The sequence below is a fragment of the Micrococcus sp. UYEF5 genome, from assembly GCF_040546065.1.
In the GTDB taxonomy this organism is placed as follows: domain Bacteria; phylum Actinomycetota; class Actinomycetes; order Actinomycetales; family Micrococcaceae; genus Micrococcus; species Micrococcus luteus.
The window spans coordinates 1-115099 of sequence record NZ_JBEPNB010000009.1 but is presented as its reverse complement, the minus strand read 5'-3'; the positions used below and the strand labels follow the sequence as shown (position 1 = coordinate 115099).

Here is a 115099-nt window from a genome sequence, read left to right as displayed (position 1 = left end):
CCAGGCGCGCACCACGGAGTCGAGGACGGGGGCGATGTCGGACTCCCGGTGGGCCTTGGTGAGGAAGTAGAGGTACTTGGTGCCGAAGGCCGCGCCGAGGTGCTTGAGGCAGCCGACCCCGCTCTTGCGCTGCTGCCGGATGTGCTCGAAGGCCGCGGGCCCGCCCTGCTCGAGGGTGATGCGGGTGACGTCGGCGAGCTGCTCCTCAAACCCGGGCTGCGCCATGATGCGCTCCACCCGGGAGGGGCCGTAGCCGACCCGTCCGTATCCCCACACCATCGCGGCGATGAAGGCGTCCCGCTGCACGGCGCGGTCCTCGGCGGTCACCTTCGCGGCGTAGCCGGTGACGACGGCGCGGGTCAGCGGCTCACACTCGAGGCAGGCGGGCAGGTCGGGCACGTGGGCCGTCCAGTGATCGAAGGACCAGCGCGTGGGCTCGTCGGCGGGCCTGCCGGCGGCAGCCCACGCATCGAATGAGCGCTGGAGGGCAGGGGGTACGGCGGCAGCGGGAGTACTCGTCATGGCCACACCGTAGGCCAAGGACCGGCACGGGAGGCATGTGCCTTCAGTTCCGGCCCGGCCCGCCACTCCCCTCCGCGATGGCGGTCAGACGGTCCACGTGGGCGGCCCAGCGGTCGGCGTCCCACGGGGGCAGGTTGTTCCCCGGGGCGCGCAGGCCGGCCTGCCCGTCGATCTGCTCCCGCAGGATGTCCGCGTGGCCGGCGTGCCGGGCCTCGTCCAGGGCGACGTGCGCAATGATCTGCGCGAGCGTCACCTCCGCCTTGTCGTCGGGCCACCACGCCACCCGCCCGGGGGCGTCGGCGCCGAGGGCCGTGATGGTCGCGTCCGCGTGGGCGAAGCAACGGCGGGCGAACTCGAGGACGTCCTCGAGGGACTCACCCTCGGCGGCGAACATGTCCACGTTGTCCTCCTCCGGCTGCCCCGCCGCCGCCCAGGGCAGCTGCACCTCGGCGGGGCGGCCGAACGTCTCGCCGAAGTACTCCAGCTCGACGACGGCGGCGTGCTTGACCAGTCCCAGCAGGTTGGTGCCGGTGGGAGTGCGCGGCAGGCGGGCGTCGCGCTCGCTGAGGCCCTCGAGCTTCTGGAGGAGGGCCGCACGCTGGCGGCGCAGCCCGTCGTGGAGGATCTGCTTGTGGTCCATGGGGGGATCCTGCCCCAGATCAGTCAGGCCGCGAACCCCCGCACGAGCTCAGCCACCCGCTCCGGCGCGTCCAGGTGCACGTCGTGCCCCGCGCCGGGCACCTGCACGTGCCGCACATCCGGGCGCCGACGCCGCATCTCGTCCAGCTCTCCGGCGGGCACGTACCCGTTCTCCCCGGTGATCAGCAGGGTTGGCGCGGCGATCTGCCCCCATTCCTCCCACCGGGGCCGCTCGTGGACGGGCCGCAGGGCGGCCTCCAGCACGTCGACGTCGAAGCGTGGCACCCAGCCGGCGTCGACGTCCCGGGTGGAGCGCGGGGAGGGCGCGATTGCGGGCGGCCCCGCCCCTGACTGGCCGTTGCGCACCGCGCGCCTGACGCTGCGCCCACCCCGGGAGGACGACCTCGGCTGGCCCTGCCGGATCGGTGTCTCTGGTGGTGGGGAACGTGGGCATGCCCGTGGGGACGTGATCCTGTGGCTGACGGACCGCGAGTCATCCCGCGGGCCTCACCTCGTGTGTTCGCCTGACCATGGCCGGGACACTACACGCGGCATGAGGCTGGTCAGCCCGGTAGTCCACACCCGGTCAACCCCGCCGGCCCGCACGCGCGGCGAACTCGTCCAGACAGGCGAGCACCTCGGTGGCCAGCCACACCCGGTTCCGACGCTGGCTGGAGACCGGCTGCAGCACACCGGCCTCGACAAGCTGGTCCACGGCCCGCTGGGCGGCCGGGCGCGAGACACCCAGCACCTGGGCCAGGTGGTCCACGGTCACGGCGGGTTGCGCGATGATCACCGCGAGCGCCCGCCAGACCGCCGCGTCCCGCCGGGCGGTGAGCCGCTCGCGCCAGCCGGTCAGGGCCTCGTCCAGGTCCGCGACGAGCTCTCGGCCGTTGCCGACGGCGGCCAGGGCGGCCTGCGCGAAGCGGCGCACGATGGGCGCGGGGTCGCCGTCGCGGTAGGCGGTGAGGGCGTCGAAGTATCCGGCCGTGTCCGTGAGGAGTCCCGCGGAGAGGGGCACCCCCATACGGGTGATCGCGCCGGCCCGATGCAACACGGCGTGCACGAGGACGCGCCCGGTGCGGCCGTTGCCGTCCGCGAACGGGTGGATGGTCTCGAACTGGGCGTGCGCGATGGCGGCCTGCACGAGGGCGGGCACGTCCGTGCGGCGCAGGTAGGCGAAGAGATCGTCCATCCCGGCACGCAGGCGCTCCGGGTGGGGCGGGACGAACTGCGCCGTGTGCGGCGTGGGCACCCCGCCCCCGATCCACCCCTGCGCATCGCGGTAGGCGCCCGGCCGGGCATGCTCCTGACCGTCCATGAGGGCACGATGGGCGGCCAGCAGGGCGGGCTCGTCGAGGTCGGCGGCCAGCCGGGAAGCAGCGCCCATGGCCCTCACGTTCGCCGCCACGAGCGTTGCGTTCGGGCGGGTGCGTTCGCCGAGAGTCGCCAGGGCGAGGGCTCGCGCGCCCGCGGTGATGTGCTCGATCTGCGAGGAGGACGCGGACTCAGTGCGCAGGAGCACCGCGTCGATCGGGGCGATCTCGCCGGTGAGCCCCGGGAGGGCGTGGCTGATCTCAGCATCGAAGCGCACGACGGCGGCCGTCGCCTCCTCGACCTCGGTCGCCAGATCAGAGGGCAGGTCGAGCCCGAGTCGGGCGATGCGGGCCGGGAGCGCGGCTCGATACGGGCCCGAGGCGCGCACGCGAGCGCTGCGGGAGCGCAGCCCGGCGTCATCCGGGCCCGCGGCCCAGGGGCGCTCTTCCCAGCCGACGGCCCACGGGGTCGGGCGCGGATCGTTGCTCATGCCGCCACCTTACGCAACGTTATGTCTAGAGAGTTGCGTACTTCTGGGCGTCGTGAGGTGGAAAGCCGTCTGCCCCGGGCCCGATGCTCCGAGGCGAGCATCGCGTAAGTGACGCCGTCCACCCAGCCGCGGGTGCGGTGCAGTGACTCCTCCTTGAAGGTGCCCTCGTGGCGCAGGCCGACCTTCTCCATCACGCGCAGGATGGGCGCGTTGTCCGCGAAGGCGTGAGCCTCCACGGGTCGGACGCCGAGGCCTGCGAAGGCGAGGTCCAACAGGGCACAGGCCAGCTCGGTGGCGCGGCCCCGGCCGGCGTGGGCCTGGGCTATGGTCCAGCCGATCTCGGCCTGCGCGTCCCGGGCTTCCTCGCGCGGTGCGCCGCGAGGTCGAGGAGGGGCGTGGCCATGGGGTCACGGCAGCGGGCGGCGGTGACGTCCCCTCCCCTACTCTCGGCCCCATGGACGTCACCTTCACTCCACTCGACCCGGCAGGCGCCGACCGGGACGCGCTCGTCGCCCTGCTCACCGAGAACGCGTGGCCGTTCCACACGCGCCCGCGCGTCACCCGGCCGGAGGCGGAGAAGGCCGTCGATGGCGGCGCCTGGGAGGATGAGGACCACCGCACCTTCTGGATCGAGCATCCCGAGCACGGCCGCGTCGGCGTGGTGCGCCTGGAGGACCTCACGGACCCCACCCCCTTGTTCGACCTGCGCGTGGCGGAGCGGTTCCGCGGGCGCGGGCTCGGCGCGCAGATCCTCACCGCGCTCACCCGGCGCGTCTTCGAGACGATGCCCGCGGTGGACCGCTTCGAGGGCCAGACCCGCGAGGACAACGTCCCCATGCTGCGCACCTTCCGCCGGGCCGGCTGGGTCAAGGAGGCGCACTACCGGCGCGGCTGGCCCGTGGACGGCGGCGAGCCGCTCGCGTCCGTGGCCTACGCAATGTTGCGCCAGGACTGGGCGTCCGGCACGACGACGCCGGTCCCCGCCGACGTCGACGCCCCGCCTCCGGTGGGGCGCAAGGAGGGCGCGGCTGCGGGCGGCCGCGCCCCTGACTGGCCGTTGCCCACCGCGCGGCTGACGCTGCGGCCGCACCGGGAGGACGACTTCGGCTGGCTGCAGGAGATGTACACGCAGCCCGAGGTGGTGCGCCACCTGCTGGACGAGCCCTGGGACGAGGCGACCGCGCGGGCGAAGCTGGCCAAGCGGATCACGTGGGACGACCTCGGCGGCCCGTCCGGGGCGGCGTCCCTGGTGGTGGAGCACGCGGGCGTCCCCGTGGGTGACGTGATCCTGTGGCTGACGGACCGCGAGCGCGGTGTCGCGGAGATCGGCTGGGCACTGGATCCGCGACATGCCGGTCAAGGCTTCGCCCGGGAGGCCGCGGCTGCGCTGCTGGACCTGGGGTTCGAGACGTCTGGCCTGCACCGGGTGGTGGCACAGATGGATGCCCGCAACACGGCGTCCGCCCGACTGGCCGAGATGCTCGGGATGCGTCGAGAGGCACACCACCGGCAGGACCTGTGGAGCAAGGGCGAGTGGACGGACACCCTCGTCTACGCGATGCTCGCGAGCGACCGGGGGGTGAGGGGCCATCTATGACGACGAACGGACTTCTACGCTCACCCCATGCAGCTCGAGACCGTGAGGGGGTGGACTCGCGAGGCTCACCAGGTGTGCGGACCGAGGTCCTCGAGGATCTCCAGGTCGAGAGGCCACTCGTCAGGGCGGGGAGTCTCGGGGAGCACCGGCTCGTAGGCGCCGACGTAGACGACCTCCCCCAAGCCGAGGCCGGTGGCCTCCTCCGGCTCAAGGATCGTCAGGTCAGCGTGGCCGGGGACGCGGTCGATCTCGGCGAGCCGCCCCGAGGGCCACACCTCGTGTGCCGCCCTCACCACGGCCCGCACACGACGCAACGGGATCGACCCGGCGGGGCTGCCGTCGTCGTGATAGGTGACGACCCAGCCTGCAGAGGCCAGGGGCCCAGCCTGACTCACTCCCCGGGAGGGCAGCAGGATCAGCTCGTGGACTTCCCCCACGGCGATCGGGTCACCGCAGCATTCCTGCTCCCAGTCCGAGAGCGAGGCGCGGCCGACGGCGCCGACGGTGATGTCCATGGTCGGAGTGTAGGGGCGGGGCCTCACCCGGGGGCGCGCGTCACCCGGGGCGCTCCGCCCTCGTTCCAGCGGAACAGGGTGAGGTGCCACAGTCCGGGGACCGTGCGAGACGGGCCACCTCCACGCGCACCGACGTGCCCCTGTACGAGCCGCTCGGGTTCCGCGAGACCGTACCCGGCGCGTGGGCACCCGCGACCCGGGAGTGACATCATGGACCTCGGCTCGCGCTGATACCGGATCTCGTGATATGACACCAGGTATCGTGAGCCACGCCACTACACTGTGCCTCCACCGATAAAGGAGCAACCCCTCCATGCCGACCCTGCGAACCGTCTCCCTCTCCGCCGCCACGCGGGAGGATCACCTCGCCCGCCTCCGGGCCACCAGCCCGGAGGCCCCCCTCGACATCCTGATCGTCGGCGGCGGCTCCACCGGCGTGGGCGCCGCGTTCGACGCGGCCACCCGCGGCCTCGACGTGGGCATCGTCGAGGCCCGCGACTGGGCCTCCGGGACGTCGTCCCGCTCCTCCCGCCTCATGCACGGTGGCCTGCGCTACCTCGAGATGCTGGACGTCAAGCTGGTGTATGAGGCGCTGCGGGAGCGCGACCTGCTGCTCACCCAGACCGCGCCCCACCTGGTGCGCCCCCTGCGCTTCGTCTTCCCGTTCTTCCACAAGGTGATCGACCGCGGCTTCATCGGCGCCGGCGTCACCATGTACGACGCCATGCAGTCACTCGGCCGCCGCCGCGCGATGGGCGCGCACCGCCATCTCAGCCGCCGTTCCATGGCCGCGACCTTCCCCTCCCTCGACGACGAGAAGATCGTCGGCGCGGTGGAGTACGCCGACGCCCAGTTCGACGACGCCCGCCTGGCCATGATGCTCGTGCGCTCCGCCGTGGACCACGGCGCCGTGGCCGCCAACTACACCGCCGTCACCGGCTACCTGCGCGGCGACGACGGCCGTGTGCAGGGCGTGCGTGTCCGCGAGGAGACCTCCGGCGAGGAGTTCGACGTGCACGCGCGCGCCGTCATCCTGGCCGGGGGCGTGTGGACCCAGGAGCAGCAGGAGCTGGCCGAGGCCGACGGCGGCCTCGAGGTGCTCGCCTCCAAGGGCGCCCACATCACCGTGCCGCGCGACCGCATCCGCGCCGACGCCGCCACCGGCGTGATCACCAAGACGGAGAAGTCCGTGCTGTTCCTCATCCCGTGGGACGAGTACTGGGTGATCGGCACCACGGACACCCCGTGGGCGGAGGACGTGGCCCATCCGGCCACCACCGCGGACGACATCGACTACATCCTCGAGCACGCCAACGCGGTGCTGAAGGAGGACCTCACGCGTGACGACGTGGTCGCCACGTACGCCGGGCTGCGGCCGCTGCTGCAGCCGGTCACCGGGTCCGACGGCGGCTCCACCAAGATCTCCCGTGAGCACACCGTCACCGAGGTGGCCCCCGGCCTCACCGCCGTGGCCGGCGGCAAGTGGACCACGTACCGGGCCATGGCCGAGGACGTCGTGGACTTCGTGGTGCGCGAGACCCACCCGACCCGTCCCAGCCTCACCGAGCGCATCCCCGTGCTCGGCGGCCTCGGCTACTCGGAGATCGAGGCGGAGGCGGACCGCATCGCCGCCGACTACGGCCTGGACGAGGCCCGCGTTGACCGGCTCCTGTTCCGCTACGGCACCGTGCTGCGCCACGTGCTCGACCTGATCGACGCCGACCCGTCCCTGAGCGTCCCTCTCGCCGAGGCGCCGCGCTACCTGCGCGCCGAGATCGTCTACGCGGCCCGAGCCGAGGGCGTCGTCCACCTGGACGACGTCATCGAGCGCCGCACGCGCCTGTCCACCGAGGTCCGCGACCGCGGCGTCGCGGCGGCCGAGGAGATCGCGTCCCTCGTGGCCCCCGAGCTGGGCTGGGATGAAGAGCGCATCGCCGGTGAGATCCGGGCGTACAAGAACCTCGTCGCCGCACGCCTCCGCGGCGAGACCGCCCACGACGACGTCACCGCCGCCGCCGCGCTCGCGGCCGCCGACGCCGACGCCGCCCCCACCCCCTGAAAGGAGCCCGTCCATGGGCACGATCTTCCTGTATGAGATCGCCGGCACGGCGATCCTCCTCCTGCTGGGCGTCGGCGTCGTCGCCAACGTCGTCCTCTCGAAGACCAAGGGCAACGGCGGAGGCTGGCTGCTCATCAGCTTCGGCTGGGGGCTGGGCGTCTTCGCGGGCGTCTACGTCGCTGCCGCGACCGGTGCGCACCTGAACCCCGCCGTGACCGTCGGCCTGCTCGTCAGCGGCGCCGAGGAGTACGCCCCCGGCATCGCCGTGACCCTCGGCACCACGCTCGCGTACTTCGCGGCGCAGCTGATCGGCGCCTTCCTCGGCGCGGCCCTGGCCTGGCTGGCCTACCGCGACCACTACCAGACGGAGACGGACCAGGGTGCGATCCTGGGCACGTTCGCCACAGGTCCCGAGATCCGCAATCCGCTGTGGAACATGGTCACCGAGCTGATCGCCACGTTCGTCCTGGTGTTCGTGGTCCTGCTCTTCGGCTCCACCCCCTCCGGGCTCGGCCCGCTCGCGGTGGCCCTGCTCGTCGTCGCGATCGGCGCGAGCCTGGGCGGCCCCACGGGGTACGCCATCAACCCGGCGCGCGACCTGGGCCCCCGCCTGTTCCACGCCGTCGCGCCGATCCGGCACAAGGGCGGCTCGGACTGGGGCTACGCCTGGGTGCCGATCGTCGGCCCGCTCGTCGGCGCCGTCCTGGCCGGCCTCGCCGCGCCTCTGTTCGTCTGAGCGGTCTGCCCGTCCAACCCCGGCGGGCACGTTCCCCTGCGGGAACGTGCCCGCCACCCCCACACCCCCGTGACCACCTCCGAAGGAGTAGGACATGACCACCCCCCGCTACGTGATGGCCATCGACCAGGGCACCACGTCCACGCGCGCGATCCTCTTCGACCACAGTGGGGCCATCGTGTCCACTGGTCAGCGCGAACACGAGCAGATCTTCCCGCGCGCCGGCTGGGTGGAGCACGACCCGGTGGAGATCTGGACGAACACCCGCGAGGTCATCGGCGAGGCCCTGGCCCGCGCCGAGGTGACCCGACACGACGTCGCCGCCGTGGGCATCACGAACCAGCGTGAGACCACCGTGGTGTGGGACCGCAACACCGGCAAGCCGGTGTACAACGCCATCGTGTGGCAGGACACCCGCACCGACCGCCTCTGCGAGCGCCTGGCCGGCGACGTCGGCGCGGACCGCTACAAGGAGCGCGTCGGGCTGCCCCTGGCCACGTACTTCTCCGGGCCCAAGGTGGCCTGGATTCTGGAGAACGTGGACGGTGCCCGGGAGGCCGCCGAGAACGGCGACCTCATCTTCGGCACCACGGACTCGTGGCTCGTGTGGAATCTCACCGGCGGCGGCGAGGGCGGCCGGCACGTCACCGACGTCACCAACGCCTCCCGCACCATGCTGATGAACCTGGACACCCTCGACTGGAACGAGGAGATCTGCGCGGACATGGGCATCCCGATGTCCATGCTTCCGGAGATCGTCAGCTCCTCCGCCGAGGTGGGCACCGTATCCGGCCAGCAGCTGCTGCGCGAGACGCCGATCACCGGCATCCTGGGCGACCAGCACGCGGCGACCTTCGGCCAGGCGTGCTTCGAGGTCGGCCAGGCCAAGAACACGTACGGCACCGGCAACTTCATGCTGATCAACACCGGCGAGGAGCCGGTGCACTCGGACAACGGCCTGCTCACCACGGTGGCGTACCGCATTGGCGACCAGAAGCCGGTGTACGCGCTGGAGGGCTCGATCGCCGTCACCGGCTCGCTGATCCAGTGGCTGCGGGACAACCTCGGGATGATCGCCAGCGCCCCGGAGGTCGAGACCCTGGCCGCCGGCGTGGAGGACAACGGCGGCGTGTACTTCGTCCCCGCGTTCTCCGGCCTCTTCGCCCCGCACTGGGACGCCGCGGCCCGCGGCGTCATGGTGGGCATGACCCGTTACGTCAACAAGGGGCACATCGCCCGCGCGGCGCTCGAGGCCACCGCCTTCCAGAGCCGCGAGGTCCTGGACGCCATGAACGCGGACTCCGGCGTGGACCTCACCGAACTGAAGGTCGACGGTGGCATGGTCGCCAACGAGCTGCTGATGCAGTTCCAGGCGGACCTGCTGCGCGTGCCCGTCGTGCGCCCCAAGGTCATCGAGACCACCGCTCTCGGCGCCGCCTACGCCGCAGGCCTGGCGGTGGGGTTCTGGGCGTCCCAGGACGAGCTCGTGGCCAACTGGGAAGAGGACAAGCGCTGGGAGCCCACCACGGACGAGGAGGAGGTTGAGCGCACCCTGCGGCTGTGGAAGAAGGCCGTGGAACGCTCCCGCGACTGGGTCGACGAGGACGTCGAGTCGGCCCAGGGCTGAGCCGTCCGGTCCGTAGGTCGGTCCGGCCGGCCCCGTGCGCCCCGGGCCGGTCCGGGCCGGTCCGGGCCCTCCAGAAGGACCCCGAGCAGCACTACCCCCTCGTCGGCCGCCTGCGCGCGGAGCGGGGCGGGGGTCGGTGCCGTTGCCATCGGTGCAGCGGCCAGGCCCGAGGTGCCCGGCTGCTCCGACGTCAAGCTGTCCTCATCCAGGGCGTCCTCTTCCCCCGCCGCTTCCGCCCAAGGCGGCGGTGGACAGGCAGGCGAAGTAGTCCGCATCCACGTTCCGGCTGTCCTTGATGGCGCTCCGCTGTGGAATCTCCTCGGAGATGCTCTCCCCGGCCGCGTTGTTCGCCGAGGCCACCACCATTTCGAAGCCGGCCACCTCAGGCCGGAGTTCGCGCGCCCGTCGTCGCATCCTGCCCTCGCCGGTCCACTCATGGGTGCGTTCGGTGAGGGCGTCGAATGGGTTCTCACACGCCGACAATCGGCGTGCTCGTTCGACGACGTTGGACGCCAGGATGTCCCGGAGCGTTGTCGTCTTGCCGGTTCCGGGGAGGCCGTTCACACCCATCAGACCTGGCCCGCCCGCCTCGACGACGTCGGCCCGCGCGACGACATCAATGCGGGCGGCTTGCAGATGCCCCGTGTGCTCGTGGGCAGTCACATTCGAGGAACTCAGCGATGGCTACAGTGCCGGGATGGCGCGCTTGTCCTCCTCCCCGAGGCTCGGCGGGGGCAATCCATCCCCCCTCCCGTCTGACCTTCGCCCTCTCCCCCAGGACAACGGAGTCCGTTCAGTTCCGGTTCAGCCCGAACCGGCGCGTCATCAGAGCCTCCTTGTAGTGCTTCTCCGCGGCGTCGATCTGGGCTTGCGGGGTATTGGAGCCGAACACGCGCAACAGGCTGAACGTGTACCGCTCCGGTTGGGCGGGGTCGAGCTCCAGGGCATCCCGGAGGGCGACGTTCCCGCCATGCCCGTCACGGGCGTAGGCCTCCCACCGTCCGAGCACACCACGCTCGCCGTCGGCCTTGCCCACGTAGCACTGGCCCGCGGTCTCGTCGGCGATCAGGTAGATCCCGCGTACGGCCTGCAGGGCGGTGCGCCAGCCTGCGTAGCGGGTCTCGGTCACCATTGACTGCAAGCCCCCGTAGCTGAGCAGCACATGGTCGAAGCCGGGGAACGCCTCGGTGGTGGGGTCGGCGATCTCCAGGACGGGGAACCGCGCCGCCAGGGGGCCGCGCTTGGCCCAGTTCACGGGGTCTGCGGACCACTCCACCACCAGGCGCTCCTCGAGGGAGGCCAGCAGCGGCACGGGCGCAACGTCGTAGTACCGGTACCGCTCCGTGCGCTCAGCCACGGCTTCCCCGCGGTTCTCGTACACGGCGGTGAGGCGAGAACGACGCCCGCCCTCCCCCATGAAGATCAGCCAGTGGCGGGCAGGCTCCTTCGGGAACTTCCCCAGGTGGTGCTGCTCCCGCGTGTAAGCGAGCACCCGCTCCGGCGTGGCTGCCGCCCGCGATGGCAGCCCCGACTCCTTGTAGGTGTGGCGGATGGCAAGAACCTCGTGCGGGTCCAGGCCAGCGGCGTCAAGCACCGACCCAAGAGTCAGGACGAACGGCTCGGGAACCGGATCAGAGTGCGGCATAGGACCTCATTCTGCTCATGGGACGGATCCACATCGACAGATTGACACTTCAGACTCACAGTCGACCACCAAGGGGGGCTCTCAAGAGCGGCAGTGTCAGTCTCCCGCCCCTCTGGCCGACACCAGTCGGTACCGGGTGTCCTTGTGGCCCTGACCGCCGGTCATCTCCACCAGCCCGTCGAGCAGCGGCTGGCGGAGCGCGTAGCGGATCTGCCGCGCGGTCAGCATGGTGGCCTCCTCCAGGTCGCGGATGCCCACCGCCTCCCCCGCGGCCAGGGCACCGAGGACGCGCCCCTCGTGGCGGGTGGGCGCGGAGCTGGGCGGCACGGCCGATGACGGCGCATCCGCCTTCACGTCGGGCACCTCCTCCACGGGGGGTGTCCGCGCAACCTCCACGGCAGGCTCCCGCCGACTCGGCCGAGCCCCCTCGGGCCGCGGCCGCCAGAGCAGAGCCTTGAACTGGACGCCCGTGTCGATGAGCTGAGGCCGGCCCAGCCCCCACTGACGAGCGGACCGGAACACCTCGTGGATGCCGCCGCCCTCGCCCTCGATGACGGAGGCGCCGTCCGGCGTCGTGAGCTTCTTGGCGATCTGGTACAGCCGCTGATTGACGGCGGCCTGGGCATGTTCGTCACTTTCGAGCTGGGTGAGTGACACTCCGCGGAGGCCGCCCGGGCTCTGAATGAACAGGGCCCGGTCCGTGAGCCGCACCTGGATGGCCTTGCCCGCGCCGAGGGTGTCGGGGCCGAGGTCGCGGTGCACGAGGGCGTTGCCGAGGAGTTCACGGACGGCGGCGAGCGGGAGCTCGGGGCGGCGCTCGAGCTGACCGTCGGGGCGGTACACGTGCTCGGTCCCGAGGTTCTGGCGCACCCAGGCCATCACCTCGTCGAGCAGCACGGGGACGGGGCCGGTGAAGTCCGTGAGGTTGCGGCTGCGCGCCTGCCCCTCTCCCCCGCGCACCTGGACGGCGGCGGTGACGGTGAGCCCCGGATAGCGGCCCTGCGGGTAGTCGCCGAGGGCGTAGAGGCCGGCCAGGGTGGGCTCCCCGGCGGCGGTGAGGACGTTGGTCTGGCGGAGGATCTCCTGGTGCGTGCGGTCACGGAGGCGGCGGTCCCGCTCGCGCACGGCCGCCACGTAGTCGGTCACGAGCTCGGGGACCAGGTCCTCCTCGCTCATCCCGGTGACGGGCTTGACGTCGTAGTCCACGCGCTCGTCGGCGTGGAGCTTGGCGACCTCCACCATGCGCAGCTCGTGCGCGTGCATCACGTAGTCGCCGTCGGACTGGCGGAGATAGGCCTGCCCTCGCACCGTTGCGGGCCGGTCCGTGAGGCGCAGGGGCACCACGTGGGCGACGAGCACGTCCTTGCCCTCCAGGCGGAAGACCTGGGGCAGGAGGGTCGGACTGGGCGTGACGGCCTCGCGCGCCTGGGCCACGAGCCCCGCCTCCAGCACGGCGACGTCGGGCACGCCCACCACGCGGAACTCGCCGTGCGCCTCGTCGACGCCGCAGACGACGGTTCCACCGTCGGGCATGTTGGCGAAGGCGCAAAGCGTCTCCGGCATGGAAGGGACGCCGCCCGTGGCCCGCTTGACCTCGACCGAGGTGGTGTCGCCACGACGCGCGCGGAGGGCGTCGAGGGTGGCCGTCAGATCATCAGAGGACCAGTTCACAGTGACAACTGTAAGTCATGGTGTCAGTGTCATGGGGTGGCGCTTTCTTCGAGGGCCGCTCAACCTGGACCCCGGCGACGTCGAAAACCTGGACGAGGTGCGCCTCCGCGGCGGCATGAACGTGTACCCGCAGGAGATCGAGGAGGTCCTCTACGAGCACCCGGCGCTGGCGGAGGCCGCCGTGGTGGGCGTGCCGCACCCGGAGCTCGGCGAGGAGGTGGCCGCCTACGTGACGCTGGCGCCCGGCGCGACCGCGACCGAAGAGGAGCTCGTCGCGCACGTGAAGTCCCAAGTGGCGCCGTACAAGTACCCGCGCAGCGTGGTGGCGATGGACGGCCTGCCGAAGACGGCGACCGGGAAGATCCTCAAGCGGGAGCTGAAGGCGGCCAGATGAGCCCGGCCCGGCGCCGTCGGACGCGCCGGGCCCGGCCCCTCAGACCTCCAGCAGCACCTTGATCTCGCGGCGCTCGTCCATGGCCTGGTAGGCCTCGGCGGCGTCGTCGATCGGCCTGCGCGCGGTGAACACGCGGCCGGGCTGGATCTCGCCGGACTGGATGCGCTCGATCAGCTCGGGCAGGAAACGGCGGACGGGGGCGGGGCCGCCCTCGAGGTGGATCTCGCGGCCGAAGAGGTCGGAGCCGTCGAGGGTCTGGTCGTGGGAGACGCCCACGAACCCGACGTACCCGCCGGGGCGCACCGAGGCCAGGGCCTGGTCCATGGAGCCCTGCGTGCCGACGGCCTCGCACACCCCGTGCGCGCCGTAGCCGCCGGTGAGCTCGCGCACCTGGGCGGCGCCCTCCTCGCCGCGCTCGGCGATCACGACGTCGGCGCCGAACTCCCGGGCGAGCGCGGCCCGATCCTCGTGGCGGGAGAACACGATGACCTGCTCCGCGCCGAGGGTCTTGGCGCCCAGGACGGCGCACAGGCCGACGGCGCCGTCGCCGACCACGGCGATGGTCTTGCCGGGGCCGGCCTGCGCGGCGACGGCGGCGTACCAGCCGGTGCCGAGCACGTCCGAGGCGGCGAGGTAGTCGGTCAGGCGGTCCGGGTCCGAGGGCTCACCCCCGGGCACCTTCACGAGGGAGCCGTCGGCGAGCTCGACGCGCATGTACTGCGCCTGGCTGCCCGTGTACTCGCCGGCGTTGACGCAGCGGGACTGGTAGCCGGCCTGGCAGATCTCGCACGTGTTGTCCGAGAGCATGAAGGAGCCGATCACGAAGTCGCCGACCTCGAGGGTGGCGACGTCCTCGCCCTTCTCCACGATCGTGCCGACGTACTCGTGGCCCATGCGCCGGTGGTCGACGTCGTTGTGGCCGCGGTAGGGCCACAGGTCCGAGCCGCACACGCACGCGGCGGCCAGCTTCAGGACCACGTCCGTGGGCTGGGCGACGCGCGGAGTGTCCACCTCCTCCACGACGACGTCGCCCGGCGCGCGCATGACGACGGCCTTCATGGTGGCGGGAATCTCGGGGGCGGCGAGGGTGGGGGTCTCGGTGGTCATGGGGTGTCCTCTCGTCAGGTCCAGGGAATGTCGCGGAGAAGTCTCCCCCGCGCCGGGGCACGGGGGCGACGGCTGAGAGGCGGGGCGGGAGTGGGGTGCGAACCCCCGGGGCCACTGCACGGGAGTCTGTGACCGCACCCCTGCCGTCCCGGGATGGACGTGACGTGGGGCTTTCCGATGCGGAGGCTTCCCTCGCCGGCGGGAGAAGAGCATGGCCCAAGGCCGGGGTCGGAGGACCCTGCGACTAGCATCACAGACAGCCCCGACCACCTTCCCCGAGAGGATGCGGCCGCCGTGTCGACCTTCCAGACGCCTCAGTACACCATTGTCGAGCTGCTGCAGAAGGCCCGCAGTGGGGAGCTCCAACTGCCCGACTTCCAGCGTCCGTACCGCTGGGACGATGAGCGCATTCGCTCCCTCCTCGTGACCATCCTCCGCGGCCATCCGATGGGGGTAATCATGACTCTCAGGACCGGGGGGCAGAACGTGCGCTTCAAGCCCCGGCCTATCACGGGCGTGCCCGCGGAGGGGCTCAAGGATCCCGAGCTGCTCCTCCTCGATGGTCAGCAGCGCACCACGTCCATGGTCCAGGCGCTCACGGGAGACGGGATTGTCGACACCGAGGACGTCCGCCATCACAAGCTCCGGCGCCGCTATTTCGTCGACGTGGTCAAGGCTTTGGGGGATGTACGGGAGCAGGAGGACGCCGTCGTCTCCCTGCCAGACACCGGGATCGTCACGGAGAACATCGGCCGCGACGTCGTTTTGGACGTGACGACCGAGGAGAAGCAATGGGAACTGGGTCTCATGCCCGTGACCGTGCTGTTCGACAGCGCGGACTGCTTCGCGTGGATGATGAAGTACCAGCAGGCTTTGCCCGAGCGCATGGAGATCACGCAGCGATTCCTCTCCTCCGTGGCCCAGGCCGTCCAGACCTACAAGATCCCTGCCATCGAGCTGGACAAGGACATCTCCAAAGACGCCGTGGCCACCGTGTTCGAGAAGGTCAACACCGGCGGCCTTCGCCTCGATGTCTTCGAGCTGCTCACTGCCACCTTCGCCGGTGACCGCGCGTATTACGAGGAGACCGGCGAGGACTTCCGGTTGGCGGAGGACTGGGCTCTCACGGAGGAGGTGCTCCGCACTTACCCGGTTCTCACGGACATGAAGAGCACGGACTTCCTCATGGCGGTCTCCGTGCTCGCCACGTTGGCGAAGCGACGCGAGGCCCTTGCGGCCGGCAAGACCGGACAGCAGGTCCCCCAGACCAGCGCCCGTCGAGAGGACATCCTCGGCATGAGCCTGGAGGACTATCGCGTCTGGGCACCACGTCTCCGCAAAGCCCTCCCCACCGTGGCTCGCCACCTGCGCGACCTGCACATCCATGACAGCCGCGGAGCCCCCTACAGCTCTCAGGTGGTGTCGCTACTGATCATCACCACGCTCCTGGGGGATCGAGCCGAGGAGCATGCCGTGCGGGCACGGCTCAATCAGTGGTTCTGGTGCGGCGTACTGGGCGAACTCTACGGCTCCACGATCACGACCCAGTTGGCCAAGGATGCGGAACAGATCCCCGAATGGTCGCTGGGCAAGTCCGCAGAGACCCCGGAGGCGATCATTCGTGCGAGCTTCTCAGAGTCTCGTCTCGGATCGCTGCGGACCCGCCTCTCGGCCGCGTACAAGGGCGTCTACGCCCTGATCATGGCGCAGCAACCGCCAGCAAAGGACTGGATGCTGGACCAGACGCTGGACTTCCAGTCCTACGACGACCTCCAGGTGGACATCCACCATGTCTTCCCGCGGAAGTGGTGCGACGAGAACGGGATTGAACCCTGGCGGCGGGAGAGCATCATCAACAAGACCCCCCTTGCCAAGAAGACCAACATCCGCCTTCGGGGCGACTCTCCGGCGGTATACACGGAGCGACTCGACGACAAGGGCCTGACGCCCCAGCAGGTAGACGCCCAGATCTCGACCCACGCGATCGACCCGGCTCTCCTCCGCGCCGGAGACTTCGACGCGTTCTTTAACGACCGGCGCCGACGCCTCGTCTCCATGATCGAAAACGCCATGTGCAAGCCCGTGGTGCGCGACTGGGAGGTGGATTCGGAAAGTACTGACGCCCCGGAAAATTTCAACGACCCAGCGGAGATGGAAGCCGATGAGCCCGCGGGTGACGAGGAGGCGGCGAACGTGGCCGACTAGGGCGTGTCTGACAATAGTTTCGACCACGCGGTCACCGCGTTCAAGAGAACGGCAGCCCGGTAGACGGTCGCGTACTTGTCATACCGTGTCGCCAAGCGCCGCCACTGCTTCAGGTGCGCGTACTGGCGCTCGATGACGTTGCGGCCCTTGTAGGCGGCCGCGTCCGGGCCCACGGGCCTACCACCGCGGGGGCCGCTGCGTTTGCGGTGGCCTCGCGGGTCGGCCGGCTCAGGGATGACCGCCTTGATCCGGCGGGCACGCAGATGGGCGCGGACCGGCTGGGAGGAGTAGGCCTTGTCACCCAGCACGGCCTCAGGGCGGGTCCGGGTCCGCCCTACCGGCCGTGCCACACGCAGCTGTTCCAGAAGAGGAAGCAGCATGGGCGAGTCTCCTGCTTGGCCGGGGGTGATCAGGTTGACCAGCGGCATCCCGGCGCCATCGACGAGCTGATGGATCTTCGTGCTCAACCCGCCACGAGAGCGCCCGACCCCGTGATTGGCCGGCTCCTCACGCAGATTCGTGTCACTCGATCTATCCCCCTGTGTGCCGGTGGTGTTCGTGGCGTGCTGGTGAGCGCGGGCGATCGTGGAGTCCACCGACACCGACCAGTCCACCAAGCCCTGCGCGTCAGTGGCGGCGGTTAGCTTTGTCAGCACCGTGTCCCAGGTGCCCTCGGCCGCCATCCGGCGGTGCCAGGTCCACACGGTCTGCCAGGGCCCGTAGACCTCGGGCAGGTCCCTCCAGGGAATCGAAGCACCGGTACCGGTACCGGTAGATGATCGCCTCGACCATCGTGCGGGCATCGGTGAACGGCCTGCCGGCGCGGCCGGTCCGGGTCGGGAGCCTCGGGGTGATCAGCTCCCACTGGGCGCGGGAGAGCATCTGGAACCGGGACATGCCGTCCAGGGTGTCAGCTGACCCTTGGCTTCATCGTCAGACACGCCTTAGATCTCGTCGATACCGGGCATTCACCACCTTGTTGAATGCTCGACCAGGAAATTGATTAAATCCTCCGCCGCGGCAGTGATAGTGAAATTATCGAGTTCAGAATCCCACCGAAACTCGATTGGCATACCCGCAACCTCCACACCAACGGATATTTCATCCGGAATTGACGACTCCAATGGGCGGGGAAAGCTCGGAAGGAACGGTTTCTCCGCGTTGGGGCTTGTATCTCTGCGGCTAACAAATATGGATGGGAAAGGCCGCACGGAGGGCGCCGAGAGGCATCGTCTATATTCGTCAGACTGGTAACCGAACCAAAGCAGCCACTCATCCCTGCCGTCACTTGGACCCACGGTGCAGAACCAAGAGTTGCCGCTTGAATCCCTGTCCCCCAGAAGTGAGAAGTTCTGAATATTGGACATGCCGCTCAATTCGAATGTCCAATTAACACGACCACACTCTTCCGCCAGCCGGTCCCGAAATTTTGATATTACAGCATCCCACATCGAGTAACGAGCTGTATTGTCGGAAAGGAATTTGTCCTCAATAATATCTCGGACATAGTTCGGCTTCCTCATGAGACGAGCCTGATTCCGAATGTTGCGCGTGAATAGATCATACAGGGGCAATATATCCCCTTGATCACTGGCCGCAAGCGCCTCGTAATACTCTTTCCGGTCGGCGGATGGGCGAATAATTAGAGGCGGGTATCCGTGGCGAGCCAGCTCCAAATTTGCCAACACTCGGGCTGTTCGACCATTCCCGTCGTCGAACGGGTGAATGTGGGCTATCCAGGCATGGACAACAGTTGCAGTAAGAATGGGATCTCCACTGCCTTGTTGCCACCAATCCGACAACTCCAACATGACGCGGGCCACGTCGAAGGGTTCCGCCGGCTTGTGATCTGTGCCGGAAATTCTGTTGGAGTGCTCCTTAAAGGAACCCGCCCCATAAACGTCCCCAACAATTACTTTCTGCAGCTGTCGAATCTCATGAACCATCGGGGCACGATCACTCTTCTCGCGCCATTCATGGGCTATCTCATGGGCCTTGTAAAGACCCAGAACCTCATAGACCTTTGGATCTGACTCAATACTTCGAGTCAGAGTATGAATAGGCCCATCCAACAGCTCTCGGTGCTTCGCAACGATTTCGCGAGTAGCAGCCAGAGGCCATTCCATATGCTCCATCTCATTACTCTCCGTAACGAGGTCAGTCACGCTTGCCTGTATAAATGGCGTCAGCATCTCCTGAGCATCGCGCGCAATTTGTTGCATTGCTAGTGCGGCAATCCTCCGAGCACTCTTAGAGTTATCTAGCCGCTCATAAAAGACGGCACGAGATGCCGCATCCTCTGGGATTAAGTAGGGCGTTCCCTCAAGAGAATCCTCGGGTGACAATGAATCAATGTCGTCATGCAGTTTCAAAGCACAGCCCCCAATACACTTCAAGCTCCAAACCGGCCTTGGAGCTAGAACCCCCCGCCGCCCCCGCCATCCTGTGCGAGGTTGCTGAAGCGACTGTAGTGCCCCTGGAACCCCACCACAATGGTCTTCGTGGGCCCGTTGCGGTGCTTGGCCACGATCAGGTCCGCCTCGCCGGCGCGGGGGGACTCCTTGTCGTACACGTCCTCGCGGTGCAGCAGGATCACCATGTCCGCGTCCTGCTCGATCGAGCCGGACTCGCGCAGGTCGGACACCTGCGGCCGCTTGTCCGTCCTCTGCTCGGACCCACGGTTCAGCTGGCTCAACGCGATCACCGGCACGTCGAGCTCCTTGGCCAGCAGCTTCAGGGCACGGGAGAACTCGGCGACCTCCTGCTGACGGGACTCGACCTTCTTGCCCGAGCTCATGAGCTGCAGGTAGTCCAGCACCACCATCTTGAGGTTGTTCTTCTGCTTGAGCCGCCGGCACTTGGCGCGGATCTCCATCATGGTCATGTTCGGGGAGTCGTCGATGAAGAACGGCGCCTCGTTCAGCCGCCCCACGGTCGCGGCGATCTTGGACCACTGGTCGTCCCGGATGGTGCCCTTGCGCAGGTCCTGCAGCGCGATCGTCGCCTCGGCGCTCAAGAGCCTCATGGCGATCTCGTTCTTGCCCATCTCGAGGCTGAAGAACACGGTGGCCATGTTGTGGTGGATGGCCGCGGCCCGCGCGAAGTCGAGCGCGAGCGTGGACTTGCCGACGGCGGGGCGCGCCGCGATCACGATCATCTGCCCGCCGTGCAGGCCCTGCGTCAGCTCGTCGAAGTCGTAGAAGTCGGTGGGGACGCCCGTCAGGCCCTCCCCCTGGTTGCCGGCCGCCTCGATCTCGTCGACGGCGTGCTCCATGATCTCCGCGAGGCGCACGTAGTCCTCGGACTGGCGGTTCTCCGCCACCTTGTAGATCTCGGACTGCGCCTCGTTGACGATCTCCTCGACCTCGCCGTCGCCCTGATACCCCAGCTGGGTGATCTTGGTGCCGGCGGTGACGAGGCGGCGCAGGACGGCCTTCTCCGCCACGATCTCCGCATAGAAGCTGGCGTTGGCGGCGGTGGGCACGGACTGGATCAGCTCGTGCAGCACGGCGGGGCCGCCCACGCGGCTGAGCTCCTGGCGCTTGTTCAGCAGGTCCGCCACCGTGACGGCGTCCGCGGGCTCGCCGCGGCCGTAGAGGTCGATGATCGCCTCGTAGATCATCTCGTGGCTGGGCCGGTAGAAGTCGTGGCCGCGCAGCAGCTCCACCACGTCCGCGATCGCGTCCTTGGAGAGCATCATGCCGCCCAGCACCGAGCGCTCCGCCTCCAGGTCCTGGGGCGGCAGGAAGCGTTCAGAGGAACGGCCGCCGTCGTAGGAGCCCGAGTCTCCGTAGTTCTCAGTCAACGTCCGGAGACTCCCTTCCCACAGCCCGCACGACGGCGGCCCTCGCCGGTCTTCCCGGCCCTGATTCCTCTGTTGTCACCGCCCGTGCCGCCGCACCCTCCTGCAGGCGGACGGTGCGACGGTCCCCGGGGCGACGGTCCGAGCGGATGCGCGCCTGTCAGTGGTCACCTGCGGCCAATACCCGCCCTCGCGTTGGGGATACCACGCGACACTACGCGCGCCGTGGAGGCTGGGCAACCGCGTTTCCCACAGGCCTTGTGGACAACGTGTGGATTCGGCGGCGTGTCGTGTGGATCGCCTGGGGACCGCGCTGGGGACAACCGCTCGGCCACCCCCAGAATCCGGCTCTGACCTGGGACGATGCGATCCCCAGGGCTGTGGAGGAAGATTCTCCACCCCCCTTTCGGCCCCGTCGATCCAACTTGACAGCACCCCCGTTTGCGCCCTCATCACACCGCCTGGTACAGGCCTATCCACACCGTCGTCCACACCCTCCACATCTGTGGACAACTCCTGTGGACAAGGTGCCCGGATCTGGGGACGGCGAAGTTGACAGCGTCTGCCCGCGGCCCCGGGTCCTCCCCGTGCCCACCTCTCCCGGCCGCCCCGGACCGCCCGGCGCCGATGACTCACGCACGTCAGTGACCCGCCCCAGAGTCATTGGACGGAACGCGAGCACGGTGCTTGGGTGGAACCCGTCGTCGTGTCGTCCGCCACAGTGAGGAGTCCGCCGTGCCCCCGGTCACCACCGCCCCCTCCCCGGCCTCGCTCCCCCTCGACGGCGTCCTCGTCGCCGACTTCTCCCGCGTCCTCGCCGGCCCGCTCGCCACCATGACGCTGGCGGACCTCGGGGCGCGCGTCATCAAGGTGGAGCACCCCGTGCGCGGCGACGACACCCGCGGCTGGGCTCCGCCCCGCTCGGCGACGGGTGCCACCTACTTCGAGTCCGTGAACCGCAACAAGGAGTCGGTCGGCTGGGACCTGAAGGACCCCGAGGACCAGCGGCGGGCCGCCGCCCTGGCCGCCCGGGCCGACGTCGTGGTCCACAACCTCAAGCCCGGCACCATGGAGCGCCTCGGCCTGGGCTACGACGACGTCGCGCGGGAGAACCCGTCCGTGGTCTACGCCGTCGTCTCCGGCTTCGGCGACCGCGAGGGCCGGGACCTGCCCGGCTACGACTTCATCGTCCAGGCCGCGGGCGGGCTCATGAGCATCACCGGCGAACCGGACGCCCCGATGAAGGCGGGCGTCGCCCTCGTGGACGTGCTCACGGCCAAGGACCTCACCGCCGGCGTGCTCGCCGCCCTGCTGCGCCGCGAGCGCACCGGGGAGGGCGCCCACCTGCGGCTGAACCTGCTCTCCTCGCTGCAGGGGGCGCTCGCCAACCAGGGCCAGGCCTGGCTCGGCGCCGACGTCGTCCCGCGGCGGATGGGCAACGACCACCCCTCGATCGCCCCCTATCAGCTGCTGGCGTGCCGGGACGCGCCGCTCGCCGTCGCCATCGGCAACGACGCGCAGTTCCGCACCTTCGCCACGGCCCTCGGCGTCCCCGAGCTCGCCCAGGACCCGCGCTTCACCACGAACACGGACCGCGTCGAGCACCGCGAGGAGCTGCGCACCGCCCTGGAGGACGCGCTCTCGGCGCAGACGGCGGCCCACTGGCGGGACGTGCTGCAGGCCGAGCGGCTCCCGGTCGGCCTCGTGTCCACCGTCGCCGAGGGCGTCGAGCTGGCCGAGTCCCTCGGCCTCGAGCCGACCGTCGAAGTCCAGGACCGGTCCGGCGCCCCCGCCGGCCGGCAGTTCCGCCACCCGGTGCAGTGGGACCCGCCCGTCGCGCACCCGCGCCACGCGCCGCCCGCGCTCGGCGCGGACACGGCGGCCGTCAACACCTGGCTCGACGCCCGCTGACCACCCCGCAGAGAGGACCCCCACCATGACCACCCCGTTCCACACCGAGGCCGACTCGTTCCTCGGCCGCGCCGACGTCGTCGGCCTGGACTCCCTGTTCTCCGCCGAGGAGAAGGCCGTCGCACTGAAGGTGCGCGGCTTCGTGGACGAGCACATCCGCCCGCACATCGCCCGCTGGTACGACGACGCCGTGTTCCCCCGCGAGATCGTCCCCGAGCTGGGCCGTCTCGGCGTGCTCGGCATGCCCTACGAGGGCCACGGCATGCCCGGCCGCTCGGCGGTGGAGTACGGCCTCGCCGCGCAGGAGCTCGAGGCCGGCGACTCCGGCCTGCGCACCTTCGTCTCCGTACAGGGCTCGCTCGCGATGGGCGCGATCCACAAGCACGGCTCCGAGGAGCAGAAGGCGCAGTGGCTGCCGCGCATGACCGCCGGCGAGGCGGTCGGCTGCTTCGGCCTCACCGAGCCGGGCGCCGGCTCGGACCCGGCCTCCATGACGACGACGGCCCGCCAGGAGCCCGGCGGCGACTGGGTGCTCGACGGGGTCAAGCGGTGGATCGGGCTGGCCACCCTGGCCGACGTCGCGATCATCTGGGCGCAGACCGGCGAGCCCGGCGACGGGCGCGGGGTGCGCGGCTTCGTGGTCCCCACGGACACTCCCGGATTCCGCGCGGAGGCGATCACCCAGAAGCTGTCCATGCGGGCGTCGGTGCAGTGCGAGATCCACCTCGACGGCGTGCGCCTGCCCGCCTCCGCGATGCTGCCGGCCGACTCCGCCGTCGGGCTCAAGGGCCCCTTCCAGTGCCTCAACGAGGCCCGCTACGGGATCATCTGGGGTGCGATGGGTGCGGCCCGCGACTCCTTCGACGCCGTCCTCGACTACGCGATGCAGCGGCAGCAGTTCGGGGTGCCGCTGGCCTCCCACCAGCTGACGCAGGCCAAGCTCGCGGACATGGCCGTGGCCATCGGCAAGGGCTACCTGCTGGCGCACCAGATCGGCCGCGCCAAGGACGCCGGCCCGCTCACCCCCGCCATGATCTCGGCGGGCAAGCTGGACAACTGCCGCGTGGCCATCGGCATCGCCCGGGAGGCCCGCGAGATGCTCGGCGGCAACGGCATCACCCTGGAGCACTCGCCGCTGCGGCACGCGAACAACCTCGAGTCCGTGCGCACCTACGAGGGCACGGACGAGGTCCACCAGCTGACGCTCGGCCGGCACCTCACGGGCATCGGCGCGTTCGCCCCGGCCCGCTGAGCCCCGCGCCCGGGCTCAGGCGTCGTCGGCGGGCGCCTCGGGCGCCGGGGCCTCCTCGGCGACGGAGGCGAGGATCGGGGTGGCCGGCAGCTTCCGCACGCGCTTGGGGCGGCGGGCGCGGGCGGGGATGAGGGCGCGCATGTTCTCGGTCTTGCCGAAGCAGAGCAGCCGGTCGCCCTCCTCGAGGACCTTGGTGTCCGCGGGGTTGGGGAACACGGAGGTGCCGCGGTGCAGGGTGAGCACCTGCAGGTCCTTCGCGAGCAGCCCGGAGTCCTCGATGGACTGGCCCACCCAGCCGGAGCCGGCGTGCACGGTGATCTCACCGACCCCGTACCCGGTGGACACGGCCAGGCGCTGGCGCACGTCGATGTCGGGGAAGCCGGCCTGGTCCGCCACGTAGTCGATGATCGCGCCGGCCACGTCCAGGTCCGTGGCGGCCTCGATGCCCTGCAGCCCCGGCGAGGAGTTCACCTCCATGACCAGCGGGCCGTGCTCGCCCTCGAGCATGTCCACGCCGGCCACGCGCAGGCCCATGATGTGGGCGGCGCGCACGGCGGTCTCCGCGTACTCGGGCGAGAGCTCGACGCGCTCCACGGTGCCGCCGCGGTGCACGTTGGAGCGGAACTCGTCCCCCTGGGCCCGGCGGCGCATCGCGGCCACCACGCGGTCCCCCACCACGAGCGCGCGGATGTCCGTGCCCTTGGACTCCTCCACGAACCGCTGGATGAGCACCTGCTGGTTGGTGCCGTGCAGCGTCTCGATGATCGCCTCGGCCACCTTCTTGGTCGGCGCCAGGATCACGCCGATGCCCTGGGTGCCCTCGAGCAGCTTGATCACCACGGGTGCCCCGCCCACCATGTCGATCGCCGTGGAGACCTCGCCGCGGTTGCGCACGAACACGGTGGCGGGCATGTCGATCTCGTGGCGGGAGAGGATCTGGGTGGCCCGCAGCTTGTCCCGCGAGTTCATGATCCCGGCGGCCGTGTTGGGCGTGTAGACGTCCATCTGCTCGAACTGGCGCACCACGGCGGTGCCGAAGTAGGTCACCGAGTTGCCGATGCGCGGCAGCACGGCGTCATAGCCGGAGAGGGGGCGGCCGCGGAACATCAGATCGGGCTCGTCCGAGCTGAGGTCGATGCCGAAGCGCAGGGTGTCCAGGACCTTCACCTGGTGGCCGCGCTCGAGCGCCGCGGTCTTGAGGCGCTGCGTCGAGTAGGCGCGCAGGGAACGGGAGAGGATGGCGAGCTTCATGACCGCTTTCCTGGGAGGATGAGGGGCGTGTCTGAATCTAAGCACACGGCCCTGGCCCCCCACGGCGTGCCCCCCACCGACGACGGCGCCGCTCGCCCGGGGCTGGTGGGCTGGCGCGAATGGGTCGGCCTGCCCGCCGCCCACACCCCCTGGATCAAGGCCAAGATCGACACCGGTGCCCGCACCTCGGCGCTCCACGCCTTCGGCATCGAGCGGTTCACCCGCAACGGCGCCGCGTGGGTCCGGTTCGAGGTGCACCCGTGGCAGACCTCGGCCGCGGACGCGCGGACGGCCGAGCTGCCGGTGGCCGATCTGCGCACGGTCCGCTCCTCGAACGGCGAGGCGCAGGAGCGCGTCGTCGTCGTGATGCCGCTGACCCTGGCCGGCCGGACGATCGAGGCGGAGGTGACCCTGACCCACCGGGACGAGATGGGCTTCCGCATGCTCGTGGGGCGCACCGCGCTGGCCGCCGGCGGCCTCCTCGTGGACCCCGCCGCCTCGTACGTGGGCGGGCAGCCTCCGCGCGGCGTGCGCCGCCGGAACCGGGGACGCGCGTGAGCCGTCGCCCCGCCCGCGCCCCCTTCGCGTTCGGCGGGGTCGAGGTGGCGGCCGGCCGCCGCCACGAGCTGTCCCTGCCGATCTCCCAGCTCGTCACCGGCGCGGACGTCACCCTGCCCGTGCACGTGCTGCACGGCCGCGAGGACGGGCCCACCGTGTGGGTCTCCGCCGCGATCCACGGGGACGAGGTGGCCGGCGTCGAGATCGTCCGCCGCGTCCTGGAGCGCCTGCAGCCCACGCACCTGCGCGGCACCCTGCTGGCCGTGCCCATCGTCAACGTGCTCGGCGTGATGGCCGGGGACCGCTACCTGCCCGACCGCCGCGACCTGAACCGCTCCTTCCCCGGCTCTGCCCGGGGCTCGCTGGCCTCGCGCATCGCGCACCTGATGATGACCGAGGTGATCGGCCGCTGCACCGTGGGCATCGACCTGCACACCGGTGCGGACCGCCGCTCCAACCTGCCGCAGATCCGCTGCGACCTGGAGGACCCCCAGACCCGCGCGCTCGCCGAGGCGTTCGGCGCGCCCGTGCTCTTCCACGCCCGCCTGCGGGACGGCTCCCTGCGCGCCGCGGCCCGCGAGACCGGCGCGCGTGTGCTGCTCTACGAGGCCGGTGAGGCCTGGCGGTTCGACGAGTACGCGATCGCCCCCGGCGTGGACGGGGTCCTGCGCGTGCTCGCGGCGCTGGACATGGTGGATCCCGCGGACGTCGGGCTCACCGAGCCCGGGCCGGACGCCGTCGTCGACGCCCCCGGTCCGCTGCCCGGCGAGGTCCCCGAGGAGCGGACCACGGACGTGCCCGAGGCGACCGACGCCACCGGCGAGGACACCGCCGCCGTGCACCCCGACGTCGTCGACGGCGAGCAGGACTCCCCGTACCTGGTGTGGCAGTCCACGTGGGTGCGCGCCCGCGCGGACGGCCTCGTGCACCTGGACGTCTCCCTCGGCGAACGCGTGAGCGCCGGGGACCGGATCGGCGCGCTCTACAACTCGTTCGGCCGCCGCCTCGCGCACGTGAAGGCCGAGCTGACCGGCGTGGTCATCGGCCGCACCGAGGCACCCCTGGTGCACCGCGGCGACGCCCTCGTGCACATCGGGGGATGGGACGCATGAGCAGCGGCGGGGCGCCGTCCGCGCGTCGGAGCCGCCCGGCTCAGGCCGGGGACGGGCGGCGGGCGATGGCCCGGCCGCCGTGCACGAGCCGGTAGTAGAGCAGCAGCGCCACCCCGACCCCGCCGGAGAGCAGGTACATCACCGGGATCCCGACGGCGGCCACCACCGCGCCGAGCACCATGGGGCCGAGGCCGGTGCCGAGGTCCAGGAGCAGGAAGAACGTGCCCGTGGCGACGCCGATCTCGGTGGGCCGGACCACCTTGATCGCGATGGTCTGGAACACGCTCACCACGGGCCCGTAGGTCAGCCCCAGCAGGGCGCCGGCCACGAGCATGCCCGCCGGCTCCCGCCACAGCGCCAGCACCGCGTAGGAGACGGCCATGCCCGCGAGGATCGGGTAGACGACGGCGTTGTCCCCGTGCCGGTCGTGCAGCACGCCCAGGACGGCGCGGCCCACGATGGTGCCCGCGGCGAAGAGCAGGAAGAACAGGCTCGGCACCATCGCCGGGTAGCCCTGCTGCTGCGCGAACGTGGCCATGAACGCGAGGATGCCGCCGTACATGAACCCGGAGGCCAGGGCCACGCCCGCCGCCGGCGCCACCTCCGCGGAGAACACGTCCGCCCGGTGCAGCCGGAACCGGCCCGTCAGCGGCGGCTCGGGCACGCGCAGGAACAGGGCGATCAGCAGGGCCATGCCCGTGAAGCCGATGCACGCCCAGAACAGGGCGTCGTAGCCGAGGGTGGTGCTCAGCTGCAGGGCCACCATCGGCCCGACGGCGCCCGCGAGCGTCATGGACGTGGAGAACCAGCCGGTGCCCTCGGAGCGGCGCACGGGCGGGACGATCCGCTGCACGGCCGTGGCCAGCACGGTGCCGGCCACGCCGAAGCACATGCCGTTGAGCAGCCGCACCGCGGTCAGCGTGGCCAGGGAGTCCGCCCAGAGGTACGCCGCCGTCGTGAGGACGTAGCAGGCCAAGGCGACGAGCAGGACCCGCCGCCGCCCCCACGCGAAGGTGGCGGGCGTCGTCGTCATGCGGGTGAGGACCGCGCCCAGCACGAACGCCCCCACCACGACGCCGGCCTCCGCGTCCGACGCGCCGAAGGACGTGACGGCGTAGAGCGCCATGGCGGTCATGAGCGTGTAGAAGATCATCGCCACGAACAGGTAGGTGGCGCTGACGAGGATGAACGGGCGCGTCCACAGCGGCGGGCGCGGGGCCGCCGTCGAGCCGGCGGGGTCGGAGGACGGTGGGGCGGAGGGCATGACCTCCATGTTCCCCCACGGCACGAGGCCCCGGCCCGCTCGTGAAGAGCAGACCGGGGCCTCGGGTGCGTCGCGTGCGCGACGGGCTCAGAAGCGGATGATCACTTCTTGGCCTTGGCGGCCACGACCACCAGCTGGACGGTCGCGATGACGTCCTCGTGCAGGCGGACCTGGGCCTCGTGGTTGCCCACGGACTTGATGTGCGCCGGCAGGGTGATCGAGCGCTTGTCCACGGAGCCGAGGCCGGCGGCCTCGATCGCCTCGGCGACGTCGGCGGTCTGGACGGCGCCGAACAGGCGGCCCTCCGCACCGGCGGTGCGCTCGAGCTTCACGGTGGCGGACTGGAGCTGCGCGGCCTGGGCCTGCGCGTCCTCCAGGTTCGCCACGGCGCGGGCCGCGCGGGCCTTCTGCAGGGACTCGACCTGCTTCTCCCCGCCCTTGGTCCACACGGTGGCGAAACCGCGCGGGAGCAGGTAGTTGCGGGCGTACCCGTTCTTGACCTCGACCACGTCACCGGAGGTGCCGAGACCGGCCACTTCCTGGGTCAGGATGAGCTTTGCCATCTGGGTGTTCCTTCCTTCGCTCGCTCGATCAGCCGCGGCCGGCGCCGGCGTAGGGCAGCAGGGCCACCTCGCGGGCGTTCTTGACGGCCTGGGCGATCTTGCGCTGCTCCTGGACGGTCACGCCGGTCACGCGACGGGCACGGATCTTCCCGCGGTCGGAGATGAACTTGCGCAGCAGGGCCACGTCCTTGTAGTCGATCTCGGTGATCTTGGCGGCCTTGAGCGGGTTGGACTTCGGTTTGGGCTTGCGGAGTTCAGCCTTCGCCATCGTGGTGCTCCTTCAGAGTTCTCTGGAGCCCGCAGAACGGTTCTGCGGGATGGGATCACGCGGCGTCCCGTGCGGGACACGGGGCCGTGTGCAGTGCGGCCCGGCGGTGCCGGGTCGCGGGTGGGATGGGCCGCCGGGGCGGCCCTCCGGGCGAGGTGCGCCCGGACGGAGAGGTCCGTGGTGTTCCGTGTCCGTCGCGGCCGTGGGGGCCGCGCCCGGTCAGCGCAGGATCAGAACGGGGGCTCGTTGGAGGACGGGGTGTCCCATCCGCCGCCACCGCCGCCGGACCAGGGGTCCTGCGGTGCGGCCTGGCCGCCGCCCTGCTGCTGGCCGCCCCAGCCGCCGCCCTGCTGGGCGCCGCCGAAGCCGCCGTCGTTGTTCCCCCCGAAGCCGCCGCCGGCCGGGGCGCCGCCGAAGCCGCCCCCCTGCTGGCCGCCGCCGAAGCCACCGCCGCCGCCACCGCCGCGCTGGGCGCGGGTGACCTTGGCCGTGGCGAACCGCAGCGCCGGGCCGACCTCGTCCACGTCCAGCTCCCAGCTGGTGCGACGGTTGCCGTCCCGGTCGTCGTAGGAGCGCGCCCTGAGGCGGCCCTGCACGATCACGCGCATGCCCTTGGTCAGCGACTCCGCCACGTTCTCCGCGGCCTCGCGCCAGACCGAGCAGCGCAGGAACAGCGCTTCGCCGTCCTTCCACTCGTTGGTCTGGCGGTCGAACGTGCGGGGCGTGGACGCGACGGTGAAGTTCGCGACGGCCGCGCCGTTCGGGGTGAAGCGCAGCTCCGGGTCGGCGGTGAGGTTGCCGACCACGGTGATGACGGTCTCGCCTGCCATGGTCACTCCTGTCTTCGGGGGTTCTGCCGGTCAGTGACCGGATCCGGGGATCCGGGACTGCTCAGCGGGGTTCCGGTGGGGGCGTCGGGGACTGATCCGATGCTCTCAGACCCTCCGGACACGGTACGAGGATCACTCAGCGGTGATCTTCTGCTCCTCCGGACGGATGATCTTGGTGCGCAGGATCGTCTCGTTGAGGTTCAGCAGACGGTCCAGCTCCTGGGTGGCGGCCGGCTCCGACTGGAAGTTGACGACCACGTAGATGGCCTCGGACTTCTTCTGGATCTCGTAGGCGGTCTTGCGGCGACCCCACACGTCGATGTTGTCGACGGTGCCGCCGGCGTTCGTGACGACCTCGAGGTACTTCTTCAGGGTCGGCTCCACGGTGCGCTCGTCGACCTCAGGGTCGATCAGCACCATCAGCTCATAAGCACGCATGCGAACCCACCTCCTCTGGGCTTGCGGCCGCGGTCTCTCCGCGGCAGGAGGTTCTGCGTTCTCCCCTTACGCATGCATCCGCACTCTTCGGCGGCACGCAGGGGATCCCGTCAAGAATACCAGCACTGCGCCTCCGCAGATGAGGTGCCACCCCTAGGGCATGTCTGACAATCGTTTTGACCATGCGAGCACAGCATTCAGGACCAGAGCGGCCCTGTAGATGATCGCGTACTTGTCATACCGGGTCGCCAGACCCCGCCACTGCTTCAGGTGCGCGTACTGACGCTCGATGACGTTGCGGCCCTTGTAGGCGTCCGCGTCGAGGCTGACGGGGCGCCCGCCGCGGGCACCGCGCCGTCTGCGGTGGCCCTGCTGGTCGGCCGGTTCGGGGATGACCGCTTTGATCCCACGGGCACGTAGGTGGGTGCGGATCGCCCGGGAGGAGTACGCCTTATCGCCCAGCACGGCCTCGGGGCGGGTCCGGGGCCGCCCTACTGGCCGGGTCACGCGCAGCTGCTCCAGAAGAGGAAGCAGCATCGGGGAGTCCCCTGCCTGGCCGGGGGTGATCAGGCTGACCAGCGGCAGCCCGGTCCCGTCGACGAGCTGATGGATCTTCGTGCTCAGCCCGCCACGGGAGCGCCCGATGCCGTGATCGGCCGGCTCCTCACGCGGATTCTTGTAGTTCGATCCATCCCCCTGTGTGGCGGGTGATGTTCGTCGCGTGCTGATGCGCGCGGGCGATCGTGGAGTCCACCGAGACCGACCAATCGATCAGGCCTTCGGCGTCAGCGGCGGCGGTCAGCGTGGCCAGCACCGTGTCCCATGTGCCTTCTTCGGCCAAGCGCCGATGCCAGGTCCACACGGTCTGCCAGGGCCCGTAGACCTCGGGCAGATCCCTCCAAGCGATTCCGCACCGGTACCGGTAGATGATCGCCTCCACCATGGTGCGGGCGTCGGCGAACGGCCTGCCGGCGCGGCCGGTCCGGGTCGGGAGCATCGGGGCGATCAACTCCCATTGGGTGTCAGAGAGCATCTGGAACCGGGACATGTCCCCAGGGTCTCAGCTGACTCGTGCATCTATTCTCAGACACGCCCTAGGGGGCCGTGGGGTGGCCGGGGCTTGCCCTCGGTCGACGACGACGTACCTTGGAAGGAGGACACACATCCTGTGTCACACCCCTCTCACGTTTCGGAGCATCCCATGTCAGAGTCCACGTCGGCAGCGCCCCAGCCGTCCCAGTCCGTCCCCTCCCGCCGCCGAGTCGCCAGCAGCCTCGCGTGGGCGGTGCCGACCGTCGTCGCCGCCGCCGCTGCCCCCGCCGAGGCGGCCAGCCCTCTCCCGCGGATCGACCGCGTGTTCAGTATCCGCCGCGCCACCACAGCAGCCGTACCCGGCGCGTCGGTGTCGGCCTGCGGCTCGGGTTCGACCCGCTTGAGCGTCACCACGGACAACGTCAATACCTACTACCGGATCACCAATGTGCAAGCCGGCTCCACGGTGACGAACGTGACCGCCTCCGTCCTGGTGCAGAAGGACATGGTGGATGCGATGGGGTCTCGGAACCCCCTCACCTGGACGAGCGCCACGACGGACTGGAGCACCCCCGTCCGTGAGGTCTCCGGGACCGGCAGTCCGGTCCTGTACACCAACAACGGCACCCAGTACTACCGCTACGTCAGCAAGCTCTCCACCCCGGTACCCGCCCCCGTCTCAGGCACCATCACCCTGCCGCGCATCGGGTGGTACAGCAACTGCAGCACGACCCTCGCCGGCGTGTCGGTCAGCGGCCGCGGCAGTGCCGTCGTGAACGGCATGACCTTGGACAATGTCGGCGACTTTCGGACGCTGTGACCCCGGGCCCCGCCGGCTGACGCAGCCCCGCGCACGCCGCACGTGGCAGCCGTCATCCCCCGCCGCGCCTCACACCCCGCGGAAGAACTCCCGCACGGCCGCCGTCAGGTGCTCCACGTCCCGCACGCCGCACATCTCGCGCGCCGAGTGCATGGACAGCAGGCCCAGGCCCACGTCCACGGTCCGGATGCCCAGGCGGGTCGCCGAGATCGGGCCGATGGTGGAGCCGCAGGGGACGTCGTTGTGGGAGACGAACTCCTGGAACGGCACCCCCGCCACGCCGCAGCAGCGGGCGAACGCGGCCTCTCCCCCCGCGTCGGTGGCGTAGCGCTGGTTGGCGTTGATCTTCAGCAGCGGGCCGTGGTTCACGCGCGGGTGGTTCACGGGGTCATGCCGCTCGGCGTAGTTCGGGTGCACCAGGTGGCCGGCGTCCGCGGAGAGCAGCCAGGACCCCGCGATCGCCCGCGCGCGGCCCTGCCCGGCCACGCCGAGCACCTCGAGCACGCGCCCCATGACCTCCTCGAGCAGCGGCCCGGCCGCCCCGGACCGCGACGCCGACCCCAGCTCCTCGTGGTCGAACGCGGCGAGCAGCGGGATCACCGGGGCGCCGGACGCCTCACCGGCCACCCCGCCCGCGACGGTCCCCTCGTACGCGATCGCCCCCTCGGCGCCGCCGTGCTCGCGTGCCAGCTCCTCGAGCGCCACGAGGCCCGCGTGCACCGAGCTCAGGTTGTCCAGCCGACCCGACGCGAAGAACTCGCCCGCCAGCCCGAAGAGTCCGGGCGCCTGGGCGTCGGCCACCACGACGTCGTGCCCGCGCACCGCGGCCGGGTCCACGCCGGCGGCGGCCGCGAGCGCGGTCAGCACGTCACCGGGCACGCGGGCGGCCAGACCGTCGGCCTCCGCCTCGTCGGCGCCCTCGCCGCGCGGGGCGAGCGCCCCCACGACGGGGTTCGTGTGCCGCTGCCGCTTCAGCGTCAGCCCCTCGTTGACCTCGCGGTCCAGGTGGATGGCCAGCTGCGGGATGCGCCCCACGGGCCCGGTCGCGGCGAGCACCTGCGTGCCGTCGTCGAGGGCGAGACGCCCGGCGAAGCGCAGCTCGCGGTCCAGCCACGAGTTCAGCAGCGGGCCGCCGTACACCTCGACGCCGGCCTGCACCCAGCCGTCGGCCGTCACGGTGGCCGGGTTCGGCTTGAGCTTGAACCCCGGCGAGTCCGTGTGTGCGCCGAGCACGCGGAACACCGGCACGACGGCGGCGCTCGGCCCCGCCTCGTCCGGCCCGGCCGCGCGCGCCTCAGCGCCCTCGTGGCGGCCCAGCGCGTCCACACCCGTCGGCACGATCCAGGCCACCGCCGCGCCGTCGCGCACCACGACGTAGCCGCCCGGGGCCGACGGGAAGTCGGCCGTCTCGTCCAGGCGGGTGAAGCCGACGGCCTCCAGGCGGCGTGCGACCTCCTCCGCGGCGTGGTAGCTGGAGGGCGAGGCGGTCACGAAGTCGGCCAGGTCCCGCAGGTGGGCGGGTATCTCGGCGACGGTGTCACGGGTCACGGGGGTCATGACCCGACCGTACCGCGCCCCACCACCCCGTCCGGCTACCCTGGCCCGAAAGCGGCCCCGGCCGCATCGCCCGCCCCGTCAGCGCAGGAGGAGCCCGCCGTGGACATCATGATCGCCGTCGCCGTGGGGGTCTTCCTCCTGGTGGCGTGGACCGTGGGCGGCTGGGCCATCGTGCGGATGGGCTTCACCCGGGACGGGGACGCGGCCCGCACCCCCGCCCATGACGACGGCGTCGCGCGTCCGGCGCACCCCGGCGCGGCCGCGGACCCGGCCACCGATCCCCACGTGATCTGGCGCGAGCAGATGAAGGCGGCCACGGCCGCCTCCGGGGCGCAGTGCGTCTGTCCGCCGCCACCCCGCGAGGACGGCGCCGCCGAGGCGGGCACGACCGCGCCGCCGTCGTCCCCGGACTGCCCGATCCACCGCTGGGACTACGCCTGAACCGCGGCCGGCCGGTCTGAGCGACCCCGGGCCGGGCCGGCGTCCGCGGCGTACGCGCCGGCGAGCGGGTCGGTGTCCGGGTGGCCGCCGTGGTCGCGCTTCACGAGGTCCTCCGCCGGGTGCAGCATCTCCCACACGACGCGCCCGCACAGCCACAGCACCGCGAGCATGTGCGCGAGGATCGCGGCCACGTAGACGGAGTCGTCCATGGAGTGCTGCGGCGGGGTCTCGGCCACCCCCTTGGCCAGGTACATCCACACGGCGAAGAAGTGCAGCGCCTCCACCGTCTGCCACACCCAGAAGTCCCGCCAGCGCGGCAGGGCGAGCGCCAGGAGCGGGATCAGCCAGACGACGAACTGCGGTGAGTACACCTTGTTGGTGAGCACGAACGCCGCCACCACCAGGAACGTCAGCTGGGCCAGCCGTGGGGTGTGCCGCACCCGCACGCCGAGCACGAAGATCCCGAGGCAGCACACCGCGAAGGTGCCGTAGGCCAGCAGGGTCAGGGAGTCCTCCGGCACGAACGCCCACCCGGCCTGCGCGGCGGTCACGTCCCATGCGTGCCACACGCTGGACAGGCCCGGCCCGCGCTCGCCGGAGAAGGTGAAGAACACGGACCACGCCTGGAAGTTCACGGCCATGAGCGGCACGTTGACCGCCGCCCACGCCGCCACCGTGCCCCCGGCCGCGAGCAGGAAGGGCCGCCACCGTCGCGAGCGCACCGCCAGGATCAGCAGCGGCCCCAGGATCAGCAGCGGATACAGCTTCATGGCCGCGCCGAGGCCGAACAGCATCCCCGCCGTCAGGGACCGGCCGCGCGACCAGGCGTACATGCCGCACGCCAGCAGGGCCACGGCCCACAGGTCCCAGTTGATGGTGCCGGCCAGCACGATCCCCGGGGCCACGGCCACCATGAGCCCGTCCGTCCACCGGCGCCCCGCCATCCGGACGGTCAGCACCGCGACAACGGCCCACAGCACCACCACGAATCCGAGGTTCACGAGCCAGAACACCACCGTGCCCTGCTCCGGCGAGAACGGCAGCGCCTGCGTGATCCAGGCCGCCACCGAGCCCACGACGGACATCAGCACGGGGTACTCGAACGTGGAGCCCGCCCGGAACGGCGCCCAGGGGTCCGCCGCGAACCCGCGCCCGCCGTAGAGCGCGGCCCAGTCCGAGTAGCAGCCCGCGTAGTAGACGTCCGGGGCGCCCCAGCCGTGCAGCAGGCACGGCGACTTCTGCAGCACGGTCACGACGGCGGCCAGAGCCACCAGCAGCCCCGTCAGCGCCACGGGCCCGGCCCAGGAGCCGGTCCCCCGTCCGGGGCCGTTCGCCGCGAGGCCGCCGGCGAGCTGGAAGCGGCCGCCGCGCTCACCGGGGGCGGGCAGGGCACCGGACGGTGCGCTGTCAGCGGAACGCCCGGCGGGGGCGCCCGGGGTGGTCACGGCGTCGCTCGGGGCGCCGTCCGCGGCGTGAGTGGGCGGCTCGCTGGGGGTCGCGGCGTGCGCGGGGGCCGTTCTCATGCCCCCATCCTAGGAAGCCGCCCGGACACCGGACGGGCGGGGCCGCCGTCGTCGGTCGTAGACTGGCAGGGTTGATCCCCGGGTGAGCGCTCCGCCGAACGGCGTGGGCCACCTGTGCGTGCCCCGCGCGCCTGCACCCGTTCCGGACAGTCGAGGAGAGAACCAGACCGTGGCCACCAACCCCATCCGCGTCGCCATCGCCGGCGTGGGCAACTGCGCAACATCCCTCATCCAGGGCGTGGAGTACTACCGCGAGGCGAAGGCCACGGACACGGTCCCGGGCCTGATGCACGTGCAGTTCGGCGACTACCACGTGTCCGACCTCGAGTTCGTGGCCGCGTTCGACGTGGACGCGAAGAAGGTCGGCCTGGACCTGTCCGAGGCCATCACCGCCTCCGAGAACAACACCATCAAGATCGCGGACGTGCCCCACGCGGACGTCACCGTCCAGCGCGGCCCCACCCTGGACGGCCTCGGCAAGTACTACGCCGAGACCATCGAGGAGTCGGACGTCGAGCCCGTGGACGTGGCCCAGGCCCTCCGCGACGCGAAGGTGGACGTGCTGGTCTGCTACCTGCCCGTCGGCTCGCAGCGGGCCACCGAGCACTACGCCCAGGCCGCGATCGACGCCGGCGTCGCGTTCGTGAACGCCCTGCCCGTGTTCATCGCCGGCACCCCGGAGTGGGCCGAGAAGTTCACCGCCGCGGGCGTGCCGATCGTGGGCGACGACATCAAGTCCCAGATCGGCGCCACCATCACCCACCGCGTGATGGCCAAGCTGTTCCAGGACCGCGGCGTCACCCTGGACCGCACCTACCAGCTCAACGTGGGCGGCAACATGGACTTCAAGAACATGCTCGAGCGCGAGCGCCTGGAGTCCAAGAAGATCTCCAAGACGCAGGCCGTCACCTCCAACACCTCCGCGCAGCTGGGCGAGAAGGACGTGCACATCGGCCCGTCCGACTACGTGGCCTGGCTCGACGACCGCAAGTGGGCGTTCGTGCGCCTCGAGGGCCGCAACTTCGGCGACGCCCCCGTCTCGCTCGAGTACAAGCTCGAGGTGTGGGACTCCCCCAACTCGGCCGGCGTGATCATCGACGCCGTGCGCGCCGCGAAGATCGCCCTGGACCGCGGCATCGGCGGGCCGATCCTCTCGGCCTCGTCCTACTTCATGAAGTCCCCGCCCGTGCAGCACAACGACGACGCGGCGCACGAGCTCGTGGAGGCCTTCATCCGCGGCGACATCGAGCGCTGACGAGCCCGGTCCCCGCGGACCGCGCACGACGCCGGCCCGTCACCTTCCCCGTGGAGGTGACGGGCCGGCGTCGTCGTGGGGGCGCGTGCCGCCCCGGCCACCGCGCTCAGCGCCGCGTGCCGAGCCGGTCCTCGATGGTGAGCCGGACGAGCTGGGCGTATATGGCCTGGCCGTCGGCGCGGGGGTGCACGCCGTCGGCGGAGAAGTCCGTGACGTGCTGCTTCGCCGCGGCGTCCCAGTCCGCCAGGACGATCCGGTCCGGGTGGGCCTTGGCCTGCGCCTCCATCTGCACCTGCACGTCCGCGATCCAGTCCATCGGGCCGTGCGGCACCACGAGCACGAGCAGCCGGTCCTCGCCGACGGCCGCCAGGATCTTCTCCCAGTCGCCCCGGTGGGTGGTGCCGTTGGCGCCCAGGGCCACCACGACGACGTCGCTCAGCTGGCCGTCCGCCTTGAGCTTCTCGATCTCGTCCGCGGCGTCCCAGATCTGGTAGCCCACCTCCGCCTCGAGCAGCATCCCCGGCAGCTGCTCCAGGAGCGTGGGCGCGGCCGAGAGCGAGACGGAGTCGCCGATCAGGGTGACGTCCGGGCCGAGCTCGGACGGCGGCAGGGCCGCGGTGAGCTGCTCCTTGGAGTACGTGGGGCGCGCGACAGCCGGGTCGCCGAGCCCGAGCCCGGACGGCTCGGCGGACGACCCGGGCGAGGACGTCGCACCGGCGGAGCCCTCCGCGTCCCCGGGGGCGGCCGAGCCGGGCGAGGCCGAGGCCGATGCCTCGGCCCGCTTCGACTGCTCCGCCGCCCGGGACTCGCGGGCCGCCTGCTGGGCCGCCTGGGCGGCCTTGAGGGACTCCTCCGCCTGGGCGATGTCCTGCTCGAGCTGGGTCTGCGCGGGCGAGTGCACCACGGCGGCCACGGCCGCCGCGGGGACGGCCACGAGCCCCAGCGCCGTGGCGGCGGCCGCGAGCCGGCCGATCGGCCCGGCCCCGCCCGTGAACGCCCGCCGAGCGGCTGCGCCCCAGCGACCGAAGGCACCCCTGAACCCCTCGTGGAGGATGGGCTCCTCGATCAGCCGGGTGCTCAGGTCGGCGATCAGGGCGGTCAGCAGCAGGATCGCGCCGGCGGCCACGGGCTCGACCCACCCGGGGGCGTCCACGGGCACCATCACGCGCATGATCACGAGCAGCGGCCAGTGCCACAGGTACGCGGCGTAGGAGCGGCGCCCCCACCAGCGCAGGAACCTGTTGCCCAGCACGCGCGAGAGCGAGTCGCGCCGGTCGCCCTGCACGACGTGCCAGACGATGAACGCGACGACGGCGGACAGGCCCGCCAGCACCCCGCGGTACGTGCTCGCGTGGCCGCCGTCGACCAGGGCGAAGCCCGCCGCGAGCACCGCGACGGCGCCCCACGCGACGGCCACCCGCGTGGCCGAGGTCCGCGGCTCGGGGCCGCCGTGCTCGGGCCGGGGCACGTGGGCCAGACCGATCGCCACGCACGCGCCGAACAGCAGGCCGAAGGCGTGGGTGTCCGTGCCGAAGTAGAGGCGGGCCTGCTCGAACCCGTGCCACGAGCCCCAGGCCATCCACGCCGCGGAGGCCACGGCCGCGACCGCGACCGCGAGGATGCGGCGTCGGTCCGCCACCCGCCCCGAGTTCACCGTGCTGCGCGGCGGCCAGGTGAGCAGGAGCAGCCCCCAGAGGAGCAGGGGCCAGAGGATGTAGAACTGCTCCTCGATCGCCAGGGACCACAGGTGCTCGAACAGTGGCGGCGAGGCGCGGTTGAAGTAGTCCCCGCCCTCGAGGATCATCACCCAGTTGCTGGTGTAGGTCAGGGCGCCGAACCATTGGCGGCCCAGGCCCGCGGGGAACTCGTCCACCGCCAGCCACGCGAGCGCGGTGGTGCCCACGAGCGCCATCAGCATGGCCGGGATGAGGCGTCGGACGCGCTTCATCCAGAAGGTGCCCAGCGCCACGCCCCGGCCCGCGTCCACACCACGGACCAGGCCGGTGGTGATGAGGAAGCCGGAGAGCACGAAGAACATGTCCACGCCCACGAACCCGCCGCGCAGGAAGGTGGGCCAGGCGTGGAAGACGAGCACGGCGAGCACCGCGATCCCCCGCAGCCCGTCGAGGGCGGTGACCCGTCCGGGGCCGCGACTGACCCGCGTGCCGACCTTGACGGCGGGCACGCCGTCCTGGGGCGACAGGGCATGGCGGGGCACGGGCGCGGTGCGCTGGTCGGAACTCACAGCGGTCGATCATTCCATCCCGACCTGGATGGGCCAAAGCCTCCGGCTATCCCCCACCCGCCCCACCGCGTTGGGGGCGGTTTCCGGTGGTATTCCACTCCCAAAGCACCGATTTCCGCCCCCGGAAGCGGGGGTGCGGGCGCCGGTCAGTGGTCGCGCAGCGCCTCGATGAGCTCGTCCTTGGTCATGGTGGAGCGGCCCTCGATGTCGAGTTCGCGGGCCCGCTTCGCGAGCTCGTCCTTGGTCCAGTCCTCGTAGGAGCCGGCCTCGCCGCCGCGCTCGGCGACCTCGTCCCGGCCGTCTCGGGCGGACGCGTTGGCGATCCGCGCGGCCTTCTCCTCGCTCGCGCCCTCGCGGCGCAGCGCCTCGTAGACCTCGGGGTCCTTGATGCTGGAGGTGCCGGGGCCCATGGGGGCGCCGTTCTTCTCGGTCTTCTTCTCAGCCATGCGGCCAGTGTGGTCCCGGCCCGACGACGGGTGGAAGATCCGCCGCGCCGCCTCAGTCCTGCTGGGCCTCCGGCTGCTCGGCCCACCAGCGCCGCAGCTCCGCCTCGGCCTCGGCCGGCTCATGCGGCCCCTCGTCCAGGCGCCACTCGAGCAGGTGGGTGTACGCCCGGCCCACCACCGGGCCCGGGCGGATCCCCAGCAGCGCCATGATCTGCTGCCCGTCCAGGTCCGGCCGCACAGCCGCGAGCTCCTCGGCCTCGGCGATCTCGGCGATGCGCCGCTCGAGGTCGTCGTACGCGTGGGCCAGCCGCTCGGCCTTGCGCCGGTTGCGGGTGGTCACGTCCGAGCGGGTCAGCGCGTGCAGGCGGGGCAGCAGGTCGCCGGCGTCGTGGGCGTACCGGCGGACGGCGGAGTCGGTCCAGCCGGCGTCGCCGTAGCCGTAGAACCGCATGTGCAGCTCCACCAGACGGGCCACCGCCTTGATCGTGTCGTTGTCGAACTTCAGGGCGCGCAGCCGCTTGCGGACGAGCTTGGCGCCCACGGTCTCGTGGTGCCGGAAGGTGACGGCCCCGCCCTTCTCGAAGCGACGCGTGGCCGGCTTGCCGACGTCGTGCAGCAGCGCCGCCAGGCGCAGCACGGGGTCGGGGGTCGACGGCGCGTACTCGCCCTCCAGCTCCATGGCCTGCTCCAGCACGGTCAGGGAGTGGGCGTAGACGTCCTTGTGGCGGTGGTGCTCGTCCGACTCGAGCTGCAGGGCGGGCAGCTCGGGCAGGACGTGGTCGGCCAGGCCGGTGCGCACGAGCAGGTCGAGGCCGGCGCGCGGGTGCGCACCGCACACGAGCTTGACGAGCTCCTCGCGGACGCGTTCGGCGGAGATGATCGTGATCCGCTCGGCCATCGCGGTCATGGCCTGCTCCACCTCGGGGGCCACGGCGAAGCCGAGCTGGGAGGCGAACCGGGCGGCGCGCATCATGCGCAGCGGATCGTCGGAGAAGGAGTCCTCGGGGGTGCCGGGGGTGCGCAGCACGCCGGCGTGCAGGTCCTGCATGCCGCCGAAGGGGTCCACGAGCTCGAGGGCGGGCAGGCGCAGGGCCATGGCGTTGACGGTGAAGTCGCGGCGCAGCAGGTCGTCCTCGAGGCTGTCGCCGAAGGCCACCTGCGGCTTGCGGCTGGCCGGGTCGTACTGCTCGGCCCGATAGGTGGTGACCTCGAGCTGCCAGCCGGCCTTGCGGAAGCCGATGGTCCCGAACCGCCGCCCCACGTCCCACGTGGCGTCCGCCCAGCCGGCGCCGACGGCCTCGGACGCGTCCGGGTCGGCGTCCGTGGTGAAGTCCAGGTCCAGCGACGGCCGCCCCAGGAAGAGGTCGCGGACCGGGCCGCCCACCAGGGAGAGCTCGTGGCCGGCGGCCTCGAACCTCCGCCCCAGCTCCACGACGACGGCGGGCAGGGTGGCGTCCGCGGGGAAGCCGGGGGGCAGCGCGTGGGTGGCGGTGGTCAGATCCATGATGCCTACAAGGGTGCCAGACGGTCCCGGCACGGGCCCGCGCGGGCCGGGCTAGAGTTGACGGCATGACCCGCCCCGATCCCTCCGCGCACCGGGGCGCCCCCCTGCCCTCCGCGCTGGGGGCGTGGCGTCGCCGGCCGCAGCCGCCTCTGCGCCCCGTCACCCCGGCCCCCGCGGGACCCCGTTCCGCCGCTGCCGCCTCCCTGCCCACGGTGGAGGAGGTCTCCGCCGGCGGCGTCATCGTCCGCGAGCACGACGGCGGCCTCGAGGTGGCCGTGATCGCCCGCTACAACCGCGGTGGCCGGCTCGAGTGGTGCCTGCCCAAGGGCCATCCCGAGGGCGAGGAGGACCACCGGCAGGCGGCCGTGCGCGAGGTGGAGGAGGAGACCGGGATCGCCGGCCACATCCTCGAGCCGCTCGGCGCGATCGACTACTGGTTCACGGTCGCCCGGCACCGCGTCCACAAGACCGTGCACCACTTCCTGCTGCGCGCCACGGGCGGCGAGCTGACCACGGAGAACGACCCGGACCACGAGGCCGTGGACGTCGCGTGGGTGCGCCTTGAGGACGTCGCGCGCCGCCTCTCCTTCGCCAACGAGCGCCGGATCGTCGACCTGGCCCGCCAGGTGGTCGACCAGCACTTCCCCCCGGGCGGTGCCCGGGGCCCCCGCCCCTGATCCACCGCCCCCGGCACGGGGCCTTCCGACCACGATTGGGTGACCCTTGAGCAGCAGACCCGCCCCGCGCCGAGCGCAGGACCCCGCCCACGCCGGCGTCGCCGACGAGGAGCCGACGACGACGGACCCCGCCCCCGCCACGGATCCGGCCGCCGTGGACCCCGCGGACGAGACCCCCGAGGGCGAGCGCCGCGCCGGCCGGTCCACCGCGATCATGGCCTCCGGCACGCTCCTCTCCCGCGTGCTGGGCCTCGTCCGTGCGACGCTGGTGACGGTGGCGATCGGCCTGTCCGCGGACATGGCCGACATCTTCGAGATCGCCAACTCCCTGCCGAACGTGATCTACCTGCTCCTGGTGGGCGGCGTGTTCAACGTCGTGCTCGTGCCGCAGCTGATCAAGCACGCCCGCGACGCCGACCGGGGCGCGGACTACACCTCCCGCCTGATGACGCTCGGCACGCTCGTGATGCTCGCCGGCACGGTGGTGGTCATGCTGGCGGCGGCCCCGCTCATGACGGCCCTGACCCGCGGCTGGTCGCCGGAGAAGCTCGAGATGGCCACCGTGTTCGCCCTGTGGTGTCTGCCCCAGGTGTTCTTCTACGGCATGTACGCGTTGGTGGGGCAGGTGCTCAACGCCAACGGGCGCTTCGGCGCCTACATGTGGGCGCCGGTGCTGAACAACGTCGTCGCGATCGGCGCGATCGTGCTGTACCTGGGCATGTTCGGGGCGTACCGGGCCGGGGACGACCTCGCCGGGTGGACGAGCGCACAGACGGTCGTGCTGGCCGGCGGCCACACCCTGGGCGTCGTGCTGCAGGCCGTGATCCTCTTCCTGCCGCTGCGCGGGCTCGGCCTGGGTCTGCGCCCGCGGTTCGGCTGGAAGGGCATCGGCCTGCGGGACACCGGCCGGATCGCCGGGTACACCCTGATCACGATGGTCGCCACGAACGTGGTGCTCCTGCTGTGCCAGCGGTACGTCACCTCCGCCACGGAGGCCCGCGACCGCGGCGAGCTGCGCATCCCCGGCACGGAGACCTGGAGCGCCGAGATGGCGCAGGCGGCCATCCCCGGTGTGGCCGCGTACAACATGGCGATGCTGATGGCCGTGCTGCCCCATTCGGTGTTCGTGCTCTCCCTGGCCACCGTGCTCTTCAACCGGTTGGCCCGCGCCATGGGCCGCCAGGACATGTCCGCGGTGCGGCGCACGACGGCGCAGGGTCTGCGCGCGTTCACCGTGCCGCTGATGTTCTGCCTCGCCGGCGTGGTGGTCCTGGCGGGCCCCCTGGGCCGCGTCTTCGGCTCGACGGCCGAGACGGCGATGGTGGCCGGCATCGCGGTGGGCTCGGTCCTGCTCGCGCTGGCGCTGTCCATCCCGTTCCGCTCGGGCTCCTTCTACCTGCTGCGCGTGTTCTACGCCGCCGAGGACGCCAAGGTGCCGATGGTGGTCCAGGTCAGCGGCTCGCTCCTGATGCTGCTGCTCTCGTGGGCGGGCGCGATGCTGCTGCCGCTGTGGTCCATGGCCCTGTGGGTCGCGGTCGCCTCGTCCGTCTCGTACGTGTACCAGTTCGTCCTGACCCATGTGCTCACCGTGCGCCGGTTCGGGGACTACGGCCTCGCATCCGTGCTGCGTGCCCACGTCCAGACCGGCCTGGCCGCGCTGGCCGCGGCGGCCGCGGGCGTCGTCGTCGTGTGGCTGCTGGGCGGGTACACCGGCGGGTTCGCGTGGAACTCCATCGGGACGGCGCTGCTCACGTGCGCGGTGGCGGCCGTGGCGATGGGTCCGGTGTACCTGATGGTGCTGCGGGCCATGCGGTTCCCCGAGCTGGACGACGCCCTCCGGCCGCTCGTCGCCCGCGTGCCGGCGCTGGGTCGTCTGCTGCGCGTCGGCTGATCTCTGGCCGCGACGGCCACGCCACGTATCATCGGATTCCGACCCCGTCGTCAGGAGAAGAGCCCGTGCCCCAGCCCATCGCCGTCGGCGCCGTCCTGGGCGGCCGCTATCGCATCACCCAGCACGTGGTGACGTCCGCGGACCAGGACATGGTGTTCCTGGGCACGGACCAGGTGCTCAACCGCCGCGTCACCGTGCTCGTGGCCTCCCGTGAGAACGCCACACAGGTGGCCTCGTCCGCGCGGGAGCTGGCCACGGGCGAGCGCACCGACGACGTGCAGGTGCTCGACCTGGGCCTGTCCGAGGGCCGCACGTACCTGATCGCCGGCGGGGACCCCGACCCGGACGTCCTGCTGGGTCTGGCGTACCCGCAGGAGCTGCACGTGGAGCCGTTCCAGACGGACAGCCTCGGCTCCGAGCTGTTCGGCGAGTCGCGGACCCAGGACCCCCACGCCTACGACGACGACGCGTCGTACTACACCGACCTCGACCGCCGGCTCCGCGCGGACGAGGACGAGGCCCAGCGTCGTCCCGGGTTCCTGAACCGCCTCTCCGAGCGCCTCGCCGAGCGGGTCCGTCCCTCCGACGGCACCGCGGCGAAGGCGGCCGCCGGGGCGTCGGCCCTGGCCGCGGCGGACGCCGCCACCCGGAAGCAGCAGGAGGAGCGCGAGCGGGCGGAGCGGGAGGCCGCCGAGCGGGCCGAGCGGGAGCGCAAGGAGGCTGAGGAGAGGGCCCGCGCCGAACGGGAGGCCGCGGAGCGGGCCGAGCGGGAGCGCAAGGAGGCCGCCGAGCGCGCAGAACGCGAACGTCGGGAGGCTGAGGAGCGTGCCGAGGAGGAGCGCCGCGCCGAGGCCGAGCGCGCCCGTCGCCAGGCGGAGCAGGAGGCTGAGGAGCGGGCCGCGCGCGAGCGGGAGGCCGAGCAGGCCCGGCTGGCCGCGGAGCGGGAGGAGGCCGAGCGCCGCGAGCTCGAGCGCCGGGCCGAGGCCCGCCGTCGTGCCGAGGAGGAGCGGGCCCGGGAGGCCGAGCGGCGCGAGGCTGAGAAGCGCGCGGCCCAGGAACGCGAGGCCGCGGAGCGCGAAGCTGAGAAGCGCGAGGCCCAGGCGGGCACCGCCGCACTCCCGGCTGTCGCGGCGGGGGCCGCCGCCGCGCAGACCACCGACGCCGATGCCGACGGGGCTACGCCGCCCGTCGAGCCCGTCGAGCCCGTGGCGGCCGAGAAGACCGACGCGCCGGAGCCGGTCGCCCCGGACACCGAGGCGATCCCCGTGCGGCGCCAGCGCCCCGTCCCCCGCCGAGCGATCGTGGCCGAGTCCGCGCCGCCCGTCCACGAGGAGTCCCGCGGCACGGCCGCGCCGGTGGCTGCCGGGGCCGCAACGGGGGCCACCGCGGCGGCTGCCGGTTCGACGTCCGCCGCCGCGGCTCCGGATGCCCAGGCCGCCCCGGCCACCACCGGGGGCGACGACGGCGCCACGGTGGCCGACCCGGGCGACGGCAACGGCCGCACGCGCGGCGGCGGTCCGCTGGCCCTGCTCCTCGTGGTCGGCCTGCTCGCCGCACTCGTCGTGGGCGGGGTGCTGCTGGCCCAGAACCTGCGCGGCGGGCCGGCCCCGCAGGCCGCGTCGTCCGAGTCTGAGTCTGCGTCGTCCGAGTCCGCATCGGACACCCCGTCGCCGTCGCAGAGCACCAGCCCCTCCCCCACCCCGTCCAGCGAGAGCGCCGCGGCCGCCCCGCAGCCCGTCCAGGCCCTGCGCTCGGTGCCGGACCTGCCGGAGCACGAGGCCGAGCACGACGCGGACCTGAGCAACCTCATCGACGGCGACCCCACCACCGTGTGGCGCACCTTCGCCTACGCACGGCCGAACTTCGGCGGCTATGTGGAGAGCATGAACCTCGTGGTCCAGCTCGAGGAGCGCACCGAGGTGAACGAGGTGACCCTGCAGAGCACGGGGGCCACCGGTGGCGCCTGGTTCGCCTACATCGCCGACTCCCCCGAGGGCGCGAACGCCAAGGAGATCGGCAACGGCACCTTCGACCAGGACACCGTCTCCATCCCCGTGCCCTTCGAGGGCACCGAGGCCGAGGCCGAGTACGTGATCGTCAGCCTCACCTCGCTGCCCCAGCTGGAGGGCACGACGTCGGACCTCCCGTTCGGCCTGCGCCTCGGCGAGATCGCCGTCCGCTGACCCCGCGCCCGGGCGACGGCGCGCCGGACCTTCCGGCCGCCGTCGCCGGACGTCGTCGCACCGCGGCCCCGGCACCGCGGAATACCCGCCCGTGGCTCCGCCGTTGTCCTGGAGGAGCGTCCACCACCCCGATCCACTGGAGGAACCCGTGGCCCCCACCGCCCAGGACCAGAGCGTCCACAACGTCGTGATCGTCGGATCCGGCCCCGCCGGATACACCGCGGCGATCTACACCGCCCGCGCCGAGCTCTCCCCGGTCCTGGTGGCCGGGGCGGTGACCGCGGGCGGCGAGCTGATGAACACCACCGAGGTGGAGAACTTCCCGGGCTTCCCGGAGGGTGTGCAGGGGCCCGAGCTGATGGCGAACCTCGAGGCCCAGGCCCGCCGGTTCAACACGGAGGTGGTCTACGACGACGTCGTGCAGGCCGACCTGACGTCGAACCCCAAGGTGCTCACACTCGGCGACGGCACCCAGCTGCGCACCCACGCGGTCATCCTCACGACCGGCTCCGCCTACCGGAAGCTCGGCGTTCCCGGCGAGGAGCGCCTCTCCGGCCACGGCGTCAGCTGGTGCGCCACGTGCGACGGCTTCTTCTTCCGCGAGCAGGAGATCGCGGTCGTGGGCGGCGGCGACTCCGCCATGGAGGAGGCCCTGTTCCTCACGAAGTTCGCGTCCAAGGTGACCGTGCTGGTCCGCAAGGACGAGCTGCGCGCCTCCAAGGTGATGGCCCACCGTGCCATGGAGAACGAGAAGATCGAGTTCCGCTGGAACACCGAGGTCACGGAGGTGACGGGTGACGACAAGGTCAACACCCTCCGCCTGCGGGACACCCGCACCGGCGAGGCGTCCACGCTGGACGTGACCGGCCTGTTCGTGGCCATCGGCCAGGACCCGCGCACGGACCTGGTGCAGGGCCAGGTGGAGCTCACGGAGCACGGCACCATCCGCATCGACCATCCGTCCTCGCGGACCTCCCAGCCGGGCGTCTTCGCCGCCGGCGACGTCACGGACCACACCTACCGCCAGGCCATCACCGCCGCCGGCTCGGGCTGCGTGGCCGCCCAGGACGTGGAGCACTACCTCGCGACCGTGGCCGACGTGGAGGAGGCCGCGCCGGCCGGCCCGGAGTCGGACGCGGTTCCGGCATGAGCCACTGACTCATCACCCCTGACCGAGCGTCATGAGTCATGTCGATAACACCCCTGTCCACCCCCGTCAGACACAGAACAACCCCCAGGAGGCTGCCATGAGCACCATCACCGTCACCGACGCCGACTTCGACCAGAAGGTCCTCCAGTCCGAGCTGCCCGTCCTCGTGGACTTCTGGGCCGAGTGGTGCGGCCCGTGCCGCATGCTCGGGCCCGTCCTGGAGGACATGGCCGTGGAGCACGAGGGCAAGGCCGTGATCGCCAAGCTCAACGTGGACGAGAACCCGGCCATCGCCGCGCGCTACGGCGTCACCTCCATCCCGCTCGTCGTGGGCTTCCAGAACGGCGAGAAGGTCGTCGAGTCCGTGGGCGCCAAGCCCAAGGCCGCGCTGGAGAAGGAGTTCTCGGCCCTGCTCGGCTGAGCCCCTCCCCCACTCACCACGACGGCCCCGCCACCCGAGAGGGTGGCGGGGCCGTCGCGCGTCGATCTTCAGGACCAGCGGCGGGTGCCCGTGGACGCCGTCCGCGGGAGGTCCGGATCAGGACTTCTTGCCCTTCCCCTTGCCGTCCTCGCCGTCCTGAATGAGGTCCATGATGCGGTTCAGGTCCTCCACGGTGGTGAAGTCGATGGCGATGCGGCCCTTGCGCGCGCCGAGGGTGATCTTCACGGCGGTGTCCAGGCGGCTGGTGAGCGCGGTGGCGTAGTGGTCCAGGCGCTCGTGGCGGGCGTCGTCCGTGCTGCGCCGCGGCGTGCGGCCCGGCCGGAGGCCGCCCTGCAACTGTGCGACAGCCTCCTCGGTGGCCCGGACGGACAAGCCCTCCGACTGGATCCGCTGCGCCAGACGCTCCATGTCCGACGGGTCCGTGAGACCGAGCAGCGCGCGAGCATGACCGGCCGAGAGCGTGCCGGCGGCGACGCGGCGCTGCACGAGGGGCGGCAGCTTGAGCAGGCGCAGCGTGTTGGAGATCTGCGGACGGGAACGGCCGATGCGCTGGGAGAGCTCTTCCTGCGTGCAGGCGAAGTCCTCCATGAGCTGCTGGTAGGCGGCGGCCTCTTCGAGCGGGTTCAGCTGGGAGCGGTGCAGGTTCTCCAGCAGGGCGTCCCGCAGGAGGTCCTGGTCCGGAGTCTGGCGGACGATCGCCGGGATGGTGTCCAGGCCGGCCTTCTGGGTGGCGCGCCACCGGCGCTCGCCCATGATCAGCTCATAGGGGGTGGGGCCGTCCACCTCGCGCACGACGATCGGCTGCAGGATGCCGACCTCGCGGATCGAGGTGACCAGTTCCGCCATGTGGTCCTCGTCGAACACCTCACGCGGCTGCCGCGGGTTGGGGTGGATGTCCCCCACCGGGATCTCCCGCAGGACCGCGATGTCCGCGGACACGGTCCCCTCGGTCGCGACGGGGTCCGCGGTCGAGTCCGCCGGTTCCTTCCTCGACGACGTCGCGGAGGTGGCACGCTTGCTGGGCGCCTTCACCGTCGGCATGGCCGGACGCCCCTTGGTCGGCCGCGCCGCGGGTGCATCCTCGGAGTCTGCGGAGAAGAACACGTCGACGGGACGCTGCGCGGGTCGCGAGGCACGCTTCGACGAGGTGGGCCCTGCCTTCGTGGCGGACGTGGCGTTCCGGCCAGTCGCAGCCGTTGATTTCCCGGCCTGTGTCGTTCGGCCCGCGGTCTTTCGCTGCGAGGCCGACGGGGCGGGCTCGTTGGACTCCCCTGGCGTCTCGGTCGTCGCGGTGCTCCGCGTCGATGTCGTGGTGGCCTCCGCTGCCGCGGCAGCCTTCGGGCCGCTCTTCACCGGCACCGCAGAGTCCCTCGGGGAGGAGGCCTCGGCGTTCTCTTCCGGGGCTTCTACAGTGCTCTGGATCAGGGCGCCGAGGCCTCGCCCCAGGCCTCCTCGACGGCTCGTCTTCAACGGGTCCTCCTGCAGTGAGTGGGTCTGCGATCAGTGTAGGTGAGCGGCCTGGTCTCGATGGTCCCGGGCGGCGGGAAGACACTTCTCAAGGTGCTCTGGCCCTGACCGCCGGGGGGCGCGCGAGGGCCTGACACGTGCAAGGGGCGCGGCGAGGTTCGGGCCTCGGTTCTGGGGTGAGACGTCCGCATTGGGCTCGGATGGCAGGATGCGGGCGCGCGGACAGCACCTGCCGCGAGCGTGAGTGTTTCACGTGGAACACTCCGAGTGGGGGCGCTTCGGAAGGGTGCCGCTGCAATCCTCAAGACCTCCTCATGTTCCCTCTCGAGGTTCACTCGTTTCACATGAAACGCGAGCCCGCGACGACGAGCGGGCGGTATCAGAATCACGGTTGTTCAGTTTGTTTTTCATGTATTCCCGGGCCGATCAGCCCTCCGTGCGGACGGTACTCAGATCGCTGGCTACCCGCATGATGATGTGCTTCATCGGACGCGCAATGGCGGACCAGCAGCGAAGCACTCGTCCGACTTCCCCTCGGTGTGATGTGAACACTCGAATCGCCGAACGGATGAGCTCGGCCTGCTCGTCGCTTCGCCGTCAGTGCTTCCTCACACCCGCGCAGCTCACGAATTGAACGCTGCTTCACCATCCGCGTTTCACGTGAAACACGGACGAGTCTGTCATCCAAGTACGACATGAGTTCGGGTGGGCCACGTGCTCGCTCACCCGCAAGTCAGTGCCACATTCCTGCGCCATTCTCAGTCAGCTCGCTCCCGGCACGGATCGTGTGCTCCCTGGATCGCCTGGGATTGTGACCTCGCGGCACGGCGCTTTCACCCGAAGCTCGTTTCACGTGAAACGTATCGTTCGAAGAATCGACCGTGCGCTCATCCATGGAAGCTCGCCCACCAGCGGGTCGCACCCCGAGGCCGGCGTGCGCAGGGTCCTCTATATCTTGAGAGGTTCAGACTTGCCGCGTCGCTGATGGTACTGGCTCGATCTAGTGAGCCCCGATCACCGGTCGTTCAGTTTCACGTGAAACGGCTGGGAGGGAACGCCGGGTCGCGGGTCGCATGTCGGGGCAGCGAGCATCCACTTCCGCCGTTGACAGTACTCCTCGATGTGGTCGCCGATGTCACGGGCGGCAGTACAGTGACGCGGCCGGCGCTCCACCCCACCCACTGACTCCATCCGTCCTGTCAGCTGAGGCCGCCCATCAAAGTTTCAGGACCGCCTCGTGGGGAAACTGGGTCTTCAATGCCTCCATCCGCGTACAGCTGCGGTCAGGGATCGACGCTAGGTGAGCGCGGAACCACCGTGTTTCACGTGAAACCCCCGGCGACCGGCCGATTACTCGACGCCCTGGTTCCCACGTCGCTGCAAGACAGAACCACACGGCCCGCCCCATCCCGCACGGAGCCGCCGCGGGCTTCCCGGGGGGCCTCCACCGCAGTCACCATTCACACGCCGTCCCCGTGCCCAGTCGTCAGACGCGACAGGAGACTGAGCAGGGCTCATCAGCACCGCAGAGGCATCTACGGCCGCACACCCTAGACGTACACTGTCCACAGATGTTGTCCACATATCAACATCGACGTTCGCTGGTGACCACGTCAAGACGCTTGTTGGCCAGCTCAACCACTTGTCTCTGTATACACTGGGGGCACACGACCGCGCTTCCTCACTGGAGGCTCTCTTTCTCCGCACACAGGAATGCACAGCCGAACTGAGCTTCAGGCGCCCCCAATCGGCCCCTCCAACTCAGACGAATCACAGGAGACCACCTCGCCGCTCACGTGCCCTCTCGGACACGCTGACTGACAGACCGGCCGCGCACCCCCGCGACGCCACTCTGACTCGAGCTCCGCTCTGGCCCCCGATTCCCTGCACGTCACCGACGGCGAGGAGGTCTGACGTGGGGGGAGGGGGCACCCAGCCACGGCACCCGGCCTGCTCGACGGCTGCATTCTCGGGGCTGCCACGAGCCCGCCTGAGGGGCAGGGACGGGCCATGCCCTGCACGTCCGCACCAGCCGGCCAGGACGTTCCCTACGAACCGCGCAGCTCCCGAGGCGCACCTCAACGCACGGTGCACCGCCGGCCGGCCATCACAGCCGCGGTCCCGCTCCAGGGCAAAACCGTCCTCCCCGTGACTTCGTGCGTCGCCGCCCCTGCTACCCCCACGCCCGGCGACAGATGCGCCCCGCCCACGACGGAGCGGCAGAGGGCTCGGCCCAGGGGAGGAGAGGGCGGCATGTCTGTCGGAAGCGGTCGACCACGGGCACCCCTCCCCATCGTCCCGCCGCGGCGGCACCACGCGCGCACCCTCAGAGAGGGCCGTTTCACGTGAAACACGGCCGTCCGCCATGCCCAGCGATTCCGCTTGTCTTTTCACCCCTCATCCCCCGGGCCGCACTCACTCACGACGAAGCCCGCCGGGGGATCGCTCCCTCCGGCGGGCTCCGTCGTCGTCGGCAGCGCCATCCGGCGACCGCAGCAGCGGGTCGCCTGCGCGTCAGCCCTTCACGGCCGGGGCACCGCGGCTGGCGATCTCTGCAGCCGCCTCCCGGTACGCCACGGCGCCGGCCGAGGCCGGGTCGTAGGTCAGCACCGTCTGCTGATAGCTGGGGGCCTCGGAGATGCGGACGTTGCGGGGGATCGCGGTGTTCAGCAGCTGCTCCGGGAAGTGCGTCCGGACCTCCTCCGCCACCTGCACGGCGAGGTTGGTCCGCGCGTCGAACATCGTCAGCAGGATGGTGCTCACCTGGAGGCGCGGATTCAGGTGCTTCTGGATCATCTGCACGTTCTTGAGCAGCTGGGAGAGGCCCTCGAGGGCGTAGTACTCGGCCTGGATCGGGATGAGCACCTCCTCGGCCGCCACGAACGCGTTGACCGTCAGCAGGCCCAGGGACGGCGGGCAGTCGATGAACACGTAGTCCAGCCGCTCCTGGCCGTCCTCCTCGCGCCAGGCGGTGTACGCCTCGAGCGCTCGAGACAGTCGCTGTTCGCGGGCCACCAGCGAGACCAGCTCGATCTCGGCACCGGCCAGGTCGATCGTCGCGGGCACCACCTGCAGGCCGTCCACGTCCGGGGCGTCCTGCACGACGTCCTGGATCTCCATCTCGCCCAGGAGCACGTCGTACACGGAGGCCACGTCTCCGGTGTGGGGGATGTTCAGCGCGGTGGACGCATTGCCCTGCGGGTCGATGTCGACCACCATCACCCGCATGCCCGCGCGGGCGAGGGCCGCGGCGAGGTTGACCGTCGTCGTCGTCTTGCCGACGCCGCCCTTCTGGTTGGACGTCGTGAACACGCGGGTGCGGTCGGGGCGCGTCAGACGGCGCCGCTGGAGCCGCGCGGGCTCCTCGGCGTCGGCGCCGCCCTTCTCGGCGGTCCGGCCGGTCCACTTCTGGCGCAGGGCCCTCCAGGCCCCACCCCGGCTCTCCTGCTCCTGCGCCATGCGGCTCTACCTCCTGGGTCGCGGGTGTGCGGATCTGCTGCCGCCCGGCCCGTCCCGTCCCGGTGGGGGAGGGGTCAGCGGGGACGCGCGCTGACGCGCACGACGGTGGTGGTCTCGGGCAGCAGGCCCTCGCCCACCGTGAGGATCTCGGGCTCGGCACCACCATACTTGCGCAGGACCTTGCGGGCGGCGGCGATCTCGTCGGCCGCGGAGCGGCCCTTGATGGCCAGCAGCTCCCCGGCGCCCTGCAGCATCGGCATGGTCAGCGGCACGAGGGTCTTCAGCGCGGACACGGCGCGGGCGGTCACGACGTCGACGTCGAGGTTCCCGGAGACCTGCTCGGCGCGGCCGCGGATCACGTCCACGTTCTCCAGGCCGAGGTCGGCGACCACCATGTCCAGCCACTCCACGCGCCGCTCGAGCGGCTCGATGAGCAGGAACTGGCAGTCGGGGCGCGCGAGCGCGAGGCACAGGCCGGGCAGGCCCGCACCGGAGCCGACGTCGGCCACGAGCGCACCCTGCGGGAGGAGCTCCTCGACCACGGCGCAGTTCAGGACGTGGCGCTCCCAGAGACGGGGCGCCTCGCGCGGACCGATCAGGCCCCACTCGATGCCGGTGTCCGCCAGGTGGGCCACGTACGCCTCGGCCCGGGGGAGGGCCTCGCCGAACAGCTCGACGGCGGCCGGCCGCAGCGCATCGGTCAGCGGCGGTGCCGGCTGTCCCACGGGTGCGGGACGGTCGCCCCGGTCCCGCGGATCCAGCCCGGGGCGCCGCTCGTAGGCCGAGCCCCGCTCAGTCATCGGCGGAGATGACCACGTGCCGGCGGGCGCCCTCGCCCTCCGACTCGGAGGTCAGGCCGGCGTCCGCGACGACGTCGTGGACGATCTTGCGCTCGTACGCGCCCATGGGCTCGAGGTGCACGGGACCCTCGCCGGCGCGGACGCGCTCGACGGCCGCCTGGGCGGCGGTGCGCAGGGCGACGTTGCGGCGCTCCCGGTGCCCGCAGACGTCCAGGATCAGCCGGGAGCGGTGCCCCGTGGCGGCGAGCACGGCCAGCCGGACGAGCTCCTGCAGGGCCTCCAGGGTGCGGCCGTCGGGACCGACGAGGCCGTCCAGGCGCTCGTCGTGGTCCTCGGAGACGACGGACACGTACGTGCGCCCGTCGCGGACCTCGATGTCGATGTCCCCGTCCAGGTCCGCGATGTCGAGCAGCTCCTCGACGTAGTCCGCGGCGACGTCGCCCTCCTCCTCGAGGCGGCGCACCGCCTCCGAGACGGCGGCATCGTCCTGCTCCGCGACGCGGGAGCCCTGGCCCGCGGGGGTCTCGACGACGGCGTCCTCGGCCTCGGGGGCCGGGGTCACGTTCTCGGCGGACATGCTCACTTCCTCCTGCGGTTCTTGCGCTGGGGCTGGACGCGCTGACCCGACTGGCGGACGACCTCACCGTTCAGCACGGCACCGCCGCGGCCCGCCTGGGTGTGCGCGGACGAGGGCGTGGCCTCGGCGTTCGACACCTTCTGGCCCACGGGGGGCAGGCCCTTGGCGGCGCGGCGCTCGTTGAGCTCCTTCTCGGCGAGGGAGCCCGGGGTCGGGTTGTTGCGGATGATCCACCACTGCTGGCCGACGGCCCAGAAGTTGGAGTAGGTCCAGTACAGGAGCACGCCGATGGGGAAGTTGATGCCGCCGATGCCGAAGATCAGGGGCATGGCGTAGAGCATGATCTGCTGCGTCTGCATCATCGGGCCGGAGAGGGCCTGCTGCGTCATGTTCTTCGTCATGAGCATCTTCTGCATGAAGAACATCGAGCCCGACATGAGCAGGATCAGCACGATCGCCGTGACGATCACGGGCCCGCTGCCCGGCGCGCCGAGCGAGTTCATGAAGGTGTCCGACATGCGGGCGCCGAAGATCGTGGAGCCCTCGAAGGAGCGGATCTGGTCCGCGGACAGGGCGTCCATGGCCTCGCCGCGCTCGGCCGCGCCGCGGGCGCCGATCAGCACCTGGTACAGCGCGAAGAAGAACGGCATCTGGATCAGCAGCGGCAGGCAGGCGGCGAACGGGTTCGCCTTGTGCTCCTTCATGAGCGCCTGCTGCTCCATGGCCATGGCCTGGCGGGAGAGCTGGTCCTTCTTGCCCTTGTACTTGGCCTGCAGCTTCTGCAGCTCGGGCTGGATGGCCTGCATGGCGCGCTGCGCCTTGATCTGCTTGACGAACAGCGGGATCAGCAGGGTGCGGATGAGCACCACCAGCAGGAGGATGGACAGGGCCCACGTCCAGCCGGAGTCCGCGGGCAGGCCCGCGAACTCCAGGATGCTGTGGAACGCCCCGAGCAGCCAGGACATCAGCCAGCGGAACGGGGAGAGGATGGCTTCGAACATGGGGGTCAATCCTCCTGCGGGAGATCAGGTGGGATGGGAGGGTGGTTCAGGGCGAGGATGCGCGGCTGCCGGCCCGGCGGCCAGCGTCGGTGCCCGGGCGGGACCGGGTCCACGCCGCCGTCGTTCCAGGGATGGCACCGGCCGATGCGCCGCGCGGCGAGCCACGACCCCTTCACCGCGCCGTGCACGTGCACGGCCTCCAGCCCGTAGGCGGAGCAGCTGGGGAAGAACCGGCACACGGGTCCGTACAGCGGGGAGACCACGGCCCGATAGACCGTGAGCAGGCCCGCCAGCAGGGCGGACGGCAGCGCGCGCAGCGGCCCCCACTCACGGGAGGGCTCGAGCACGACGAAGGGCGAGGGCGTGACGGTCATCTACGCGTGCTCCGAGGCGGCGGGCAGGTGCGGCTTCAGGGCCTTGCCGAGCGCGCCGACGGTCTCGCGGCGCAGCAGCGCGTAGTCCGCCTCGGCGGCGGCCGGCAGCGCGCGGACCTGCACCAGAACCGGCAGGTCGCGCAGCGGGGGCAGGCGCATCTGATCCGCGACGACGGCGCGCAGCCGCCGCTTCACCCGGTTGCGGGTCACCGCGTTCCCCACGGCCTTGGACACGACGAACCCGGCCCGCGGCCGAGGGGCGCTCGGCGACGTGGACCGGGTCTGATCGGGGTCCGTGGCGACGCTCACCACGACGGTGCGCCGACCCGCGCGGGTGCCGGTGCGACCGAGGTGACGGAACTCCGCGGGCGTGCGGACGCGACGGTCACGGGGCAGCACGGGGCGCGCCGTCCCTGGACCGAGGTCCTCAGGCGGACAGCTCGGCGCGGTTCTTGCCGCGGCGAGCGGACAGGATGGCGCGGCCGGCGCGGGTGCGCATGCGGGCACGGAAGCCGTGCTTGCGGGCACGACGGCGGTTGTTGGGCTGGAACGTGCGCTTGGTCACTGTGATCTCTCCACGACGTGTTGTGTGCCTTCGACCGTCGACCTGAGCAGGTGGACCAGGGGGAAGGACCGGTGAGGCTCTGACATGAAATCCCCGGCGGGCACGATCAACCGACACCCGGGGGACCAGACAACTCTAGTGGCCGGGGTACGCAGGGGTCAAACGGGTGCGCGCGGATCCCGGACGCCCGTGGGCGCCCGGGACGGTCGTCCACAGGATGATAGGGGTTGTCCACCGTCTGTGCACAACCCTGTGGACAACCGTTAGACTCCGAGCACCGTCGTCCGTCTCGCGCAGCCGCCCCCGTCCTCGGGGACGTCTGTCCCAGGAAAGGAAGCCTCCGTGGTGGCAGACCAGGCCGTGCTCAGCTCGTGGCGCTCCGTCGTGGGCTCCCTCGAGGACGACGCGCGGGTCAGCGCCCGCCTCATGGGCTTCGTCTACCTGGCCCAGCCGCAGGGCCTCATCGGCAACACGCTCCTGCTGGCCGTGCCGAACGAGACCACCCGCGAGACCCTCCAGGGCACCCAGGTGGCCGACGCCCTCACGGACGCCCTGACCAAGGAGTTCCGCGAGGAGATCCTGCTGGCCATCTCGATCGATGCGAACCTGCAGCCGCCGCGGACCCCCTCCTCCGAGGCCCGCCGCTCCTCCCTCGCCGGCGGGCCGTCCGACGCCGCGGCGCCGGACGTCGAGCTGCCCCCGGCCGCGACCGCCGCCACCTCCCGCCGCGCCGTCGCCGAGGAGCTGCCGGGCTTCCGCATCGAGCCGCCGGCCGACGTCGTGCCCGCCGCGAACGCGGCCTCGAACGGGAACGGCAAGCCGACCCCCGCGCCGCCGTCGACGTCCGCGGAGACCAGCCGCCTCAACGACCGCTACCACTTCGAGACGTTCGTGATCGGCTCGTCCAACCGGTTCGCGCACGCCGCCGCGAACGCGGTGGCCGAGGCGCCGGCGAAGGCGTACAACCCGCTGTTCATCTACGGCGAGTCCGGCCTGGGCAAGACGCACCTGCTGCACGCGATCGGGCACTACGCCCGCCGCCTCTACCCGGGCCTGCGGGTGCGGTACGTGAACTCGGAGGAGTTCACCAACGACTTCATCAACTCCATCCGCCACGACGAGGGCGCCTCGTTCAAGCAGGTCTACCGCAACGTGGACATCCTGCTGATCGACGACATCCAGTTCCTGGCGGACAAGGAGGCGACGGTCGAGGAGTTCTTCCACACCTTCAACACGCTCTACAACAACAACAAGCAGGTGGTCATCACCTCGGACCTGCCGCCCAAGCAGCTCTCCGGGTTCGAGGACCGGCTGCGCTCCCGCTTCGAGTGGGGGCTGATCACGGACATCCAGCCGCCGGACCTCGAGACGCGCATCGCGATCCTCCGGAAGAAGGCGGAGGCCGAGGGGCTCGTGGCCCCGCCGGAGGCGCTGGAGTACATCGCCTCGCGCATCTCCACGAACATCCGCGAGCTCGAGGGCGCGCTGATCCGCGTGACCGCGTTCGCCTCGCTCAACCGGCAGACCGTGGACATCGAGCTGGCCGAGCATGTGCTCAAGGACCTGATCACGGACGAGACGGCGCACGAGATCACGCCGGAGCTGATCCTGCACGCCACGGGGGAGTACTTCAATCTCACCCTCGAGGAGCTGACCAGCAAGTCCCGCACCCGCACGCTGGTGACGGCGCGGCAGATCGCCATGTACCTGCTGCGCGAGCTGACCGAGATGTCCCTGCCCAAGATCGGCCAGGTCCTGGGCGGTCGCGACCACACCACCGTCATCCACGCGGACCGCAAGATCCGCGAGCTGATGGCCGAGCGGCGGACGATCTACAACCAGGTCACCGAGCTCACCAACGAGATCAAGCGGAAACAGCGCGGCGCCTGAGCCACCCGCCGTCCCACCCTCGAGTCCCGGTTCGAACCTTCGACCGGGACTCGAGTCTTCTTCCACATTGTCCACCGGTGTGGACAACTCTGTGGAGAACCCCCGCCGCTGTGGACAACCTCCGCCCCTGTGGATGGCGGAATCAGGCCGCTCACGCCGCGTCCACACCCCTGGGGACGGCGACGGCGCACAGGCTGATGAATCACACGGATGTCATTCGGTGGCCCACACGTATCCACAGGTCTCCACAGCCGAAAACCGCATGATCTCGCGGGTTTCGACGGGTGTGGATATGCCCTGTGGACAGGAATGTGGACAACTGGGGGGTGGATCCGGGGACGAGTCTGGACAACTCCGGTCGAACCTGTGCAGAGCGGGGGGAGGGCCTCCAGGGCTCGTCCACACCGGACGCACACCCCGAACGAGCGGGCGTCCACACGGTTCCCCCAACCGGATCCGCATGGTGACGCGGCAGAACGGCGTTCTCCACAGGATCCACACCCGCTACCACTCCTTCTGATCCCTCTGGAGAGATCCCGCCAAGCAACATCATCTCCACCGCCCCGCACCGAGCTGAGCGCCTCGACGGCCCGGGCTCCGCCCGGGCGCCCGAGATCCGTGGAATCACACCGCTGTCATTCGTCGGCGACCTGACACCCGCCGCGCGGACCGCCTATGCTGAGGCCCGCGTGTCGCCGTTCCCCCCGGGCCCGCAACCCCCGTCATCACCCCAGAGAGGCAGTGCAGCTCGTGAAGTTCACCGTCGAACGCGACATCCTCACCGACGCCGTCTCCTGGGCCGCCCGCTCCCTGTCCCCGCGCCCACCGGTGCCGGTGCTCTCGGGCCTGCTGATCACGGCCGAGGCCGGCGTCGTGTCCATCGCGAGCTTCGACTACGAGACCTCCGCGCGCCTGGAGATCGAGGCGGACGTCGAGACCGCGGGCCAGGTCCTCGTCTCCGGCCGCCTGCTGAACGACATCGTCCGCTCCCTGCCGCAGGCCCAGGTCACGGTGGAGCTCGACGGCGGCAAGGTGCTCGTCACCTGCCGCTCCTCCCGCTTCGCCCTGGCCACGATGCCCGTGGGCGACTACCCGGCCCTGCCCGAGCTGCCGGCCCCCGCGGGCACCGTGGACGGCGCCGCGTTCGCCCACGCCGTCGCCCAGGTCACCGTCGCCGCCTCCAAGGACGACACCCTGCCGATCCTCACCGCCGTGAAGGTGGAGATCGAGGGCGACACCATGACCTTCCTGGCCACGGACCGCTACCGGCTGGCCATGAAGGAGATCCGCTGGACCCCGGCGGACCCGTCCCTCTCGACGTCGCTGCTCATCAAGGCGCGCACGCTCACCGAGGTCGCCAAGTCCCTCGGCTCCGGCGGCGACCTGGAGATCCTGCTCGGCCAGACCGCCGACCTCGTGGGCTTCGCCTCCGGCGGCCGCCGCACCACCTCCGTGCTCGTGGACGGCGAGTACCCCAAGATCCGCTCGCTCTTCCCCGAGTCCAGCCCCATCCAGGCCGTGGTGGACACCGCCGCCCTGGTCGAGGCGTCCCGCCGCGTGGCCCTCGTCGCCGAGCGCAACACCGCCCTGCGCATGGTGTTCACGGACGGCCAGGTCACCCTGGACGCCGGCACCGGCGACGACGCGAGCGCCAACGAGTCCGTGCCGTGCACGCTCGAGGGCGAGGACATCACCGTGGCGTTCAACCCGTCCTACCTCTCCGAGGGCCTGGCCGTGGTGGACCAGCCGCAGGTGCGCTTCGCGTTCACGTCCGCGCCCAAGCCCGCCCTGCTCACCGGCGTGAACCAGGAGGACGGCGTCGTCTCCGACTACCGCTACCTCGTGATGCCGGTGCGCATCGCCTGACGCAGGGGGCCGGACGCTCCCGTGTACCTGTCCCACCTCACCGTCGCGGACTTCCGGTCCTACCGCTGGGCCGACCTGGAGCTGACGCCGGGGTCCACGGTGCTGCTCGGGGCCAACGGGGTGGGCAAGACCAACCTCGTGGAGGCGATCGGCTACCTCGGCGCCCAGCAGTCCCACCGGGTCAGCTCGGACGCTCAGCTCGTGCGCTTCGGCCGGGACCGGGCCCGGATCGCCGGACGCGTGCACCGCGGGTCGCGCGCCGTCGCCCTCGAGCTGGAGATCCTGCCGGGCCGGTCCAACCGGGTGGCCATCAACCGCGGCGCCCCCGTGCGGGCGAAGGAGGGCCTCGGGATCCTGCGCACCGTGGTCTTCGCCCCGGAGGACCTGAGCCTCGTGACGGGGGAGCCCGGTGGCCGCCGTCGTCTCCTCGACCAGCTCATGGTGCAGCTGCGTCCGGCCCTCGGCGAGGCCGCCGCCGACTACGAACGCGTGCTGCGCCAGCGCAACGCCCTGCTCAAGTCGAGCCGCGGCTCTCGCCGCTGGGGCCCCGAGGAGGACGCGACCCTCGCCGTCTGGGACGAGCACCTCTGCGCCGCCGGCGCCCGCCTGCTCCACGGCCGCCTGCACGTGCTGCGCCTGCTGGCCCGCCCCCTCCAGGAGATGTACGCGGCGCTGACCAACGGCTCCAAGGCCGCGGCCTACGCCTACGAGTCCACCGTCCCGCTGGCCCGCGGCACCCACGCGGAGGTCCCGGCCGTGGCGGACCTGGCCGCGGACATGCACCGGACGCTCGAGGCCCAACGGGAGGAGGAGCGGGCGCGGGCGCTCACCCTGGTGGGCCCGCACCGGGACGAGCTCGCCCTCTTCCTGGGCCCGGCGCCCGCGCGCGGCTACGCCTCCCACGGGGAGACGTGGTCGCTGGCGCTCGCCCTGCGCATGGCGGCCTACGACGTGCTCGTGGCCGACGACCCGGACCCCGACGCCCGCCCCGTCCTGATCCTGGACGACGTGTTCGCGGAGCTCGACGCCGCCCGTCGCCGCCGCCTCGCCGCGCTCGTCCACCGGGCCGAGCAGGTGATCGTCACGGCCGCCGCGCTCGAGGACGTCCCCGAGGAGCTCACGGCCCACCGCGTGCTCATCCGCCAGGACGCAGAGGGCTCCGAGGCCGTGGCCGCCGCGGCCCCCGTGGAGGGGGACATCCGTGAGCCCCGGCGCGAGGGCGGCGCCGATGGCTGAGACCCCCGCCCCGTTCGAGCCGGACCGGCCGGACCTGGCGCTCGTGCAGCTGCGCCGGGTCCGCGAGGCCGCCCGGGAGCGGGGCGAGGCGCCGCTGCGGGCGCGGGGGACGGGCGCGGGCCTGGCCGGGGCCATGGCGGGCACGACGTCGGCCGGCCGGGAGCGGCAGGACCGTCGACGCCCGTTCGGGGGTGCGGACCGGGACCCGGCCACGGTGTCCACCGTGTTCGGCCGGCTCATCCGCGACCGCGGCTGGTCCACCCCCGTGGCGGTCGGCTCCGTGCTCACTCGCTGGGCCGAGCTGGTGGGGCCGGAGATCGCGCTGCACTGCCGCCCGGAGAGCTTCGAGGACTCCGTGGTGCGGGTCCGGACGAGCTCCACCGCGTGGGCCACGCAGCTGCGCCTGATGAGCCCCGTGCTCCTGCAGCGCTTCGACGAGGCGCTCGGGCCCGGCGTCGTGACCCGCATCGAGGTGGCGGGGCCGCAGGCCCCGAGCTGGCGCAAGGGGCCGCGCACCGTGCGCGGCGGCCGCGGGCCACGCGACACCTACGGCTGAGTCCGGGGCCGCCCCCCGCGGCGCACGACGGCGTCCCGGACGCGGCGAGGCCATGGGTGCCGCTCTGGCGCGCTCACAGGGTCGGTGACGGCCCGGGAGGCATGGGCGGTCTCCTGCGCACGTCCTGAGCCGTGTCCCTGGCCGCTGAGCGGGTGTTCTCCCGCGGCGGACCCCCGTCGATGCGGGCCCTCGGGGTGTCAGGCGGTACACTGGAACCAGTGAAAGGGGGCCGGCCGTCGTCCGTCCCCCGCCCCCGTGGATCTGCGGGAGCGTGTCGCGTGCCGGTCCTGTCCGGGCGGCGTCGCGCGCCTGCGCGCGGGTCGACCCTGTCGCCGACGTCCGAGGAAGTGAGCCACCCGTGGTTGACGCCATGCCCGAGAACCCCGCGGAGGAGCCGACCGCCGCGTCGGCCGCGCCGAACCCGGAGGCCGTGCCGGACGCCGTCGGGCAGCCCGAGGCCCCGGTGAAGGACCGGAAGGTGCCCGGTGAGTACGGCGCCAGCGCCATCACCGTGCTCGAGGGCCTCGAGGCCGTCCGCAAGCGCCCCGGCATGTACATCGGCTCCACCGGCCCGCGGGGCCTGCATCACCTCGTGTACGAGGTCGTGGACAACTCCGTGGACGAGGCGCTGGCCGGCTACGCCACCGGCATCGACGTCACGCTGCAGGCCGACGGCGGCGTGCGCGTGGCGGACGACGGCCGCGGCATCCCCGTGGACCTGCACCCCACCGAGGGGAGGCCGACCGTCGAGGTCGTCATGACGATCCTGCACGCCGGCGGCAAGTTCGGCGGCGGCGGCTACGCCGTCTCGGGCGGCCTGCACGGCGTGGGCATCTCCGTGGTCAACGCGCTCTCGCGCCGCGTGGACACCGAGGTCCGCCGTCAGGGGCACGTGTGGCGCATGTCCTTCGCGGACGGCGGCGTGCCCCAGGGTGAGCTGGTCAAGGGGGAGGCCACGGACGCCACCGGCACCGTGCAGACGTTCTACCCGGACGCGGAGATCTTCGACTCGATCGAGTTCGACTACGAGACCCTGCGTGCCCGCTTTCAGCAGATGGCCTTCCTCAACAGGGGCCTGCGCATCACCCTCACGGACGAGCGCGTCCAGGAGTCCAACGAGGTCGTCGACGACGAGATCGCGGGCGAGGGCGCCGCCGGTGAGGACGTCGCGGAGAACGGCCTGGCGGAGGAGGCGGAGCAGGAGCCCCAGCGCCGCTCCGTCACCTACCTGTACGAGAACGGCCTGCTCGACTACGTCCAGCACCTCAACTCCGCCAAGAAGGTCGAGTACGTCCACGACGACGTCATCGCCTTCGAGGCCGAGGACGTCTCGGACGGCCGCTCCATGGCCGTCGAGGTGGCCATGCAGTGGACCTCCGCCTACTCGGAGTCCGTGCACACCTACGCGAACACGATCAACACCCACGAGGGCGGCACCCACGAGGAGGGCTTCCGCGCCGCGCTGACCTCCCTGGTCAACCGCTACGCGCGGGAGAAGGAGATCCTCAAGCCCAAGGAGGACAACCTCACGGGCGAGGACATCCGCGAGGGCCTGACCGCCGTGATCTCCGTGAAGCTCTCCGAGCCGCAGTTCGAGGGCCAGACCAAGACCAAGCTCGGCAACTCCGAGGCCCGCGGGTTCGTGTCCAAGGCGGTCACGGACCACCTCGGCGACTGGTTCGAGCGCAATCCGGGCCCGGCCAAGGAGATCATCCGCAAGGCCATCATGGCCTCGCACGCCCGCCTGGCCGCCCGCAAGGCCCGGGACAACGCGCGCCGCAAGTCCCCGCTGGAGTCCTTCGGCATGCCCGGCAAGCTGGCCGACTGCTCCTCGAAGGACCCCGAGCGCTGCGAGGTGTACATCGTGGAGGGCGACTCCGCCGGCGGCTCGGCCAAGCAGGGCCGCAACCCGGAGACGCAGGCCATCCTGCCGCTGCGCGGCAAGATCCTGAACGTGGAGCGCGCCCGCCTGGACAAGGCCCTCGGCAACGCCGAGATCCAGTCGATGATCACGGCGTTCGGCACCAACATCGGCGAGGAGTTCGACATCTCCAAGCTGCGGTACCACAAGATCGTGCTCATGGCGGACGCGGACGTGGACGGCCAGCACATCACCACGCTGCTGCTGACCGTCCTGTTCCGGTACATGCGCCCGCTCATCGAGGCCGGCCACGTGTTCCTCGCGCAGCCGCCGCTGTACCGCATCAAGTGGTCCAACGCCCCGCACGACTACGTGTTCTCGGACGAGGAGCGCGACGCCGCCGTCGAGGCCGGCCTTGCCAAGGGCTGGCGCTACCCCAAGGACAACGGGGTGCAGCGCTACAAGGGCCTGGGCGAGATGAACTACCAGGAGCTGTGGGACACCACCATGGACCCGGAGCACCGCACCCTGCTGCAGGTGACCATGGAGGACGCCGCCGCCGCGGACGCCGTCTTCTCCATGCTCATGGGCGAGGACGTGGAGTCCCGCCGCACCTTCATCCAGCAGAACGCCAAGGACATCCGCTTCCTGGACGTCTGAGCCGGACCCGCAGACCTGCCTGAGCCGACCATCCTCCCCGCCGTCGCGGGGAGCACGAGAGGACCCGCGTGAGCGACGAGACCACCCCCCAGACCCCGGACGAGCCCGTCGAGGGCGCCCCGACCCCGCAGCCCCCGCAGACCGGCCTGGACATCGAGGTCGAGCACTACGTGCTCCCCGAGGGCGCCGCCGACAAGGTCGAGCCCGTCGACCTCGAGTCGGAGATGAAGCGCTCGTACCTGGACTACGCGATGGCCGTGATCGTCGGCCGCGCGCTGCCGGACGTGCGCGACGGCCTCAAGCCCGTGCACCGTCGCGTGCTCTACGCGATGTACGACGGCGGCTACCGCCCGGACCGTGCGTTCAACAAGTCCGCCCGCGTGGTGGGCGACGTGATGGGCAACTACCACCCGCACGGCGACACCGCGATCTACGACGCCCTCGTGCGCCTCATCCAGGACTGGGTCCAGCGCTACCCGCTGGCGCTCGGCCAGGGCAACTTCGGCTCCCCGGGCAACGACGGCGCGGCCGCCCAGCGCTACACCGAGACCAAGATGGCCCCGCTGGCCATGGAGATGGTCCGGGACATCGACGAGGACACCGTCGACATGCAGGACAACTACGACGGCAAGCAGCAGGAGCCCGTCGTCCTGCCCGCCCGGTATCCGAACCTGCTGGTCAACGGCTCCTCGGGCATCGCCGTCGGCATGGCCACGAACATCCCGCCGCACAACATGCGCGAGGTGGCCGCGGGCGTGCAGTGGTACCTCGAGCACCCCGAGGCCACCCGCGAGGAGCTGCTCGAGGCGCTCCTGGCCCGCGTGCACGGCCCCGACTTCCCCACGGGCGCCCAGATCCTGGGCCGCAAGGGCATCGAGGAGGTCTACCGGACCGGCCGCGGCCCCATCACCATGCGCGCCGTGGTCAACGTGGAGGAGATCCAGGGCCGCACGTGCCTCGTGGTCACCGAGCTGCCCTACATGACCAACCCGGACAACCTCGCCGCGAAGATCGCGGAGATGGTGCGGGACGGTAAGATCAACGGCATCGCGGACATGCGCGACGAGACCTCCGGCCGCACCGGCCAGCGCCTGGTGATCGTGCTCAAGCGCGACGCCGTCGCCAAGGTGGTGCTGAACAACCTCTACAAGCACACCGAGCTGCAGTCGAACTTCTCGGCCAACATGCTCGCGCTCGTGGACGGCGTGCCGCGCACCCTGTCCCTGGACGGCTTCGTGCACCACTGGGTGAAGCACCAGATCGACGTGATCGTGCGCCGCACCGCGTTCCGCAAGCGCAAGGCCGAGGAGCGCGCGCACATCCTGCGCGGCCTGCTCAAGGCCCTGGACATGCTGGACGAGGTCATCGCGACCATCCGCCGCTCGGCCTCGGCGGACGTGGCCCGCGAGGCCCTCAAGGAGCTCCTGGACATCGACGACGTCCAGGCCCAGGCCATCCTGCAGATGCAGCTGCGCCAGCTCGCCGCCCTGGAGTCCCAGAAGATCCAGGACGAGTACGACGACCTCATGGCGAAGATCGCCGAGTACAACCGGATCCTGGAGTCCCCGCAGCGTCAGCGCGAGGTCATCTCCGAGGAGCTCGCCGAGATCGTGGCCAAGCACGGCGACGACCGCCGCACCGAGATCATGGCCGGCTTCGACGGCGACATGTCCATCGAGGACCTGATCCCCGAGGAGGAGATGGTCGTCTCCATCACCCGCGGCGGCTACGTCAAGCGCACCCGGATCGACCAGTACCGGTCCCAGGCGCGCGGCGGCAAGGGCGTGCGCGGGGCGACGCTGCGCGGCGACGACGTCGTCGAGCACTTCCTCACCGTGTCCACGCACCACTGGCTGCTGTTCTTCACGAACTTCGGCCGCGTGTACCGCATCAAGACGTACGAGCTGCTCGAGGCCGGCCGCGACGCGAAGGGCCAGCACGTGGCCAACCTGCTCGCGTTCCAGCCGGACGAGCGGATCGCCCAGATCCAGCCGCTCGTGGACTACGGCCGGGCCCCGTACCTCGTGCTCGCCACGCGCGGCGGCCTCGTGAAGAAGACGCCGCTGCTGGACTACGACACGAACCGCACCGCCGGCCTGATCGCCATCAAGCTGCGCGAGGGGGACGAGCTGGTCTCGGCCCGCGTGGTCTCGCCCGACGACGACCTCATCCTGATCTCGCACAAGGGCCAGTCCCTGCGGTTCACCGCCACGGACGAGGCGCTGCGTCCCATGGGCCGTGCGACCTCGGGCGTGACGGGCATGAAGTTCCGCGACGACGACTCCCTGCTGACGATGGACGTGGTGGAGGAGGACGGCTACGTCTTCACCGTCACGGACGGCGGCTTCGCCAAGCGCACCCACGTGGACGAGTACCGCCTGCAGAACCGCGGCGGCCTCGGCATCAAGGTCGCCAAGCTCGTGGACGACCGCGGCGAGCTCGCCGGCGGTCTCGTGGTGCGCGAGGACCAGGAGGTCCTCGTGGTGATGGCCTCGGGCAAGGTGGTGCGCTCCTCCGTCGCCGGCGTGCCGGCCAAGGGCCGCGACACGATGGGCGTGATCTTCGCCAAGCCGGACAAGCGGGACCGGATCGTCGCCGTCACCCTGAACAATGAGCAGGAGATGGAGGCGAAGGCGGACGCCGAGGCCGAGGCGGGGCCGGATGTACCCTTGGACGCAGACATCGACCCGACCGACCCCGTAGCCGCACCGGAGGACGCCCTGACGCAGGACGCCGGTGAGGGTGCAGACGGAGGAGAGCAGTGAGCACGTCCGCGTCGTCGCGTCCCGGCCAGGGGCGGAGCACCGGGAAGGCCGCCGAGCCGCGGTCCGGCCGCCCGGTGCGCAAGGCCAGCGGGTCCTCGCAGGAGGACCTGGTCCGCGCCGTCCCGAAGGCCAAGGTGCGCCGCGCCCGCCTGGTCCTGACCCGGGTGGACCCGTGGTCCGTGCTGAAGCTGGCGTTCCTGCTCTCGGTGGCGCTGGGCATCCTCACGGTGGTGGCGGCGGTGGCGCTGTACTCGCTGTCCGACGTCCTCGGGATCTTCGACAGGGTCAACGACGTGATCGGCACCGTGCTCGGCTCCGAGGCCGGGCGCTACACCGTGGCGTCCCTGGCCCCGCTGAGCACCGTGACCTCGCTGGCCACCGTGCTGGCCGTGGTCAACGTCATCCTGCTGACCGCCCTGGCCACCGTGGCCGCGCTGCTCTACAACCTCTGCGCGAGCCTCGTGGGCGGCCTCGGCGTCACGCTGACGGACGACTGAGCAGACCCTCGACGACGCCCCGCGCGGATTTGCGCGGGGCGTCGGCGTTCCTGTACAGTCATCTCCTGTTGTGAACGGCGTCAGCCGTGAGCGACGGTGAGGGCGTATAGCTCAGGCGGTTAGAGCGCTTCGCTGATAACGAAGAGGTCCCAAGTTCAAGTCTTGGTACGCCCACTCCCACCACACAGAGCCCCGGTCCGCTGGGGCTCCGTTCGTCTCCGGAGGTCTTCCCATGGGTCGACTGGCACGCGTGGCCCTCGTGGTCAGCGCCGCGGCAGCCGCCTATGGGGCGCGTCTCTGGCGGGAGAACAGTGCGGGGAAGGACGTCTGGGCCACGGCCACGGACGACCTGCCGGAGGACGCCGACGGCGTCGAGCCGGCACCGGAGGACTGACCGGTCCTCACGGGGGCATGGCGCAATTGGTAGCGCACCTGCTTTGCAAGCAGGGGGTTAGGGGTTCGAGTCCCCTTGCCTCCACCGAAGAAGGGCCCGGGAGTCGTGAGACTCCCGGGCCCTTTCGTATGCCCAGGGTGGCCGCCGGCGCCGGCACCGTGGGCAGAAACCGGCGACCCGGGGGCTCCTGGGGCACAAACCGCAGGACTTCGGGCCCCGTGGGCAGAAGAGAGGGCGTTTCTGCCCACGGAGGGACGGGGATGGCCTGCCCCGAACCCCCGCCGCCGGACCCGCCCACCGTGCCCGCCGTCGTCGTGCGTGGTGTTGGATGGTCCGGTGAACACCACCATCGACACCCCGTCCCCCGACCGACCCGCCTCTGGGCAGGGCACTCCGGCCTACGCCCGGGTGCCCGCGAGCTACTACGACATCTTCGTGGGCGTCTTCATCGCCCTCCTGATCCTCTCCGGCGTCACCGCGGCCAAGCTCTTCTACGGCCCCACCGTCCCGGTCATCTCGGACCTCTTCTACGACGGCGGCCCCCTCATCTTCGACGGCGGCGCCTTCCTGTTCCCGTTCGCGTACATCGTCGGCGACATCCTCGCCGAGGTGTACGGCTGGCGCCGGGCCCGCCGCGCCATCGTCCTCGGCTTCGCGATGCTCGTGCTCGCCGCCCTCACCTACACAGTGGTCTCCTGGACCACGCCCGTCGAGGGCTTCGAGGTGTGGGACCAGGCCCTCGCGCCCATGCTGCGGATCACCGTGGCCGGCGTCGTCGCGTTCCTCGTGGGCTCCCTGCTCAACGCGTCCATCGTGGTCCGCCTCAAGGAGCGCATGAGGGAACGGCACGTGGCGTTCCGGCTCATCCTCTCGACCGTGGTCGGCCAGTTCTTCGACACCCTGATCTTCTGCACCATCGCCTACGCCGGCACCATCTCGCTGCTGGAACTGGCGAACTACACGGTGACCGGCTTCGCGTACAAGACTCTCGTGGAGATCCTCATCGTGCCGGTGACCCTGCTCGTCATCCGCGCCCTCAAGCGCCGGGAGCCCACCTACCGGGCACCCGGCTTCGAGATCCACCGCGACGACGATCCCGCCCTCGCCCCGGCCGCGTCCCGCTGACCCGCACGGGCCCCGGCGCGGCCGCGCCGGGGCCCGTCCGTCGCGCGCACCCCGCCCACCGGCTACCGTCGGTGCCATGGGCAAGGACCTCTTCGAGCACGAGCAGCAGCAGACCCTCAGCCGTGAGCAGGCCGCCGCACGCCTGCGCGACCTCGCCGACCAGCTCTCCCGGCAGAACGAGGTGCGGGTCGAGCACGGCGGCCGCGACGTCGTCGTCACCGTCCCGGACCGCGTGGGCCTCGAGGTGGAGCTCGAGGTCGAGGACGGCGGCGACGCCGAGCTGGAGATCACCCTCAGCCGGTGACCGGCCCCGGGGCGGCCGCTGCCTCCCCGTGCCTCAGAACGTCCAGAGCTCCCCGGGGGCCAGGCGCCGGTAGTCGGTCACGCCCTCGGCGAGACCCGAGAGCACCCGATCCACCACGCCCTTGCCGTCCTCGCTGAGGATGCCGTCGTGGATGGGCCGGGTGTGCGTCGCCGCGATGGCCCGCATCTGGTCCACCACGTCCGCGATGCGCAGCCACGGCGCCGCGGCGGGCAGCAGGAGCACCTCGACGTCGGCGTCCGGCACCGTGAACGAGTCGCCGGGGTGCAGCACGGCCCCGTCCACGAGATAGGACACGTTCACCGGGCGCGGCACCTCGGCGTGGATCACCGCGTGCTCCCCGCCGAGCACCTCCACCCGGAAGCCGGCGGCCTCGAACGTCTCCCCGGGCACGGCCGTGTGCACGTGTCCGGCGTCGAGCCCCGCCTCCGCCAGCGGCCCCGTGAGGTCCCGTGGCGCCCACACGTGCGCCTCCGTGCCGGCCAACGCCCGGGCCAGCTGCTCGGGGACCACGTGGTCCGGGTGGCCGTGCGTCACGAGGACGGCGTCCGCGCCGTCCAGGACCGCCGCGTCGCTGAACGCGCCGGGGTCGAACGCGAGGCGCCGGCCGGCCTTCTCGAGGCGGACGGCCGAGTGGCCGAAGAGGGTCAGGGTCGTGCTCATGCAGATCACTCCTCCGCCCGGCGTCGGGATCCCGGGCGCTCCCAGCCTCCCGCGCGCTCCCGGCGGTGGACAAGGCCCGCGCCCCGTTCGACGGCGGCCCACCGGCTCCCGCCCCGACCTGCGCCCGGACGCGCGCCGGCCCGCGCCCCCTCGGTCCTGCCGAGGATGCGCGGGCCGGTCGCCGTCCGCTGCGCGCTCAGGGCGCGGGGGAGCGGGTCAGCGCTGCTGCCCGGGCTGGACGCCCAGCACCTTCGCGTTGGCGGCGGCCACCGGGTCCGGCGTGGCGGTGTCCACCCGCACGCCCTGACCCGCCGCGGCCGAGCCGGCCTCGGCCACGACCTTCTGCTGCTGGGCGTAGGGGTTGTTGGCCTCCACCACCGGGATGTTCGCGGTGATCGGGCCCGGGACCGGGGCGGTCCACGGATCCTGCACCGGCTTGGTCAGGCGCCACAGGGCGAAGCCGGCGCCGGCGGCGGCGGCCGCCATGCCCGCGACGATCCAGGCGCGGCCACCCGAGCGGGAGGCACGGCGGCCGGCGGCACGGTTCAGGTCCTTCTCGGCGGCGCCGGCGTACTGCTCGGCGCCCTGGCGCAGGCGCTTCACGATCGCCTTGTCCCCGGTGAGCTTGATCAGGGCCTGCTCCAGGGCGTCCGGGACCTCGACGTCGTGGGCGGTCTTGCGGGCGTGCGCGGCGCCGTCGGCCAGGCGGGCGGCGGCCACGGGGAGGACCTCCTCCTTGCGGCGCTGGGCGTAGTCGCCGGCGTCGGCCAGGCGGGCCTGCACCTGCGGGGCCACCTTCCCGCCCTGCTCCTGCAGCGCGGACAGACCCGTGGCGAGGAGACCGGCGAGGGTCAGGCCGCCCGCCGCGGCGGCGTCCTTGGCCTGACCGGCACGGTCGCTGAACAGGGCGGCGGACCGCTGCGCGTCCTTGCGGGCGCCCTTGGCGGCCTTCTTCGCGTCCTTGCGCAGGCCCTTGGCGGCCTGGCGGCCGTCCCGGCGCAGCTGCTTGGCCTTGCGGCCCCCACGACGGCGGCCCTTCTTCGCGGCCTTCTCAGCGTCCTTGCGCGCCGCGGCGAACTGCTGCTGCACCTCGTGGCCGGCGTCCTGCGCCTGGGCCTGCAGGTGCTCGAGGAAGTCCTGGACGGTGTCCACGCCCTTGGCGACGGCCGGGGCCAGCAGCCCGTACTGGTGCGCGACGGCCTCACCGGCCTTCCGCGCCCCGCGCTCGACCACGGGGCCGTACTCCTCCTTGGCGTCCTGGGCCTTGCGGCGGCCCTCCTCGGCCGCGGCGGAGCCGCCGATCAGCCCGTAGGCCGCCGCCACCTCGCTCCAGGCGCGGGTGGACTCCACCTTCGGGGCGGCCCAGTGGCGCAGGTTCTCCGCCTGGCGTGCGACGAACGCGTTCGCGCCGCCGTCGTGCTGGATCTCGTCGTGCAGGGTCTTGCGAGCCATGTGATGCCTCCCGTGGGTTCTGGATGGTCGTTGAACGCGGTGGTCCTCGGGGCCCAGCCTAGTGGCCGACCCCCGCCGTGGCACGGGTCCCGGCACGCCGGGAGTGCGTACGCCGATCGCGGAAGATCCCGACCCCGGACGGCGGGATCCGGACGGCCCGCCGCCGCGGATGGAACAATGGGGCGCATGGCGAACAAGACGCACACCGCGACCATCCACACGAACCACGGCGACATCGTCGTCGAGCTGTTCGGCAACCACGCCCCGAAGACCGTGAAGAACTTCGTGGGCCTCGCCACCGGCGAGCAGGAGTGGACCCACCCGCAGACCGGTGAGAAGAACAACGGCGCCCCGCTGTACTCCGGCACCGTGTTCCACCGCATCATCAAGGACTTCATGATCCAGGGCGGCGACCCGCTCGGCATGGGCATCGGCGGCCCCGGCTACCAGTTCGGCGACGAGATCCACCCCGAGCTGCAGTTCGACCGTCCCTACCTGCTGGCCATGGCCAACGCCGGCCCCGGCACCAACGGCTCGCAGTTCTTCATCACCTCCGTGCCCACCGGCTGGCTCAACGGCAAGCACACCATCTTCGGCGAGGTGAAGGACGAGGCCTCCCAGAAGGTCGTGGACGAGCTCAACGCCGTCGCCACCGATCCCCGTGACCGCCCGCTCGAGGACGTCGTCATCGAGTCCATCGACATCGACGAGGCCTGAGCAGCCCCTCGGTGAGCACCACCCCCTCTGACCCGCACGGCCCGGACTCCGCGGACGGCACACCCCCGGTGTGCCCGCGGCATCCGGGCCGTGCGGCGTATGTGCGCTGCGCCGTCTGCCGGCGCCCCGCGTGCCTCGACTGCCAGCGTCCCGGCTCCACGGCCGGACCGGTCTGCGTGGACTGTGCGTCCGGCGTCGTGGCCGGCCCTGCTCCGACGGCGGCCCCGCCCGGCGCCGCCGCGACGGTCCCAGCCCGACGGCGGACGGGCTTCACCGCCTCGCCCGTCACCTGGATCCTGCTGGCGGTCACGACGGTGGTCTACGCGGCGCAGTGGATGACCCGGGATCAGGCGTCCGGCGTGACCGAGGCGCTCTGGTACGCCGGGCTCTACACGTCCCCGTACGGCATGGAGCCGTGGCGGATGGCCTCCTACGCGCTCGTGCACGACGTCTCCGGTCCCACGCACCTGCTGCTGAACATGCTCGCGCTGTGGGTGATCGGGCGCGTGCTCGAGCCCGCGCTGGGCTGGTGGCGGTTCCTCGCTCTCTACGTGCTCTCCGCCGTGGGCGGCGCGGTGTTCGCGCTGTGGGTCTCGGACCCGCTGCAGCCCGTCGTCGGGGCGTCCGGCGCCGTGTACGGCATGTTCGCGGCCCTGTTCCTGCTCACCCGGGTGCGGGGCGGCCAGGTGCGCTCGATCGCCGTGCTGATCGGCCTGAACCTCGTGTTCTCGTTCCTGTTGCCCGGGGTGGCCTGGCAGGTGCACGTGGGCGGGCTGCTGACGGGCGCCGTCGTCGCCGTCGTGTTCTCCCTGGCCGGCGGGCTGCGGCCCGGCCGCGCGCGCGTGCCGTCCGTGGGCGCCCAGGCAGCCGGCCTCGTGGTCGTGGCGGCGGCGCTGGCGGCGCTCACGGTGCTCGGCGCCGCACGGGTCACGGTGGCCGGCCTGCTCGGCTAGACCGTCGTCCCCGACCGTCCCCGGAGTTCTCCACAGCCGGGTGTGCACTTCTTCCCACAGGGGTGTCCACACCTGTGGACAACTCCGGGGACAACTCGTCTCCGGGCGGGATCGTGCGGATCGGCCATCCACAGGGTTGTCCACCGCTGTGGAGAACTACACGCGTGTCATTCGCTCCAGCGGGACATCATCAGGAACCCGACGAGCGCGATGCCGAAGCCCACGAGGATGTTCCAGCCGCCGATCTGCACGATCGGGAAGAGGCCCTGGGTCAGGTAGTAGACGATGATCCAGAGCAGGCCGAGGATCAGCAGGCCGAACATCACGACCTTGTACCCGGGGGAGAGGGGCTTCGGACCCGGGTCCACGTCCCCGAGGTCCGTCCGCACGGCGGAGCGGCTGCGGCGCGCGGCCTCGAGCTCCTCGCGCTTCCGACGGGCCGAGTCCTTGCGCTTGCCGGCGGGTGCTGCCACGGGTCTTCTCCTCGGGTGGGGGGGTGATGGGCGCCCCCACCGGCGGAGACCGGGGCGGGGACGGTATCCTGCTGACCTGCCCAGGACCGGGGTCAGCGACGTGCCCGGCCAGTCTATGCACCCCGCTCCCACGCGGCGGGGAGGAAAGAGCGCCCCCGTGCAGAGCCCCGAGGTCTCCGTCCTCGTCGTCGACAACTACGACAGCTTCGTCTACACCCTGGTGGGCTACCTCGAGCAGCTCGGGGCCCGCACCACCGTGATCCGCAACGACGAGGTCACCCCCGCCCGCGCCCTCGAGCTCGCGGCCGAGCACACGGCCGTGCTCATCTCGCCCGGGCCGGGCGCACCCGCCGACGCCGGTGTCTCCCTCGACCTCATCCGCTCCGCCGCCGACGGCGGCCGCCCGCTCTTCGGGGTGTGCCTGGGGCACCAGGCCATCGCGGAGGCGTTCGGCGCGACCGTGACGCACGCGGAGTCCCTCATGCACGGCAAGACGTCCCTGGTCCGCCACGGCGAGCACCCCATGTTCGAGGGCGTCCCCTCGCCGTTCACCGCCACCCGCTACCACTCGCTGGCCGCCGTGCGGCCCACCGTGGACGAGGCGGTCCTGGAGATCACCGCAGAGACCGAGGACGGCGTCGTGATGGGTCTGGCCCACCGCACCGCGCCCCTGTGGGGCGTGCAGTTCCACCCCGAGTCCGTCCTCACCGAGGGCGGCTACCGGATGCTCGGCAACTGGCTCGAGTCCGTGGGGCTCTCCGGGGCCGCCGAGCGCGGCGGCCGGCTCTCGCCCCTCGTCCGCCAGGACTGACCGGTCCCGGGGCCCGGTTCGCGGGTCCGACGGCGCCCCGTCCGCTCAGGTGGACGGCGGCGGATCGATCGAGGGCTCGGGGTCCGGCGTCAGCGTCGGCAGCGGGTCCACCGGCGTCCCGGTGGGCGAGGTGCTCGGCGACTGCTCGGCCGGCTCCGGCGAGGTCGACGGGGCCGCCGACGTCGACGACGGGCTCTGCGTCGGCGACGGCGTCGCGGTCGCCGTCGGCTCGGGGGTGGGCGTGGCCGAGGCGGACGGCGAGGGCGACGGCTCCGCGCTCTCGGAGGGCTCGGGGCTCTCCGACGGCGGGGGGCTCGGTGACGCGGACGCCGACGGCGTGGGCTCGGGCGCCTCGCTGGACGGCGGCGCCGGCTCGGAGGGCTCGGCCGTGGGCGCGATCCACGAGGACGCCGTCAGGGTCAGAGAGGAGCGGTTGTCCATGCGGACGCCGGCGGGCGGATCCTGGGCCACGACCGTGCCGGTGTCGGTGGTCGCGCCGTCCTCGTCCTGGATCCGCACGCGCAGCTCGGGGGCGCTCAGCGCCAGCTGACGCCGCGCGTCCGGAGCGCTCATCCCCACCACGTCCGGCACGGCGACCATGCCGCTGGACAGGTGCAGCACCACGGAGGAGCCGGGCGGCACGTGGGTGCCCATCGCGGGGTCGGTGCGGGCGAGCAGCCCGCGCTCGAGTCGGCCGTCGTCCTGGTACTGCACGGAGGAGACGCGCAGGCCCAGCCGTTCCAGCTCGCGGCGGGCCGCGTCCTCGGACAGCCCGTGCAGGGAGTCGGACAGCGCGATGCCCTCCTCGCCGCGGGACACCCGGATCCGCACCTCGGCCCCGCGGGGCACCTCCGTGCCCGTCTGCGGGTCGCTCTGGGTGACGGCCCCGTCCGGGGCGTCGGCCATGTACGCCGACGAGACGACGGCCACCAGGCCCGCGTCCTCGAGCGCCGCGACCGCCTCGTCCTGCTGCAGCCCCACCACCGCGGGCACCTCCACGGTGTTGCGCAGGGCCGCCGCGAGCCACGGCGCCAGGACCAGGGCCAGCGCGACCAGGACCATGCCGGCCGCCAGGAGCGTGCGCCGGCGGACGCGGCGTCGGACGCGACGGGGTGTGGCCGTCGCCGGCGCCGGCGTGTCCCCTTGCGGTTCGGGCCGGGGCGTCGCGGCCGCACCGGGCATCACCGGCTGGCCGACCGTCACCGGGCGGGGGCCGTCCATGGCGGCGGCGGCGGCAAGCTGCGCGGCGGAGGCGGCGCCGGGCAGTCCCGCACCCGCCACGGCATGGTTCGCCGCCTGGGGCTGTGCGGCGTCCGGCTCGGCCGGGACGGAGGGCGTCGGCCGGGTCAGCGGGACCGCGGCCATCGGCACGTCGGCCCCGTGCTCCGCGGCCGCGGCGCCCAGCACCGCGCCGCCCGCGCCGACGAGGGCGGGAGGGAAGGCATCGAGCGGCGGGGTGTGACGGCCGGGGCCGGCGTGCGGATCCGCCGCGGCCTCCTCGAGGGCCGCGAGGAACGCGGTGCCCGTGGGGAACCGGTCCTCCGGATCCTTGCGCAGGGCGCGCAGCACCACGGGGTCGAACGCGGGCGGCAGGTCGGGGTCGACGTCGGAGGGCGCCGGCGGCTCCTCGCGCACGTGTTGATAGGCCACGGCCAGCGGCGTGTCACCCGTGAAGGGGGGTCGGCCCGTGAGCAGCTCGAACAGCAGGCAGCCGGCCGCGTAGAGGTCGGCGCGGCCGTCCACGGTGCGGCCCGTCGCCTGCTCCGGGGCCAGGTAGAGGGCCGTGCCCACCACGGCCTGGGTCTGCGACGTGGTGGCGGAGGTGTCGGCCAGCGCATGGGCGATCCCGAAGTCCATGACCTTCACGGCGCCCGTCTCCGTGACCATGACGTTCGCGGGCTTCACATCGCGGTGGACGATGCCCTCCTCGTGCGCGTGCTCGAGCGCTTCCAGCACGCCCCGGGTCCAGGCCACGGCACGGTCCGTGCCCACGGCGCCCTCGGCGTGCAGGATCTCCCGCAGCGTCCGGCCGGAGACGAGCTCCATCACCAGGAACGGGCAGTCCACCGGATGGAGGCCGTCCTCGAGGGAGACCTCGCCCGTGTCGTACACGGAGACGATCGAGGGGTGGTTCAGGGAGGCCGCCGAGCGTGCCTCCTTGCGGAAGCGCGCCTGGAAGTGCGGGTCGCGCGCCAGGTCCCGGCGCATCAGCTTGACCGCCACCGGGCGGTGCAGCCGCAGGTCCTCGCCGCGGAAGACGTCCGCCATGCCCCCGCGCCCGATCAGCTCACCGATCCGGTACCGCCCGTTCAGGGTCCTCTGCTCGTCCACAGACACGTCCGCGTGCTCGTCCCGCCCGCCGCTCAGGCGGAGGGCGTGGCGTCGGCGGACGAGGCCTCCGCGCCACGCGCGTCGGCGGACGAGGCCTCCGCACCACGCGCGTCAGCGGACGGGTCGGTGGTGGGCTCGCCCGTCGGTGCCGTGGACTCCCCGGAGGACTCCGTCGTCGGATCCCCCGTGGGCGTCGTCGGCTCCTCGGACGGCTCCGGCATGGGCTCCGGGTCGGCGGTGGCCCTCGGGGATTCGGCGGTGGGGGACGGGCGGGGCTCGTCCGAGGCCGACGGGCTCGGCTCGCTGCTCGGCTCGGTGCTCGGCTCCTCCGACGCGCTGGGCTCCGGCTCCGAGGCGGGCTGGGAGGCCTCGCGGGTCGGCGCGGCGTCGGACCCGCCGGTGGCCACGATCAGCTGCACGTGCGTGTCGTAGCGGTGACGCTCGCCCTCGCCGGGCACCACGCGCACCACCTCGCCGTCGGCGCCGTCGGCGGACGGGTCGTCCACCCGGTCCACGGTGAAGCCGCGGTCGCGCAGCGTCTGGATCGCGCTGTCCACGGGCTGGCCCACGAGACCCTCCGGGATGACGCCCTCCCCGGTGGAGACGGCCAGCGTGACGGTCTCACCGCGCTGCAGCGCCCCCACGGGGTTGATCTCCTCGACGGTGCCCTCCGGGCTCTGCGCGTCGCGGTCCTCCTCGCGCACCGCCAGGCCGAGGCCCTCGAGCTCGGCGCGCACCTCGCTCACGGGGCGACCCTTGTACGCCTCCGGGTCCACGTTCACGGACGACTCCTCCTGCGAGGTCGCCGGCGCCGAGCCGCCGTCGCCGCGGCCACCCGTGAGCAGCGGCCACAGCAGCGCCCCCAACAGGGCGAACACCACGAGACCGAGCAGCGCCCACAGCGGCCAGGGGTTGGCGCGTCGCCGGCGGGCGGGCGCGGAGCCACCCCCGGCGGGCGGGCCCGGGTCCACGACGTCGCCCGGGCGGGTCTGCTGGTCGCGCACGGCGGCGATCTCGTGGTCGCGCGTGCTCGCGCTCGCGGCGGCGCCGGCCGCACCGGCCGCGCCCACGGCCGCCGCACCGGCGGCGCCGGGGCCGCGGGCGTCGTCGTCGGTGCGGGGCTGGGCCGCGGTCACCGGCAGCGCCGCGGTGGCGGGGGAGCCGTCTGTCCGGGTGCCCTCGGCGCGGGGATGGGTGGTGCGCATGCCGTCGTAGTCCAGGGGGGCGGTCTCGGCGCCCGAGGGGTCGGCCACGCCCTGCTCCTCGAGGAAGGCGGCCAGGCCGGGCACGGCCTCCACCGCGCCGCGGGTGTCCTTGCGACGCAGCGCGTCGGCGGCCTCCGAGAGCGCGGTCGCGTCCGAGGGCCGCTCCTTGGGGTCCTTCGAGAGCATGCACATGATCAGGGCGCGCACCGGGGCCGGGACGGTGTCCGGCAGGGGCGGCGGGGTGTCGTTGACCTGGGCGAGGGCGATCGCGATCTGGGACTCGCCCGTGAACGGGCGATGCCCGGCGAGGGCCTCGTAGCCGATGATGCCCAGCGAGTAGAGGTCGGAGGAGCCGGTGGCCTGCTGCCCCGTGGCCTGCTCGGGCGCGAGGTACTGGGCGGTGCCCATCACCTGGCCGGTGGCCGTGAGCGGGACCTGGTCCGCCAGGCGCGCGATGCCGAAGTCCGTCACCTTCACCCGGCCGGTGGGCGTGATCATGAGGTTGCCGGGCTTGACGTCGCGGTGCACGAGCCCCTGGGCGTGGGCCGCCGAGAGCGCGGCCGCCGTCTGCGCGATGATCCGCAGGGTCCGCTCGGGGGAGAGCACCTTCTCCTTCTCGAGGATGGAGGACAGCGGCTGGCCCGGCACGAGCTCCATGACGAGGTAGGCGGAGCCCTTCTCCTCGCCGTAGTCGTAGACGTTGGCGACGCCGGGGTGGTTCAGCAGCGCCGTGTGCTGGGCCTCCGCCCGGAAGCGGCGCAGGAAGTTGGGGTCACCTGTGTACTCCTCCTTGAGGATCTTCACGGCGGTGATCCGGCCCAGGACCTTGTCCCGCGCCTTCCACACCTCGCCCATGCCGCCGATCGCGATGCGATCGGTCAACTGGTACCTGCCGCCGAGGGTGATGCCCGATGTCGGCCTCATTCCGTGACCACCGCTTCCATGATTGCCTTCATGCCACTGACGACTGTCTGATGTCCAACCCCCGGCGGCTCGTCCTCCACCACGATCGTCACGGCCGCCCGGGGGTTCTCGCTCGCGTCGAAGCCGGTGATCCAGGAGTGCACGTTGCCCGTGTCCCCGACCTCGGCCGTGCCCGACTTCGCCGCGATCCGCACCGTGTCCGACTGCACGGATCCCAGGATGCCGTCCTCCACCGCCGAGACCATCATGTCCGAGACCTGCCCGGCCACCTCGGGGGTCGTGGCCCGGCCGCGCTCACGGGGGCTGAACTCCTGCACCGTGGTGAGGTCCGAACGGCGGACCGCCTTGATCAGCTGCGGCTCCATGACCACGCCGTCGTTCGCGATGCCGGCGGCCACCATGGCCATCTGCAGCGCGGTGGCCTGCACGTCCCGCTGGCCGATCGAGGACTGCGCCAGCGCGGCGTCGTCCAGGTCGGAGGGGAACACGGAGCCGGTCACGGGCAGCGGGTAGTCGAAGGAGTCGTTGAAGCCGAACCGCTCGGCGACCTCCCGGATCCGGTCCTGGCCCAGCTCGACGGCGGCCATGGCGAACGGCGTGTTGCAGGACTGCGCCAGCGCCCACGTGAGGGTCTGACGCCCCACGGTGTTGCACGGTGAGCCGTCGTAATTGGGCAGCTCCGTGGTCGTGCCGGGCAGCGTCCACGCGGCGGGGATGTCCACCGTCCCGTCCGGGGTGTAGTCACCGGACTCGAGCATGGCCACCGCGTCGATCAGCTTGAACGTGGAGCCGGGGGACACGAGCTGCTCCGCGGCGCGGTTGCGGTACGCGCTGGCACCGGGGATCTGGTCGATCGCGGCCATGGCCGCCTGCGCCTCGGCCGGGCTGTGCGAGGAGAGCGCGTTGGAGTCGAAGCTCGGCTTCGACACCATGGCCAGGATCTCGCCTGTCGTCGGGTCCGTGACCACGGCGGAGGCGCGCACGCCGTCCGGGAGCGCGTCGTACGCCAGGCGCTGCAGCTCGGGGTCGATCGTCAGCTCCACCTGGTCGCCCTCAGGCGTGGCACCCGTGATGATCTCCATGGCGCGGTCCACGAACTGGGACGTGGGGGTGCCGGAGAGCTGCTCGTTCATGGCCGCCTCCAGCCCGTCGGTGCCGTAGGTGAGCGAATAGAAGCCTGTGAGCGGGGCGTACAGCTCGGGCTCGTGGTAGACGCGCTGGTAGTGGTACGCGTCGTCGGAGGGGACGGACTCGGCGATCGGCTCGCCGTCCACGAGGATCGGCCCGCGCGGGGCGCCGAACTCCAGGAACATCTGCCGCGAGTTCAGGGCGTGCGTCTTGAGCTGGTCCGCGGCCAGCACCTGGATGACGGACGCGGCCAGCGCGAGCACCAGGATCATGGCCGCCATGACGGTCCACGTGCGTCGGATCGCCTCGTTCACCGCTCCTCACCTCCTCCCGGGGGCACGGCCGCCGCCGGGAGCGCCGTGCCGGGGTCGAGGTGGCCGGCGCCGGGCCCGGACGCGTTGACCATCCCGTCCACGACCACGGGACGGCGGGCGGCGTTCGAGATGCGCAGCACGAGCCCCACGATGATCCAGTTGGCCAGCAGCGACGAGCCGCCGGCGGCGAGGAACGGCGTCGTGAGGCCGGTGAGCGGCAGCACGAGGGTCACGCCGCCCATCACCACGAACACCTGCCACGCCATGGTGAAGGCCAGGCCGGAGGCGAGCACCTTGCCGAACGCGTCGCGCACGCCGAGGGCGGCGCGCATCATGCGGGTGACGAGCAGGAGGTACAGGACGAGCACGGCGGCCAGGCCCACGAAGCCGAGCTCCTCGCCGATGGCCGTGAGGATCATGTCCGAGAAGGACAGCGGCACCTGGGTGGGGTTGCCCGCGCCCAGGCCGGTGCCCATCAGCCCGCCTGAGGCCATCGCGAACAGGCCCTGGACCACCTGGTAGGAGCCGCCGAAGTCGCGATGGTAGATCTCGGGGTCGAAGGCCCTCAGCCAGATCTCGAACCTGGCGGTCACGTGCGGCATGAACAGGAACGCCAGCGCCGCGCCGAAGGCGATCAGGCCCAGGCCGAGGAGGATCCAGGAGGCGCGGGACGTGGCGATGTAGAGCATCGCCATGAACATGCCGAAGAACAGCAGGGCCGAGCCCAGGTCGCGCTGGAACACGAGCACGCCGAGCGCCAGGAGCCAGCCGGCCAGCAACGGGCCGAGGTCCCGGGCTCGGGGGAAGGTCACCGGGCCCACACGGCGGCCGGCCAGCAGGATCAGGTCGCGGTTCGCGGAGAGGTAGCCGGCGAAGAAGATGGCCAGCGTGATCTTGGCGATCTCGCCGGGCTGGAAGGTGCCGAATCCGACGTCGATCCAGATCCGCGCCCCGTACATGCTCAGGCCCAGCCCGGGCACGAGCGGCAGGAGCAGCAGCACGCCGGACGCGGCGAGGAACAGGTAGGGCCAGCGCCGCAGCACCCGGTGGTCGCGCACCAGGAACACCAGGGCGGAGGCCACCAGGACGGCCAGGACGGACCACACGAGCTGCGAGGTGGGGTTGGCCATCGCGGCGTCCTGGCTCAGCCGGTGGATCATGGCCAGGCCCAGCCCGTTGAGCAGGGCGGTGATCGGCAGCATGAACGGGTCCGCGTAGGGGGCCCGCAGCCGCAGGACCACGTGCAGCACGAGGGTGGCGGCGCCGAAGACGCCCAGCGGCACCCAGGCGGTGGAGTCCAGCGGGGCGTCCGTGCCGATCATGCCCAGCAGGTCCGCCCCCAGGGCGATGGCCAGGGCGGCCAGCAGCAGGACCAGTTCGATGTTCCGGCGCGGGCGTGCGGGGGAGATCACCTCGGTCACGGGGCCTCACCTCCCGTCGCGCTCGGGGACGACGCCGGGCTCGTCGGCGCGGTGGAGCCGGACGCGTCCGAGGGGCGGGCGGAGGACGACGACGGCGTCGTGCTCGGCCGGGCCCGCTCGGAGGGCTCACCGGCGGGGGCGGGGGCGTTCGGGTGCAGCGAGTCGCGCAGCTCGGCGACGATCTGCTCCGCGTGGTCCACGTCCCGGGCGGGCATGCCGGCGTTCACGCGGTCGCGTGCGTACGCGGGCAGCGCGTCCACCGGGAGGTCGGTCTGGCGGTCCACGTGGGACAGCTCGAGCGGGCCCAGCCGCTGGGAGACGCCCTTGAACACGGCGATCCGGCCGTCGTTGGCCCCCACGTAGTACTGCGTCTGGGTCCACAGGTAGCCCCACACGGCCACGGCCGCGAGGGTGAGGGCGAGCAGCGTGGTGAACACGGGGATGAACCAGCCGCGGCGGTACTGCACCGGGCGGTCGTCCTTTCCACGCCGCCGACGCGCGGCCCCGTCCTCGGGGCCGCCGGCGGGCCCGGCGGTCGCCGGGGCCGGGGTGGGGGCCGTGGTCATCGGCTCGGCGGCCTCGTCGGACGGGTGGTCGGCAGCGGTGGCGGCCGGTGTGGCGGCGGAGGAGGAGCCGGCGGCGGCAGCGGTGCCGCTCTGCGCGGCGGGCGGGACGGAGGCGTCCGGGCGCGGGGCGGCGGCGGGATCCGGCCCGTCCGTGAGGACGGCCGCGGTGCGCCGGGGACGGTTCTCCGGCACGGGCGTCTCGCCGAGCAGGGCGGCGGCACGGCGGCGCGTGGAGCTGCGGGTGACCACGGGGATGCGATCGGTCTTCACGGCGTTGGAGGCCGCGCCGACGAGCAGGTGAGGCCGTGCGTCCAGGTCCTCGCGCAGCAGCAGGCCGGAGACCGGGCCGACCTCGGGCGGGTGGGCGGCGGCGAGGGCCTGCTCGGACAGGTGGACGTCCGGGACGGGGGCCAGCTCCTCCGCCGTGCCCTCCGCGATCTCGAACGCCACCACGGTGACGTTGTCCGGGGCGCCGCCCTTGAGGGTGAGGTCCACGAGGGTGTCGACGGCCTGGTTGAGAGCCTCCGAGTCCCGCAGCACCTCGTGGATCTTCTCGGGGGGGACCACGTCCGTGAGGCCGTCCGAGCAGAACAGCCACCGTTCTCCGGGGGCGACGGGCACCTCGAACACGTCCAGCTCGGGGGAGGCGTCCACGTCGCCGAGCACGCGCATGAGCACGTTCTTGTTCGGGTGGAACGGGGCCTCCCCGGCCTCGAGGCGCCCCTCGTCCACGAGCTTCTGCACGAACGTGTGGTCCGTGGTGACCTGGGAGAACTCGCCGTCCGCGAGCCGGTAGGCACGGGAGTCGCCGATGTGCGCGATGTGCAGCGTGGTCCCCGCGAGCAGGCCGGCGGTGCACGTGGTGCCCATGCCGGCGAGCTTGGGGTTGGCGTGCACCAGCTCGTTGAGGATCAGGTTGGCGTTCTGGATCTCGTCCGGCAGCACCGTGGCCGGGTCCTCGTAGCCCACCGCATCCAGCGGGGCCAGGTCCAGCACCGTGGACGCGCTTGCCACGTCGCCGCCCACGTGCCCGCCCATGCCGTCCGCGAGCACGGCCAGATGACGGCCCACGTAGGCGGAGTCGTCGTTCTTGGCACGGACGCGGCCGACGTCGGAGCGGGCGGCGTAGCGGAGGACGAGGGTCATGGGTCAGGCCTCGAGCTCCATGACGGTCTTGCCGATGCGGATGGCCGTGCCGGGGCCCACGGGCAGCGCGCGGGTGACGGGGGCGCCGTTCACGTAGGTGCCGTTCGTGGAGCCGAGGTCCTCGAGGAACCAGCGGGTGCCCTGCGGGAACAGCCGGGCGTGGCGGCCGGAGGCGTAGTCGTCCACGAGCACCAGGTCGGCGTCCTGGGCGCGGCCCATCAGCAGGGGACGGCCCTCCAGGGCGATGGTCTGCCCGGCCTTCGGGCCCTCGACCACCCGCAGGGTCCGGGACAGCCGCGGGGCCGGCGTCGTCGGCGCGGACGCGGCGGGGGCCGGCGTCGACGCGGGCGCGGGGCGGTCGACCGCGGACGAGCCCGCCCCGGCGGCCCCGGCCGCGGGCACCGCGGTGACCAGGCCGGCGTCGCGCTGGGCCTGCTGGAGGCGTGTCTTGTTGCGTCGGCCGACCACGAGGTCGCGGCCCTGCGCCATGACGATGGAGATGATCAGCACCCACAGGGCCAGCAGCAGGCCCATGCGGAGCACGGCGACGGCGAGCTCGCTCATGCGCGGCCCCCCGTCCCGCCGAAGAACAGCAGCTCGGTCTGGCCGACGGTCACCACGTCCCCGTCGCGCAGGGTGACGGAGCCGTCCACGCGGCGGCCGTTGACGAGCACGCCGTTGCGACTGCCCAGGTCCAGGAGCGTGACCGTGGAGCCGACGGTGAGCAGGCGCAGGTGTTCGCGGGACACCGAGGAGTCCGGGATCACGAGGTCGGCACGCTCGGCCGAGCGGCCGAGGATGAGGTCGTCCCCGTCCAGGGGGAGCATGCGGCCGTCCAGCTCGAGGGCCGGGCCGGCGGGCCCGGTCACGGGGCGGCCCATCACGACGGTCGGCTGGTCGGCGTGGGCGGGGGCGGCGGGCGCGGTCGAGGCGGCGGCCCGGCGGGGCGCCGGACGGGGCCCGACGCGCGGGGCGGGGGAGGGCTTGCGGGGCGCGGCCGCCGGCAGGTCCTCGACCAGTCGGTCCGGCGCCGCGGCGGAGGCTCCCGGGCCGTGGGCGGTGGCGGGCGAGGCGCCGTCGTCGTGGGGGGCCGGGGCGGTGAGCGAGCCGTCGTCCAGGCGGGTGACCACGCGCAGGTCCCCGGCGCGCACGTCCGCGTCCGGGTGGAAGGCGACCCGGACCGTGCCGGGCAGCGCATAGCCCTGGGAGTCGGCGTGGCGGATGACCTCATCGCACAGCTCGCTGGCGAGGGTGGACCCCCACGAGCGGGCGCGTTCGAAGTCGGCGGGGGAGAAGTGGACCACGTAGCTGTTGGGCGCGACCGTGTGGCCCTCCGACAGGGCGAGAGACTCGTCGTCCATCGCCTGTCGCAGGGCCGAGGCGATCTCCACCGGCTTGACCGCCCGCGGACCGCCGGCCGAGAAGGCCGAGCGCACGGCCCGCTCCAGGCCGCGTTCGAGGTTGTCCAGAAGTCCCACGACGGGGCTCCTTTCCACAGTTGTCCGTCCCGATACTACGGGCCGGGCTGGGAGACCGCCGAGAACAGCGGGATTCTGCGGGGTGGAGCGCGGGTGGGAGAGGTGCTGGAGGGGGTGGGCCGCGGGCGTGGCGGGGACGCGGGGGTGGGCGTCGGGGCCGATTTGCATGCCCGGGCGGGCGGGGGTTAGAGTATTCCTCGCTGCCTGTGACGGTCGCCGGATGTCCGGGGCTGAGAGCGGGGAGCCACTCGCGCGAGTGGCGGAATTGGTAGACGCGCTGGCTTCAGGTGCCAGTGTTCGCAAGGACGTGGGGGTTCAAGTCCCCCCTCGCGCACCGAGGACGAAGGCCCCGGAACCGTGTGGTTCCGGGGCCTTCGGCGTTCCCGGGCTGGTCCCACTCACCCGTTGGGGGCGGTTTCGGGCGGTATCCACGCCGAATACCGCCCGAAACCGCCCCCAAACGCCGCGGGGTGGGCCGGGTGCGGGGCCGCGCGCCCGACGCCGGCCCTCACGGCTTGACGCACACCACCGGGACGCGCGCCTCGAGGATGATCTGCTGCGCGGCCGATCCCAGCAGCAGCTTGCCCACGGGGGAGCGGTGCTTCACGCCCACGACGATCCGGCTCGCGCCCACGCGCTCGGCGTGCTCGAGCAGGTCGCCGACGGCGTCCCGGCCGCGCTCCTGGGCGTGCGCCACGGACGCGACGACGCCGGCCTCGCGCGCCTCCGCCTCGTCCGGCTCGGTCCCGTCGAGGGAGAACCAGACCACGTCCTCTCCGCGCAGGGCCGCCTCGGCCAGGGCGGCCCGCCAGGCCGCGGCGCTCTCGGGGGTGCTGGTTCCGGTGCTGATGATCGTCATGGGGACCACTGTGCGTCATGGACGCGGCCCCCGTCACCACCCGGGCCGATTGTCGTCGGCGACTCTGCGGACGCGGAGCGCACGCAGCCTCGTCGCGCTGTTACGGTGACCTCCACCACTCGCACCTGTCCCCGGCGCCACTCCCTGGCGGCGGGGTGTCTCTGTTAGGAACCGCCATGTCCTCCACCTCCCCCGACGGCCCCCCGCGCCGACGCACGGGGATCGGCCGGATCGTCTTCAGCGTGATCGCGGTGCTCACCGTGCTCGCGGCCTCCGCCTTCTCCATCCGCTCGGCCTCGGGAGGCAACGACATCCGCACCAACCTGACCCTCATCGCTCCCGCGGCCGCCGGCGGCGGCTGGGACTCGTTCCAGCGCGAGCTGCAGCAGACCATGCGCGTCAACGGGCTCGTGAACAACGTCCAGGTGGTCAACATCCCCGGCGCCGGCGGCACCATCGCCCTCGGTCAGCTGACCACGCTCGAGGACGCGAACAACCTCATGGTGGGCGGCACCGGCCAGATCGCCGCCCACGCGGCCCGTGGCACCGGCCCCGAGCTCTCCCAGGTCACCGCGGTCAGCCGCGTCGTCGAGGAGTACAGCCTCGTGGTGGTCCCGGCGGACTCGCCGTACCAGAGCATGGACGACCTGGTGACCGCCTGGCGCGCCGACCCCGCCCACGTGGCGTGGACCGGCGGCGGCTCCTTCGACCAGCTCGTCATGGCGGACATCGCCCGCACGGCCGACGTGCCGGTCGCGGACACCACCTACATCCCGTCCGACGGCGGCGGCGAGGCCATCCAGGCCCTGCTCAACGGCACCGCCCAGGCCTCCGCCGGCGGCTTCGCGGACATCTACCCGCAGGTCCAGGCCGGCCGACTGCGCGCCCTCGGCGTGGTGGCGGCCGAGCCGCTGGCCGGCGTCGAGGAGATCCCGACCCTGCGCTCCCAGGGCTACGACGTCACGCTCACCAACTGGCGCGCCCTGTTCGTGCCGCCGGGCGTCTCCGCGGAGGAGCGCACGGAGCTCGAGGCCCTCATCGCCGAGGCGGTCGACACCCCCGAGTGGAAGGAAGCGGTGCAGCGCAACTACTGGAATCCGGTGCCCCTCTCCGGCACCGAACTCGAGGAGTTCATCGCCGCCGAGAAGGAGCGCATCGGCACGCTGACGGAGGAGATCAAGTGAGCCACGCATCCACCGTCCCCCCCGCCGCCGACGCCCCCTCCCGCTGGGGGCGCGCCGCCGGGCTCTCCGGACTCGTCATGCCGGCCGTGCTGGCCGCGTTCAGCCTCTACCTGCTGCTGGGATCCCTGGCCATGGACACCGAGGGCGCCGACTTCCCCGGCCCGGACTTCTTCCCGCTGATCCTCGCGGTCGCGGGCCTCGTGATCGCCGCCGCGCTCGCGGTGGAGGTCGTGCGCGTGCGCCAGTCCCCCGAGGGTCAGGCCGACGCGGACGGCGAGGTCGGCCAGGCGGCCGGTCCGCTGACCCTGTTCCACTCGGACTTCGGCGCGCTGGCCTGGTGCTTCCTCGGCTTCCTCGCGTTCGCCGTCCTGCTGCCCTGGCTGGGGTGGATCCTCGCCGGGGCGCTGCTGTTCTGGTGCATCACGCGGGCGTTCGGCGCCCCGCACCCCGTGTTCGACATCCTCGTCGCCCTGTTCGTCTCCTCGCTGGCCTACCTCGGCTTCGCGGTGGCCCTGGGCCTGACCCTGCCCTCGGGCATCCTGGGAGGTGGCTTCTGACATGGAGACCCTCGGACTCCTCATGGAGGGCTTCGCCGGAGCCCTCACCCCCATGAACCTGATCTGGGTGGTGCTGGGCTGTCTGCTCGGCACCGCGGTCGGCGTGATGCCCGGACTCGGCTCCTCGATGGCCGTGGCCCTGCTGCTGCCCATGACCTTCGCCCTCGAGCCCACCGCCGCGTTCATCATGTTCTCCGGCGTGTACTTCGGCGGCCTCTTCGGCGACTCCACGATGGCCATCCTCATGAACACCCCCGGCCAGGCCTCGGCCATCGCCTCCACGTTCGAGGGCCACCGCATGGCCCAGGACGGCCGGGCGGCCCAGGCCCTGGCGACGGCGGCCCTCGGCGCCTTCATCGGCGGCATGGTGGCCTCGGTGTGCGTCGTGTTCCTCGCCCCCGTCCTGGCGGAGTTCTCCACGAGCTTCGGGCCCGCGGAGTACTTCGCGCTCGCGCTCTTCGCGTTCGTGGCCACCTCCTCGGTGGTCGCGGACTCGGTGCTGCGCGGCCTGGCCTCCCTGGTGCTGGGACTGGGCATCGCCGTCGTCGGGATCGATGCGGTGACCGGCACCGAGCGCTTCACGATGGGCTCCCCGCAGCTGTTCGACGGCATTCCGCTCGTGACCGTCACGGTGGCGATCCTCGCGCTCGGCGAGGTGTTCCACGTGGCCTCCCGGGTGCGCCGCGAGCACGAGGACCTGCGCATCCGCCGCACCGGCCGGCCGTGGCTGTCGGGCGCCGAGTTCCGCGAGGCCGCCCCGGCGTGGCTGCGCGGCACGGCGATCGGCCTGCCATTCGGCATCGTGCCGGTGGGCGGCTCCGAGGTGCCGACGTTCCTGGCGTACTCGGCCGAGCGGCGCCTGGACCGGCGCCGGGCGCATCCGCAGTTCGGCCGCGGCGCGATCCGCGGGCTGGCGGCCCCGGAGGCCGCGGGCAACTCGACCACCGGCATGGCGATGGGCGCGCTACTCACGCTCGGCCTGCCCGTCTCCGCGACGGCGGCCATCATGCTGGCGGCGTTCCGCCAGTACGGGCTGCAGCCCGGCCCCCTGCTGTTCGACCGCAGCCCGGACCTCGTGTGGGCGCTGCTGGCGAGCTTCTTCATCGCGATGATCGTGCTGCTGGCGATCAACCTGCCGTTCGCGCAGCTGTGGGCCAAGCTCCTGCTCATCCCGAAGCACTACCTCTACGCGGGGATCACGCTGTTCTGCGGGCTGGGCATCTACGCCACCACGGGCGCGGTGTTCGACCTGCTGATGCTCCTGGGGATCGGCGTGCTGGGCTTCCTGATGCGGCGGTACGGCTACCCGCTGGCGCCGCTGATGATCGGCATGGTGCTCGGCCCGCTCGCGGAGACCAGCCTGCGCGACGCCCTGCTCAGCTCGGTGGGCGACCCGGCCGTGCTGGTCTCCACCCCCATCACGTGGGTGATCTACGGGATCCTGGCGATCGTGCTGGCGTTCTCGGTGCGGGCCGCCGTCGTGCGCCGGACGCGCCAGGACGTGTGAGCGGAGGAGGGATCCACGTCCCCCGAGGCAACGCGGGTTGAGTTGTCACCGGTGTGCGGCCTCCGCACCCGTGACAACTCAACCCGCGTTTCTGGTGGGCGGCGGCCCGCTCAGTAGTGGTACGTGTCCGACGGCGCCGTGATCGCGTTGTCCTGGTCCGGGTACCGCGTGGAGTGCACCCCGAACGCGGTGGCCAGCCCGAGGATCTTCTCCGCACGCGCCTTGCGGGGCAGGTCGGAGCCGTTGCGGATCTCGCCGCCGTCGGCCTCGAAGTCCGCGAGGAACTCGTGGGCCCACGCCAGCTCCTCCTGGGACGGGCTGAGGCCCTCGTTCACGGCCGCGCACTGCTCCGGCGCGAGGCACAGCTTGCCGGTCATGCCGAACTCCGCGGTCACCGCCGTCGCCTCGGCGAGCTTCACGCCGGTGGAGCCCACGGTCGGCCCGTCGATCGCGCCCGGCAGCCCCGTGGCCCGCGCCGCGATCGTGAACTGGGACCGCGTGTACGCCAGCGCCAGCGGCGACTCGCCCAGGCCGGTGTCGCGGCGGAAGTCGCCGATCCCGAAGGCCAGCCGGAACGTGCCCTTCGCGGCGGCGATCGAGTCGATCCGCTGCAGCCCGCGCGCCGTCTCCACGAGCGCCACGACGGGCACCCCGGGCAGCCGTCGGGCGGTCTCGTTCACGTGGTCCGTGGACTCCACCATCGCCAGCACGACGCCGGCCAGGCCGCCCTCGGCGACCGGCCCGCCCAGGTGCGCGGGCAGGGCCGCGGCGAGCGCCTCGACGTCCTCCTCCCACCACCGCGAGCCGAAGCCGTTGAGCCGCACCCAGCCGGTGTGCCCGGAGGTCAGCCAGGAGACGGCGTCCGCGCGGGCCTGGTCCTTGTCCTTGGGGGCCACGGCGTCCTCGATGTCGAGGATGACGATGTCCGCGGCCGAGTCCTCGGCGGGCTGGAACCGTTCGGGCTGGGCGGCGTTGACCAGCAGCCAGGAGCGGGCGAGCTCCGGGTCGATGCGCTGGCCGGGCACGGGCTGGAACGCGGGGGAGGGGGTGATCGCGGCGGGCAGGGTCACGGTCATGAGGGGCTCCTTCACGGGGCTGGGGCGTCGGGCCGAGGTCGCGGGCGGGGTGCCTCGCGCGGCGGACGGCCGGGGGACGGACCAGGTGGGCCCTGAGCGAGCAGCGTCGGTTCGACGCCGAAGGGCGCCGCGGGTGTGCGGCGCGTCCACAGCACAGTACACGCCGCCGTGTCCGACGTCACCCGGGTGGGCGTGGATCTCGGCTCAGGAGGGGTGACGGGTGCGGGGGGAGCGCGTAGCGTTCATCGGGGTCCGGACGACGTCGGCCGCGCAATGGGGCGCGGCCCTCCGCGCGTCGGTCGGGCCGCGACACATCCCTGCCCACCGGACCACGAGGACGCTCAATGACGAGGATCCCCGCCGAGGACGAGGCCGTGACGGCCCCGTCCTCCCCGCTCGACAACGCCCTGGCCCAGCTCTCCGCCGCCGTGAAGACGCTCGGCTACGACGAGGGCCTGCACCAGATGCTCGCCGCCCCCCGCCGCGAGATGGCCGTCTCCATCCCCCTGCGCCGCGACGACGGCTCCACCGAGGTGCTCCGCGGCTACCGCGTGCAGCACAACTTCTCCCGCGGCCCGGCCAAGGGCGGCGTGCGCTTCAGCCTGGACGTGGACCTGGACGAGGTCCGCGCACTGGCCATGTGGATGACCTGGAAGTGCGCCCTGCTGGACGTGCCCTACGGCGGCGCCAAGGGCGGGGTGACCATCGACCCGCGCCAGTACTCGAAGGCCGAGCTCGAGCGCGTCACCCGTCGCTACACCTCCGAGATCCAGCCGATCATCGGCCCCGAGGTGGACATCCCCGCCCCGGACGTGGGCACGGACGAGCAGACCATGGCCTGGATGATGGACACCTACTCGGTGAACGTCGGCCACACCACGCTCGGCGTGGTCACCGGCAAGCCCGTCTCGCTCGGCGGCTCGCTGGGCCGCGCCTCCGCCACCTCGGCGGGCGTGGTCTACGTGGCGCTCGCCGCGCTCGAGCACCTCGGCATCGAGCCGTCGCGGGCGACGGCCGCGGTCCAGGGCTTCGGCAAGGTCGGCGCCGGCACGGTCGAGCTGCTCGAGGCGGCCGGAGTGAAGGTCGTGGCCGTGTCGGACCAGTACGGCGCCGTGCGCGACGACGAGGGCCTGCACTACGACGCCCTGCAGAGGCAGCTCTGGGACACCGGCTCCGTGAAGGACACCCCCGGCACCGCGCCCATGGACGCGGACGAGCTGCTCGAGATGGACGTGGACCTCGTGGTCCCGGCCGCCGTGCAGTCCGTGCTGACCGAGGAGAACGCCCCGCGCGTGCGCGCCCGGCTGGTCGTGGAGGGCGCCAACGGCCCCACCACGGGCGAGGCCGACCGCATCCTCGAGGAGAAGGGCGTCCTGGTCGTCCCGGACATCCTGGCCAACGCCGGCGGCGTGATCGTCTCCTACTTCGAGTGGGTCCAGGCGAACCAGGCCTACTGGTGGAGCCGCGAGGAGGTGGACGAGCGCCTGAAGCGGCGCATGGTCGCCGCATGGAAGGCGGTGCTGGCCACCTCCGAGAGCCGCCGCGTGAGCCTGCGCGAGGCCGCCACCCTGACCGCTGTCCAGCGCGTGGCCGAGGCCCACCGCACCCGCGGCCTCTACCCGTGACGGGGGGCGGCCCCGCCGCCTGACCCCGTCCGGCCGCCCGAGCGCGGCCCCGCTGCCCGACCGCGGGCCGACGGCCCGGAACCCCGGAGGTTCCGGGCCGTCGTCGTGGGCGGACGCGGCCTGATGTGCCCCCGGACCGTGACCTCCGTCTCTATTTCGAATTTTGACGATCAAGCGTGGACGGCCTGCCCGGATGATGTTTGAATTTGAAACAAGTTCGGAGGCCCAGGAGCCATCGCCGCCGCGGCGGCCCACCCCGGACACACCAGACAGACCCGCTTCAGAAGGAGCACCCCATGAACGCCATCACCACCGGAACCTGGAATCTCGACGCCGCCCACTCGGACGTCGACTTCGTCGTCCGCCACGCGGGCATCTCCAAGGTGCGCGGCACCTTCCACGCCGTGGAGGGCCAGCTCGTCATCGCCGAGCAGTTCGCCCAGTCCTCCGTGGACGTGACCGTCGACGTCGCCTCCATCAGCACCAAGAACGAGGGCCGCGACGGCCACCTGCGCTCCGCCGATTTCTTCGACGTGGAGCAGTTCCCCACCATGACCTTCCGCTCCACCGAGGTCCGCGGCGAGCCCGAGGAGTTCACCCTGGTCGGGGAGCTGACGCTGCACGGCGTCACCCGGACCGTGGAGCTTGAGGCCGAGTTCGGCGGCCAGGACAAGGATCCCTTCGGCGCGACCCGCGTGGGCTTCGAGGCCACCGGCGAGATCTCCCGCAAGGACTTCGGTCTGACCTGGAACGCCGCCACCGAGGCCGGCGGCGTCCTGGTCTCGGACAAGGTGAAGCTCGAGATCGGCGCCGCCTTCGTGCTGTCCGAGGCCGACGCCCAGGCCTGAGCCTGAGTCGACCTCGCGCGTCGAGACCGGGTCCCTCGATGAGGGGCCCGGTCTCCTCATAGGGTGGGGCCCATGATGGCTTCGAAGACCCCGCACCAGAACGTCACGTTCGACCTGCCCACCAAGGACGCCGGCCAGGACGGCGACCGGACGGGCCACGGCTACCTCGCGCTGCCCGCCTCCGGGAAGGGCCCCGGCGTGATCGTGATCCAGGAGTGGTGGGGCCTGGTGGACCACATCAAGGATGTGTGCGACCGCCTCGCCGACCTCGGCTTCGTCGCGCTCGCCCCCGACCTCTACGGAGGCTGGATCGCCCACGACGGCGACGAGGCCGGCGAGATGATGCAGAACCTGCCCGCCGAGGAGGGGGCCCGCCAGCTGGCCGGCGCCGTCGACTGGCTGCTCGCCCGGGACGAGGTGACCTCGCAGACCGTGGGCGCGATCGGCTTCTGCATGGGCGGCGGCTTCGTGCTCGCCCTCGCGGCCCAGCAGGGCGACAAGGTCTCCGCCGCCGTGCCCTTCTACGGCGTGGGCCAGGGCGTGCCCGGCGACTTCTCCGGCGTCACCGCCGCCGTCCAGGGCCACTACGCCGAGCAGGACGACTCCTTCCCCGTCGAGGACGCGCGGGAGCAGGAGCAGCAGATCCGTGAGGAGTCCGGGGCCGACGTCGAGTACTTCTACTACGACGCCCCGCACGCCTTCCACAACGACGAGAACCCCCAGGGCAACTACCGGCCCGAGGCCGCGGCCCTCGCCTGGGACCGCGCCGTCTCCTTCCTGAAGGAGAAGGTCCGCTGAGCGGCTCCCGTGGCGGCCGGGGCGGGAAGTCCCGCGCGAGCAGGGGCGGCCCCGCCCGGTCCACCCGCTCCGGCGGCGGGCGCGGCGTGGCCAAGGGCGTGAAGCCTGCGGGCCGCGCCGGGGGCGAGGGCCGGCGTCGTCCCGCGCCCGCGCCACCGGCCGACCTGCCCGTCCCGCCCGAGACCCTCTTCCTGGCCACCATCCCCGGGGCCACGCCGTCCACGTGGGTGGAGCGGTTCACCACGCGCCAGCGCACGGTGCAGCTCGTCAACCACGACGACGCGGCCCAGCTGGCCCACCTCGCCCACGACGCCGCCGGTCAGCCCCGCCACTTCCTGCCGCAGCTGGGCTACGTGCGGCGCCGACGCGACGTGCCCGTCGAGGAGTTCCTGCGCGCCGGCGGCGTCGACCCGCGGCACGTGCACCTCGTGGGCGTCTACTCCGAGCTGCCGGTGGTGTGCGTGGGCAGGGACCACCTGCTCGCCGCGTGGGACGTGGACGCGGACGGCCCGGTGCCGCCCGCCGAGCTCGACCCGGACGAGGAGCTGGATCCCGCCCGCTTCGCCCCGGCCCCCAGCCCGGAGCCGATGGACGCCGCCGAGCTGCCCGGCGCGGGCGAGCGGATGGCCCTGGAGATCGCCGCGTCCGGCGCCGGCCACGTCGTGCTGCCGATGTCCGTGGCCCGCATGTTCGGCCGCAAGGACGTGATCGTGCTGCCGCTGGCCTCCACCCTCGACGACACCGTGGGCCTGTCCCGCGCCGACCGCGAGGCCGCCGCCACGCGGTCCGCGCTCGCGGACGAGCAGGCGCGGGCCGAGGCGGAGGCGGGCGCCGCCGTCGTCGACGGGGCGGATCCCGCGGGCCACGGCGACGACGACGCCCGCCACCCCGGCTGGGACGTCGCCCTGGCCTGGCTCAAGGCGGCCGACTCGGAGCTCGTGCAGGCGTTCGTGGGGGTGGCGCGCGGGCGGCGGGGCGCCAGCTCGCGCTGAGGGCGGGCGCGCCTATGCTCGGAATGACCCGCATCACACTCAAGGAGGGCGCATGTCCGAGCATCAGCAGCACGTCGGCCGCCGGGACCCCCGGATCAGCGACGAGGCCATCGAGCGGGGCCGCCGCGCCCACGAGCTCGACCGCGCGCACGTGTTCCACTCGTGGAGCGCGCAGCGCGACCTGAATCCCATGACCATCCTCGATGCCGAGGGGTCGTGGGTGTGGGACGGCGAGGGTCGGCCCATGGTCGACTTCAGCGGGCAGCTCGTCTTCACGAACGTCGGCCACCGCCATCCGAAGATCGTGGCCGCGATCCGCGAGCAGGCCGAGACGCTGGCCACCGTGGCCCCGCAGCACGTCAACGACGCCCGGTCCGAGGCGGCCCGGCTGATCACGGAGCGGCTGCCGGAGTCCATCAACCACGTGTTCTTCACGAACGCGGGCGCAGAGGCCAACGAGCACGCGGTGCGGATGGCACGCCTGCACACGGGCCGGCACAAGGTGCTCTCCGCGTACCTCTCGTACCACGGCGCCACGCGCCTGACGGCGAACCTGACCGGCTCCCTGCGGCGCGTGGGCTCGGACTCGGCGTCCGACGGCGTCGTGCACTTCCAGCCCGCGTACACGTACCGCTCCGCGTTCGGCTCGGAGAGCGACGAGCAGGAGGCCGAGCGCGCGCTGGCCCACCTGCGCGACGTGATCGAACTCGAGGGCCCCTCCACCGTGGCCGCCGTGATCCTCGAGGCCGTCCCCGGCACCGCGGGCATCTTCCTGCCGCCGCCCGGCTACATGGCCGGCGTCAAGGAGCTGTGCCGCGAGCACGGGATCCTGCTGATCATCGACGAGGTCATGGTCGGCTTCGGCCGCGTGGGCGAGTGGTTCGGCCACCAGCTCACGGGCGTCACCCCGGACATCGTCACGTTCGCCAAGGGGGTCAACTCCGGGTACGTGCCGCTGGGCGGCGTCGCCATGAGCGACGACGTCTACGAGAGCTTCGCGACCACGCCCTACCCCGGCGGCCTGACCTACTCGGGCCACCCCCTCGCGTGCGCGGCCGCCGTCGCCGCGATCACCGCGATGGAGGAGGAGGGCATGGTCGCCCACGCGAAGCGCATCGGCGAGGAGGTCATCGGGCCGCGCCTGGCCGAGATCGCCGCGGCCCACCCGAGCGTGGGCGACGTGCGCGGCGCCGGCGCGTTCTGGGCCGTCGAGCTGGTGAAGGACCGGCAGACCCGGGAGCGGCTGGCCCCGCTCGGTCAGGTCGCGCCCGTGATGGGGCGGATGATGGCCGAGGCCAAGGACCGCGGGCTGTTGCTGTTCATGGCCGAGAACCGGTTCCACCTGTGCCCGCCGCTGAACATCTCGGACGAGGACCTGCGCTTCGGCCTCGACGTGCTCGACCAGGTCCTCGCCCTCGCCGACGAGGAGGTCGCGGCCGGCTGACGGGACCCGCCCCCCAGCCCCGCCCGGCCCCGCGCAGCCGACCCCCCGCGTTTTCGAACGTGAAAGGGGGGTTCTGAGCGCTTTCGGTCGTGGGATCGGCCCTACCTCACGACCGAAAGTGCGCGTGGCGCGGGATCGGGGTCAGCCGAGCCGGCCGGCCTCCGAGGCCTCGAACTGCTCCTCGTCCTCGGGCACCGGCTCGGTGCCGCGGGCGCGGGCGATCGTCGTCATGAGGTGGTACACCACCAGGGCGGCGACCGTGCCGAGCGTGATGCCGCCGAACACGAGTCCGCCGACCACGAGCTGGGGGTCGGCGATCGCGATGATCAGGCCCGCACCCGCCGTCATGAGGTTCACGGTGTTGGAGAAGTCCACGCGGTTCTGCACCCAGATGCGCACGCCCATCATGCCGATCATCCCGTAGAGGATGATGCCCGCGCCGCCGGCCACCCCGGCCGGGATGGTGGCGACGGCGGCCCCGAACTTCGGCAGGAACGCGAGGGCGATCGCGGTCAGGCCGGCCACCCAGTACGCCGCCGTCGAGTAGACGCGCGAGCTGGCCATCACGCCGATGTTCTCCGCATACGTGGTGGTGCCGACGCCGCCGCCCGCGCCGGAGAGCATGGTCGACAGGCCGTCCGCGATCAGGGCACGGCCGGTGAGCGGGTCCAGGTCGCGCTTGGTCATCAGCCCGACGGTCCTGACATGGCCGATGTTCTCCGCGACCAGCACGAGCACGACGGGCAGGAACAGGGGCAGCAGGTCCCAGCGCAGCTCCGGGCCGTGGAAGGGCGGCAGCCCGATCCAGGCGGCCTCCCCGACGGCGGCGAAGTCCACCTGGCCCTGCGCGAGGGCCAGCACGTAGCCCACCACGATGCCCACGAGGATGGACAGGCGGCCCAGGAGCCCCCGGAACGTCACGGCCGTGAGCACCACCGCCAGGGCCGTGCCGAACGTGGTGACCGGCACCTCCTGCATGGCCGTCGTCGTGGCGCCGGCGAGGTTGAGGCCGATCAGGGCCACGATCGTGCCCATCACCGCCGGCGGCATGAGCGCGTGGATCCAGCCGGTGCCGGCGCGGTGCACGATCACGCCGATCACCGTGAGCAGCAGGCCCGTCACGAGGATGCCGCCGAGCGCGGCCCCCGTGCCGCCGATCGTGGCGGCGGCCGTCAGCGGTGCGATGAACGCGAACGAGCTGCCCAGGTACGAGGGCAGGCGGTTGCCCGTGATGACCAGGAAGAGCAGGGTGCCGAGGCCGGAGAAGAGCAGCGCCGTCGTCGCGGGCATGCCGGTCAGGGCGGGCACGAGCACGGTGGCACCGAACATGGCCATCACGTGCTGCACGCCGATGCCCACGGTCCGCGGCCAGCTCAGCCGCTCGTCCGGGGCGACGACGGTGCCCGGGGTGATGGTGCGGCCGTCGCCGTGGAGGCGCCAGCCGGGGCCGCGCGAGGGCCGGGTGGGGGTGGGGGACATGGCCGCCTGCCGAGGGGTCGGGGATGGGGGTGTCGGGCGTTTCTCGGGGGCCTGGAAGCCTGAGCACAGCCCCGGTTCCGCGCCGGTGATTAGGGTACCGTGGGGCGCGTGGCTCAGTACTGTGGTGTGATCGGAGAGGCGCTCGTCGACGTCGTGGTCTCGGACACCGCGACCCCCCGCGTGCACGTCGGGGGCAGCCCCCTGAACGTGGCCGTGGGCCTGAGTCGGCTGGAGCGGCCCGTCCTGTTCGCCGGCCGCCTCGGCCGCGATGCGCACGGGGACATGATCGCCTCGCATCTGCGGGAGAACGGCGTGCGCTGCCTGCTCGAGCCGGATGCCGCCGCCACCTCCGTGGCCACCGCCCGCCTGGACCCCACGGGCGCCGCCAGCTATGAGTTCGAGCTGGACTGGACGCTGCCGCCCGCCGCCGCGCTCGCCCGGGACTTCGACGACGCCGCCGGCGGCCCGCTGCACCACATGCATGCCGGCTCCATCGCCACCATGCTCGCCCCCGGCGACGCCGAGGTGATGGCCCTGCTCGAGCGGATCTCCGCGGTCACGACCATCAGCTACGACCCCAACGTGCGGCCCACGATCGTGCCGGACCGGGCGTTCGCCCGCGCCCGCGCGGAGGAGTCCGTGCGGCTGGCGGACGTGGTGCACGCCTCGGACGAGGACATCGCGTGGCTGTACCCGGACCGCCCGCTGCGCGAGTCGCTGCAGGCGTGGCAGCAGATGGGCCCGGCGTTCGTGGTGATGACCCGCGGCGCCGAGGACATCGTGGCCGTCACCGCGCACGGCGTGGTGGAGCGCCCGATCGTGCCCGTGGACGTCGCGGACACCGTGGGCGCCGGTGACTCGTTCACCGCCGCCCTGCTCGCCGCCCTCGACGACCGCTCCCTGCTCGGCGCCGCGAACCGCGGCCGCCTGCACGCGATGGACCCGGCCGACGTCGAGTCGGTGCTGATCTACGCCTCCCGCGCGTCGGCGATCACGGCTTCCCGCCCGGGGGCGGACCCGCCCACGCGGGCCGAGCTGGCGGACTGATCCCACGCCCGCCCGTCCCCGCACGAATCTGTTGCGCATCCGACCCTTCCGGCGGGCGGGGACGCCCCCAGAAGGGTCAGAGACGCAGAAGATCCCGGTCGCCTCAGAGCAGGCCCAGCCCTCGCACGGCGTCGCGCTCGGCCTCCAGCTCGGCGACGGTCGCAGCCAGCCGCCCGCCCTCACCCGGCAGCACGGACTCGTCCGGCTCCAGCCCCGGCACGATCCGCCACGCGGTGCCGCCGTCGGACGTCACGGGGAACGAGCTGATCAGCCCCTCCGGCACCCCGTAGGAGCCGTCCGAGACCACCGCGGCCGACGTCCGGCGCGGCGCCCCGTCCGCGTCCGCACCGGTGCCGAGGGTCCAGTCGCGCATGTGGTCGATCGCCGCGGATGCCGCCGACGCCGCCGAACTCGCCCCGCGCACCTCGATGATCTCCGCGCCCCGCTTCGCCACGCGCGGCACGAACTCCTCGCCCGCCCACGCCGGATCCACCACCTCGAGCGCCGGCCGCCACGTCCCGTCCACCCGCACGCGGGCGTGGGTGAGGTCCGGGAACTGGGTCGCGGAGTGGTTGCCCCAGATCGTCACACCGGCCACGTCCGTCACCGCGACGCCGGCCCGCGCCGCCAGCTGCGCCACGGCCCGGTTGTGGTCCAGCCGGGTCAGCGCCGTGAAGCGCTCGGCCGGCACGTCCGGGGCGTGGGCGGCGGCGATCAGCGCGTTGGTGTTGGCCGGGTTCCCGACGACGACGACCCGCACGTCCTCCGCCGCGTGGTCGTTGATCGCCCGGCCCTGAGGGCCGAAGATCCCCCCGTTCGCCTCGAGCAGGTCGCCCCGCTCCATGCCCTTCGTGCGCGGCCGCGCGCCGACGAGCAGCGCGTGCTGGACCCCGTCGAAGGCGCGGGCCGGGTCGTCCGTGACCTCCACGTCGGCCAGCAGCGGGAAGGCCGCGTCGGCGAGCTCCATGGCGGTGCCCTCCGCGGCGCCCAGGGCGGCCGGGATCTCGAGCAGGCGCAGCCGGACCGGGGTGTCCGGGCCGAGCATCCCGCCGGCGGCGATGCGGAAGAGCAGCGCGTAGCCGATGTTGCCGGCGGCGCCGGTGACGGTGACCGTGCGGGGCGTCGTCGACGCGGGGTCCGGGGCGGTGTCCTGTGCGGTGGTCTGCTGTGCGGTGTCCACGCCCCCATCGTGCCCCCGCTCGCCCGCGGAGGACACCCCGGCCCGCCGCACGGCCCCGGCCTAGACTGGGCGCATGCCCGCCCTGCCCCTGCCCTCGCGCCGTCCGCGGATGATCGCGACGGACCTGGACGGCACCATCATCGGGTACCGGCACACGCGGTCGGGGCGCCTGAGCCCGCGCACCATCACGGCGCTGCGGGACGCCCACGACGCCGGCGTCGAGGTGGTGTTCGTGACCGGCCGTCCCCTCCGCTGGCTCGGCCCGCTGAGCGCGCAGCTCGGCCCCGTCGGACCGGTGATCTGCTCCAACGGCGCCGTCCTCGTGGACACCGCCACGGACGACGTCCTGATCGCCCACCCCATGCCCGTCGAGGCCGTGTGGACCGCCACGGACCGGCTGCGCGCCCTGGACCGCACCGTGTCCTTCGGCGCCGAGACCCTCGAGGGCTTCTTCTGGGAGCACGCGTTCTCCGAGCGCGCCGAGTTCCGGGCCGAGGTCCACGCGGCGGCCACGCTCGAGGCCGCGCTGCCGGGTCGGCTGGGCGTGGTGAAGCTGCTGGCCCGCTCGGACACCCTGGCCCCGGACGCCTTCCTCGCCGCGGCCCGCGCCGAGCTGGACGAGCTCGTGAGCGCCACGCACTCCGCGCCCGGCATCGCGCTCGTGGAGATGTCCGCCCCGGGCGTGCACAAGGCCGCGACCCTCGCCGAGTTCGCCGCGAGCCGGGGGGTCGCGCCGGTCGACGTCGTCGCGTTCGGGGACATGCCCAACGACCTGGAGATGCTCCAGTGGGCCGGTCTCGGCCTGGCCGTGGCCTCGGGCCATCCGTCGCTGCTGGCCGCGGCGGACGGCGTGGTCGGGGCGTGCGACGACGACGGGGTGGCCGCCACCGTCGAACGCCTGCTGGAGCTGCCCACGGACTGAGCCGCGGGCCACCCCCGGCGGGTCAGAGGAACTCGTACGGGTCGAACGCCTCGACGTCGATCACGCGCAGGCGCGGCAGGGACGAGTCGAACGCGCCCACCGCGTGCTCCAGGTCGAAGAACTCGACCCCGGGGATGCGGCGCAGCTCGTGGGAGAGGAACTCCTCGAAGCCCATGATCCCGGTGCGTCGGCCCGGCGTGGCCGCGAGGTCGGTGAGCTGGGGGGCGAAGTCGGCGTCGTGGCTGACGAGGACGACGTCGTCCTCCCGGCCCAGCAGCGCCTCCGCGGTGCGCTGGATGCCGATGTCCACGACCTTGCCCTCGCCCCGCAGCATGATCGGCTGGAAGCCGAGGGCGGTGAGCGCCTGGACGAACGGGATGGGGATCTCACCGTCGATGGCGAGGAAGAACAGGCCCTTGACCGGCTGGTCCCAGCGGTCCTCGAGGTAGCCGAGCAGGCGCTTCCAGCGTGGCCGCTCGTCGGGCTGGGGGCGCCGCTGCAGGATGGACGTGCCGAGGGTGGCGTCGATGTTCTCGCCGTCGATCAGCAGGTAGGTGGTTCGCTCGCTCACGCTCTCGAGGCTACCCGCTGGGGTGGACGTCGGTCAGCGCGCGCGGTCGAACGGGGCCGTCAGCAGGCGGACGACGCCCTCCAGCGGCCCCGCGCGGAACGGGCCGATACGCACGACGGCCCGCCACAGCAGCGGCAGCAGCAGCGCGCCGGCCACCAGCACGGCCAGGTTGAACCACGTGTCGTCCGTGCCCGTGGCGCTGCGCCACGGCCCGGGTCCGAGCCCCCGCACCCAGCCGAGGTACCACAGGTGCGCCACGTACACGGACAGCGTCATCGCGCCGGGCACGGCCAGCAGCCCGGCCCACCGCGGCGCCAGGGCCGCGCACCCGCCGAGCACGATCAGCACGAGGCCCGTGTCCAGCAGGGCCTCCGCCGGGGTCGCCGTGTAGGGCACGGGGGCGGCGCCGGTCCGTGTCCGGGACAGGGCGAGCACGACGCCGGCCAGCGCGATCCCCCCGGCCGCCCAGGCGAGTCCCGTGAGCCGTGCGCTCCGGGCCGGGGCCGCCGTCGTCGTGCCGTGGACGGTGGCGACCAGCACCGCCCCCAGCAGCGCCCACGCGAGGAACAGGGGGAGGCGGTACGGGCCGTCCGTGAGGAACGCGGAGACCCACGGGGTCAGCGTCGCGCGGCTCAGCCCGAGCGCCTGCGCGGCGGGGACGAGCCGGTCGACGACGTCGGCCGTCGGTGTGGCGGCGAGCAGGAGGCCGCCTCCGCCGGCCAGGACGGCGAGCACGAGGTGCGCGGCGAGGGGGAGGGCGGCCAGCAGTGCCATGAGCACCGTGAGCACAGCCAGGTGCGCCAGCACGTTCACGACGGCCGCCCCGAAGAGCCCGGTCAGCCACGCCGCCCCGCACAGGGCGGCCGCCCGCACAAGCGCGCGGGGCACGGCCCGGCCACGGCCCAGCCACTCCGCCTCGAGGCGCGCGCCCACGCCCACGAGCGCCGCGAACAGGGGCGCGGTGAGGTGCTCGGAGAGGTGGAGCACCCCACCCGGGCCGCCGGCGGGCGCCGTGTGGGCGACCATCATCGCGACCAGGGCCAGGCCGCGCGCGACGTCCACCCAGACCAGGCGGCCCCGGGCGGTGTGGGTGGCGGCGGGAGCGTGGGAGGAGGGGGCGGGCACGGCGACCTCCGAGGTGGGGGACTCAGTCCAGGACGCGGGTGAGGTCGGCGTCCTCGTAGCGGACCGGCTTCGAGCCGGTGACGAGCTTGTGGCCGAGCCACAGCGCGAGGAACAGGGGCAGGCCGATGTACGCGCTGGCCACGGCCACGAGGTCCACGTCGCCCATGAACGCCTGGTAGTTCTGGCCGAGGATCACGACGGCGCACATGACCAGCGCGACGATCGGGCCCAGGGGGAACAGGAAGGCGCGGTAGGGCAGGTCCTTCGGGTCGTGGCCCTGCGCGACGTAGGCCCGCCGGAACCGGTAGTGGCTCCAGGCGATGCCCATCCACACGATGAACCCGGCCAGGCCCGAGGCGGAGACGAGCCACACGTAGGCGGCGCCGTCCCCGATGAACGTGGTCAGGAAGCACGCCGCGCCCACCGCGGTGGTGGCGTAGAGGGCGTTCATGGGCACGCCGCGCCGGTTCACCTTCGCCAGGAAGCGCGGGGCCTTGCCGGAGTCGGCCAGGGCCCAGAGCATGCGGGTGGAGGCGTACAGGCCCGAGTTGCCCGCGGAGAGGATGGCCGTGAGGATCACGGCGTTCATCACGGAGGCGGCGGCGAGCACGCCCGCGTTCTCGAAGACGAGCGTGAACGGGGAGATCGAGATGTCCTCGACGTCGCTGCCCAGCAGGTGGGGGCTGGTGTAGGGGATGAGGAAGCCGACGACGGTGATCGCGCCGACGTAGAAGAGCAGGATGCGCACGAACACGGTGCGGATCGCCTTGGGCACGTTCTTCTCCGGGTCCTCGGCCTCGCCCGCGGCCACGCCGACCAGCTCGGTGCCCTGGAAGGAGAAGCCGGCCACCATGAAGATCGCCAGGATGCCGGCGCCGCCGCCCACGAAGGGGGCCTCGCCGTCCGTCCAGTTGTGGAAGCCGGGGGAGGAGCCGCCGAGGATGCCGACGATCATCAGGACGCCGAGCACCAGGAAGATCACCACCGTGGCGACCTTGATGAGCGAGAACCAGAACTCGCTCTCGCCGTAGGCGCGCGTGGAGAGGGCGTTGAGGCCGAAGAGCAGCGCGAGGAAGATCGCGGACCAGATCCACGAGGGCACGTCCGGGAGCCAGTACCGCATGATCAGGGCCGCCGCGACGAGCTCGGCGGCCACCGTGATCGCCCAGTTGTACCAGTAGTTCCAGCCGATGGCGAAGCCGAACGAGGGGCTCACGAAGCGGGTCGAGTACTCCTCGAACGCGCCGGAGACCGGCAGGTACGTGGACATCTCGCCGAGCGACTGCATCAGCAGGAACACCATGAAGCCGATGGCCACATAGGCCACGAGGGCGCCACCGGGGCCGGCGGTCGCGATGGTGTTGCCCGAGGCCACGAACAGGCCCGTGCCGATGGCGCCGCCCATCGCGATCATCGTCAGGTGCCGGGACTTGAGGGTGCGTTGCAGGGAGCCGCCCTCATGGGTGGCGTGGGCGGCGGAGGCGCGCGGCGTCGACGGGGACGTCCGGGGTGCGCTGGTGTCCACGGTGGCCTTTCGGTGGAGGAGCGGTCGGACGCGCGTCGAAGGCCGCGGCGTCCCACCCTGCTGCACGGTGGTAGAAGGGTATCCCGGCCGGGCGCGTCCGTCAGGCGGCGGGGACGAGTTCGGCGCGCAGCGCCGCCGTGAACGCGTCCACGTCCTCCTCGGTCGTGTCGAAGCCGCACACCCAGCGCACCTCGCGGCGCGCCGCGTCCCAGTCGTAGAACCGGAAGCGGGCGCGCAGCCGGTCGGCCACGCCCTCGGGCAGGACGGCGAACACGGCGTTGGCGTCCGTGGCCTGCGTGAACTCGACGCCGGCCAGCGAGCCGTCGGCGACCCCCGCCTCGATGCCGGCGCGCAGCCGGGCGGCCATGGCGTTGGCGTGGCGGGCGGAGCGCAGGTACAGGTCGCCGTCGAACAGGGCGAGCAGCTGCGCCGAGATGAAGCGCATCTTCGAGGCCAGCTGCATCTGGTTCTTGCGCAGGTACACGAGGCCGTCCGCGGCGTCCGGGTCGAGCACGACGACGGCCTCGGCCAGCAGCGCCCCGTTCTTGGTGCCGCCGAGGGAGAGCACGTCCACGCCGACGTCGGTGGTGAAGGCGCGCAGCGGCAGGCCCAGGGAGGCCGCGGCATTGGCGATGCGGGCGCCGTCCATGTAGACGCGCATCCCGTGCTCGTGGGCGTAGTCCGTGATGGCCTTGACCTCGTCCGGGGTGTAGACCGTGCCGAGCTCGGTGGACTGGGTGAGGTAGACGACCAGGGGCTGGGCGCGGTGCTCGTCACCCCAGCCCCAGGCCTCGGCGGCGATCAGCTCGGGGGTGAGCTTGCCGTCGTCGGTGGCCACGGGCAGCAGCTTGATGCCGGCGGACTTCTCGGGCGCGCCGCCCTCGTCCACGTGGATGTGCGCGGTGTCCGCGCAGATCACCGCGCCCCAGCGGGGCAGCATGGCCTGGAGCCCGACGACGTTCGCCCCGGTGCCGTTGAACATCGGCCACACGGTGGCGTCCTCGCCGAAGTGCTGGGCCACGACCTCCTGGAGGCGGGCCGTGTACACGTCCTCGCCGTAGGCGACCTGGTGGCCCCCGTTGGCCTCGGCGATCGCCGCGAGCACCTCCGGGTGGACGCCGGAGTAGTTGTCCGAGGCGAAGCCCCGCTCCTGCGGATCGTGGATCCTCTGCATGTCAGTCCGTTCCCTTCTCCTGGAGCGTGAGGACGGCGTCGTTCAGCGCGCCCGCCTCAGCCTCCCACAGTCGCGTGTACTCCTCGGCCAGCCGTGCCTCGAGCCCGGCGAGGGAGGTCACGCGGAACACGACGGCCGCCGAGCGCAGCGGGGTCCCCGCGTCCCGGGCGGCCTTGGCCCAGCCCTGCGCCACCGCGCGGGTCCATGCCTCGCTCGCCGCCTTCACCGCGGCGTAGTTCGCACCGCCGGCGAGCGGCCGGGTCACCGCCGTGGACGAGACGATCGCGAGGCGACCGGCGGACGAGGCCCGCAGGTCGTCGTCGAGGGCCCGGCTCACGTGCCGCAGCGCCGTGAACGAGGCCTCGAGGGCGCGGTAGTCCTCCTCGGTCTGGCCGGCGAGGCCCCCGCCGCCGCGCCAGCCGCCCACCAGGTGGAGCAGGCCGTCGATCCGGGTGCCGCGGGCGTGCAGGTCCTCGACGAGGCCGCGGACGGCGGTCTCGTCCGTGAGGTCCAGGGCCGCGGTCTCGGCGCCGAGTTCGGCGAGGGGGGCGAGCTTCGCGGCGTCGCGCCCGGTCGCGACGACGTGCGCGCCGGCGTCGAGGAGGGTGCGGGCGGCGGCCCGGCCCGAGGCGCTCGTGGCGCCCGCGATCAGGACGGCGCGGTCGGTCAGGGCGGCCACGGGTCAGGCGTCCGTGCCGCGGATCCCGGCGGTGGACTCGATGACGCCGCGCATCTTCTTCTCGAGGGCCTCGAAGAACATGGACAGCGGGAACTCGTCGTCGAGCACGAGGTCGGTGTAGCCCTTGGGTGGGCCGGCGAGCACCTCGCGCGGCAGGCCCTGCGCCCACACGGAGGCCGGGTGCGGGGTGACCACGGAGGCGACGAGCTCGTAGGCCTGGAGCCAGTGCACGGTCTTGGGGCGGTCGATGGACTCCCAGTAGAGCGTGTCGATGGCGTCGCCCAGCTCGACGACGGCGTCGGCGAGCCGGTCCCAGTCCACGCTGAGCTCGACGTCGCGCCACTGGATCACGTCCTTGCGGTGCAGCCAGGCGAAGAGCAGCTGGCCGCCGAGGCCGTCGTAGTTGCGGACGCGGGAGCCGGTGAGGGCGAAGCGGAAGACCCGGTCGAAGAGGACGGCGTGCTGCACGAGCCCGGCGTGGCGGCGGGTCTGCTCCTCGAGCGCGGTGAGCTGCTCGCCGGCGGCGGCGCGCGCCGTGAGGCGGCGCTCGATCGCCACGCACTCGCGGAAGGCGGTCATGTCGCAGCGCATCTCCTCGAGCGTGTAGAGGAAGAAGGGCATGCGCTGCTTGATCATGAACGGGTCGAAGGGCAGGTCGCCGCGCATGTGCGTGCGGTCGTGGATGAGGTCCCACATCACGAAGGTGCCCTCGGCGAGCTCCTGGCTGGAGAGCAGTTCGGCGAGCTCGGCCGGGAGCTCGAGCTGGGTGACCTCGGCGGCGGCGGTGACGACCCGACGGAAGCGGGCGGCCTCGCGGTCCTGGAAGATGGCGCCCCACGTGAAGGTGGGGATCTCGCGCATGGCCACGGTCTCGGGGAAGAGCACCGCCGAGTTCGTGTCGTAGCCGGGGGTGAAGTCGATCAGGCGCAGGGAGACGAAGAGGCGGTTGCCATAGTCGCCGGCCTCGAGCTCGGCGATGAACTCGGGCCAGATGGTCTCGACGATCAGGGCCTCCACGTGCCGGTCGGGGGAGCCGTTCTGCGTGTACATCGGGAAGACCATGAGGTGCCGGACGCCGTCGACGCGGTGCTCCTGCGGCTGGAAGGCGACGAGGGAGTCCAGGAAGTCGGGCTCGGCGAAGCCGCCGTCGGCCCAGCGGGCGAAGTCGCGGGGCAGGGCGGCGAGGTAGGCGGCGTCGTGCGGGAAGAGCGGGGCGAGCTCCTCGACGGCGGCGACGATGGTCTCCACGTGCTCGCGCGCGGCGGCGTGGTCCGCGGGGTCCGGGATGGAGCCGTCCTTGACCTGCAGGGGCTGCAGGGCGGTGGCGGCGGCCTTGAGGCGGAGCCAGGCCGGGTGGGTCTCGACGGTGCGCGCGTCGGCCGGGGTCTCCGGGACGACGACGTCGGTCCGGGCGGGCTGCAGAGTGGTGGACATGGAACCCCTCCTGAGGTCGAATCGCCGGAAAATATCCGGTGACGCGGATCACTTGCCGGAAGGGTTCCATGCGGGCACGGGGCTGTCAACCCGGCGGCCGGGGCCGGCTGATAGCGTGCGGCGCATGGACGACCCTGTCGACGCGCGGCTCGCGGCCGCCGTCTCCCATGACCCGCGCGCCACGCTCGCCCAGCTCTCCGAGCGGGTCGGCCTCTCGACCTCCGCCGTGCAGGCGCGCCTGCGTCGGCTCGAGAGCACGGGCGTGATCACGGGCTACCGCGCGCTGCTCGACCCCGAGGCCGTGGGCAAGCCGCTCTCCGCGTTCATCGAGATCAGCCCGCTGGACCCGCGCCAGCCCGACGACGCCCCCGAGCTCCTCGAGTCCATCGCGGCGATCGAGGCGTGCCACTCCGTGGCCGGCGACGCCGCGTACATGCTCTTCGTCCGCGTCGGCTCCCCGCGGGAGCTCGAGGCGCTGGTGACGGAGATCCGCCAGACGGCGTCGGTGTCCACCCGGACCACCGTGGTGCTGCAGACCTTCTACGAGCACCGCCCCATGCTGGAGCTGCCGGCGGAGGACTGAGGGCGGGCGCTTCGGCCCCTCCTGTCACGCGAGAGGTCGGAATGAGGGCCGATCTGACGTTCATTCCGACCTCTCGCGTTCCCGGCTGCGGCAGTGAGTACCCCACCGCCCGTCCCGCTACGGTGATCCCGTGCGTCCGACCTCGCCCCGTCCCGCCCCCGCCTACCTCAGCGACTCCGTCCCCGCCCGTCGCGGCCACCCGCTGGGGTTCGCCCACCGGGGCGCCGCCGTCGACCGGGAGAACTCCCTGGCCGCGTTCGTGGACGCCCACGCCGCCGGGTTCACCTACCTCGAACTGGACGTGCGCACCACCGCGGACGGCGAGCTCATCGTGTTCCACGACGAGACCCTGGACCGCGTCAGCACGGGCCGCGGCCGGCTGCGCGACCACACGTGGGAGCGGCTGGCGGACGTCACGGTCGGCGGGGAGCCGCTGCTGCGCTTCACCGAGCTGCTCACGGCGCTCCCCGAGGCGCGCCTCAACGTGGACCTCAAGGACCGCGCGTCGGCCCCGGCCCTGGCCCGGATCCTCGCCGAGCACGGCGCCTGGGACCGCGTGCTCGTCGCCTCGTTCCACGACTCGCGGCGCCGCCTCTTCCGACGCGCCCTCGCCCGCCTCGGCCACCCCGAGCGGGCGTACGGGCCGGAGCGGGTGGCGACGTCGGGCGGGGCGGCCGCCATCGCGGCGCTCGTGACGCTGGGTCCGCTGGGACTGACCCGCTGGCTGCGCCGGTACGCCCTCGACGTCGACTGCGTGCAGGTGCCCGTCCGGCACGGCCGCGTGCCCGTGGCCACCGCCGACTTCGTGCGCCGCTGCCACGCGGCGGGCCTGCCGGTGCACGTGTGGGTCGTGGACGAGTCCGCGGAGATCGAGCGCCTGCTCGACCTCGGTGTCGACGGGATCATGACCGACCGTGCCGACGTCCTCGCCGAGGTCTACGACCGCCGCGGCTTCTGGCCGCAGCGCTGACCCCCACCCCTCAGAGCATCTTCGGCAGCAGCGCCCGCTTCATCCGCCCGTACGGCGGGTACGCGGTCTTGAGCGTGTCCACCTGGTCCGACTTCGTGATGGACGGGCGCAGGTGGGAGAACGTCTCGAACCCGTGGATGCCGTGGTACGCGCCCATCCCGGACGCGCCGATCCCGCCGAACGGCAGCGTCGCGATGCCGGCGTGCAGCAGGCCGACGTCGTAGCCGAGGCCGCCGGCCTGCACCTGGTCGTCGAAGGCCCGGTGATAGCTCGGCCGGTCCGTGAACAGGTACGCGGCCAGCGGGTGCGGGCGCTCCGCGATGAAGTCCAGGGCGTCCTGGAAGGTGTCCACGGTCAGCACGGGCAGGATCGGGCCGAACAGCTCCTCCTGCATGAGCGCGCCGTCCGGCGTGACGCCCGTCACCACGGTCGGCGCCATGTACCGCCCCGCCACATCCACGTCGCCGCCGACGAGCAGCTCGGCGCCGGCGTCGAGGTCCGCCTGGAGCATCGCCCGCAGCCGCTCCGCGTGCTCGGCGGAGATGAGCCGGCCGTAGTCCCTCGACGCGCGGGGGTCGTCGCCGTAGAACTCGCGCAGGGCTGCGGGGAGCTCGGCGGTCACCTGGCGCAGCGCGGCCTCGCCGACGGCCAGCACGTAGTCCGGGGCCACGCACGTCTGGCCCGCGTTGGTGAACTTCGCCCACGCGATGCGGCGGGCCATCGCGCCCGTGTTCCGCGACGGCGTCACCACCGCCGGCGACTTGCCGCCCAGCTCGAGCGTCACGGGGGAGAGGGTCTTCGCCGCCGCCTCGTAGACGATCCGGCCCACGCGCTCCCCGCCGGTGTAGAGGATGTGGTCCCACGGCTCCGCCAGCAGCGCGGTGTTGCACTCCTTGCCGCCCGCCACCACGGAGACCAGCGCGGAGTCCAGGTACTGCGGCACCAGCTCCTGCAGCGCCGCCGCCGTGGCCGGGGCCTTCTCCGACGGGCTGAGCACCACCGTGTTGCCGGCCGCCAGCGCGCCCACGACCGGGGCGAGCGCGAGCTGCACCGGGTAGTTCCACGCGCCGATGACCAGCACGAGACCCTTGGGCCGCGGCCGGACCTCCGCGCTCGCGGGCCGCAGGGCCAGCGGCAGCTTCACGGGCCGCGGCTCCATCCAGTCGGTCAGGTGCAGCAGCGCGTGGTCCACCTCGGAGCGCACCGAGACGATCTCCGTGATCAGCGCCTCGGTGGCCGGCTTGCCCAGGTCCGTGCCGAGCGCCGCGACGAACCGGTCCGCGTGCTCGGTCAGCATCCGCTTCAGGCCCTTGAGCTGGCGCACCCGCACCGCGCGCGGGTGGGCGGCGCGGGAGCGGGCGGCGGCGCGCAGCCGCTCGACGGCGGCCCGCGGCTCCTCGGGTCGGGGCCCGGCCGGTGCGATCGGCAGGGCCTCGGTGGGCAACGGCTCGCGGACGGGATCGTCGGCGGGGGTGTCGGGGGAGTCCGTGGTCGAACCGGGGGGCTGCGTGCTCATGCCGGCCACGCTACCGAGCGGCCCTGTGCGGCGGCAGGGCGGGGCGCCGTCGTCGTCCTCCGGCCGCTGGTGCCGCCCCGACGGGCGCCACGGCGTTTCCGTTCGGGAAACGGCGCACGCGCCCCGCCATTTCCCGAACGAAAGCGGTGCGACACGCCGCCGTTTCCCGAACGAAAGCGGACGGGGGGAGGGGAGATGGGGCGGGGGTCAGCCGATGACCGCGTCCACCAGCCGCTGCGCCTCCGCCTGCACCTGCGTCAGGTGCTCGGGGCCGCGGAAGGACTCCGCGTAGATCTTGTAGACGTCCTCGGTGCCGGAGGGCCGCGCCGCGAACCACGCGTGCTGCGTGACCACCTTGAGCCCGCCGATCGGGGCGTCGTTGCCCGGGGCGTTGGTCAGCGTCGCGAGGATGGTCTCGCCGGCCAGCTCGGTCACGGAGACGTCGTCGGGGGAGAGGGTCTTCAGCTTCGCCTTCTGCTCGGCGGTCGCGGGGGCGTCGATGCGCGCGTACGCCGGGTCGCCGTGCAGGGCCACGAGGTCGCGGTACCGCTCGGACGGGGACTGGCCCGTCACGGCGATGATCTCCGCAGCCAGCAGGCACAGCAGCAGCCCATCCTTGTCCGTGGACCACGGGCTGCCGTCGAACTGCACGAAGGACGCGCCCGCGGACTCCTCGCCACCGAACACACCGGTGCCCGTCAGCAGGCCCGGCACGAACCACTTGAAGCCCACCGGCACCTCCACGAGCTCGCGGCCCAGGTCCCCGGCCACGCGGTCGATCATCGAGGAGCTCACCAGGGTCTTGCCCACGCCCGCGCTCTGGGGCCACCGCTCGCGGTGGCGATACAGGTAGTCGATGGCCACGGCGAGGTAGTGGTTCGGGTTCATCAGCCCGCCGTCGGGGGTGACGATCCCGTGCCGGTCCGCGTCGGCGTCGTTGCCGGTGGCGACGTCGAAGGGCGCCTGCCCGTCCGCGTCCGGGGTCATCCGCTCGATCAGCGAGGCCATCGCGTTCGGCGACGAGCAGTCCATGCGGATCTTGCCGTCCCAGTCCAGGGTCATGAACCCGAACCGCGGGTCCACCTCCGGGTTCACCACGGTCAGATCCAGCCCGTGGCGGTCGGCGATCTCGCCCCAGTACGCCACGGACGCCCCGCCCATGGGGTCGGCGCCGATGCGCACGCCCGCCTCGCGGATCGCCTCCACGTCGATCACCTGCGGCAGATCGGACACGTACCGGTCCAGGAAGTCGAAGCTGCCCAGCTTCGCGTGGCCGGCGACGTCGGCGTCCGCCACCCGGTGCACGCCCGCCAGCCCGCCGGCGAGCAGCTCGTTGGCGCGGTCGGCGATCCACGTGGTCGCCTCGGTGTCCGCGGGGCCGCCGTGGGGCGGGTTGTACTTGAAGCCGCCGTCCGCGGGCGGGTTGTGCGAGGGGGTGATCACGAGGCCGTCCACGAGGCCGGCGTTGTCCCCGTCCACCGCGAAGCCCGACGGCGACAGCTCGCGCCCGGCGTTCAGGTGCAGGATCGCGTGGGACACGGCGGGGGTGGGCGTGTAGCCGCCGCGGGAGTCGACGAGCACCTCGACGTCGTTGCCGAGCAGCACCTCGACGGCGGTGTCCTGCGCGGGCCCGGACAGGGCGTGCGTGTCCTTGCCGACGAGGACCGGCCCCGTGATCCCGTGGTGCGCGCGGTACTCGACCACGGCCTGCGTGATGGCGGCGATGTGGTCGTCGTTGAACGAGGTCGTGAACGCGGAGCCGCGGTGGCCGGAGGTGCCGAACACGACCTTCTGCGTCGGGTCCGTCACGTCCGGGTGACCGGTGCGGTACGCCTCCAGGAGGGCGTCGACGTCGATGAGGTCCTGCGGCAGGGCGGGGGTGCCGGGACGCTCGGCGGCGGGCAGGGCGGCGGTGTTCTCGGTCATGTGCCACACCTTGGCACGGGCGGGCGGACGGGGGAAGACGCGCGGCCCAGCGGGACGACGGCGGCGGTCACTCCCGGCAGCCGGCGCACAGCCCCCAGTAGTAGACCTCGGCCTCGTCGACCGCGAAGCCGTGGTCCTCGGGGGCGTCGAGGCACGGGGCGGAGCCGGTGCGGCACGGCACGTCCACGACCGTGCCGCAGCCGCGGCACACGAGGTGGTGATGGTTGTCGCCCGTGCAGATCTCGTAGCGGGCCGGGGAGCCGGCGGGCTGCAGGGAGCGCACGAGCCCGGCCTCGGTGAGCGCGTGGAGGCAGTCGTAGACGGCCTGGTGCGAGGTGCCGGGCAGGGCCCGACGCACGGCGGCCAGCACGGTGGACGCGTCCGCGTGGGGGTGGTCGGCGAGGGCGGTCAGCACCGCCAGGCGGGGCCGGGTCACGCGCAGGCCGACGCCGCGCAGCAGCGTGCGCTCGTCCTCGTCCCGCGTCGTGGTCTCCATGCCAGTCGATCCCATCCGGTTCTCTGGAACATGTCAAGAAAGAGCGGGCCGCTTCGCCCCCGGCGCACCGGCCATTCCCCGCCGTGCCCGTGCTGACTACGGTGAATCCTCGACCCCGGGGCGCACCGGCCCGGGCGCCACTGACGAGGAGGTCCCCACCCATGGCCCAACCCGAGCCCGTCCGCCTCGTCCCGGGCGGAGCCGTGGACCGCCCGGCCGAGCAGGCCCTCCTCGCGGCCGCCGCGGCCTGCGACGGCGACGTCGACGCGATGGTCGAGCTGCTCCGCGCGGCGTCCGGCGCCGGGTCCGACGAAGACGCCGCCCCGCTCGACCTGCCGCTGACCGGCGCGGGGCGCACCCGGGAGCAGTGGGAGCTGCTCGCCTCCGTCGCCGCGCAGGACCTCTCGGCCGCCCGCGTGCTCGAGCCCCATCTGGACGCGCTCTCGATCCTGTCCCAGGCCGGCGTCCCCGCCCCGGCCGGGCTGCTCGGCGTCTACGCCTCCGAGTCCGGCGGCCGCACCCCCGCCCTGCGCCCCGTCCCGGATGGCCCCGACACCGCCTGGCTGCTCGACGGGGAGAAGCCGTGGTGCTCGCTCGCCGACCGGTGCGCGGCCGCCGTCGTGACCGGCCGGGAGGCGGACGGCACCCGCCGCGCCCTGCTCGTGGACCTGTCCCACCCCGGCGTCGCCGAGACCGACTCGGCCTGGCCCGCGCTCGGCCTCGCCCCGATCCGCACGGTGGGCCTGGCCTTCGACGCCGTCCCCGGCAGCGCCGTCGGCGGCGCCGAGTGGTACCTGCGCCGGCCCGGCTTCGCATGGGGCGGCATCGGCGTGGCGGCGGTGTGGTTCGGCGGCGCCGTCGGCATCGCCCGCACCCTGCGGAACGCCACCGCCGCCCGCGCGACCGCCGAGGCCGAGGGCCGCGGCCCGGGCCCGGACCAGATCGGCCAGGCCGCGCTCGGCCGCGTCGACCGGCTGCTCCATGCGATGGCCGCCCTGCTCGCCCGTGCCGCCGACGACGTGGACGCCGGCCGCCTGGACCACGGCCGCGGCATGGTCGAGGCCGACCGGATCCGCGGCACCGTGGCGCAGCTGTGCACCGAGGTGATGGACGTCGTCGGGCAGGCCACCGGCCCCGGCCCGCTTACCGGCAGCGCCGCGCACGCCCGCGCCGTCGCCGACCTGCAGGTCTACCTGCGCCAGCACCACGGACACCGCGACGACGCCCGGCTGGGCGCCGCGCTCCTGACCGGCGAGACCGACGGCGGCTGGACGTGGTGAGCTTCTCCCACACCGACGACGGCACGTCCGAGGCGGCCTGGGCCGAGGGCGGCGTCGGCGAGCTGCCGGAGCTGCGTCTGCCCGTCTGGGACGCGGAGACGCTGCTGCTCGTGGCCGTGGCCCACCCGGACGACGAGACCCTCGCCGCCACCGGCCTGATCCGCTCCGCCCTGCGCGGCGGGGCACGCGTGCACGTGCTGGTCGCCACCGCCGGCGAGGCCTCCCACCCGCACTCGCCCACGCACACGCCCGAGGACCTGGTCCGGCTGCGTCGGGACGAGATGGAGCACGCCCTCGACGCCCTCGCCGCCGGCCTGCCCGCCTCCGCAGGCCCCGGCTCCCCGGCGCGGGACCGGCTGACCTGGGCGTCCCTGGCCCTGCCCGACTCCGGCGTGGCCGAGCACGAGGACGCCGTGCGCGACGCCGTCGCCGCGGCCCTCGACGCCCACCCCGGCCCCGCCGTGCTCGCCTCCCACGACCCGGGCGACGGCCACGCGGACCACGAGGCCGTGGGCCGGGCCGTCGGCGCGGTCGCGGGCGAGTGCGACCTGCCGCTCTACGCCTTCCCCATCTGGTTCTGGCACTGGGCCGACCCGGCCGACCTGCCTGCCCGCCGCTACCGACGGCTGCCGCTCACCGACGACGACCGTGCCGCCCGCCGTGCCGCCCTCGACGCGCACGCCTCCCAGGTCCGGCCCCTCTCCGCCGCGCCCGGCGACGAGGCGATCCTGGGCCCCGCCGTGCTCGCCCACCACGAGCGCCCGTTCGAGGCCCACCGCGTCTCCGGCCCCGACGACGCCGACGCCCACCGGGCCGCCGCCGTCTTCGACCGGCTCTACCGGGCCCAGGAGGACCCGTGGCGCTACCTCAGCTCGTCGTACGAGGCCCGCAAGCGGGCGCTCACCCTCGCCGCCCTGCCCCGGCCCCGCTACGGGACCGTGGTGGAGGCGGGCGCGTCCATCGGCGTGCTCACCGCAGCCGTGGCCGCGCGCGCGGACCGCGTGGTCGGCCTCGAGGCGTCCCCCACCGCCGTCGAGCGCGCCGCCGCCCGGCTGGCCGGCGCGCCGCACGCCGAGGTGCGCCGTGCCGTGCTGCCCGCGGACTGGCCGGCCGACGTCGCCGGCGCGGACCTCGTGATCGCCTCCGAGATCGGCTACTTCCTGCAGCCCGAGGAGCTCGACGCGCTGATCGACGATGCCGACGCCGCGCTCGCCCCCGGCGGCGAGCTGCTGCTGTGCCACTGGCGCCACCCCATCGAGGGCTGGCCGCTGGACGGCGACGCCGTGCACGCGCGCGTCGCCGCCGACCCGCGCTGGCGGCCGCGCACCGAGCTCGTGGAGGACGACTTCCGGCTCAGCCTCCACGTGCGGGCCGCCGCCGCGACCCACGCCGTCGTCGTGGTGCCCGCCAAGGACGAGCAGGAGCGGCTGCCGGCCGCGCTCGCGGCCCTCGCCGCCGCCCTGGACCGCTGGGAGGAGCACCACGCGCAGGGCACGGCCGCGGTCGTGGTCGCCGCGGACCGCTGCGACGACGCCACGGTGGCCGCCGCCCTCGAGGCCCGCGCCGCCGACCCGCGCATCCACGTCCTCGAACTGGGGGAGCCGACCGCCGGGCAGGCCGGCGTCGGGCGGGCCCGCCTCGAGGGCGCCCGCCGGGCCCGCGCGCTGTTCCCCGACGTGCCCGCCGAGCGCCTCTGGCTCGCCTCCACCGACGCGGACAGCCGCGTCCCCGCCGACTGGCTGCTGGCGCAGACCGTGGCCGCCGGCCGCGACGAGGCGCTCGTGCTGGGCACGGTGGACGTGCGCCAGGGGCCGCTGCGGCAGGCCTGGCTCCGCGGCTACCGGCACGAGGAGGGGCACGCGCACGTGCACGGGGCGAACTTGGGGCTGCCGTGGTCGCTCTACGAGGCCGTGGGCGGATTCCCGCCGGTGGCCGAGCACGAGGACGTCGGCCTGGCCGAGGCCGTGCGGGCCCTGGCGGGGGAGCGCGACGGTGGTGAGGGCCGCCGGGTGCGCGTGATCGCCACCGACACCACCCGCGTGCTCACCTCGTCCCGCCTGGAGGGGCGGACCCCCGGCGGGTTCTCCGGGTACCTCAAGGCGGTGGGCCGGCCCGGGTGAGGCCGGCCGGGGAGCAGGGGTGCGGGGCCGGGCCGGGTCCGGGGGCACCGCCTAGGGCATGTCTGACAATCGTTTTGACCATGCGAGCACAGCATTCAGGACCACAGCGGCCCAGTAGATGATCGCGTACTTGTCATACCGGGTCGCCAGGCCCCGCCACTGCTTCAGGTGCGCGTACTGGCGCTCGATGACGTTGCGGCCCTTGTAGGCGTCCGCGTCGAGGCTGACGGGGCGCCCGCCGCGGGC

General features: G+C 72.5%; 100 protein-coding genes, 3 tRNA genes and 2 pseudogenes (1 of these 105 cut by a window edge). 48 read left to right on the top strand and 57 right to left on the bottom strand.

The features are described from left to right. The 5 genes and pseudogenes from ABIB16_RS09625 to ABIB16_RS09605 all read right to left on the bottom strand — a co-directional run. Nucleotides 1-522: the 5' portion of an 8-oxoguanine DNA glycosylase OGG fold protein gene (locus tag ABIB16_RS09625; RefSeq protein ID WP_354436237.1), read on the bottom strand. It extends 345 nt beyond the left edge of the window; 522 of the gene's 867 nt are visible here — the first part of the coding sequence; it begins with the start codon at nucleotides 520-522; its stop codon lies beyond the left edge, outside the window. 43 nt (nucleotides 523-565) lie between these two features. Beyond that, nucleotides 566-1162 (bottom strand): DinB family protein, encoded by a 597-nt coding sequence (locus ABIB16_RS09620; protein WP_044659366.1) that lies wholly within the window; start codon nucleotides 1160-1162, stop codon nucleotides 566-568. 23 nt (nucleotides 1163-1185) lie between these two features. After that, entirely contained in the window at nucleotides 1186-1527 is a 342-nt protein-coding gene (locus tag ABIB16_RS09615) for an alpha/beta fold hydrolase (RefSeq protein WP_049147456.1), read from the bottom strand. Nucleotides 1528-1747: 220 nt separating this feature from the next. After that, entirely contained in the window at nucleotides 1748-2968 is a 1221-nt protein-coding gene (locus ABIB16_RS09610) for a Fic family protein (RefSeq protein WP_060973983.1), read from the bottom strand. Beyond that, nucleotides 2965-3312 (bottom strand): annotated as a pseudogene (locus tag ABIB16_RS09605) (GNAT family N-acetyltransferase); the annotation flags it as partial. The pseudogene ABIB16_RS09605 and the gene ABIB16_RS09610, both read right to left, overlap by 4 nt. A 110-nt stretch (nucleotides 3313-3422) precedes the next feature. On the opposite strand from ABIB16_RS09605, the gene ABIB16_RS09600 reads away from it, so the two are divergent. Further along, complete coding sequence (locus tag ABIB16_RS09600; protein WP_044659368.1) at nucleotides 3423-4565, top strand: GNAT family N-acetyltransferase; 1143 nt, start codon at nucleotides 3423-3425, stop codon at nucleotides 4563-4565. 65 nt (nucleotides 4566-4630) lie between these two features. Here the strand turns inward: ABIB16_RS09600 and ABIB16_RS09595 are convergent, their stop codons facing one another. Then, nucleotides 4631-5080, bottom strand: a complete 450-nt coding sequence (locus tag ABIB16_RS09595; protein ID WP_354436236.1) for a hypothetical protein — start codon at nucleotides 5078-5080, stop codon at nucleotides 4631-4633. A 313-nt stretch (nucleotides 5081-5393) separates the two neighbouring features. On the opposite strand from ABIB16_RS09595, the gene ABIB16_RS09590 reads away from it, so the two are divergent. From ABIB16_RS09590 to glpK, 3 genes are all read left to right on the top strand, one after another. Then, entirely contained in the window at nucleotides 5394-7139 is a 1746-nt protein-coding gene (locus ABIB16_RS09590) for a glycerol-3-phosphate dehydrogenase/oxidase (protein WP_354436235.1), read from the top strand. Nucleotides 7140-7152: 13 nt separating this feature from the next. Beyond that, nucleotides 7153-7875, top strand: a complete 723-nt coding sequence (locus ABIB16_RS09585) for an MIP/aquaporin family protein (RefSeq protein WP_078026192.1) — start codon at nucleotides 7153-7155, stop codon at nucleotides 7873-7875. 94 nt (nucleotides 7876-7969) lie between these two features. After that, complete coding sequence (gene glpK / locus ABIB16_RS09580; RefSeq protein ID WP_078026193.1) at nucleotides 7970-9502, top strand: glycerol kinase GlpK; 1533 nt, start codon at nucleotides 7970-7972, stop codon at nucleotides 9500-9502. 201 nt (nucleotides 9503-9703) lie between these two features. Here the strand turns inward: glpK and ABIB16_RS09575 are convergent, their stop codons facing one another. The 3 genes from ABIB16_RS09575 to ABIB16_RS09565 all read right to left on the bottom strand — a co-directional run bounded on the left by ABIB16_RS09575 (nucleotide 9704) and on the right by ABIB16_RS09565 (nucleotide 12818). Further along, the gene (locus ABIB16_RS09575) at nucleotides 9704-10165 is read right to left on the bottom strand and encodes a hypothetical protein (RefSeq protein WP_354436234.1); all 462 of its coding nucleotides are present in this window, start codon (nucleotides 10163-10165) and stop codon (nucleotides 9704-9706) included. A gap of 130 nt (nucleotides 10166-10295) precedes the next feature. Further along, nucleotides 10296-11096: a GIY-YIG nuclease family protein gene (locus ABIB16_RS09570; protein ID WP_246836829.1), complete on the bottom strand. Its 801-nt coding sequence runs from the start codon at nucleotides 11094-11096 to the stop codon at nucleotides 10296-10298. A 147-nt stretch (nucleotides 11097-11243) separates the two neighbouring features. Beyond that, a complete protein-coding gene (locus ABIB16_RS09565) occupies nucleotides 11244-12818 on the bottom strand; it encodes an RNA/DNA-binding domain-containing protein (RefSeq protein ID WP_078026196.1) in 1575 nt (524 codons plus the stop codon). A gap of 31 nt (nucleotides 12819-12849) precedes the next feature. On the opposite strand from ABIB16_RS09565, the gene ABIB16_RS09560 reads away from it, so the two are divergent. After that, entirely contained in the window at nucleotides 12850-13212 is a 363-nt protein-coding gene (locus tag ABIB16_RS09560; protein ID WP_425342664.1) for an AMP-binding enzyme, read from the top strand. A gap of 39 nt (nucleotides 13213-13251) precedes the next feature. On the opposite strand, the gene ABIB16_RS09555 is transcribed toward ABIB16_RS09560, so the two are convergent. After that, complete coding sequence (locus tag ABIB16_RS09555) at nucleotides 13252-14319, bottom strand: zinc-binding dehydrogenase (protein ID WP_354436233.1); 1068 nt, start codon at nucleotides 14317-14319, stop codon at nucleotides 13252-13254. A gap of 294 nt (nucleotides 14320-14613) precedes the next feature. On the opposite strand from ABIB16_RS09555, the gene ABIB16_RS09550 reads away from it, so the two are divergent. Beyond that, complete coding sequence (locus tag ABIB16_RS09550) at nucleotides 14614-16524, top strand: DUF262 domain-containing protein (RefSeq protein ID WP_168196739.1); 1911 nt, start codon at nucleotides 14614-14616, stop codon at nucleotides 16522-16524. On the opposite strand, the gene ABIB16_RS09545 is transcribed toward ABIB16_RS09550, so the two are convergent. From ABIB16_RS09545 to dnaB, 3 genes are all read right to left on the bottom strand, one after another. Next, a protein-coding gene (locus ABIB16_RS09545; protein ID WP_371705210.1) for an IS5 family transposase occupies nucleotides 16521-17421 on the bottom strand; the annotation gives its coding sequence in 2 pieces (ribosomal slippage) (nucleotides 16521-17276 and nucleotides 17278-17421; 900 coding nt in all). The two genes, ABIB16_RS09550 and ABIB16_RS09545, sit on opposite strands and share 4 nt — an antisense overlap. Nucleotides 17422-17492: 71 nt before the next feature. Next, the gene (locus ABIB16_RS09540; protein WP_168196740.1) at nucleotides 17493-18689 is read right to left on the bottom strand and encodes a Fic family protein; all 1197 of its coding nucleotides are present in this window, start codon (nucleotides 18687-18689) and stop codon (nucleotides 17493-17495) included. A 251-nt stretch (nucleotides 18690-18940) separates the two neighbouring features. Further along, nucleotides 18941-20329, bottom strand: a complete 1389-nt coding sequence (dnaB, locus tag ABIB16_RS09535) for a replicative DNA helicase (RefSeq protein WP_078025355.1) — start codon at nucleotides 20327-20329, stop codon at nucleotides 18941-18943. Nucleotides 20330-21061: 732 nt separating this feature from the next. On the opposite strand from dnaB, the gene ABIB16_RS09530 reads away from it, so the two are divergent. Then, nucleotides 21062-22237: a CaiB/BaiF CoA transferase family protein gene (locus ABIB16_RS09530; RefSeq protein WP_354436232.1), complete on the top strand. Its 1176-nt coding sequence runs from the start codon at nucleotides 21062-21064 to the stop codon at nucleotides 22235-22237. 25 nt (nucleotides 22238-22262) lie between these two features. Beyond that, complete coding sequence (locus tag ABIB16_RS09525) at nucleotides 22263-23489, top strand: acyl-CoA dehydrogenase family protein (protein WP_041102466.1); 1227 nt, start codon at nucleotides 22263-22265, stop codon at nucleotides 23487-23489. 15 nt (nucleotides 23490-23504) lie between these two features. On the opposite strand, the gene rimK is transcribed toward ABIB16_RS09525, so the two are convergent. After that, complete coding sequence (rimK, locus tag ABIB16_RS09520; protein ID WP_036314384.1) at nucleotides 23505-24740, bottom strand: 30S ribosomal protein S6--L-glutamate ligase; 1236 nt, start codon at nucleotides 24738-24740, stop codon at nucleotides 23505-23507. Nucleotides 24741-24767: 27 nt separating this feature from the next. On the opposite strand from rimK, the gene ABIB16_RS09515 reads away from it, so the two are divergent. Further along, complete coding sequence (locus tag ABIB16_RS09515; RefSeq protein WP_043276131.1) at nucleotides 24768-25298, top strand: ATP-dependent zinc protease family protein; 531 nt, start codon at nucleotides 24768-24770, stop codon at nucleotides 25296-25298. Beyond that, entirely contained in the window at nucleotides 25295-26410 is a 1116-nt protein-coding gene (locus ABIB16_RS09510) for a succinylglutamate desuccinylase/aspartoacylase family protein (RefSeq protein ID WP_020621884.1), read from the top strand. Before ABIB16_RS09515 ends, ABIB16_RS09510 begins: the two co-directional genes overlap by 4 nt. A 40-nt stretch (nucleotides 26411-26450) precedes the next feature. Here ABIB16_RS09510 and ABIB16_RS09505 read toward each other — a convergent pair whose 3' ends face one another. The 6 genes from ABIB16_RS09505 to ABIB16_RS09480 all read right to left on the bottom strand — a co-directional run bounded on the left by ABIB16_RS09505 (nucleotide 26451) and on the right by ABIB16_RS09480 (nucleotide 30821). After that, on the bottom strand, nucleotides 26451-27674 hold the full coding sequence (locus ABIB16_RS09505) for an MFS transporter (protein ID WP_233490744.1): 1224 nt from the start codon (nucleotides 27672-27674) through the stop codon (nucleotides 26451-26453). A 101-nt stretch (nucleotides 27675-27775) separates the two neighbouring features. Continuing rightward, nucleotides 27776-28237: a 50S ribosomal protein L9 gene (gene rplI / locus ABIB16_RS09500; protein WP_020621886.1), complete on the bottom strand. Its 462-nt coding sequence runs from the start codon at nucleotides 28235-28237 to the stop codon at nucleotides 27776-27778. A gap of 28 nt (nucleotides 28238-28265) precedes the next feature. Further along, complete coding sequence (gene rpsR / locus ABIB16_RS09495; protein WP_002857788.1) at nucleotides 28266-28505, bottom strand: 30S ribosomal protein S18; 240 nt, start codon at nucleotides 28503-28505, stop codon at nucleotides 28266-28268. A gap of 230 nt (nucleotides 28506-28735) precedes the next feature. Continuing rightward, nucleotides 28736-29335 carry a single-stranded DNA-binding protein gene (locus tag ABIB16_RS09490; protein ID WP_002857789.1) on the bottom strand — a complete coding sequence of 200 codons (600 nt, stop codon included), beginning with the start codon at nucleotides 29333-29335 and terminating at the stop codon, nucleotides 28736-28738. A 132-nt stretch (nucleotides 29336-29467) separates the two neighbouring features. Beyond that, the gene (gene rpsF / locus ABIB16_RS09485) at nucleotides 29468-29773 is read right to left on the bottom strand and encodes a 30S ribosomal protein S6 (protein ID WP_002857790.1); all 306 of its coding nucleotides are present in this window, start codon (nucleotides 29771-29773) and stop codon (nucleotides 29468-29470) included. Nucleotides 29774-29926: 153 nt separating this feature from the next. After that, nucleotides 29927-30821, bottom strand: a protein-coding gene (locus tag ABIB16_RS09480; protein WP_354436231.1) for an IS5 family transposase whose coding sequence is annotated in 2 segments (ribosomal slippage) — nucleotides 29927-30463 and nucleotides 30465-30821 — 894 coding nt in all. Because the reading frame shifts where the segments join, the coding sequence is not laid out codon by codon here. 237 nt (nucleotides 30822-31058) lie between these two features. Here ABIB16_RS09480 and ABIB16_RS09475 point away from each other — a divergent pair. Continuing rightward, nucleotides 31059-31625: a hypothetical protein gene (locus tag ABIB16_RS09475; protein WP_141762438.1), complete on the top strand. Its 567-nt coding sequence runs from the start codon at nucleotides 31059-31061 to the stop codon at nucleotides 31623-31625. 69 nt (nucleotides 31626-31694) lie between these two features. Here ABIB16_RS09475 and ABIB16_RS09470 read toward each other — a convergent pair whose 3' ends face one another. Further along, nucleotides 31695-33182, bottom strand: coding sequence for a M18 family aminopeptidase (locus ABIB16_RS09470; protein ID WP_060974264.1), 1488 nt, complete (start codon nucleotides 33180-33182; stop codon nucleotides 31695-31697). Between the two features lie 108 nt (nucleotides 33183-33290). Between ABIB16_RS09470 and ABIB16_RS09465 the strand changes: the two genes are divergently transcribed. Then, nucleotides 33291-33623: a hypothetical protein gene (locus ABIB16_RS09465; protein WP_205810694.1), complete on the top strand. Its 333-nt coding sequence runs from the start codon at nucleotides 33291-33293 to the stop codon at nucleotides 33621-33623. Here the strand turns inward: ABIB16_RS09465 and ABIB16_RS09460 are convergent. Next, nucleotides 33614-35146 carry a glycosyltransferase family 87 protein gene (locus ABIB16_RS09460; protein ID WP_148408412.1) on the bottom strand — a complete coding sequence of 511 codons (1533 nt, stop codon included), beginning with the start codon at nucleotides 35144-35146 and terminating at the stop codon, nucleotides 33614-33616. The two genes, ABIB16_RS09465 and ABIB16_RS09460, sit on opposite strands and share 10 nt — an antisense overlap. 169 nt (nucleotides 35147-35315) lie before the next feature. Here ABIB16_RS09460 and ABIB16_RS09455 point away from each other — a divergent pair, with 169 nt between their 5' ends. After that, nucleotides 35316-36401, top strand: a complete 1086-nt coding sequence (locus ABIB16_RS09455) for an inositol-3-phosphate synthase (protein WP_041102498.1) — start codon at nucleotides 35316-35318, stop codon at nucleotides 36399-36401. 106 nt (nucleotides 36402-36507) lie between these two features. Here the strand turns inward: ABIB16_RS09455 and ABIB16_RS09450 are convergent, their stop codons facing one another. The 3 genes from ABIB16_RS09450 to ABIB16_RS09440 form a co-directional block, all read right to left on the bottom strand. Further along, nucleotides 36508-38646 carry an acyltransferase family protein gene (locus ABIB16_RS09450; protein WP_205810692.1) on the bottom strand — a complete coding sequence of 713 codons (2139 nt, stop codon included), beginning with the start codon at nucleotides 38644-38646 and terminating at the stop codon, nucleotides 36508-36510. A 146-nt stretch (nucleotides 38647-38792) separates the two neighbouring features. Next, a complete protein-coding gene (locus ABIB16_RS09445) occupies nucleotides 38793-39092 on the bottom strand; it encodes a DUF7218 family protein (RefSeq protein WP_070708933.1) in 300 nt (99 codons plus the stop codon). A 52-nt stretch (nucleotides 39093-39144) separates the two neighbouring features. After that, nucleotides 39145-40596, bottom strand: coding sequence for a CCA tRNA nucleotidyltransferase (locus ABIB16_RS09440; protein WP_101965677.1), 1452 nt, complete (start codon nucleotides 40594-40596; stop codon nucleotides 39145-39147). A 65-nt stretch (nucleotides 40597-40661) separates the two neighbouring features. On the opposite strand from ABIB16_RS09440, the gene ABIB16_RS09435 reads away from it, so the two are divergent. The 5 genes from ABIB16_RS09435 to trxA all read left to right on the top strand — a co-directional run bounded on the left by ABIB16_RS09435 (nucleotide 40662) and on the right by trxA (nucleotide 46918). Beyond that, nucleotides 40662-41273 (top strand): NUDIX hydrolase, encoded by a 612-nt coding sequence (locus ABIB16_RS09435; RefSeq protein ID WP_041102508.1) that lies wholly within the window; start codon nucleotides 40662-40664, stop codon nucleotides 41271-41273. 46 nt (nucleotides 41274-41319) lie between these two features. After that, on the top strand, nucleotides 41320-43164 hold the full coding sequence (gene murJ, locus ABIB16_RS09430) for a murein biosynthesis integral membrane protein MurJ (protein WP_036384459.1): 1845 nt from the start codon (nucleotides 41320-41322) through the stop codon (nucleotides 43162-43164). 65 nt (nucleotides 43165-43229) lie between these two features. Further along, nucleotides 43230-45347, top strand: coding sequence for a hypothetical protein (locus tag ABIB16_RS09425; protein WP_354436230.1), 2118 nt, complete (start codon nucleotides 43230-43232; stop codon nucleotides 45345-45347). Nucleotides 45348-45495: 148 nt separating this feature from the next. Further along, entirely contained in the window at nucleotides 45496-46497 is a 1002-nt protein-coding gene (trxB, locus tag ABIB16_RS09420) for a thioredoxin-disulfide reductase (RefSeq protein ID WP_044659947.1), read from the top strand. A gap of 31 nt (nucleotides 46498-46528) precedes the next feature. Then, complete coding sequence (gene trxA, locus ABIB16_RS09415; RefSeq protein WP_002857810.1) at nucleotides 46529-46918, top strand: thioredoxin; 390 nt, start codon at nucleotides 46529-46531, stop codon at nucleotides 46916-46918. Between the two features lie 117 nt (nucleotides 46919-47035). Here the strand turns inward: trxA and ABIB16_RS09410 are convergent, their stop codons facing one another. From ABIB16_RS09410 to rpmH, 8 genes are all read right to left on the bottom strand, one after another. Beyond that, complete coding sequence (locus ABIB16_RS09410; protein ID WP_081097781.1) at nucleotides 47036-48409, bottom strand: ParB/RepB/Spo0J family partition protein; 1374 nt, start codon at nucleotides 48407-48409, stop codon at nucleotides 47036-47038. A 2511-nt stretch (nucleotides 48410-50920) separates the two neighbouring features. After that, nucleotides 50921-51865: a ParA family protein gene (locus tag ABIB16_RS09405; RefSeq protein ID WP_036384450.1), complete on the bottom strand. Its 945-nt coding sequence runs from the start codon at nucleotides 51863-51865 to the stop codon at nucleotides 50921-50923. 74 nt (nucleotides 51866-51939) lie between these two features. Continuing rightward, nucleotides 51940-52665: a 16S rRNA (guanine(527)-N(7))-methyltransferase RsmG gene (gene rsmG / locus ABIB16_RS09400; protein WP_095353493.1), complete on the bottom strand. Its 726-nt coding sequence runs from the start codon at nucleotides 52663-52665 to the stop codon at nucleotides 51940-51942. After that, entirely contained in the window at nucleotides 52658-53242 is a 585-nt protein-coding gene (locus ABIB16_RS09395) for a Jag family protein (protein WP_049145024.1), read from the bottom strand. Before ABIB16_RS09395 ends, rsmG begins: the two co-directional genes overlap by 8 nt. A gap of 2 nt (nucleotides 53243-53244) precedes the next feature. Next, nucleotides 53245-54243: a membrane protein insertase YidC gene (yidC, locus tag ABIB16_RS09390; RefSeq protein ID WP_010079777.1), complete on the bottom strand. Its 999-nt coding sequence runs from the start codon at nucleotides 54241-54243 to the stop codon at nucleotides 53245-53247. Nucleotides 54244-54248: 5 nt separating this feature from the next. After that, complete coding sequence (gene yidD, locus ABIB16_RS09385; protein ID WP_002856440.1) at nucleotides 54249-54617, bottom strand: membrane protein insertion efficiency factor YidD; 369 nt, start codon at nucleotides 54615-54617, stop codon at nucleotides 54249-54251. Further along, a complete protein-coding gene (gene rnpA / locus ABIB16_RS09380) occupies nucleotides 54618-55016 on the bottom strand; it encodes a ribonuclease P protein component (RefSeq protein WP_002856442.1) in 399 nt (132 codons plus the stop codon). Between the two features lie 28 nt (nucleotides 55017-55044). Beyond that, nucleotides 55045-55182 (bottom strand): 50S ribosomal protein L34, encoded by a 138-nt coding sequence (gene rpmH / locus ABIB16_RS09375; protein WP_002856443.1) that lies wholly within the window; start codon nucleotides 55180-55182, stop codon nucleotides 55045-55047. Nucleotides 55183-55524: 342 nt separating this feature from the next. On the opposite strand from rpmH, the gene dnaA reads away from it, so the two are divergent. The 12 genes from dnaA (at nucleotide 55525) to ABIB16_RS09315 (ending at nucleotide 68336) form a co-directional block, all read left to right on the top strand. Then, nucleotides 55525-57072: a chromosomal replication initiator protein DnaA gene (gene dnaA, locus ABIB16_RS09370; protein WP_095353492.1), complete on the top strand. Its 1548-nt coding sequence runs from the start codon at nucleotides 55525-55527 to the stop codon at nucleotides 57070-57072. 750 nt (nucleotides 57073-57822) lie between these two features. Beyond that, on the top strand, nucleotides 57823-58938 hold the full coding sequence (gene dnaN / locus ABIB16_RS09365; RefSeq protein WP_002856446.1) for a DNA polymerase III subunit beta: 1116 nt from the start codon (nucleotides 57823-57825) through the stop codon (nucleotides 58936-58938). Nucleotides 58939-58959: 21 nt separating this feature from the next. Then, a complete protein-coding gene (gene recF, locus ABIB16_RS09360) occupies nucleotides 58960-60174 on the top strand; it encodes a DNA replication/repair protein RecF (RefSeq protein ID WP_095353491.1) in 1215 nt (404 codons plus the stop codon). Further along, nucleotides 60167-60730 (top strand): DciA family protein, encoded by a 564-nt coding sequence (locus ABIB16_RS09355; protein WP_010079771.1) that lies wholly within the window; start codon nucleotides 60167-60169, stop codon nucleotides 60728-60730. Before recF ends, ABIB16_RS09355 begins: the two co-directional genes overlap by 8 nt. 370 nt (nucleotides 60731-61100) lie before the next feature. Continuing rightward, on the top strand, nucleotides 61101-63251 hold the full coding sequence (gene gyrB, locus ABIB16_RS09350; RefSeq protein ID WP_179288527.1) for a DNA topoisomerase (ATP-hydrolyzing) subunit B: 2151 nt from the start codon (nucleotides 61101-61103) through the stop codon (nucleotides 63249-63251). A 68-nt stretch (nucleotides 63252-63319) separates the two neighbouring features. Further along, nucleotides 63320-66016, top strand: a complete 2697-nt coding sequence (gene gyrA / locus ABIB16_RS09345) for a DNA gyrase subunit A (RefSeq protein ID WP_080981672.1) — start codon at nucleotides 63320-63322, stop codon at nucleotides 66014-66016. Next, nucleotides 66013-66513, top strand: coding sequence for a DUF3566 domain-containing protein (locus tag ABIB16_RS09340; protein WP_010079768.1), 501 nt, complete (start codon nucleotides 66013-66015; stop codon nucleotides 66511-66513). The genes gyrA and ABIB16_RS09340 overlap by 4 nt, the downstream gene beginning before the upstream one ends. A gap of 100 nt (nucleotides 66514-66613) precedes the next feature. Continuing rightward, nucleotides 66614-66687 (top strand) — tRNA-Ile (locus ABIB16_RS09335). 58 nt (nucleotides 66688-66745) lie between these two features. Then, nucleotides 66746-66907 carry a hypothetical protein gene (locus tag ABIB16_RS09330; protein WP_020624432.1) on the top strand — a complete coding sequence of 54 codons (162 nt, stop codon included), beginning with the start codon at nucleotides 66746-66748 and terminating at the stop codon, nucleotides 66905-66907. A gap of 11 nt (nucleotides 66908-66918) precedes the next feature. After that, a tRNA-Ala gene (locus ABIB16_RS09325) sits at nucleotides 66919-66991 on the top strand. Between the two features lie 252 nt (nucleotides 66992-67243). Continuing rightward, a complete protein-coding gene (locus tag ABIB16_RS09320) occupies nucleotides 67244-68032 on the top strand; it encodes a queuosine precursor transporter (RefSeq protein ID WP_095695164.1) in 789 nt (262 codons plus the stop codon). Between the two features lie 76 nt (nucleotides 68033-68108). Then, on the top strand, nucleotides 68109-68336 hold the full coding sequence (locus ABIB16_RS09315; protein WP_354436227.1) for an amphi-Trp domain-containing protein: 228 nt from the start codon (nucleotides 68109-68111) through the stop codon (nucleotides 68334-68336). A 33-nt stretch (nucleotides 68337-68369) separates the two neighbouring features. Here ABIB16_RS09315 and ABIB16_RS09310 read toward each other — a convergent pair whose 3' ends face one another. Then, a complete protein-coding gene (locus ABIB16_RS09310) occupies nucleotides 68370-69017 on the bottom strand; it encodes an MBL fold metallo-hydrolase (RefSeq protein WP_095695165.1) in 648 nt (215 codons plus the stop codon). Between the two features lie 216 nt (nucleotides 69018-69233). Further along, nucleotides 69234-70469, bottom strand: a complete 1236-nt coding sequence (locus ABIB16_RS09305; RefSeq protein WP_354436226.1) for a hypothetical protein — start codon at nucleotides 70467-70469, stop codon at nucleotides 69234-69236. A gap of 186 nt (nucleotides 70470-70655) precedes the next feature. On the opposite strand from ABIB16_RS09305, the gene ABIB16_RS09300 reads away from it, so the two are divergent. Both ABIB16_RS09300 and ABIB16_RS09295 read left to right on the top strand, forming a co-directional pair. Continuing rightward, nucleotides 70656-71186: a peptidylprolyl isomerase gene (locus tag ABIB16_RS09300; protein WP_010079725.1), complete on the top strand. Its 531-nt coding sequence runs from the start codon at nucleotides 70656-70658 to the stop codon at nucleotides 71184-71186. 11 nt (nucleotides 71187-71197) lie between these two features. Further along, entirely contained in the window at nucleotides 71198-72139 is a 942-nt protein-coding gene (locus ABIB16_RS09295) for a rhomboid family intramembrane serine protease (RefSeq protein WP_354436225.1), read from the top strand. A 167-nt stretch (nucleotides 72140-72306) separates the two neighbouring features. On the opposite strand, the gene ABIB16_RS09290 is transcribed toward ABIB16_RS09295, so the two are convergent. After that, nucleotides 72307-72612 carry a cell division protein CrgA gene (locus tag ABIB16_RS09290; protein ID WP_060973757.1) on the bottom strand — a complete coding sequence of 102 codons (306 nt, stop codon included), beginning with the start codon at nucleotides 72610-72612 and terminating at the stop codon, nucleotides 72307-72309. A gap of 157 nt (nucleotides 72613-72769) precedes the next feature. Here ABIB16_RS09290 and ABIB16_RS09285 point away from each other — a divergent pair, with 157 nt between their 5' ends. Then, nucleotides 72770-73423 carry an anthranilate synthase component II gene (locus ABIB16_RS09285; protein ID WP_002858195.1) on the top strand — a complete coding sequence of 218 codons (654 nt, stop codon included), beginning with the start codon at nucleotides 72770-72772 and terminating at the stop codon, nucleotides 73421-73423. Nucleotides 73424-73468: 45 nt separating this feature from the next. On the opposite strand, the gene ABIB16_RS09280 is transcribed toward ABIB16_RS09285, so the two are convergent. The 7 genes from ABIB16_RS09280 to ABIB16_RS09250 are packed head-to-tail and all read right to left on the bottom strand — an operon-like array spanning nucleotide 73469 to nucleotide 83936. Further along, nucleotides 73469-75754: a protein kinase domain-containing protein gene (locus ABIB16_RS09280; RefSeq protein WP_101967593.1), complete on the bottom strand. Its 2286-nt coding sequence runs from the start codon at nucleotides 75752-75754 to the stop codon at nucleotides 73469-73471. Between the two features lie 32 nt (nucleotides 75755-75786). Next, nucleotides 75787-77883 carry a protein kinase domain-containing protein gene (locus ABIB16_RS09275; RefSeq protein WP_144825548.1) on the bottom strand — a complete coding sequence of 699 codons (2097 nt, stop codon included), beginning with the start codon at nucleotides 77881-77883 and terminating at the stop codon, nucleotides 75787-75789. Then, nucleotides 77880-79325, bottom strand: coding sequence for a peptidoglycan D,D-transpeptidase FtsI family protein (locus tag ABIB16_RS09270; protein WP_036384638.1), 1446 nt, complete (start codon nucleotides 79323-79325; stop codon nucleotides 77880-77882). The genes ABIB16_RS09275 and ABIB16_RS09270 overlap by 4 nt, the downstream gene beginning before the upstream one ends. Continuing rightward, complete coding sequence (locus tag ABIB16_RS09265; RefSeq protein ID WP_036314455.1) at nucleotides 79322-80746, bottom strand: FtsW/RodA/SpoVE family cell cycle protein; 1425 nt, start codon at nucleotides 80744-80746, stop codon at nucleotides 79322-79324. The genes ABIB16_RS09270 and ABIB16_RS09265 overlap by 4 nt, the downstream gene beginning before the upstream one ends. Further along, entirely contained in the window at nucleotides 80743-82458 is a 1716-nt protein-coding gene (locus tag ABIB16_RS09260) for a PP2C family protein-serine/threonine phosphatase (protein ID WP_049146851.1), read from the bottom strand. Before ABIB16_RS09260 ends, ABIB16_RS09265 begins: the two co-directional genes overlap by 4 nt. Nucleotides 82459-82461: 3 nt before the next feature. After that, the gene (locus ABIB16_RS09255; protein WP_044659734.1) at nucleotides 82462-83022 is read right to left on the bottom strand and encodes an FHA domain-containing protein FhaB/FipA; all 561 of its coding nucleotides are present in this window, start codon (nucleotides 83020-83022) and stop codon (nucleotides 82462-82464) included. Continuing rightward, nucleotides 83019-83936 (bottom strand): FHA domain-containing protein, encoded by a 918-nt coding sequence (locus tag ABIB16_RS09250; protein WP_354436224.1) that lies wholly within the window; start codon nucleotides 83934-83936, stop codon nucleotides 83019-83021. The genes ABIB16_RS09255 and ABIB16_RS09250 overlap by 4 nt, the downstream gene beginning before the upstream one ends. A gap of 250 nt (nucleotides 83937-84186) precedes the next feature. Between ABIB16_RS09250 and ABIB16_RS09245 the strand changes: the two genes are divergently transcribed. Then, nucleotides 84187-84270: transfer RNA gene (locus tag ABIB16_RS09245), tRNA-Leu, on the top strand. Between the two features lie 174 nt (nucleotides 84271-84444). Here the strand turns inward: ABIB16_RS09245 and ABIB16_RS09240 are convergent. After that, entirely contained in the window at nucleotides 84445-84795 is a 351-nt protein-coding gene (locus ABIB16_RS09240; protein WP_041103511.1) for a universal stress protein, read from the bottom strand. A gap of 176 nt (nucleotides 84796-84971) precedes the next feature. Between ABIB16_RS09240 and ABIB16_RS09235 the strand changes: the two genes are divergently transcribed. The 3 genes from ABIB16_RS09235 to tctA are packed head-to-tail and all read left to right on the top strand — an operon-like array spanning nucleotide 84972 to nucleotide 88043. After that, nucleotides 84972-85979 carry a tripartite tricarboxylate transporter substrate binding protein gene (locus ABIB16_RS09235; protein ID WP_354436223.1) on the top strand — a complete coding sequence of 336 codons (1008 nt, stop codon included), beginning with the start codon at nucleotides 84972-84974 and terminating at the stop codon, nucleotides 85977-85979. Beyond that, nucleotides 85976-86536 (top strand): tripartite tricarboxylate transporter TctB family protein, encoded by a 561-nt coding sequence (locus ABIB16_RS09230; protein ID WP_354436222.1) that lies wholly within the window; start codon nucleotides 85976-85978, stop codon nucleotides 86534-86536. Before ABIB16_RS09235 ends, ABIB16_RS09230 begins: the two co-directional genes overlap by 4 nt. Nucleotide 86537: 1 nt before the next feature. Beyond that, nucleotides 86538-88043: a tripartite tricarboxylate transporter permease TctA gene (tctA, locus tag ABIB16_RS09225; protein ID WP_354436221.1), complete on the top strand. Its 1506-nt coding sequence runs from the start codon at nucleotides 86538-86540 to the stop codon at nucleotides 88041-88043. Between the two features lie 110 nt (nucleotides 88044-88153). On the opposite strand, the gene ABIB16_RS09220 is transcribed toward tctA, so the two are convergent. Next, nucleotides 88154-89119 (bottom strand): HpcH/HpaI aldolase/citrate lyase family protein, encoded by a 966-nt coding sequence (locus ABIB16_RS09220; RefSeq protein ID WP_354436220.1) that lies wholly within the window; start codon nucleotides 89117-89119, stop codon nucleotides 88154-88156. 344 nt (nucleotides 89120-89463) lie between these two features. Here ABIB16_RS09220 and ABIB16_RS09215 point away from each other — a divergent pair, with 344 nt between their 5' ends. The 5 genes from ABIB16_RS09215 to ABIB16_RS09195 all read left to right on the top strand — a co-directional run bounded on the left by ABIB16_RS09215 (nucleotide 89464) and on the right by ABIB16_RS09195 (nucleotide 94826). After that, the gene (locus tag ABIB16_RS09215; RefSeq protein ID WP_044659845.1) at nucleotides 89464-90744 is read left to right on the top strand and encodes a Glu/Leu/Phe/Val family dehydrogenase; all 1281 of its coding nucleotides are present in this window, start codon (nucleotides 89464-89466) and stop codon (nucleotides 90742-90744) included. 296 nt (nucleotides 90745-91040) lie between these two features. Then, nucleotides 91041-91592, top strand: coding sequence for a YceI family protein (locus tag ABIB16_RS09210; protein ID WP_044659846.1), 552 nt, complete (start codon nucleotides 91041-91043; stop codon nucleotides 91590-91592). A 72-nt stretch (nucleotides 91593-91664) separates the two neighbouring features. After that, on the top strand, nucleotides 91665-92390 hold the full coding sequence (locus ABIB16_RS09205) for a dienelactone hydrolase family protein (RefSeq protein WP_061867203.1): 726 nt from the start codon (nucleotides 91665-91667) through the stop codon (nucleotides 92388-92390). A gap of 86 nt (nucleotides 92391-92476) precedes the next feature. Further along, on the top strand, nucleotides 92477-93382 hold the full coding sequence (locus ABIB16_RS09200; RefSeq protein ID WP_061867204.1) for a hypothetical protein: 906 nt from the start codon (nucleotides 92477-92479) through the stop codon (nucleotides 93380-93382). A gap of 52 nt (nucleotides 93383-93434) precedes the next feature. After that, complete coding sequence (locus tag ABIB16_RS09195) at nucleotides 93435-94826, top strand: aspartate aminotransferase family protein (protein ID WP_061867205.1); 1392 nt, start codon at nucleotides 93435-93437, stop codon at nucleotides 94824-94826. Between the two features lie 141 nt (nucleotides 94827-94967). On the opposite strand, the gene ABIB16_RS09190 is transcribed toward ABIB16_RS09195, so the two are convergent. Next, the gene (locus tag ABIB16_RS09190) at nucleotides 94968-96305 is read right to left on the bottom strand and encodes a uracil-xanthine permease family protein (RefSeq protein ID WP_061867206.1); all 1338 of its coding nucleotides are present in this window, start codon (nucleotides 96303-96305) and stop codon (nucleotides 94968-94970) included. A gap of 126 nt (nucleotides 96306-96431) precedes the next feature. On the opposite strand from ABIB16_RS09190, the gene ABIB16_RS09185 reads away from it, so the two are divergent. Then, nucleotides 96432-97352 (top strand): carbohydrate kinase family protein, encoded by a 921-nt coding sequence (locus ABIB16_RS09185; RefSeq protein ID WP_010079702.1) that lies wholly within the window; start codon nucleotides 96432-96434, stop codon nucleotides 97350-97352. A gap of 103 nt (nucleotides 97353-97455) precedes the next feature. On the opposite strand, the gene ABIB16_RS09180 is transcribed toward ABIB16_RS09185, so the two are convergent. Further along, entirely contained in the window at nucleotides 97456-98532 is a 1077-nt protein-coding gene (locus tag ABIB16_RS09180; RefSeq protein ID WP_061867207.1) for a malate dehydrogenase, read from the bottom strand. A gap of 73 nt (nucleotides 98533-98605) precedes the next feature. Between ABIB16_RS09180 and ABIB16_RS09175 the strand changes: the two genes are divergently transcribed. Beyond that, nucleotides 98606-99454 (top strand): HAD family hydrolase, encoded by an 849-nt coding sequence (locus ABIB16_RS09175; protein ID WP_061867208.1) that lies wholly within the window; start codon nucleotides 98606-98608, stop codon nucleotides 99452-99454. A gap of 22 nt (nucleotides 99455-99476) precedes the next feature. Here ABIB16_RS09175 and ABIB16_RS09170 read toward each other — a convergent pair whose 3' ends face one another. The 6 genes from ABIB16_RS09170 to ABIB16_RS09145 all read right to left on the bottom strand — a co-directional run bounded on the left by ABIB16_RS09170 (nucleotide 99477) and on the right by ABIB16_RS09145 (nucleotide 105962). Then, nucleotides 99477-100025, bottom strand: a complete 549-nt coding sequence (locus ABIB16_RS09170; RefSeq protein WP_002858225.1) for an NYN domain-containing protein — start codon at nucleotides 100023-100025, stop codon at nucleotides 99477-99479. Between the two features lie 33 nt (nucleotides 100026-100058). Beyond that, a complete protein-coding gene (locus ABIB16_RS09165) occupies nucleotides 100059-101150 on the bottom strand; it encodes an acetyltransferase domain-containing protein (protein WP_061867209.1) in 1092 nt (363 codons plus the stop codon). Nucleotides 101151-101172: 22 nt separating this feature from the next. Continuing rightward, a complete protein-coding gene (locus tag ABIB16_RS09160) occupies nucleotides 101173-102675 on the bottom strand; it encodes an amino acid permease (RefSeq protein ID WP_061867210.1) in 1503 nt (500 codons plus the stop codon). A 100-nt stretch (nucleotides 102676-102775) separates the two neighbouring features. Then, nucleotides 102776-103849, bottom strand: a complete 1074-nt coding sequence (locus ABIB16_RS09155; RefSeq protein ID WP_354436219.1) for a threonine aldolase family protein — start codon at nucleotides 103847-103849, stop codon at nucleotides 102776-102778. 1 nt (nucleotide 103850) lies between these two features. Further along, nucleotides 103851-104528 carry an SDR family NAD(P)-dependent oxidoreductase gene (locus ABIB16_RS09150; protein WP_061867212.1) on the bottom strand — a complete coding sequence of 226 codons (678 nt, stop codon included), beginning with the start codon at nucleotides 104526-104528 and terminating at the stop codon, nucleotides 103851-103853. A gap of 3 nt (nucleotides 104529-104531) precedes the next feature. Next, the gene (locus tag ABIB16_RS09145; protein WP_354436218.1) at nucleotides 104532-105962 is read right to left on the bottom strand and encodes a DUF6421 family protein; all 1431 of its coding nucleotides are present in this window, start codon (nucleotides 105960-105962) and stop codon (nucleotides 104532-104534) included. Between the two features lie 124 nt (nucleotides 105963-106086). On the opposite strand from ABIB16_RS09145, the gene ABIB16_RS09140 reads away from it, so the two are divergent. Together ABIB16_RS09140 and ABIB16_RS09135 are read left to right on the top strand one after the other, a co-directional pair. Further along, nucleotides 106087-106545, top strand: a complete 459-nt coding sequence (locus ABIB16_RS09140) for an Lrp/AsnC family transcriptional regulator (RefSeq protein WP_354436217.1) — start codon at nucleotides 106087-106089, stop codon at nucleotides 106543-106545. Nucleotides 106546-106675: 130 nt separating this feature from the next. Continuing rightward, nucleotides 106676-107515 (top strand): glycerophosphodiester phosphodiesterase family protein, encoded by an 840-nt coding sequence (locus ABIB16_RS09135; RefSeq protein ID WP_210079130.1) that lies wholly within the window; start codon nucleotides 106676-106678, stop codon nucleotides 107513-107515. Nucleotides 107516-107525: 10 nt separating this feature from the next. Here the strand turns inward: ABIB16_RS09135 and ABIB16_RS09130 are convergent, their stop codons facing one another. From ABIB16_RS09130 to ABIB16_RS09120, 3 genes are all read right to left on the bottom strand, one after another. Then, a complete protein-coding gene (locus ABIB16_RS09130; protein WP_354436216.1) occupies nucleotides 107526-109031 on the bottom strand; it encodes an aldehyde dehydrogenase family protein in 1506 nt (501 codons plus the stop codon). 207 nt (nucleotides 109032-109238) lie between these two features. Continuing rightward, nucleotides 109239-110957, bottom strand: coding sequence for a phosphoglucomutase (alpha-D-glucose-1,6-bisphosphate-dependent) (gene pgm / locus ABIB16_RS09125; RefSeq protein ID WP_354436215.1), 1719 nt, complete (start codon nucleotides 110955-110957; stop codon nucleotides 109239-109241). A gap of 67 nt (nucleotides 110958-111024) precedes the next feature. Next, on the bottom strand, nucleotides 111025-111453 hold the full coding sequence (locus ABIB16_RS09120; protein ID WP_002858246.1) for a Fur family transcriptional regulator: 429 nt from the start codon (nucleotides 111451-111453) through the stop codon (nucleotides 111025-111027). A gap of 161 nt (nucleotides 111454-111614) precedes the next feature. Between ABIB16_RS09120 and ABIB16_RS09115 the strand changes: the two genes are divergently transcribed. Next, a complete protein-coding gene (locus ABIB16_RS09115; protein WP_354436214.1) occupies nucleotides 111615-112733 on the top strand; it encodes an acyl-CoA dehydrogenase family protein in 1119 nt (372 codons plus the stop codon). Then, the gene (locus tag ABIB16_RS09110; RefSeq protein WP_354436213.1) at nucleotides 112730-114853 is read left to right on the top strand and encodes a PIG-L family deacetylase; all 2124 of its coding nucleotides are present in this window, start codon (nucleotides 112730-112732) and stop codon (nucleotides 114851-114853) included. Before ABIB16_RS09115 ends, ABIB16_RS09110 begins: the two co-directional genes overlap by 4 nt. A gap of 51 nt (nucleotides 114854-114904) precedes the next feature. Here the strand turns inward: ABIB16_RS09110 and ABIB16_RS09105 are convergent. Further along, nucleotides 114905-115099 (bottom strand): annotated as a pseudogene (locus ABIB16_RS09105) (IS5/IS1182 family transposase); the annotation flags it as partial.

Coding starts and splice junctions, on each gene's coding strand:
- ABIB16_RS09620 (WP_044659366.1), bottom strand. CDS start 1,162: ATGGACCACAAGCAGATCCTCCACGACGGGCTGCGCCGCCAGCGTGCG.
- ABIB16_RS09610 (WP_060973983.1), bottom strand. CDS start 2,968: ATGAGCAACGATCCGCGCCCGACCCCGTGGGCCGTCGGCTGGGAAGAG.
- ABIB16_RS09600 (WP_044659368.1), top strand. CDS start 3,423: ATGGACGTCACCTTCACTCCACTCGACCCGGCAGGCGCCGACCGGGAC.
- ABIB16_RS09595 (WP_354436236.1), bottom strand. CDS start 5,080: ATGGACATCACCGTCGGCGCCGTCGGCCGCGCCTCGCTCTCGGACTGG.
- ABIB16_RS09590 (WP_354436235.1), top strand. CDS start 5,394: ATGCCGACCCTGCGAACCGTCTCCCTCTCCGCCGCCACGCGGGAGGAT.
- ABIB16_RS09585 (WP_078026192.1), top strand. CDS start 7,153: ATGGGCACGATCTTCCTGTATGAGATCGCCGGCACGGCGATCCTCCTC.
- glpK (WP_078026193.1), top strand. CDS start 7,970: ATGACCACCCCCCGCTACGTGATGGCCATCGACCAGGGCACCACGTCC.
- ABIB16_RS09560 (WP_425342664.1), top strand. CDS start 12,850: ATGGGGTGGCGCTTTCTTCGAGGGCCGCTCAACCTGGACCCCGGCGAC.
- ABIB16_RS09555 (WP_354436233.1), bottom strand. CDS start 14,319: ATGACCACCGAGACCCCCACCCTCGCCGCCCCCGAGATTCCCGCCACC.
- ABIB16_RS09525 (WP_041102466.1), top strand. CDS start 22,263: ATGACCACCCCGTTCCACACCGAGGCCGACTCGTTCCTCGGCCGCGCC.
- rimK (WP_036314384.1), bottom strand. CDS start 24,740: ATGAAGCTCGCCATCCTCTCCCGTTCCCTGCGCGCCTACTCGACGCAG.
- ABIB16_RS09505 (WP_233490744.1), bottom strand. CDS start 27,674: ATGCCCTCCGCCCCACCGTCCTCCGACCCCGCCGGCTCGACGGCGGCC.
- rplI (WP_020621886.1), bottom strand. CDS start 28,237: ATGGCAAAGCTCATCCTGACCCAGGAAGTGGCCGGTCTCGGCACCTCC.
- rpsR (WP_002857788.1), bottom strand. CDS start 28,505: ATGGCGAAGGCTGAACTCCGCAAGCCCAAACCGAAGTCCAACCCGCTC.
- ABIB16_RS09490 (WP_002857789.1), bottom strand. CDS start 29,335: ATGGCAGGCGAGACCGTCATCACCGTGGTCGGCAACCTCACCGCCGAC.
- rpsF (WP_002857790.1), bottom strand. CDS start 29,773: ATGCGTGCTTATGAGCTGATGGTGCTGATCGACCCTGAGGTCGACGAG.
- ABIB16_RS09470 (WP_060974264.1), bottom strand. CDS start 33,182: ATGACCCCCGTGACCCGTGACACCGTCGCCGAGATACCCGCCCACCTG.
- ABIB16_RS09465 (WP_205810694.1), top strand. CDS start 33,291: ATGATCGCCGTCGCCGTGGGGGTCTTCCTCCTGGTGGCGTGGACCGTG.
- ABIB16_RS09460 (WP_148408412.1), bottom strand. CDS start 35,146: ATGAGAACGGCCCCCGCGCACGCCGCGACCCCCAGCGAGCCGCCCACT.
- ABIB16_RS09445 (WP_070708933.1), bottom strand. CDS start 39,092: ATGGCTGAGAAGAAGACCGAGAAGAACGGCGCCCCCATGGGCCCCGGC.
- ABIB16_RS09440 (WP_101965677.1), bottom strand. CDS start 40,596: ATGGATCTGACCACCGCCACCCACGCGCTGCCCCCCGGCTTCCCCGCG.
- ABIB16_RS09435 (WP_041102508.1), top strand. CDS start 40,662: ATGACCCGCCCCGATCCCTCCGCGCACCGGGGCGCCCCCCTGCCCTCC.
- trxA (WP_002857810.1), top strand. CDS start 46,529: ATGAGTCATGTCGATAACACCCCTGTCCACCCCCGTCAGACACAGAAC.
- ABIB16_RS09405 (WP_036384450.1), bottom strand. CDS start 51,865: ATGGCGCAGGAGCAGGAGAGCCGGGGTGGGGCCTGGAGGGCCCTGCGC.
- rsmG (WP_095353493.1), bottom strand. CDS start 52,665: ATGACTGAGCGGGGCTCGGCCTACGAGCGGCGCCCCGGGCTGGATCCG.
- ABIB16_RS09395 (WP_049145024.1), bottom strand. CDS start 53,242: ATGTCCGCCGAGAACGTGACCCCGGCCCCCGAGGCCGAGGACGCCGTC.
- yidC (WP_010079777.1), bottom strand. CDS start 54,243: ATGTTCGAAGCCATCCTCTCCCCGTTCCGCTGGCTGATGTCCTGGCTG.
- yidD (WP_002856440.1), bottom strand. CDS start 54,617: ATGACCGTCACGCCCTCGCCCTTCGTCGTGCTCGAGCCCTCCCGTGAG.
- ABIB16_RS09355 (WP_010079771.1), top strand. CDS start 60,167: ATGGCTGAGACCCCCGCCCCGTTCGAGCCGGACCGGCCGGACCTGGCG.
- gyrB (WP_179288527.1), top strand. CDS start 61,101: ATGCCCGAGAACCCCGCGGAGGAGCCGACCGCCGCGTCGGCCGCGCCG.
- ABIB16_RS09330 (WP_020624432.1), top strand. CDS start 66,746: ATGGGTCGACTGGCACGCGTGGCCCTCGTGGTCAGCGCCGCGGCAGCC.
- ABIB16_RS09315 (WP_354436227.1), top strand. CDS start 68,109: ATGGGCAAGGACCTCTTCGAGCACGAGCAGCAGCAGACCCTCAGCCGT.
- ABIB16_RS09310 (WP_095695165.1), bottom strand. CDS start 69,017: ATGAGCACGACCCTGACCCTCTTCGGCCACTCGGCCGTCCGCCTCGAG.
- ABIB16_RS09305 (WP_354436226.1), bottom strand. CDS start 70,469: ATGGCTCGCAAGACCCTGCACGACGAGATCCAGCACGACGGCGGCGCG.
- ABIB16_RS09300 (WP_010079725.1), top strand. CDS start 70,656: ATGGCGAACAAGACGCACACCGCGACCATCCACACGAACCACGGCGAC.
- ABIB16_RS09275 (WP_144825548.1), bottom strand. CDS start 77,883: ATGAGGCCGACATCGGGCATCACCCTCGGCGGCAGGTACCAGTTGACC.
- ABIB16_RS09260 (WP_049146851.1), bottom strand. CDS start 82,458: ATGACCCTCGTCCTCCGCTACGCCGCCCGCTCCGACGTCGGCCGCGTC.
- ABIB16_RS09255 (WP_044659734.1), bottom strand. CDS start 83,022: ATGAGCGAGCTCGCCGTCGCCGTGCTCCGCATGGGCCTGCTGCTGGCC.
- ABIB16_RS09240 (WP_041103511.1), bottom strand. CDS start 84,795: ATGACGATCATCAGCACCGGAACCAGCACCCCCGAGAGCGCCGCGGCC.
- ABIB16_RS09235 (WP_354436223.1), top strand. CDS start 84,972: ATGTCCTCCACCTCCCCCGACGGCCCCCCGCGCCGACGCACGGGGATC.
- tctA (WP_354436221.1), top strand. CDS start 86,538: ATGGAGACCCTCGGACTCCTCATGGAGGGCTTCGCCGGAGCCCTCACC.
- ABIB16_RS09220 (WP_354436220.1), bottom strand. CDS start 89,119: ATGACCGTGACCCTGCCCGCCGCGATCACCCCCTCCCCCGCGTTCCAG.
- ABIB16_RS09215 (WP_044659845.1), top strand. CDS start 89,464: ATGACGAGGATCCCCGCCGAGGACGAGGCCGTGACGGCCCCGTCCTCC.
- ABIB16_RS09210 (WP_044659846.1), top strand. CDS start 91,041: ATGAACGCCATCACCACCGGAACCTGGAATCTCGACGCCGCCCACTCG.
- ABIB16_RS09205 (WP_061867203.1), top strand. CDS start 91,665: ATGATGGCTTCGAAGACCCCGCACCAGAACGTCACGTTCGACCTGCCC.
- ABIB16_RS09195 (WP_061867205.1), top strand. CDS start 93,435: ATGTCCGAGCATCAGCAGCACGTCGGCCGCCGGGACCCCCGGATCAGC.
- ABIB16_RS09190 (WP_061867206.1), bottom strand. CDS start 96,305: ATGTCCCCCACCCCCACCCGGCCCTCGCGCGGCCCCGGCTGGCGCCTC.
- ABIB16_RS09175 (WP_061867208.1), top strand. CDS start 98,606: ATGCCCGCCCTGCCCCTGCCCTCGCGCCGTCCGCGGATGATCGCGACG.
- ABIB16_RS09155 (WP_354436219.1), bottom strand. CDS start 103,849: ATGCAGAGGATCCACGATCCGCAGGAGCGGGGCTTCGCCTCGGACAAC.
- ABIB16_RS09145 (WP_354436218.1), bottom strand. CDS start 105,962: ATGTCCACCACTCTGCAGCCCGCCCGGACCGACGTCGTCGTCCCGGAG.
- ABIB16_RS09140 (WP_354436217.1), top strand. CDS start 106,087: ATGGACGACCCTGTCGACGCGCGGCTCGCGGCCGCCGTCTCCCATGAC.
- ABIB16_RS09130 (WP_354436216.1), bottom strand. CDS start 109,031: ATGAGCACGCAGCCCCCCGGTTCGACCACGGACTCCCCCGACACCCCC.
- pgm (WP_354436215.1), bottom strand. CDS start 110,957: ATGACCGAGAACACCGCCGCCCTGCCCGCCGCCGAGCGTCCCGGCACC.
- ABIB16_RS09120 (WP_002858246.1), bottom strand. CDS start 111,453: ATGGAGACCACGACGCGGGACGAGGACGAGCGCACGCTGCTGCGCGGC.
- ABIB16_RS09115 (WP_354436214.1), top strand. CDS start 111,615: ATGGCCCAACCCGAGCCCGTCCGCCTCGTCCCGGGCGGAGCCGTGGAC.